This window comes from Calorimonas adulescens (assembly GCF_008274215.1).
GTDB lineage: Bacteria > Bacillota > Thermoanaerobacteria > Thermoanaerobacterales > UBA4877 > Calorimonas > Calorimonas adulescens.
The window spans coordinates 1-107,813 of record NZ_VTPS01000010.1 but is presented as its reverse complement, the minus strand read 5'-3'; the positions used below and the strand labels follow the sequence as shown (position 1 = coordinate 107,813).

112 protein-coding genes, 3 tRNA genes, 1 other RNA gene, 4 pseudogenes and 3 riboswitches are annotated in these 107,813 nt (G+C 37.8%); of the genes and pseudogenes, 17 read left to right on the top strand and 103 right to left on the bottom strand.

All coding sequences use genetic code 11. The features are described from left to right. Positions 1-378: 378 nt before the first annotated feature. Entirely contained in the window at positions 379-2,346 is a 1,968-nt protein-coding gene (locus tag FWJ32_RS07980; protein WP_149545426.1) for an NAD(P)/FAD-dependent oxidoreductase, read from the top strand. 21 nt (positions 2,347-2,367) lie between these two features. Next, the gene (locus FWJ32_RS07975; protein ID WP_149545425.1) at positions 2,368-3,510 is read left to right on the top strand and encodes an iron-containing alcohol dehydrogenase; all 1,143 of its coding nucleotides are present in this window, start codon (positions 2,368-2,370) and stop codon (positions 3,508-3,510) included. 186 nt (positions 3,511-3,696) lie between these two features. Here the strand turns inward: FWJ32_RS07975 and FWJ32_RS13330 are convergent, their stop codons facing one another. Beyond that, on the bottom strand, positions 3,697-3,852 hold the full coding sequence (locus FWJ32_RS13330) for a hypothetical protein (RefSeq protein WP_162523564.1): 156 nt from the start codon (positions 3,850-3,852) through the stop codon (positions 3,697-3,699). A gap of 436 nt (positions 3,853-4,288) precedes the next feature. Here FWJ32_RS13330 and FWJ32_RS07970 point away from each other — a divergent pair, with 436 nt between their 5' ends. Further along, on the top strand, positions 4,289-5,188 hold the full coding sequence (locus FWJ32_RS07970) for a LysR family transcriptional regulator (RefSeq protein ID WP_149545424.1): 900 nt from the start codon (positions 4,289-4,291) through the stop codon (positions 5,186-5,188). 302 nt (positions 5,189-5,490) lie between these two features. After that, positions 5,491-5,612: riboswitch (THF riboswitch) on the bottom strand. A 181-nt stretch (positions 5,613-5,793) separates the two neighbouring features. On the opposite strand, the gene FWJ32_RS07965 is transcribed toward FWJ32_RS07970, so the two are convergent. Together FWJ32_RS07965 and FWJ32_RS07960 are read right to left on the bottom strand one after the other, a co-directional pair. Then, positions 5,794-6,423: a flavodoxin family protein gene (locus tag FWJ32_RS07965; protein ID WP_149545423.1), complete on the bottom strand. Its 630-nt coding sequence runs from the start codon at positions 6,421-6,423 to the stop codon at positions 5,794-5,796. Positions 6,424-6,448: 25 nt separating this feature from the next. Further along, the gene (locus FWJ32_RS07960) at positions 6,449-6,949 is read right to left on the bottom strand and encodes a nitroreductase family protein (RefSeq protein WP_149545422.1); all 501 of its coding nucleotides are present in this window, start codon (positions 6,947-6,949) and stop codon (positions 6,449-6,451) included. A gap of 130 nt (positions 6,950-7,079) precedes the next feature. Here FWJ32_RS07960 and FWJ32_RS07955 point away from each other — a divergent pair, with 130 nt between their 5' ends. After that, on the top strand, positions 7,080-7,463 hold the full coding sequence (locus FWJ32_RS07955) for a winged helix-turn-helix transcriptional regulator (RefSeq protein WP_149545421.1): 384 nt from the start codon (positions 7,080-7,082) through the stop codon (positions 7,461-7,463). Positions 7,464-7,939: 476 nt separating this feature from the next. Here FWJ32_RS07955 and FWJ32_RS07950 read toward each other — a convergent pair. From FWJ32_RS07950 to FWJ32_RS07915, 8 genes and pseudogenes are all read right to left on the bottom strand, one after another. Further along, positions 7,940-8,032, bottom strand: a pseudogene (locus tag FWJ32_RS07950) (IS200/IS605 family transposase); the annotation flags it as partial. A 251-nt stretch (positions 8,033-8,283) separates the two neighbouring features. Continuing rightward, entirely contained in the window at positions 8,284-10,692 is a 2,409-nt protein-coding gene (locus FWJ32_RS07945) for an ABC transporter permease (RefSeq protein ID WP_149545420.1), read from the bottom strand. Continuing rightward, positions 10,689-11,357: an ABC transporter ATP-binding protein gene (locus FWJ32_RS07940; protein WP_476727225.1), complete on the bottom strand. Its 669-nt coding sequence runs from the start codon at positions 11,355-11,357 to the stop codon at positions 10,689-10,691. Before FWJ32_RS07940 ends, FWJ32_RS07945 begins: the two co-directional genes overlap by 4 nt. An 84-nt stretch (positions 11,358-11,441) precedes the next feature. Then, on the bottom strand, positions 11,442-12,686 hold the full coding sequence (locus tag FWJ32_RS07935) for a sensor histidine kinase (RefSeq protein WP_149545419.1): 1,245 nt from the start codon (positions 12,684-12,686) through the stop codon (positions 11,442-11,444). 9 nt (positions 12,687-12,695) lie between these two features. After that, positions 12,696-13,382: a response regulator transcription factor gene (locus tag FWJ32_RS07930; protein ID WP_149545418.1), complete on the bottom strand. Its 687-nt coding sequence runs from the start codon at positions 13,380-13,382 to the stop codon at positions 12,696-12,698. 71 nt (positions 13,383-13,453) lie between these two features. Beyond that, positions 13,454-14,695, bottom strand: a complete 1,242-nt coding sequence (locus FWJ32_RS07925) for an MFS transporter (RefSeq protein ID WP_149545417.1) — start codon at positions 14,693-14,695, stop codon at positions 13,454-13,456. A gap of 83 nt (positions 14,696-14,778) precedes the next feature. Then, positions 14,779-16,026: an MFS transporter gene (locus FWJ32_RS07920; RefSeq protein WP_149545416.1), complete on the bottom strand. Its 1,248-nt coding sequence runs from the start codon at positions 16,024-16,026 to the stop codon at positions 14,779-14,781. A gap of 332 nt (positions 16,027-16,358) precedes the next feature. Continuing rightward, positions 16,359-18,752 (bottom strand): homocysteine S-methyltransferase family protein, encoded by a 2,394-nt coding sequence (locus tag FWJ32_RS07915; RefSeq protein WP_420837944.1) that lies wholly within the window; start codon positions 18,750-18,752, stop codon positions 16,359-16,361. A 1,093-nt stretch (positions 18,753-19,845) separates the two neighbouring features. Between FWJ32_RS07915 and FWJ32_RS07910 the strand changes: the two genes are divergently transcribed. Then, positions 19,846-21,042, top strand: a complete 1,197-nt coding sequence (locus tag FWJ32_RS07910; protein ID WP_149545414.1) for an IS701 family transposase — start codon at positions 19,846-19,848, stop codon at positions 21,040-21,042. Between the two features lie 81 nt (positions 21,043-21,123). Here FWJ32_RS07910 and FWJ32_RS07905 read toward each other — a convergent pair whose 3' ends face one another. The 8 genes from FWJ32_RS07905 to acgA all read right to left on the bottom strand — a co-directional run bounded on the left by FWJ32_RS07905 (position 21,124) and on the right by acgA (position 26,155). Next, complete coding sequence (locus FWJ32_RS07905) at positions 21,124-21,372, bottom strand: aldo/keto reductase (protein ID WP_203227633.1); 249 nt, start codon at positions 21,370-21,372, stop codon at positions 21,124-21,126. A gap of 1 nt (position 21,373) precedes the next feature. Further along, a complete protein-coding gene (locus FWJ32_RS07900) occupies positions 21,374-22,129 on the bottom strand; it encodes a protein-ADP-ribose hydrolase (RefSeq protein WP_149545413.1) in 756 nt (251 codons plus the stop codon). A 13-nt stretch (positions 22,130-22,142) separates the two neighbouring features. Then, a complete protein-coding gene (locus FWJ32_RS07895; RefSeq protein ID WP_149545412.1) occupies positions 22,143-22,751 on the bottom strand; it encodes a DUF5131 family protein in 609 nt (202 codons plus the stop codon). Beyond that, entirely contained in the window at positions 22,705-23,598 is an 894-nt protein-coding gene (locus tag FWJ32_RS07890) for a Sir2 family NAD-dependent protein deacetylase (RefSeq protein ID WP_149545411.1), read from the bottom strand. The genes FWJ32_RS07895 and FWJ32_RS07890 overlap by 47 nt, the downstream gene beginning before the upstream one ends. Beyond that, entirely contained in the window at positions 23,585-24,214 is a 630-nt protein-coding gene (locus tag FWJ32_RS07885) for a nitroreductase family protein (protein WP_149545410.1), read from the bottom strand. Before FWJ32_RS07885 ends, FWJ32_RS07890 begins: the two co-directional genes overlap by 14 nt. A gap of 20 nt (positions 24,215-24,234) precedes the next feature. After that, complete coding sequence (locus FWJ32_RS07880; protein WP_149545409.1) at positions 24,235-24,813, bottom strand: nitroreductase family protein; 579 nt, start codon at positions 24,811-24,813, stop codon at positions 24,235-24,237. Next, a complete protein-coding gene (gene acgM, locus FWJ32_RS07875; RefSeq protein WP_203227632.1) occupies positions 24,813-25,850 on the bottom strand; it encodes a radical SAM/SPASM domain protein, ACGX system in 1,038 nt (345 codons plus the stop codon). Before acgM ends, FWJ32_RS07880 begins: the two co-directional genes overlap by 1 nt. 101 nt (positions 25,851-25,951) lie before the next feature. Continuing rightward, positions 25,952-26,155, bottom strand: a complete 204-nt coding sequence (gene acgA / locus FWJ32_RS07870; protein WP_149545408.1) for an ACGX-repeat peptide — start codon at positions 26,153-26,155, stop codon at positions 25,952-25,954. A 199-nt stretch (positions 26,156-26,354) separates the two neighbouring features. On the opposite strand from acgA, the gene FWJ32_RS07865 reads away from it, so the two are divergent. After that, positions 26,355-26,690 carry a winged helix-turn-helix transcriptional regulator gene (locus FWJ32_RS07865; RefSeq protein ID WP_149545407.1) on the top strand — a complete coding sequence of 112 codons (336 nt, stop codon included), beginning with the start codon at positions 26,355-26,357 and terminating at the stop codon, positions 26,688-26,690. Positions 26,691-27,160: 470 nt separating this feature from the next. Here FWJ32_RS07865 and FWJ32_RS07860 read toward each other — a convergent pair whose 3' ends face one another. The 7 genes and pseudogenes from FWJ32_RS07860 to FWJ32_RS13875 form a co-directional block, all read right to left on the bottom strand. Beyond that, positions 27,161-27,790, bottom strand: coding sequence for a DUF2812 domain-containing protein (locus FWJ32_RS07860; protein WP_149545406.1), 630 nt, complete (start codon positions 27,788-27,790; stop codon positions 27,161-27,163). Continuing rightward, positions 27,787-28,068: a PadR family transcriptional regulator gene (locus FWJ32_RS07855; protein ID WP_275266281.1), complete on the bottom strand. Its 282-nt coding sequence runs from the start codon at positions 28,066-28,068 to the stop codon at positions 27,787-27,789. The genes FWJ32_RS07860 and FWJ32_RS07855 overlap by 4 nt, the downstream gene beginning before the upstream one ends. Before the next feature lie 504 nt (positions 28,069-28,572). Then, on the bottom strand, positions 28,573-29,934 hold the full coding sequence (gene rlmD, locus FWJ32_RS07850; RefSeq protein WP_149545405.1) for a 23S rRNA (uracil(1939)-C(5))-methyltransferase RlmD: 1,362 nt from the start codon (positions 29,932-29,934) through the stop codon (positions 28,573-28,575). A gap of 82 nt (positions 29,935-30,016) precedes the next feature. Next, positions 30,017-30,412: an FxsA family protein gene (locus FWJ32_RS07845; RefSeq protein WP_162523563.1), complete on the bottom strand. Its 396-nt coding sequence runs from the start codon at positions 30,410-30,412 to the stop codon at positions 30,017-30,019. Positions 30,413-30,458: 46 nt separating this feature from the next. Then, on the bottom strand, positions 30,459-31,007 hold the full coding sequence (locus FWJ32_RS07840) for a rubrerythrin family protein (RefSeq protein ID WP_149545403.1): 549 nt from the start codon (positions 31,005-31,007) through the stop codon (positions 30,459-30,461). Between the two features lie 259 nt (positions 31,008-31,266). Then, positions 31,267-31,598, bottom strand: an RNA gene (rnpB, locus tag FWJ32_RS07835) — RNase P RNA component class A. Positions 31,599-31,719: 121 nt separating this feature from the next. Then, positions 31,720-31,971, bottom strand: a pseudogene (locus tag FWJ32_RS13875) (UPF0236 family transposase-like protein); the annotation flags it as partial. A gap of 340 nt (positions 31,972-32,311) precedes the next feature. Between FWJ32_RS13875 and nikR the strand changes: the two are divergent. Genes nikR through FWJ32_RS07805 form a run of 5 tightly spaced genes read left to right on the top strand, consistent with a single transcriptional unit; the run spans position 32,312 to position 35,349 of the window. Next, positions 32,312-32,788 (top strand): nickel-responsive transcriptional regulator NikR, encoded by a 477-nt coding sequence (gene nikR / locus FWJ32_RS07825; RefSeq protein WP_275266279.1) that lies wholly within the window; start codon positions 32,312-32,314, stop codon positions 32,786-32,788. A gap of 12 nt (positions 32,789-32,800) precedes the next feature. Continuing rightward, on the top strand, positions 32,801-33,493 hold the full coding sequence (gene cbiM, locus FWJ32_RS07820) for a cobalt transporter CbiM (protein WP_149545402.1): 693 nt from the start codon (positions 32,801-32,803) through the stop codon (positions 33,491-33,493). Continuing rightward, positions 33,490-33,807 carry a PDGLE domain-containing protein gene (locus FWJ32_RS07815; protein ID WP_149545401.1) on the top strand — a complete coding sequence of 106 codons (318 nt, stop codon included), beginning with the start codon at positions 33,490-33,492 and terminating at the stop codon, positions 33,805-33,807. The genes cbiM and FWJ32_RS07815 overlap by 4 nt, the downstream gene beginning before the upstream one ends. Further along, positions 33,800-34,630 carry a cobalt ECF transporter T component CbiQ gene (cbiQ, locus tag FWJ32_RS07810; RefSeq protein ID WP_149545400.1) on the top strand — a complete coding sequence of 277 codons (831 nt, stop codon included), beginning with the start codon at positions 33,800-33,802 and terminating at the stop codon, positions 34,628-34,630. The genes FWJ32_RS07815 and cbiQ (FWJ32_RS07810) overlap by 8 nt, the downstream gene beginning before the upstream one ends. Then, the gene (locus tag FWJ32_RS07805; protein ID WP_149545399.1) at positions 34,621-35,349 is read left to right on the top strand and encodes an energy-coupling factor ABC transporter ATP-binding protein; all 729 of its coding nucleotides are present in this window, start codon (positions 34,621-34,623) and stop codon (positions 35,347-35,349) included. The genes cbiQ (FWJ32_RS07810) and FWJ32_RS07805 overlap by 10 nt, the downstream gene beginning before the upstream one ends. 486 nt (positions 35,350-35,835) lie before the next feature. Here the strand turns inward: FWJ32_RS07805 and FWJ32_RS07800 are convergent, their stop codons facing one another. The 5 genes from FWJ32_RS07800 to FWJ32_RS07780 form a co-directional block, all read right to left on the bottom strand. Further along, the gene (locus tag FWJ32_RS07800; RefSeq protein ID WP_149545398.1) at positions 35,836-36,228 is read right to left on the bottom strand and encodes a ribonuclease HI family protein; all 393 of its coding nucleotides are present in this window, start codon (positions 36,226-36,228) and stop codon (positions 35,836-35,838) included. 9 nt (positions 36,229-36,237) lie between these two features. After that, the gene (locus FWJ32_RS07795; RefSeq protein WP_149545397.1) at positions 36,238-37,356 is read right to left on the bottom strand and encodes a Nif3-like dinuclear metal center hexameric protein; all 1,119 of its coding nucleotides are present in this window, start codon (positions 37,354-37,356) and stop codon (positions 36,238-36,240) included. Continuing rightward, complete coding sequence (locus FWJ32_RS07790; protein WP_149545396.1) at positions 37,328-38,020, bottom strand: tRNA (adenine(22)-N(1))-methyltransferase; 693 nt, start codon at positions 38,018-38,020, stop codon at positions 37,328-37,330. Before FWJ32_RS07790 ends, FWJ32_RS07795 begins: the two co-directional genes overlap by 29 nt. A gap of 54 nt (positions 38,021-38,074) precedes the next feature. After that, positions 38,075-38,150: transfer RNA gene (locus FWJ32_RS07785), tRNA-Ile, on the bottom strand. Position 38,151: 1 nt separating this feature from the next. After that, positions 38,152-38,226, bottom strand: a tRNA-Asn gene (locus FWJ32_RS07780). A 257-nt stretch (positions 38,227-38,483) separates the two neighbouring features. Here FWJ32_RS07780 and cysK point away from each other — a divergent pair. Both cysK and FWJ32_RS07770 read left to right on the top strand, forming a co-directional pair. Beyond that, a complete protein-coding gene (gene cysK / locus FWJ32_RS07775) occupies positions 38,484-39,413 on the top strand; it encodes a cysteine synthase A (protein ID WP_149545395.1) in 930 nt (309 codons plus the stop codon). Between the two features lie 81 nt (positions 39,414-39,494). Beyond that, entirely contained in the window at positions 39,495-40,082 is a 588-nt protein-coding gene (locus FWJ32_RS07770) for an HDIG domain-containing metalloprotein (RefSeq protein WP_149545394.1), read from the top strand. Between the two features lie 21 nt (positions 40,083-40,103). On the opposite strand, the gene FWJ32_RS07765 is transcribed toward FWJ32_RS07770, so the two are convergent. The 38 genes from FWJ32_RS07765 to FWJ32_RS07585 form a co-directional block, all read right to left on the bottom strand. Further along, complete coding sequence (locus FWJ32_RS07765; protein WP_149545393.1) at positions 40,104-41,786, bottom strand: acyl-CoA dehydratase activase; 1,683 nt, start codon at positions 41,784-41,786, stop codon at positions 40,104-40,106. Continuing rightward, positions 41,783-43,033, bottom strand: coding sequence for a 2-hydroxyacyl-CoA dehydratase subunit D (locus FWJ32_RS07760; RefSeq protein ID WP_238988825.1), 1,251 nt, complete (start codon positions 43,031-43,033; stop codon positions 41,783-41,785). Before FWJ32_RS07760 ends, FWJ32_RS07765 begins: the two co-directional genes overlap by 4 nt. A gap of 356 nt (positions 43,034-43,389) precedes the next feature. Beyond that, a complete protein-coding gene (gene rpoD, locus FWJ32_RS07755; RefSeq protein ID WP_149545391.1) occupies positions 43,390-44,508 on the bottom strand; it encodes an RNA polymerase sigma factor RpoD in 1,119 nt (372 codons plus the stop codon). Continuing rightward, positions 44,495-46,291: a DNA primase gene (gene dnaG, locus FWJ32_RS07750; protein ID WP_149545390.1), complete on the bottom strand. Its 1,797-nt coding sequence runs from the start codon at positions 46,289-46,291 to the stop codon at positions 44,495-44,497. Before dnaG ends, rpoD begins: the two co-directional genes overlap by 14 nt. A 110-nt stretch (positions 46,292-46,401) precedes the next feature. Then, a complete protein-coding gene (locus FWJ32_RS07745) occupies positions 46,402-47,412 on the bottom strand; it encodes a deoxyguanosinetriphosphate triphosphohydrolase (protein ID WP_149545389.1) in 1,011 nt (336 codons plus the stop codon). Beyond that, positions 47,390-48,235, bottom strand: coding sequence for a pyruvate, water dikinase regulatory protein (locus FWJ32_RS07740; RefSeq protein WP_203227631.1), 846 nt, complete (start codon positions 48,233-48,235; stop codon positions 47,390-47,392). Before FWJ32_RS07740 ends, FWJ32_RS07745 begins: the two co-directional genes overlap by 23 nt. Positions 48,236-48,248: 13 nt before the next feature. Beyond that, the gene (gene ccpN / locus FWJ32_RS07735) at positions 48,249-48,890 is read right to left on the bottom strand and encodes a transcriptional regulator CcpN (protein ID WP_149545387.1); all 642 of its coding nucleotides are present in this window, start codon (positions 48,888-48,890) and stop codon (positions 48,249-48,251) included. A gap of 92 nt (positions 48,891-48,982) precedes the next feature. Then, positions 48,983-51,052 (bottom strand): glycine--tRNA ligase subunit beta, encoded by a 2,070-nt coding sequence (glyS, locus tag FWJ32_RS07730; protein ID WP_149545386.1) that lies wholly within the window; start codon positions 51,050-51,052, stop codon positions 48,983-48,985. Continuing rightward, entirely contained in the window at positions 51,045-51,929 is an 885-nt protein-coding gene (gene glyQ, locus FWJ32_RS07725) for a glycine--tRNA ligase subunit alpha (protein ID WP_149545385.1), read from the bottom strand. The genes glyS and glyQ overlap by 8 nt, the downstream gene beginning before the upstream one ends. A 232-nt stretch (positions 51,930-52,161) precedes the next feature. Next, the gene (gene recO / locus FWJ32_RS07720; RefSeq protein ID WP_162523562.1) at positions 52,162-52,926 is read right to left on the bottom strand and encodes a DNA repair protein RecO; all 765 of its coding nucleotides are present in this window, start codon (positions 52,924-52,926) and stop codon (positions 52,162-52,164) included. Then, positions 52,898-53,038, bottom strand: a complete 141-nt coding sequence (locus tag FWJ32_RS13325; protein ID WP_162523561.1) for a hypothetical protein — start codon at positions 53,036-53,038, stop codon at positions 52,898-52,900. Before FWJ32_RS13325 ends, recO begins: the two co-directional genes overlap by 29 nt. A 78-nt stretch (positions 53,039-53,116) precedes the next feature. Then, a complete protein-coding gene (era, locus tag FWJ32_RS07715) occupies positions 53,117-54,010 on the bottom strand; it encodes a GTPase Era (protein WP_149545383.1) in 894 nt (297 codons plus the stop codon). 4 nt (positions 54,011-54,014) lie between these two features. Further along, positions 54,015-54,404 carry a cytidine deaminase gene (gene cdd / locus FWJ32_RS07710; RefSeq protein WP_149545382.1) on the bottom strand — a complete coding sequence of 130 codons (390 nt, stop codon included), beginning with the start codon at positions 54,402-54,404 and terminating at the stop codon, positions 54,015-54,017. Positions 54,405-54,407: 3 nt separating this feature from the next. Then, positions 54,408-54,869, bottom strand: coding sequence for an rRNA maturation RNase YbeY (gene ybeY, locus FWJ32_RS07705; protein WP_149545381.1), 462 nt, complete (start codon positions 54,867-54,869; stop codon positions 54,408-54,410). Then, complete coding sequence (locus FWJ32_RS07700) at positions 54,850-55,848, bottom strand: PhoH family protein (protein WP_238988829.1); 999 nt, start codon at positions 55,846-55,848, stop codon at positions 54,850-54,852. The genes ybeY and FWJ32_RS07700 overlap by 20 nt, the downstream gene beginning before the upstream one ends. 7 nt (positions 55,849-55,855) lie before the next feature. Further along, the gene (gene yqfD / locus FWJ32_RS07695) at positions 55,856-57,067 is read right to left on the bottom strand and encodes a sporulation protein YqfD (RefSeq protein ID WP_149545379.1); all 1,212 of its coding nucleotides are present in this window, start codon (positions 57,065-57,067) and stop codon (positions 55,856-55,858) included. A gap of 3 nt (positions 57,068-57,070) precedes the next feature. Next, positions 57,071-57,355 carry a YabP/YqfC family sporulation protein gene (locus FWJ32_RS07690; RefSeq protein ID WP_149545378.1) on the bottom strand — a complete coding sequence of 95 codons (285 nt, stop codon included), beginning with the start codon at positions 57,353-57,355 and terminating at the stop codon, positions 57,071-57,073. 68 nt (positions 57,356-57,423) lie between these two features. Then, positions 57,424-57,768 (bottom strand): hypothetical protein, encoded by a 345-nt coding sequence (locus FWJ32_RS07685; protein WP_149545377.1) that lies wholly within the window; start codon positions 57,766-57,768, stop codon positions 57,424-57,426. Continuing rightward, positions 57,755-58,159: a hypothetical protein gene (locus FWJ32_RS07680; protein WP_149545376.1), complete on the bottom strand. Its 405-nt coding sequence runs from the start codon at positions 58,157-58,159 to the stop codon at positions 57,755-57,757. The genes FWJ32_RS07685 and FWJ32_RS07680 overlap by 14 nt, the downstream gene beginning before the upstream one ends. An 11-nt stretch (positions 58,160-58,170) precedes the next feature. Then, positions 58,171-59,169, bottom strand: a complete 999-nt coding sequence (gene floA / locus FWJ32_RS07675; RefSeq protein ID WP_149545375.1) for a flotillin-like protein FloA — start codon at positions 59,167-59,169, stop codon at positions 58,171-58,173. Beyond that, a complete protein-coding gene (locus FWJ32_RS07670; protein WP_149545374.1) occupies positions 59,170-60,456 on the bottom strand; it encodes an NfeD family protein in 1,287 nt (428 codons plus the stop codon). It abuts the gene before it with no gap. A gap of 3 nt (positions 60,457-60,459) precedes the next feature. Continuing rightward, entirely contained in the window at positions 60,460-61,152 is a 693-nt protein-coding gene (locus FWJ32_RS07665; RefSeq protein ID WP_162523560.1) for an endonuclease/exonuclease/phosphatase family protein, read from the bottom strand. A 43-nt stretch (positions 61,153-61,195) separates the two neighbouring features. Continuing rightward, a complete protein-coding gene (locus tag FWJ32_RS07660) occupies positions 61,196-62,269 on the bottom strand; it encodes a hypothetical protein (RefSeq protein ID WP_149545372.1) in 1,074 nt (357 codons plus the stop codon). Between the two features lie 106 nt (positions 62,270-62,375). After that, positions 62,376-62,555 carry a 30S ribosomal protein S21 gene (gene rpsU, locus FWJ32_RS07655; protein WP_149545371.1) on the bottom strand — a complete coding sequence of 60 codons (180 nt, stop codon included), beginning with the start codon at positions 62,553-62,555 and terminating at the stop codon, positions 62,376-62,378. Between the two features lie 103 nt (positions 62,556-62,658). Then, positions 62,659-63,003, bottom strand: a complete 345-nt coding sequence (locus tag FWJ32_RS07650; protein WP_149545433.1) for a histidine triad nucleotide-binding protein — start codon at positions 63,001-63,003, stop codon at positions 62,659-62,661. A gap of 26 nt (positions 63,004-63,029) precedes the next feature. After that, positions 63,030-64,328 (bottom strand): tRNA (N(6)-L-threonylcarbamoyladenosine(37)-C(2))-methylthiotransferase MtaB, encoded by a 1,299-nt coding sequence (gene mtaB, locus FWJ32_RS07645; RefSeq protein ID WP_238988824.1) that lies wholly within the window; start codon positions 64,326-64,328, stop codon positions 63,030-63,032. Positions 64,329-64,344: 16 nt separating this feature from the next. Then, a complete protein-coding gene (gene prmA, locus FWJ32_RS07640) occupies positions 64,345-65,268 on the bottom strand; it encodes a 50S ribosomal protein L11 methyltransferase (protein ID WP_149545369.1) in 924 nt (307 codons plus the stop codon). Positions 65,269-65,446: 178 nt separating this feature from the next. After that, positions 65,447-66,589: a molecular chaperone DnaJ gene (gene dnaJ / locus FWJ32_RS07635; protein WP_149545368.1), complete on the bottom strand. Its 1,143-nt coding sequence runs from the start codon at positions 66,587-66,589 to the stop codon at positions 65,447-65,449. A gap of 62 nt (positions 66,590-66,651) precedes the next feature. Then, positions 66,652-68,463 (bottom strand): molecular chaperone DnaK, encoded by a 1,812-nt coding sequence (gene dnaK / locus FWJ32_RS07630; protein WP_149545367.1) that lies wholly within the window; start codon positions 68,461-68,463, stop codon positions 66,652-66,654. A gap of 18 nt (positions 68,464-68,481) precedes the next feature. Beyond that, positions 68,482-69,033 (bottom strand): nucleotide exchange factor GrpE, encoded by a 552-nt coding sequence (gene grpE, locus FWJ32_RS07625; RefSeq protein ID WP_149545366.1) that lies wholly within the window; start codon positions 69,031-69,033, stop codon positions 68,482-68,484. A gap of 11 nt (positions 69,034-69,044) precedes the next feature. Next, positions 69,045-70,076 (bottom strand): heat-inducible transcriptional repressor HrcA, encoded by a 1,032-nt coding sequence (hrcA, locus tag FWJ32_RS07620; protein WP_162523559.1) that lies wholly within the window; start codon positions 70,074-70,076, stop codon positions 69,045-69,047. Between the two features lie 136 nt (positions 70,077-70,212). Continuing rightward, positions 70,213-71,340, bottom strand: a complete 1,128-nt coding sequence (gene hemW, locus FWJ32_RS07615) for a radical SAM family heme chaperone HemW (protein ID WP_203227630.1) — start codon at positions 71,338-71,340, stop codon at positions 70,213-70,215. Then, positions 71,340-73,148, bottom strand: a complete 1,809-nt coding sequence (gene lepA, locus FWJ32_RS07610; RefSeq protein WP_476727226.1) for a translation elongation factor 4 — start codon at positions 73,146-73,148, stop codon at positions 71,340-71,342. Before lepA ends, hemW begins: the two co-directional genes overlap by 1 nt. Positions 73,149-73,306: 158 nt before the next feature. Continuing rightward, on the bottom strand, positions 73,307-73,612 hold the full coding sequence (locus tag FWJ32_RS07605; RefSeq protein ID WP_149545362.1) for an aspartate-alanine antiporter-like transporter: 306 nt from the start codon (positions 73,610-73,612) through the stop codon (positions 73,307-73,309). A gap of 17 nt (positions 73,613-73,629) precedes the next feature. After that, on the bottom strand, positions 73,630-73,863 hold the full coding sequence (locus FWJ32_RS07600) for a hypothetical protein (protein WP_149545361.1): 234 nt from the start codon (positions 73,861-73,863) through the stop codon (positions 73,630-73,632). Between the two features lie 21 nt (positions 73,864-73,884). Continuing rightward, complete coding sequence (spoIIP, locus tag FWJ32_RS07595) at positions 73,885-74,919, bottom strand: stage II sporulation protein P (protein ID WP_162523558.1); 1,035 nt, start codon at positions 74,917-74,919, stop codon at positions 73,885-73,887. Between the two features lie 172 nt (positions 74,920-75,091). Continuing rightward, complete coding sequence (gpr, locus tag FWJ32_RS07590) at positions 75,092-76,042, bottom strand: GPR endopeptidase (protein ID WP_149545359.1); 951 nt, start codon at positions 76,040-76,042, stop codon at positions 75,092-75,094. Between the two features lie 9 nt (positions 76,043-76,051). Next, positions 76,052-76,378, bottom strand: a complete 327-nt coding sequence (locus FWJ32_RS07585; protein ID WP_149545358.1) for a phage holin family protein — start codon at positions 76,376-76,378, stop codon at positions 76,052-76,054. Positions 76,379-76,498: 120 nt separating this feature from the next. On the opposite strand from FWJ32_RS07585, the gene rpsT reads away from it, so the two are divergent. Further along, positions 76,499-76,786, top strand: a complete 288-nt coding sequence (gene rpsT, locus FWJ32_RS07580) for a 30S ribosomal protein S20 (RefSeq protein WP_149545357.1) — start codon at positions 76,499-76,501, stop codon at positions 76,784-76,786. A 28-nt stretch (positions 76,787-76,814) separates the two neighbouring features. Here rpsT and holA read toward each other — a convergent pair whose 3' ends face one another. The 5 genes from holA to FWJ32_RS07555 all read right to left on the bottom strand — a co-directional run bounded on the left by holA (position 76,815) and on the right by FWJ32_RS07555 (position 84,288). Then, a complete protein-coding gene (gene holA, locus FWJ32_RS07575; protein ID WP_162523557.1) occupies positions 76,815-77,774 on the bottom strand; it encodes a DNA polymerase III subunit delta in 960 nt (319 codons plus the stop codon). A gap of 1 nt (position 77,775) precedes the next feature. Next, positions 77,776-80,094 carry a DNA internalization-related competence protein ComEC/Rec2 gene (locus FWJ32_RS07570; protein ID WP_162523556.1) on the bottom strand — a complete coding sequence of 773 codons (2,319 nt, stop codon included), beginning with the start codon at positions 80,092-80,094 and terminating at the stop codon, positions 77,776-77,778. After that, positions 80,042-80,770: an MBL fold metallo-hydrolase gene (locus tag FWJ32_RS07565; RefSeq protein ID WP_149545354.1), complete on the bottom strand. Its 729-nt coding sequence runs from the start codon at positions 80,768-80,770 to the stop codon at positions 80,042-80,044. Before FWJ32_RS07565 ends, FWJ32_RS07570 begins: the two co-directional genes overlap by 53 nt. A gap of 342 nt (positions 80,771-81,112) precedes the next feature. After that, complete coding sequence (locus FWJ32_RS07560; RefSeq protein ID WP_149545353.1) at positions 81,113-81,616, bottom strand: ECF transporter S component; 504 nt, start codon at positions 81,614-81,616, stop codon at positions 81,113-81,115. Between the two features lie 71 nt (positions 81,617-81,687). Continuing rightward, positions 81,688-84,288, bottom strand: a complete 2,601-nt coding sequence (locus tag FWJ32_RS07555; protein ID WP_149545352.1) for a calcium-translocating P-type ATPase, PMCA-type — start codon at positions 84,286-84,288, stop codon at positions 81,688-81,690. Positions 84,289-84,456: 168 nt separating this feature from the next. On the opposite strand from FWJ32_RS07555, the pseudogene FWJ32_RS07550 reads away from it, so the two are divergent. After that, positions 84,457-84,762 (top strand): annotated as a pseudogene (locus FWJ32_RS07550) (transposase); the annotation flags it as partial. Positions 84,763-85,043: 281 nt separating this feature from the next. Here FWJ32_RS07550 and FWJ32_RS07545 read toward each other — a convergent pair. Both FWJ32_RS07545 and FWJ32_RS07540 read right to left on the bottom strand, forming a co-directional pair. Next, positions 85,044-85,220, bottom strand: coding sequence for an aspartyl-phosphate phosphatase Spo0E family protein (locus tag FWJ32_RS07545; RefSeq protein ID WP_149545350.1), 177 nt, complete (start codon positions 85,218-85,220; stop codon positions 85,044-85,046). A gap of 45 nt (positions 85,221-85,265) precedes the next feature. Continuing rightward, positions 85,266-85,487: a hypothetical protein gene (locus FWJ32_RS07540; RefSeq protein ID WP_149545349.1), complete on the bottom strand. Its 222-nt coding sequence runs from the start codon at positions 85,485-85,487 to the stop codon at positions 85,266-85,268. A gap of 163 nt (positions 85,488-85,650) precedes the next feature. Here FWJ32_RS07540 and FWJ32_RS07535 point away from each other — a divergent pair, with 163 nt between their 5' ends. Beyond that, positions 85,651-86,844, top strand: a complete 1,194-nt coding sequence (locus FWJ32_RS07535; protein WP_149545348.1) for an alanyl-tRNA editing protein — start codon at positions 85,651-85,653, stop codon at positions 86,842-86,844. 32 nt (positions 86,845-86,876) lie between these two features. Here the strand turns inward: FWJ32_RS07535 and ilvE are convergent, their stop codons facing one another. Beyond that, positions 86,877-87,752, bottom strand: coding sequence for a branched-chain-amino-acid transaminase (gene ilvE, locus FWJ32_RS07530; RefSeq protein WP_149545347.1), 876 nt, complete (start codon positions 87,750-87,752; stop codon positions 86,877-86,879). Between the two features lie 244 nt (positions 87,753-87,996). Between ilvE and FWJ32_RS07525 the strand changes: the two genes are divergently transcribed. Further along, entirely contained in the window at positions 87,997-88,461 is a 465-nt protein-coding gene (locus FWJ32_RS07525) for a phosphatidylglycerophosphatase A family protein (RefSeq protein WP_149545432.1), read from the top strand. Between the two features lie 25 nt (positions 88,462-88,486). Here the strand turns inward: FWJ32_RS07525 and FWJ32_RS07520 are convergent, their stop codons facing one another. From FWJ32_RS07520 to FWJ32_RS07395, 26 genes and pseudogenes are all read right to left on the bottom strand, one after another. Then, positions 88,487-88,606 (bottom strand): RCKP-type rubredoxin-like domain-containing protein, encoded by a 120-nt coding sequence (locus FWJ32_RS07520; RefSeq protein ID WP_149545346.1) that lies wholly within the window; start codon positions 88,604-88,606, stop codon positions 88,487-88,489. 85 nt (positions 88,607-88,691) lie between these two features. Continuing rightward, positions 88,692-88,994 (bottom strand): phage holin, encoded by a 303-nt coding sequence (locus FWJ32_RS07515; RefSeq protein WP_162523555.1) that lies wholly within the window; start codon positions 88,992-88,994, stop codon positions 88,692-88,694. A gap of 50 nt (positions 88,995-89,044) precedes the next feature. After that, a tRNA-Sec gene (locus FWJ32_RS07510) sits at positions 89,045-89,141 on the bottom strand. Positions 89,142-89,188: 47 nt separating this feature from the next. Beyond that, a complete protein-coding gene (locus tag FWJ32_RS13610) occupies positions 89,189-90,091 on the bottom strand; it encodes a GerMN domain-containing protein (protein WP_238988823.1) in 903 nt (300 codons plus the stop codon). Next, positions 90,088-90,240 (bottom strand): SelB domain-containing protein, encoded by a 153-nt coding sequence (locus FWJ32_RS13870; protein ID WP_149545344.1) that lies wholly within the window; start codon positions 90,238-90,240, stop codon positions 90,088-90,090. Before FWJ32_RS13870 ends, FWJ32_RS13610 begins: the two co-directional genes overlap by 4 nt. Before the next feature lie 53 nt (positions 90,241-90,293). After that, entirely contained in the window at positions 90,294-91,124 is an 831-nt protein-coding gene (locus tag FWJ32_RS07495; RefSeq protein ID WP_149545343.1) for an energy-coupling factor ABC transporter ATP-binding protein, read from the bottom strand. A 3-nt stretch (positions 91,125-91,127) separates the two neighbouring features. Next, entirely contained in the window at positions 91,128-91,895 is a 768-nt protein-coding gene (gene cbiQ, locus FWJ32_RS07490; protein ID WP_149545430.1) for a cobalt ECF transporter T component CbiQ, read from the bottom strand. Continuing rightward, positions 91,882-92,175 (bottom strand): energy-coupling factor ABC transporter substrate-binding protein, encoded by a 294-nt coding sequence (locus tag FWJ32_RS07485; RefSeq protein ID WP_149545342.1) that lies wholly within the window; start codon positions 92,173-92,175, stop codon positions 91,882-91,884. Before FWJ32_RS07485 ends, cbiQ (FWJ32_RS07490) begins: the two co-directional genes overlap by 14 nt. Next, complete coding sequence (locus FWJ32_RS07480) at positions 92,172-92,915, bottom strand: energy-coupling factor ABC transporter permease (RefSeq protein ID WP_149545429.1); 744 nt, start codon at positions 92,913-92,915, stop codon at positions 92,172-92,174. Before FWJ32_RS07480 ends, FWJ32_RS07485 begins: the two co-directional genes overlap by 4 nt. 134 nt (positions 92,916-93,049) lie before the next feature. Next, positions 93,050-93,249, bottom strand: a riboswitch (cobalamin riboswitch). 51 nt (positions 93,250-93,300) lie between these two features. Beyond that, positions 93,301-94,602 (bottom strand): glutamate-1-semialdehyde 2,1-aminomutase, encoded by a 1,302-nt coding sequence (gene hemL, locus FWJ32_RS07475; protein WP_149545341.1) that lies wholly within the window; start codon positions 94,600-94,602, stop codon positions 93,301-93,303. Positions 94,603-94,753: 151 nt separating this feature from the next. Then, positions 94,754-95,344: a precorrin-2 dehydrogenase/sirohydrochlorin ferrochelatase family protein gene (locus FWJ32_RS07470; protein WP_149545340.1), complete on the bottom strand. Its 591-nt coding sequence runs from the start codon at positions 95,342-95,344 to the stop codon at positions 94,754-94,756. Beyond that, on the bottom strand, positions 95,326-96,300 hold the full coding sequence (gene hemB / locus FWJ32_RS07465; RefSeq protein ID WP_149545339.1) for a porphobilinogen synthase: 975 nt from the start codon (positions 96,298-96,300) through the stop codon (positions 95,326-95,328). Before hemB ends, FWJ32_RS07470 begins: the two co-directional genes overlap by 19 nt. An 18-nt stretch (positions 96,301-96,318) precedes the next feature. Beyond that, entirely contained in the window at positions 96,319-97,812 is a 1,494-nt protein-coding gene (cobA, locus tag FWJ32_RS07460) for a uroporphyrinogen-III C-methyltransferase (protein WP_149545338.1), read from the bottom strand. Further along, complete coding sequence (gene hemC / locus FWJ32_RS07455; protein ID WP_149545337.1) at positions 97,812-98,711, bottom strand: hydroxymethylbilane synthase; 900 nt, start codon at positions 98,709-98,711, stop codon at positions 97,812-97,814. The genes cobA and hemC overlap by 1 nt, the downstream gene beginning before the upstream one ends. A gap of 16 nt (positions 98,712-98,727) precedes the next feature. Further along, positions 98,728-99,915, bottom strand: coding sequence for a glutamyl-tRNA reductase (hemA, locus tag FWJ32_RS07450; protein ID WP_149545336.1), 1,188 nt, complete (start codon positions 99,913-99,915; stop codon positions 98,728-98,730). Beyond that, positions 99,896-100,651, bottom strand: a complete 756-nt coding sequence (gene cobK / locus FWJ32_RS07445) for a precorrin-6A reductase (protein WP_149545335.1) — start codon at positions 100,649-100,651, stop codon at positions 99,896-99,898. Before cobK ends, hemA begins: the two co-directional genes overlap by 20 nt. After that, positions 100,648-101,379 (bottom strand): precorrin-3B C(17)-methyltransferase, encoded by a 732-nt coding sequence (gene cobJ, locus FWJ32_RS07440; RefSeq protein ID WP_149545334.1) that lies wholly within the window; start codon positions 101,377-101,379, stop codon positions 100,648-100,650. Before cobJ ends, cobK begins: the two co-directional genes overlap by 4 nt. Before the next feature lies 1 nt (position 101,380). Continuing rightward, positions 101,381-102,406 (bottom strand): cobalt-precorrin 5A hydrolase, encoded by a 1,026-nt coding sequence (gene cbiG, locus FWJ32_RS07435; protein WP_149545333.1) that lies wholly within the window; start codon positions 102,404-102,406, stop codon positions 101,381-101,383. Next, complete coding sequence (cobM, locus tag FWJ32_RS07430) at positions 102,403-103,158, bottom strand: precorrin-4 C(11)-methyltransferase (protein WP_149545332.1); 756 nt, start codon at positions 103,156-103,158, stop codon at positions 102,403-102,405. Before cobM ends, cbiG begins: the two co-directional genes overlap by 4 nt. A gap of 2 nt (positions 103,159-103,160) precedes the next feature. Continuing rightward, positions 103,161-103,835, bottom strand: coding sequence for a precorrin-2 C(20)-methyltransferase (gene cobI / locus FWJ32_RS07425; RefSeq protein ID WP_149545331.1), 675 nt, complete (start codon positions 103,833-103,835; stop codon positions 103,161-103,163). 1 nt (position 103,836) lies between these two features. Then, positions 103,837-104,361 (bottom strand): precorrin-6Y C5,15-methyltransferase (decarboxylating) subunit CbiT, encoded by a 525-nt coding sequence (gene cbiT / locus FWJ32_RS07420; RefSeq protein WP_238988822.1) that lies wholly within the window; start codon positions 104,359-104,361, stop codon positions 103,837-103,839. Between the two features lie 44 nt (positions 104,362-104,405). Continuing rightward, positions 104,406-105,017 (bottom strand): precorrin-6y C5,15-methyltransferase (decarboxylating) subunit CbiE, encoded by a 612-nt coding sequence (cbiE, locus tag FWJ32_RS07415; RefSeq protein ID WP_149545330.1) that lies wholly within the window; start codon positions 105,015-105,017, stop codon positions 104,406-104,408. Beyond that, positions 105,011-106,111: a cobalt-precorrin-5B (C(1))-methyltransferase CbiD gene (gene cbiD / locus FWJ32_RS07410; RefSeq protein WP_149545428.1), complete on the bottom strand. Its 1,101-nt coding sequence runs from the start codon at positions 106,109-106,111 to the stop codon at positions 105,011-105,013. Before cbiD ends, cbiE begins: the two co-directional genes overlap by 7 nt. Before the next feature lie 4 nt (positions 106,112-106,115). Next, positions 106,116-106,748 carry a precorrin-8X methylmutase gene (locus FWJ32_RS07405; RefSeq protein ID WP_149545329.1) on the bottom strand — a complete coding sequence of 211 codons (633 nt, stop codon included), beginning with the start codon at positions 106,746-106,748 and terminating at the stop codon, positions 106,116-106,118. Positions 106,749-106,779: 31 nt separating this feature from the next. Continuing rightward, entirely contained in the window at positions 106,780-107,145 is a 366-nt protein-coding gene (locus FWJ32_RS07400) for a sirohydrochlorin chelatase (RefSeq protein WP_149545328.1), read from the bottom strand. A 20-nt stretch (positions 107,146-107,165) separates the two neighbouring features. Next, positions 107,166-107,357: pseudogene (locus FWJ32_RS07395) on the bottom strand (adenosylcobinamide-GDP ribazoletransferase); the annotation flags it as partial. Between the two features lie 125 nt (positions 107,358-107,482). After that, positions 107,483-107,654, bottom strand: a riboswitch (cobalamin riboswitch). Positions 107,655-107,813 lie beyond the last annotated feature (159 nt).

Sequence of the window (107,813 nt, the reverse complement as noted above, 5' to 3'; positions counted from 1 at the left end):
GAGTTTTATACTCATCCGGATTATAGGATGGTGAGGTCTTATTTCTACATCAAGACTGATTTTTCCTGCTAAGTGACCTAATAAAATTTTACACTATCAGGCTGCTCAAGACTAATCTGCTATAGAATATAAAGATTCTAATGTGTTAAAATACTAAGTTCAATTTTTACAGAAAGATATCTCTCCTTCCTAGAACATTATTTCTGGTACAATAGACTAAAAAATGTCTACACCATAATAATTAAGATACCACGAAAAGTTGTGGCTTACACAATGGTTTAGTGTTTTACAAGACTGGCAATAAAATATAATATATTTGATGTAAAACAATATAAGTTAATATTTTAACAAAATTTAAGCTATTAAGGAGGTAATAGGGTGTTTGAGTATTTATTTTCAAAGGGAAAAATCGGAACAATGGAGACAAAAAACAGGATAGTATTCACCCCTATGGGTAATGCACTGGCCAACACTGATGGAACTGTATCACAAAAAGACATCTATTTTTACGGTGCAAGGGCTAAAGGCGGGGTTGGCGTTGTATTTACGGAATGTGCAATAGTTGATGGTGAAAGAGGGAAAGGAAATGGCAAACAGATATGCGTTTATGATGATAAATTTATACCTGGCCTCAAAGCTTTAGCCGATGAAATTCATAAATATGACAGCAAAATCGTCGTACAGATCTACCACCCTGGAAGGCAAGGAATATCCCTTATAAATGGCAACTTACCAATGTTAGCACCCAGCGAAGTAGAGTGCAATGTAGTGCATCAGCCAACTGAAGCAATGACAATTAAGCAGATCGAAGACATGGTGGACAAATTTGTAAACGCTGCAGTTAGACTTAAAAAGGCAGGAATTGATGGGGTTGAGGTACATGCTGCCCATGGATACCTGGTAAATCAGTTCTTAAGTCCATATACAAACAAACGAACTGACAAGTATGGCGGAAGCCTCGAGAACAGAATGAGATTTTTAGAAGAAATAATTATTGGCATAAGAGAAAAATGCGGCAAAGATTACCCACTGATAGTAAGGTTATCAGTTGACGAATTTTTAGGGTACGTTGGGCTTTCAGAGGAAGGGCTTCATGTTGAGGAAAGCGTTAAAATAGCCAAAAGATTGGAAGAACTTGGTGTAGATGCACTTGATATTAGCTGTGGAATATACGAAACAATGAATGTATCATGGGAACCCTCTTCTTTCGAACAGGGGTGGAAAATTTATCTACCGGAAACTATAAAAAAGGCAGTAAACATACCCGTTATAGGCGTTGCAGTTATAAGGGACCCAGAATATGCAGATAAAATGATTAGGGAAGGAAAGATTGATTTTGCTGGATCAGCAAGACAACATTTTGCAGACCCTGATTGGTCCAATAAGGCTAAAGAAGGAAGAGTAAATGAAATTAGAAAATGTATATCATGTCTACATTGCATGGAAACACTAATGAAAGCTGATTCAAGCGGAATGTCCTGCCAATGTAGCATTAATATACAAGGTGGAAATGAATACGAATATAGCAATTTTAAAGAAGATGGTGAAGGAAAGGTTGTAGCCATAATTGGTGCAGGCCCTTCAGGACTTGAAGCTGCAAGAGTTTTAGCTATCAGGAAATATAAACCTGTTATATTTGAAAAATCAGATAAACTCGGCGGTCAGTTACAACTTGCCAACAAGCCTCCAAAAAAAGAAAAAATAAATTGGCTGATAGATTATTTAAAATCACAGGTTGAAAAAGAAGGAGTCGAAATAAGGTACAATACAGTGCCTACCATAGAAGACTTAAAGGAACTTAACCCGTATGCAGTGTTTATTGCTCAGGGTTCAAACCCGATAATACCAAAATCAATACCTGGTATAGAAGGAGAAAATGTATCAACAGCTGAGGATATATTAAGCGGAAAAGTAAAGCTTAATAATAAAAAGATTGCAGTTGTAGGCTCAGGAATGACTGGTCTTGAGACAGCACATTATCTTGCTGCAAACAGCAATGACGTTAGTGTATTTGAAATGGCTGACGAAATAGGTCCGGGACTTTACTTCCAGAATTTAATAGATGTGATGAACCATATAAAGCCTTTAGGGGTAAAATTGTATCCCAAGCACAAACTGGTTAAGATAGAAGGAAAGAATGTCGTTTTTGAAAATACTGAAACCGGAACAAGTGAGTATTATGAGTTTGATTATGTCGTATTATCCCTTGGAAGAGTACCATCCAAAGAGTCAATTGATGAAATAAAATCTGCTTTTGATAGAGTTTTTGTGCTTGGAGATGCCAGAGAAGTTGGAAGAATAAGAAATGCAATGGAAACCGGCTTTTTGACCGCATATAATTTATAGACTACAAGGGGGAATAGTTAAATGGCAAGATATTCACAATTATGTCCGATAATCTATGGAGAGGGAACAATCAGTTTGCTTGGTGAAGAAGTTAAAAAACTAGGATGCACAAAGATAATGATTGTATCAGGAAAAACTATAGCAAAAAGCGAAGTTTACGCAAAGTGTAAGAAAAGCCTGCTGAGTGCAGGTGTAGAATTAATTGAGTTTAACGAAGTAACACCTGAACCTCCAGATTATATAATAGACCAAGGTGGAGAAATAGCTAAAGCTGAAAAAATTGATGGAATAGTAGCAGTAGGTGGTGGAAGCTCTATGGATGCAGCAAAAGCAATAAATATTTTAGTAAATAATCCTCCACCAATAAACCAATATTTTGGAAATCCATTCTACAAACCGGGAGTGCCGGTTGTCATGGTGGTTACAACAGCAGGGACAGGAAGTGAAAGTACAAGTGTGGCTGTTATAACAGATACTGTAAATAATGTTAAAAATTCAGTGATAGGAGCTGCATCTTTAGGAATATTAGACCCAGAAGCAACAGTTAGTGTGTCGCAAGAAACAACAGCCCATACCGGAATGGATGCATTCGCTCACGCTGCAGAAGCTATTACAGCAAAGTTTCCAAATCCTAAATCTGAACTTTTAGCTTCAGATGCAATAAAAAGAATAATGAGATATTTGCCTATTGCTGTCAAAGATGGTGCAAATATCGAGGCAAGGGGTAACCTTTTACTGGCAAGTAACTTTGCTGGTATTGCATTCAACGACGCTTTAGTTCACTTAGGCCATGCAATTGCCCATTCTCTGGGGGCAAAATTTCATATTACACATGGAGTTGCATGTGCATTAGCACTCCCTGAGGTAATGAAGTATGCAGCTGGAATTGACGATTCTAAGGTTAAGATTGTCGGTGAGTCAATGGGAATATCTTTTAGCGGAAATGAAAACAGCGAAGAAATAGGTGAAATTGTTGCTGAAGCAATAAGAAAATTCATTAAGAAACTTGAAATAAGATCTTTGAGGGAACTGGGGATATCAAAGAAAAATTTAATCGAGACCTCTGACATGATATTCAAAGATCCATGTTATAACTTTGTTCCTAAAAATCTAAGCAAAGATGAGGTTGTTAAGATATTGGAGAATATGTATGAAAACTATTGATTAACTTACTGTATCACTTAGCCAAACTTTACATTAAGTAATATCATAATAACAACAGTCAAAGTACGCTATAGCAAATTCCATTCTGAACGAATGGATATATTCTCTGAACAATTAATTCACTAAATCGTATCTTTACGTAATAGTTTATTTGACATAACCCATATTCCGCTGAATTCATATAATCTATCCAGCAAAGAAGGTTTTATCAGCTATAAAATAATTCAGCGGAATATGGGACATAATGACAAAAACTGATACAAACTCTTCCAGGAATACAAACTGTGCGTCAATAATACCATGGGTCTTGCCAAGATGTCCAATATATGGAAACAAGTTCATTTTTTGTTTCATCTCTGCTTGTATATAGTCCTACCTATGCTCTCCTAAAATGGTTCCTATCACAAAGTCTGGAGAATAAAATCGTTTATATTCTTAATTATAGATTACTAACCAGGTCTTATCCAAGCTAACAATGAACAATCCACTAACCATATAGACAGTAATCATTGCACTGCCATTTAAATCTCTATTACATTTCTCAAACACATTAAACCTGGAGAGATGTTTAGTATTCAACCTTCCTGCGGTAGTATAAAAATATTGACCATCAAGGAAGCAAAACAACGATCATTTATTCTAAAATATCTATTTCAAGCTTCATCGTTATAACCAAAATATTGAAAGCAGGTGCTTGAATTATTGCTGTATTTGAATTGTTGGATATCTGTTGTATAATAGATTATATGATACGATTCTGTTAACTAAAGGTGGTATTATGGATATAACCTCATTAAGATATTTTATAAAAGTGTGTCAAAACCATAGTTTCACCAAGACAGCAAAGGAATTGTTTATTACTCAACAAGCACTGAGTAAAAGAATTAATAATTTAGAGAAAGAAATCGGTGCCCCCCTTTTTATCAGAAATTCTAATGGCGTCGATCTTACCGATTTTGGAAAGTATATTTTACCAAAAACGGAAGCTTTAGTTAAGTATTTTGATGATTTTGTTTTTGATATAAGCAGCAACGTAGACAAACAAAAAGAAAAACTAAAAATAGGATTTGCGCCAGGAACTCTGCAGGTTTTAGGAGCAAAAGAAATTGTTGAATTTGAAAAAGAGTTCTGTGATATTGAGATTGACATATTTGAATATTCTGATGTTGAGTGTGAATTAAATGTATTAAATGGTTCCCTTGATTTGGCTCTTACTGTCAAGCCCAAAGACGAAAAAAAATTTAAATACTATCATCTAATAAAAGAGAATCTTATTGCGATAGTAAACAAAAATAATCCGTTAGCTTCTAAAAAAAGCGTCAAGTTTGAAGACCTCAAAAATGAAAAATTTATTCTTTTAGATGATACATTCCGCATTCAACTTGTTCTTATGGATCATTTTAATAGAGCAGGATTTATTCCCAATGTATATTTTAAATTCAACCATGACTTAAATGCCGCTTACGATTTTGTCGAATCAAATAAGGGTATATTTGTTTTTGTGGATAAGCTAACTCATGTTGAGAAATACAACAATATATGCTGTATACCCATAGATGCCCCTACGGTGTTTTGGGATGCAGGATTTATAGTAAAAAAAGATGCAAAAATTAGTAATGCCACCAAAAGATTCATGAATTATTTCTTTAGCAAGTATAATAAAGATACAATAGAATAAATATTCATTGACAGGCTCACTTTCGCGTGTATATGAAGCAAAGCCGGTCTCATCCTTTTAAAACACTTTTGCAATGTTAGTATGGCTCATGCAGACAATATCTTTTAATAAATTGTAGTTATCATATATTTCATGATCTTTCTTTTGGACGCCAGCTGACTCTGCAACCTGTTCAATCGAAAACATATCTGTTCCCTATGCTATTTCGATGTCGCTTTTGAAACTCATAGCGATTCCTCTCTTTTATTCTTCGTTGCAGGACATATAAGCCAGCTGCAGAGGATGTCCATAAAAGGCATTTTGATAATGAATGCGGAATAAGCACCGCAAATCACTGGCCATAAATATATTTATCGCCAGGATTTTTCGTCCAGTGGCAACTTCCCATCCATCTGGCACTTTACGCGCTTAATCCTATTTTGCCTTATTTTCACATAAAACAGCAACCGAAACACCATAAAATAATTTATAAATAGCCGTTTTCCCCCTCCCCTCTTCAATTTATTTTAATATTTTGTATATTACCACCTTTAAATATTTTAGTCAATATACTAAAGATACAATTTTCTTTATAACTTTTTGTGTATATCGTTGGATTTTCCAATTTATCGGATAAAGTTCGTAAATACTTTGTTTTCCTTTTCTGGTTCTTTAACTGTTTCCTTTCCGCTTTGGACTAATTTCATAAGCCATGCCATGTTTTTCCCAAGAACTCTCATTATTTGTGTTCCTTCTTCATCTTCTATAGCTTCTCCTGGTGCCGTTCCATGTATTACATTCCAGTAATTTGAAGTTGGCATAAGCATCTCAGAATAATTAATGTAATTATTCAACTGTTCAAAAGTAGTAACTCCCCCTGAACGTCTAACAGCCACAACAGCTGCCCCTACTTTATGTCTCAACATTCCTTTGCTAGCAACATAAAATGCTCTATCCAAAAATGATTTCATAGTTCCAGCTATACCGGAAAAATGCACAGGAGAACCTAGTATTATGCCGTCCGCTTCCTTCATTTTCTGTATCCATTCATTCACTTCATCATTGTCAATGACACATCTCTCATTTCCATTTCTCACACAACCATCACATGCAAGGCATCCTCTTATTACCTTATTCCCAACATGGATAATCTCGACCTCTATACCTTCCTTTTCTAATTCCTCTGCCACTATTTTTATAGCATGATACGTGTTGCCTTCCTTTTTGGGACTCCCATTAAATGCAACAACCTTCATATATTATTACCCCTCTTTGATTCTATTACCATCTGTCATAATGTATTCTTTCTTTATTAAATCTATCTGCTGGTTCTCTTTGCTCATCTGGATATCCAACGGGTACTATTGATAAGGGAATTACACTATCTGGCAAATTTAGAAGTCTTTTTATTGCATCTACCCTACCCTTTACTGGATAAACACCTAACCATACAGCACCTAAGCCTTTATCTTCAGCAGCTAACAATATGTTTTCTGTGGCAGCTGAGCAATCTTGTACCCAAAAGCCTTTAAGTAATTCTTTGGATTCGTCCCCACAAACTACAATTGCAACATCTGCATTTAATAGCGCCTGCGAATAAGGATGTACCTCAGCTATCTTTTTCATAATTTCCTTATCTCTTAAAACTATAAATTCCCAAGGCTGTTCATTCCCAGCGGAAGGCGCTGCCATACCCGCTCTTAATAATTCTTGAACAATCTCATCACTCACTTTTATATTCTTATACTTTCTTATACTTTTTCTATTTAATATTGCATCCATTTATGCATTCCTCCCTAATCGTTTTTTTTATTATTTATGTTATAATTATAAAAAACAAGTTTAATAATAGCAAGTACGCACTATTTTGTATTATAGTATCCAAAAATATACTATAGAAAGGTGGAGAATCATGAAATCAGAATGCAATATTTTAGAATTTAAGAATAAAAGTTATACGTGCACCTTCGAAATTACAATAGATTTAATCGGAGGAAAATGGAAACCACTTATTATTTGGCATCTAGGTACTAAAGGAACACAACGATTTAACGAATTAAAAAAATTACTTCCTCAAATAACTCAAAAAATGCTAACTCAACAGTTAAGAGAACTAGAAGCAGATAATCTAATTATTAGAAAAGTTTATCCTCAGGTTCCTCCAAAGGTTGAATATTCATTAAGCAATTTAGGAGAAACTCTAATGCCTATTCTTAGTATGATGTGTGATTGGGGAAATGATTACTATAAACTGGTTACTTCAACAAAAAATCTCAGTAATAGACTAAACCCATGAAAAATAATCTTTCAAATTAATTTCTTAAGATTATTATTCTATTTTTAATTTGATGGTAGGTAAAAATCATGCTGACACCAGCATTTTATATGAAATCACCGAACATTCTCTCTCTTATCATCAGATATTGCAAAAGCACTTTTAAGAAATAATGTAATAAAACTTTTAACAATTGAGTAAAAAACAAAAAGGCAGGCACTTATAAAATGCCTGTAACTCCTAACAAATAACCAGAGTCTCTATAATATTTCTTTTAATTATTAAAGATCCTTCAAGTCAGCTTTACGGTTATTTTTTATAAAGGGTTAGCTTTACAGCAGCATGGATCTTTTTTTGACGTGTACCTGAGTCTCCCAGACCACATGCACTTCAGTACCAGGTTCACTATATTCAATGTCAGTAACAGTAAGCGTAAGAATTTTCCTAAAATAATCTCCGTAATCTGGAACACTGGACATACCAATAACCTTGTGATCTTTATTCAGTACCTTAAGAGTGAAGACAATATGATACTTACACATCCATTTTGTGTGTACTAAGCTGTTTTCTTTATTAGCCATCAAAATCACTTTTCCTTTCGTTAATTTAGTAGCTTGAACAACTCTATTTTAACGGAAAGGTGACTTTCTGTATAACTTTTTTGACACCACCCGCATAGCAGGTGGTTTATTGTTTTGAATGTTACTCGAGCCCAACAGGCTGAAGTCCATAATAGAAAAGACCGGCAACCATCAGAAAAGGTGATAACCAGTCTTTCATTTGTTCCTTTGCTTTTAGTGCTTGAACAATATGCCATAACTTCATTTTCAGCGAATACTTGTTATAAAGATCCGATAACCTCTGAAATTCCTTTGGCTTTAATCCACTTCAGCGGGCTGATAATAGAAATAACTGTCACCAAAAGGAGAATAATCAGTATTAAAACAATCTGCATATACGGAAACTTCCATATAAGAAGGAGTCGTGGCAGAAAAGTGTTAATAAGCATCTTTTGTAGAGCTATTCCCATAATACATCCCACAATACCTCCTATCAAGCTATATGTGAGTGCTTCAGCCAACACCATTTTGTCAAGCTGTGCACTGGACATGCCTACTGCCCGCATAACTCCTAAATATCTGGTTTTAGATGCCACACTGGTATTCATGGTATTGATGATGTTCAAAACGCTGATTAAAGCAATCACTGCAACAAAACCATATATAAAAACCGCCATGGTTAAAAAGTACCCATTAACCTCAGCATTTTTCTGACGCTGGTCATAAAACGAAATCGAGTCGTCCAGCATCCCCTTGATTTCACTTACCGTCTGCTCCTGTCCCGAACGATCAAGCTGAATGTCGATAATCCTAAGCGTTGATTCTCCAGTCAACTCCGTAAATAGCTTCTCAGTTGTGATAAAGGTGGTTAGAGAAGACTTGGAGTCGTTGAAGGGAACGGTACGCAGGATGGCCATTACGGTCATTTCTTTTGTTCCGTCAGGGGTTTGGATATAAACTTTATCTCCCAATTGCAGCTTGGCAGTCTCGATGCCAACGCCATTCCTGCGAGTCCGAGCAACTGCTATTATCCCTTTCTTCTCATTCAGCTTTTCCTCAGAAATTTTTCCTTCAATCAAATCTGTTTTTGCCCAATTAAGCTGGTTTTTGTCATAAGAGATTAGCCATGATTTTTCAGGTGGAATAAACAACCCATTATCCGTTGTCTGAACATCACCTATAATTTCTTTATAAGCATCGGTCAATCTTGAAGCATCAAAGGTGGCATCCACATAGCTGAACATCCTTCCATAGACCTTTTTTACACCACTCAAGTTCGAGAGTTTTTTATACAGATTACTGCTCAAGCCCTGTTCCGATGTGAGCGAGATATCCGGGGTATAGGGCTTTGTCGTTTTGAGCGAAGAATACATGAAATCGACATACACCTGAAAGCCTAAAAACATAACGATGCTGATGGCAATGGAGCATGACATTAAAAAAAGCGTTTTTTTCTTAACAACAGCGTTATTAATGCCCATGGCAACTTCCACACGAAATATTTTTGTAAGTCGCCCCTGCTTTTTCTTTTGGGAGATTTTTATTTCACTACTTCCGTTTACTGCATTGACAGGGGATACCCCTGCCGCTTTTTTTGCAGGCAGAGAGGAAGCGATAAATACGGTGATTGCCCCGATCGCAATTCCTGCGATGATTCCCACTATGCTGAAGTTAAACAGAGGCATTTCACCGAAAAGACTGCTGTTGTAATACTTAAGTATCACGGAGCACAGAAAAGCCAGCAGCATCCCTGCAAGCACTCCGATGGGGATTGCCCTTAACGTAATATGCAGTCCTTCTCTCTTGACAAGCTTTTTTATTTGTGACTGAGATGCGCCGATGCACCTTAAAAGCCCGAACTGCTGCACTCTTTCCATTACCGAGATATTGAAAGTGTTATAGATCATCATAACGCCGGCAATTAGGACGATGCAGAACAAAACCGCCCCTGTTGCATATAGTCTTCTAACTGGGTTGTTGTTACCATACCCCATAACCGAAAGCAGATATTCATTGCGAACAATTCGGTTATCTGCCAGTTTCAGGCTACTTTGGATTGCCTTTTGTGCATTGTTGATGTTTACATCATCTTTAAACTCAATAAGAAAAACAGTTGATTTTTCTGCCTTTGCTTTATTGGCGCCTGCAACGGATAAAAAAATGCCTGGCACGCTCTTTGCTTTTGTATCACCATAATCACTGTATATTCCGCTGACTATAAACTTCTTTTCCGTATTGTCGGCAAAAGTTATTTCTGTCATATCCCCCACATTTAAATGAAGGCTTTCCGCCGCCCATGCTTCCAATATCAATTCGTTTTCCGCTACAGGAAATTTGCCTTCCAAAATGGTAATATTCATATTTGGAGAAAATTTTTCGTCCACTGCCGCCAACTCGCACTCTTTACCGTTTATATTTCCGTTTCTAAAGGATATCCACATGCCGGAGTTTTTCACATCAATACGGTTGGCAATGGCTTTCTTTTCTTTATCTGTGGCGTCTTTCACACCCAGATGAAAATTGCCATATTCGTGAATCAGCTGAATTTTCTCAAACCGAATGAAAATATCCAGCATGGAAAAAATGCTGGTGACAAGAGCTACGGCTATGACAACGCTGGTAATGACCAGCCTTGTTTTCTTTTTATGCGCCGACAGGTATTTGGAAACAATGGAAAGATAGCTATTCATCTCTGCCCGCCTCCCAACTCGGTCACAACACCGTCCACCACATTCAAAACCCGGTCAGCAAAGGACGCAAAGCTTTGATTATGAGTAATCATTATTAGCGTCTGATTATACCTTTCAACAGACATTTTCATTAAATTGATGACATCTCGGCTGTTTTTAGTATCCAGATTTCCGGTCGGCTCGTCCGCCAATATGATCGCAGGCTTGGTCGCCAGTGCCCGCCCTATGGCTACTCGCTGCTGCTGGCCGCCAGAAAGCTGATGGGGCAGGTGGTACTTTCTTTCTGTAAGTCCCAAGATACCAAGCAGCTCATCAATATACTTTTTGTCCGGCTTTCGATAATCCAAAAGCAGCGGCAGGATTATATTTTCCTCCACGTTGAGTTCTGGAACAAGATTGTATGCCTGAAAGATAAAGCCTATGTTGCGTCTGCGAAAGACGGACAACTCTTCTTCTTTCATGGCGAAGATATCTTTTCCGTCTAAAAACACCTTGCCTGAAGTGGGAACATCTAATGCGCCAATAAGATTTAACAAGGTGCTTTTCCCCGAACCCGACGGCCCCACTATGACAATGAATTCACCTTTTGAAACGGAAAATGACACATTCTTTAAGGCATCCACTTTTGTTTCGCCTGTGCCATAAGTTTTACACAAATTTTCCACAATCAATAAATCCACCATAAACACCTCCCCTGCTCTTTTAAGAAGATTATAGCATGGGAATCTTACTCTCAGGTGAACCCAATCTTACAGATTTGAAAGCTTTGGAAATGCAAGATAGAAAGCAGTTCCTTTACCCAATTCACTCTCAACTGTAATGGTCCCTCCATGATTTTCAACAATAGCTTTGGATAAGGTAAGCCCGATACCAACTCCTTGCTTATCCTTGGAAAAGCGGCTACGATAAAACCTTTTGAAAATATGATGGATGTCTTCTGGATGAATTCCCATCCCATTGTCTTTTATAGTAATTTGGATGAAAACCGGTGTCTCATCGCATCGCACCTCAATCAGATTTTTGGCCCCCGTATGATCCAGAGCATTTTTAATGATATTGCTGACCGCTTCCAGCATCCATTCCTTGTCAAAATTCATAGTAATATGTTCATCACAGTGAAGAACTATTGCTTTGCCCTCCAGTTTGGCACGGGTGCGGAATCCTTCAATGGTTTCTTCAAGAAACTCTTTTAAGTTATGAGTATGTTTTTCAAGTTCAATTGAACCTGAATCCAGCTTTGCCAGTTTCAGAAGGTTTTGAATCAGTGATTCCATCCGGGCGATCTCTCGTTCAATTTTTGATGTGAAGCTGTCCACTACATCATTTCCGCAATTTTCATTCTGTATAATTTCGTTGTACATTTTAAGTGCAGCAAGAGGTGTCTTCAATTGGTGCGATATATCTGAAATTGTATCTTTTAAGAATTCTCTGTTTTGCTTTTCCTTTTCAATATGAGCGGCTTGTGAAGTTGCCATTATATTGATTGAAGTAAAGAGCTTTGACAAACTTCCTTCTTCATGATCATTCAAACGGATGCCGACGTTGCCGGCCATAAAAGCCTGAATATCCGAAATAGCTTTTTCAATCCTCTTATACTGCCGTAAAATAAAAAGCAAAAATACTGCACACACCATGACTGAAAAAGTAATGGAAAGTATCAGAAAAATCAACGCATATTTATGATAAAAATGTTCGACAGCGGAAAGCAGACTATTTTGCGTATTGCTGTCATACCCCGCCTGTTGCAGTAACTCCCGACCTTTTTTCACATCATCATTTGTTTTTTCCGTTGTAAAAGAACGTATAATCTGTGATTCATCCAATTCGTTTCGCGCCAGATACCCCGCAACCCCGTAATCGTGAAAGATCATGTTCCGTTTATAGTCGTCTGCAGCGAGCTCTACAGTGATTTGTCCCAATATCATAAAGAACAGAAAAACTACTGCAAGTGCAATAAAAAGCATCTTCACTTCTTTATTTATGAAAATTTTCATATGCACCCCTCACTTTATGACATTCCATCTATAACCCACTCCTCGTACCGTCAGCAAAAATGCAGGATTTTCAGGATCATCTTCGATTTTTTCGCGGAGTCTGCGTACATAGACCGACAGGGTGTTATTGTCTATAAAGCTGCCGTTGCTGTCCCAAAGCCTATCCAATATAGTTTCTCTTGTCAAAACGGTATCGGGATTGCGCATCAACAAACATAAAAGCCGGTATTCGGCGGCAGTAAGCTCAATCTCATGGTTGTTTCTCCATACACGGTTTTCCAGAAGCTTGATTGTTATACCGTTGGAACTTAGTTCGGTTTGAGCGTTGTCTGACAATTTGGCACGACGCAGTAAGGCATTGATTCTGGAAATGAGTTCGTTAAGCTTAAAGGGTTTGGTAATATAGTCGTCTCCTCCCATATCAAGCCCCATGACAATATTCACTTCCTCATCTGATGCCGTTAAAAAAATAATCGGTACTGCGGATAACTGACGTACCTTTTTACATATTTCAAATCCGTTTCCGTCAGGTAAAGTCAAGTCAAGGATCAGCAAGTCATATTTTTCATCCCGAAGCACCGAAAGAGTTTCTTTCACTGTTCTGGCAACATTGACATTAAAGCCGTTTTTACGAAGCGAAAACTCAAGTCCGTCAATAAGGCTCAAATCATCTTCAACCAAAAGAATACTATTCATTTTGATTTACTCCTCTCAACCAATCTGTAAGGGTGTAACCGCTGTAAAGCGGCTAGCTACTCGATATTTTGTCATCTAGAATGTTCAATGTTCATATTTTGCATCTTAGTTATTATAAAAAATAAAATTAATTCAAATGACAAACTTATGGCTCCCGCATAAAACGCCATATTAATACCTTTATTTTCCGCAATAGCACCGATTGAAATGCCACTTAATATTTCCCCTATCGAGCCAGCCATACTATAAACCGATAACATAGTTGCTCTATATTGATCATTTAATAATCCATTTAGATAATATTCCATGATTGGTTCATAGACACCTGTAAACAATCTAAATAAGATAAACACGAGTATAGAAATTAGCACCATTTTGACTGATGCTAATAATACTAAAGAGCATATGATTAAAATAGTTACAACTAAAAAAGCAGTTATATCTTTTAATCTTTTATTTAAATAATTTACTATTGGTGCTACTGATACTATTAAAATGATATTAGAAATAGCTGCAATCAAGCCAATAATAAACGTACTTATTTTCAAATCTTCAGAAAATAATACTGTCCAATATTCATCTACAGGTGACAATGAAAATTCGTATATGGCAGAGATAATAAATAATAGAATAGCTGTAATAAAAATAATCTTGTCTTTTTCTATAAATACTTTACTAATTTCATCTAGATAAAGCAAATTTTTAATACTAAACTTTGTCTCGTTATTAAGGAACTTTTCCCTCTTTTCTCGAACAAAAATATAAGAATATACCATTGCTGCAAATCCCAAAAATATGTAAAAATACCATAATATATTTATATTTTTTATTCCTAAATAGCCTCCTACAACACTACCTAATAGAGAACCTATCCTTCTACTTTGTGTTCCTGATACAATAGTGCTTTTTATATATGAGTCATCTCCATTTTGTTTTAAGGTATCTATAGCCCATGCTTGTAATGACCCAGAAATAAACGTATATCCAATGCCTTGCATGATTGAAGCACACATTATGCCAATAATATTTCTAATTAAAAAATATAAAATTCCACTCACTGAAAAACTCAAGAAAGATAATAATATTGAAAATCGTCTACCAAATTTGTCTGCAATAAATCCAGTCGGGATTTCTAAAATAAAAATGCTTAATTCAAAAATTGTAGATACAAGTCCTATTTGAAATAGATTTAAACCTACATATCTATAGTAGATCACTATAATTGGTATAGTTAGTCCATTTATAAAATTGACAAAAAAATAAATAACGGGATATGGCAAGATATATCTTGGTATTTTATTTACTATTGTCATAAATACACCTCACTTACTTTATTAAAGCTTATATAAAATAAAAGCGTAATGTCTCAATATTCTAATCAAGTAAAGTAATAAAATTAATTAGTCGCTTTAATTTTATTATATGTTTTATATATCAATGCTACAGTAACCTCTGCAATTCCACATAGTATAAAAATTGTCTTTGCACTAAATACACCAGTTAAAACACCGCCTATACCTAAAGATATTATCGATAACGGGTCAACTAATGAGCCTAAAAATCCATAAACTTTGCCTCTGTTATCATCATTAGTATTTTCCTGTATTATCGTATCTGTAAGGGTTTCAAACACTACAAATATCACGCCTAAGAAAGTAAAAAGTATTGATGATAATAAAAATATTTTGCTGTTTGAAAATGCGATAAGAGTAATTCCATCAAGCAGCAATACGGTCGTCATAATGGAAATATTATTAAATTTCTTTCCTATTACATTTATCAATATACCTCCAATCAGTCCTCCAACCCCTGCTAACGAAAAAAGTGTACCACTTCTTACCGCAAGCAATTTCTCACCACCAAGATAATTCTCAACAAAAATATACACAAGTGGTGTTTGCATACTTATTATAAGCGTACTCAATAGATTAAGATTTATAACCTGTTTTATGATCCTACTGTCTTTGATAAAGCCTATTCCTTGCTTTATTTCGCTCATCATGTTCTTGATTGTTTTTGAAACATCATCAAATATATTCTCACTTCTATCTCCATGAGCCTTTTCGTCGATTCTAATAAAGGCAATTAAAATTGCAATTATGATAAATGTAAGACTATCTATTAAAAAAGACATGTCATTCCCAAATACTGAAACAACTATACCGCCTATAGAATACCCCACTATCATATTTATACTTGACAAACTGCTTCTAAAACTATTTGCCTCTAAAAGATGGTTTTTATCAACCAAAAGCGGGATGATTGAACTTCTGGCAGGATATTCAAATGCCATAAGAATACCATTTATAAAGCTTATCATGTATATCAATCTCATGTTATTTGCAAATATTAACCAAAAAGATGTCATTGCAAATAATATGTATAAAATTATCAATATGTTCTTTTTGCGCATTTTATCAACTACATTTCCAGCAAATAAGCCTAGCAAAAAACTTGGTATTCCTTCAAGCATTAGTGATGCACTTAAAGATAGTCCACTCTTTGTAAGATATAATATCTTGCTTGAAATAGCTATCGTCGTAAGTCTGGAACCGATACCTGATATCACATAGCCTATAATATAAAGCATAAAATTGTTATTTAAAAGCAATACTTTATTTCTTTTTGCAAATTCATTTATCATGTCATCGCTTCCTCTTAAACAGAGTATTAATTATATGACTTATAATCTCTTTTATTGCATTACAATAATGTTCTCTTTTCTCATTAATTGTCCATCCGTTAATTCCTCTATGAAAACAACCTCTCTTACATATTGAAAAATATACACATTTCACGCATTCATCACTAATATCACTACATAATTATATTAAAAATATGCAGCGCCTAATTTCTTAAATATTACTGAATACAAAAATATTATCGAACCTGTCTTAGATGCCGATGGCAACAGCTGCGTTTATATTTCCTGCCACAATAACTCCATAAACTTAACCACAATTTTTACAGCCTAAATTATCTCTCAGAGAAAAAACTATCTGCAATTCTTACAGCATCTTGTGCACTTTTCCCGTAATAATCTGCGCCTATCTTTAACGCATATTCTTCTGTCAGGACAGCACCGCCTGCCATGACCTTTACGTTCGCATTCTGTTTAAGCAACTTAATAATCTTTTCCATGTTAAAAAGCGTTGTCGTCATCAATGCGCTTAATCCCACAAGCGACACATTTGAACGCTTTACCTCTTCAAGAATTACTTCACCTTTCACATCTTTACCAAGATCAATAACGTCATACCCATAATTTTCAAGAAGGACCTTGACTATGTCTTTACCTATATCATGTACGTCACCTTCTACAGTTGCAAGAATTATCCTACCTTTAGATACTGTGCCCTTTGGCAACCTCTCTTTTATTATCTTAAAAGCTTCCTGTACAACTTCTGCAGAGCTCAAAAGCTGTGGCAAAAAATAAACGCCTTTTTCATACTTGCCGCCAACATCTTTTAATGCAGGTATGATAATATTATCTACTATTTTAAGCGGTTCCGCACCTTCAGCCAAAATATCCTCAACAATATTTTTAATTCCAGCCTTTTTACCTTCTAAAATATGATTGTATAAAAGTTTATCATGCTCTTCATTTTTTATATATTTTTTAGAAGAGGAATTTTTCACAGGTGTATTACCACCATATATATTTAAATAATTTATGCAACCCTTATCTTTGTTCATTAATGCCATAGATGCCCTTAATGTATTCATCATTGTATCATCGCATGGATTTATAATGACAGAATCAAGCCCGTAGGATGCTGCCATTGCTAAAAATGCCGAATTAATTAATTTCCTTTCAGGAAGCCCAAAAGATACATTGCTTAAGCCGATTACGGTATTTACACCCAATTCACTTTTAACAAGCTTTATAGCCTCCAAAGTTTCTTGAGCCGCTTCTTGCTCTGAAGATAATGTCAAAACTACACAGTCTATTAAAATGTCCTCTTTAGGTATGCCATATTCTTTCGCAGTTTCAATAATTTTCCTAGCATTCTCTAATCTCTCTTTTCTATTTTTGGGAAGTCCGTTGTCTCCTACGGTAAGCCCTATAACACATGTGCCATATTTTTTGACAATCGGCAACACTTTTCTTAAACTTTTTTCTTTTGCACTTACAGAATTTATTATAGGTCTGCCCCTTAAAATTCTTACTGCTTTTTCTATTGCTTTAATGTTTGTACTATCTATCTGCAATGGAATATCTACTGCATTCTGAATCTCTGATACAGCCTTTACCATTATGTTTTCCTCATCTATACCTGGAACACCTACATTTACATCAAGTATGTCAGCATTCGATTTTTGCTGCCTTACCGCCTCATCAACCGCAAGGCTCATATCTCCTTCCTTTAATGCTGTGCTCAAACTTTTCTTTCCTGTAGGATTGATTCGCTCACCTATAACCCTTAAGGGGTTATCCCCACCTATAAAAATTGTCTTTGTATTTGATGACACCGCTGTAAATTTATTAACGATCATATTTGGTTTAAAATCTTGAACCACACTTTTTACCAATCGTATATACTCAGGTGTTGTACCACAACATCCTCCAACTATAGATGCACCTTTTTTAATAAGTTCAGGAAAATAACTTGCAAAGGCATCAGGCATCAGATCATATACAGTCTTGCCATCTTTAATTGCTGGCATACCTGCATTAGGCTGTGCAATAATAGGGATACGTGATACTGTAGACATTTTTTCAACTATATTAACCATCTTATCAGGACCCGTTGAGCAATTTACGCCAATAGCATCAAGCCCTAACCCTTGCAAGCTTACAACAACAGTTACTGGGTCTGATCCCATCAACGTCCTTCCATCCTCCTGAAACGTCATTGTACAAATTACCTTCATCTTTGTATTTTCCTTTGCCGCAAGGATAGCCGCCTTTGCTTCAAGCATATCAGACATTGTTTCAATCAAAACTATATCTGCACCAGCCTGTTCCCCTGCAATTACAACTTCCTTGAAAACCTCATAAGCTTCTTCAAATGCCATATCACCGTAAGGTTTCAGAAGTTTACCGGTAGGTCCTATTGAGAGTGCGACACTTTTCTCCTGTGCTGCCTTTTTGGCAATTCGGACAGATTCGCCAATTATTTTAGCCGTTTCATTTTCAAGGCCATATTTTGCCAATTTAACTCTATTAGCACCAAAGGTATTTGTCTCTATTACATCTGCACCTGCATTGATATATGATTTGTGTATGTCAAATATAACATCCGGATGAGATATGTTCATATATTCAGGACATTCACCAGTTTTTAGCCCTCTTTCCTGAAGTTGTGTTCCCATAGCCCCGTCAAAAATTATTATACGTTTCAATAACTCTTTAAATATGTCCATCAGCTCACCTCCATTTTAATTTGGTAGTTCCAATGCAAAATTTAGTAGATGGCCACAACTTGTTTCCACTATAATCATAACTGCTATTAAGAGAATTTACAACCTTCAAAAGTCTAATTGAATCGATATCATAGACTTCCACAATGCCTTTTAATTTTCTTTCATTTTCAATTGTTTTGGTTATATCTGTTCCCTTTTGCGTGGAAATTTCAACGGTAATTATAAACTTACCTCGGTTTAATTTTAATTTATTAATTAGTCAAATATTTAATTCATTGTATTACTAAATATAATGCTCTGCATTCTAACTGTGTTTTCTTTTGAGCAATACCACTGGCATCTGCTCCATCTTTTATATCCATATAGGTAAACAAGCGAATTCCAACATTTTGGTAAAAGGACATTGATACAAAAACGGCCGAGTTTACGAATTTCAGTAAACTCGGCCACAAAAACTATTTTCCCTGCCTAAGGGTCGTCATCGCTTTTTGCGCTGTATTGTCTTTTTATACGAGGATGGAATCGTATCCGGCGTATAGCTTTTGCCTTATGTATATTGGCAGAGAACCGCTTGATATTGTATGAAGTCCAAACCATACAACATCAACCTCGTCAGCTCCAACCTATACGGCAGCGCCCACCATACGCTCAGCTTCTATTTAAGTTCGGCAGGTGTTGTCATGCCGAATTTTTCTTATTTGCGCTTATGAATATTGCTTCATCTTTACTTTGCGAAATATGATGCAATGTAAATTCCGCCTTTCTGTTTGGTGATTTTTGTAATATTTTGTCGAATAAAAAATATGCCTTGAATCAGGTTTTATTGATTCAAGGCGAAAATTTTATGTGTAATAACCATTACCGTTAAAATATTCCTTTATTCTACTGCAGCATTTACTAGGGTGAAATATTTCAATTAATTATAGTTTTCACCTGAAAGATCAGATCAAAAATTAATTCATACAACTATACGTGAGCAAATTTGATGTAAGAAAATAACATTGGTAATAATTATATAAAAATAGAGGCAAAACTTCACTTTCTGTGATATGAATTAAGTTACCATACAAAAATCATAGAAACAGGAGTGAAGTAAATGTCTCTTACAAATAGAATAACAGAAAAGTCATCAATATATCAATATTTATTTACATTAAAGTTTTCGTTATACTTCACTAAACCTGTTTTGAAACATATTGTGGAATTTATTACTGCTGCTGTTCAAAAGAGCTACAGCGGCACTGTTACAGATATTGTGCTTTTAAGTTTTACAAACTGCCATAGAGCTACCTTTGGTAAATTCTTAAGCCAAGGTGTTTGGAATATAGAATATGCGTGGAGAGCCATAAGAAGAGAAGTTATTCGTATTATATATAAGTATTCCCAAACTTCTGATTCTCCTATATTTGTGATATTTGATGATACTATTGCGGAAAAGACTATGCCTTCGTCACAGGCAAAGTATCCAATCCAGGAAGCAGGCTTTCATCAATCGCATTTAAAAGGAAAACAGGTCTGGGGACACCAACTTCTTGCTATGATGCTCTCCTGCGGCAATAAGGTGCTACCCTATTATATTGAGCGTTATATTAAAGGTGGAAAGAGTAAAGTTCAAAGAATCTGTGAGATGGTAGATACTCTACCATCTCCTAAAGGACCAGCATATGGCCTCTGTGATTCATGGTTTACCAACGAAAAAGTAATTAACACTCATTTTAAAAAGGGCTATCATCTTATCGGTGCACTTAAAACCAATCGTATTATCTACCCAAAAGGCATCCGTATTCAGGTTAAAGACTTTGCACAGTATATCGAAAAAGATGATGTTCACCCCGTTACAGTGAACGGCTCTAAATATTTGGTATATCGCTATGAAGAAGCCTTAAATGGTGTAGATAATGCAGTGGTTTTATTATGCTGGCATGAAAGTGCTTTTAAAAAAGCCAATTCCTTACATGCCTTTTTGTGTACTGATACAGAATTAGATACCCAAATAATCCTTGAATACTATAGCAAACACTGGCCGATTGAAATCTTCTTTAGACAGACAAAGAATAATCTTGGGCTAAATACCTATCAGGTGCGCTCAACTAAATCAATTGATAGGGTGCTGCTTCTAATAGCACTAACATACTTGTATTGCACTACTGGAACAGGCTCATACTATCAATTTAGTAATGGACTAAAGTCTGTCCGTAAAGAAACTCAAAGAGAACATGTTCTATGGATTTATCAAAGTGCTAAAGATAATGTGCCTATAGATGTTATTTTTGAGCAAATGAATATCGCATAGGCAAAGTGTAACTACATGCTGTAAATTTATGTTATTAAATTTTCTCATTCATAGTCATACAATTTAATAACATTGGCTTCGTTATTTACCTGTTCTATTTGCATAATCAGAGCCTGCCGGGTATCGATCCCCATAAACTTTTATTTTAGAGAGAGCATCATTCAAAGCATTGATCTCATCAGAAGTCAGATTAATTTCTGCCGCTCCAAGATTTTCTTCAAGACGCTCTAATTTGCGTGTGCCGGGAATCGGAACAATCCATGGTTTCTGTGCAAGAACCCTCGCAAGTGCAAATGGAGAATTGCAATCACTATTTTCCTGTGTAATCACCCTATTTCTTCAATAGCTGGTTATAAATCTGCCAGTCCTTTTGGATAAATACATTGAATATTACACGGCATTTACCGCCGTTTCTGTGGTACTTCATCACCTCATGCAAAGCGATCTGTGCTGCTCTTTCATTTGGGAAATGAAATTCACCTGTGGAAATACAGCAAAACGCAAGGCTGCCCAGCTTATTTTGATCTGCAAGCTCCAAGCAAGAACGATAACAGGCGGCAAGCTGCTGTTCATGCTCATGGGTAAGCTTGTCATAAACAATTGGTCCAACCGTATGAATGACAAACTTGCTGGGAAGATTATAGGCCGCGGTTATTTTTGCACGCCCGGTCGGTTCGGGATAACCCTGATGTGCAATGATTCCAGCACAGGCATTGCGAAGTTGGACACCTGCAAAGGTGTGAATTGCATTGTCGATACAACCGTGGCAAGGGCGATAGCACCCGGTCAGCCCGCTATTGGCCGCGTTGACGATAGCATCCACAGCCAGAGTCGTAATATCGCCTTGCCACAGATAAATTCCGTCCGCTATTGGCTGTAAATCTTCCAAACGGGTAATGCCTTTTTGCGCTGTTTCATTTTTCAGAAAAGCATCCTGCACCTGCAAAAAAGCGGTGCTGACCGGCCCCGGCTGACGTATATTGACAAGAGAACGGAACATTCTCCATTTGTCCGCAGCCTCCTTTGGAATAGCAATCCCCGGCATCAGCTCTTTTATCATAAAATCCAGTTGTTCTGTTCTTGTCATAGTACACCGCCTTTCATTCTTTGCACCGGCCACAATCACTGCAGCCGTTGCAGATCAATTTGCTTCCGCAGGTCGGGCAGTTCTGCCGATAATGGGAAACATACAGATTTTCCGCTGGGATAGGATACCCCCATCCGTCTGTCAGCTTAAATTCCATCGGCTTTCCCTGATAATTCATGCCGGATTTATATGCCATCCGGCTCTGCACAATCTTTTTTGGAATATGATAGTGCTTTCCGTCTTTGATAAAATGTGTTCCTGTTTCAATAAAGCAGAATGTGACATTGTACGCCTCACACTCACGGACGCGCTGGGGACGCTTTGTCAACAGAAAAAACTTCACATCGCTGCGCTGGCGCATCATATCCCATGCCTCTGTCCGCCAAGGGTCGGCTTCTTCCAGAAAGAAGTCCGAGGACATACAGACTCTGATCAGTTCACCGCTCTGGATTTTATATTTTCCTTCTCTGTTTTTCTGTAATGGATAAGTAAAACCAGATTTTGTTTTGTAAATGTCAGAACCGACGATGCCGCGCATCCGGTCAAGAAAATACATATAACAATACTGACATCCCTCACTGCACTTTACGCAGCCATGCCACGGGTTCCATATATCGTGCATCGGTATCCTCCAATAATGCTGTGACAATCATCTGCATTTCTTCATCGAAAGAAATGGTGCGCTGTATATTTTCTTTCATGCCTAATGGATAATCGCGGTTGAAACGAATCAAGGTTGACTTTTTATTGCTATAAACCATCTGCTCAAATGGGTAGCGAATGATACCGGGAGTATTGAAACCAACCCCAAGCTCAAGGAAGATAATCCGTTTTTTATAATTCTTTTTCAGCCATTCATCGTAGCGGTTATTTGCCTGATACCAGTTTTCGTCCTGCACAAAATAATTATTTTTCCGCAGATTAACATCCATCAGACCGCCGCAAACCGGACATTTCGGAACAAGATAAGATGGTATTTTGCAGTCTTTTGTATGTGCTGCCATTTCTTTTATCAATTCTTCGTTATAATACAGTTTGTCGTGGCATCCTTTGGCGCACTGCAAATAGGCGTAATTGCCCTGCACCTCAAAAATTTTATCTTTTGGAAAACCGGCTTTCTCAAATTGGCTTTCAACGTTGGTTGTAATTACAAAATATTCCTTTTCCTGAACCAGCCGGAACAAATCCATGTAAAGCTTTGTAGCAGCTTGGGAATAGCGGTTCACATCAATATGCCTTGCCCAATGCGCCCATAATTCCTCCTGTGTCTTAAACGGATAAAAGGTGGCAGAGTACATATCTTCGATACCGTATTTCTCAATAAAATCGGAAAAATTATCCGTGAACCGTTTGCCGGAATAGGTCAGCCCTGCAGCAGCGGACAGTCCTGCCCCTGCTCCGATCAGAACAGAGTCCGCGTTTTCAATTGCTTTTTTTGCGGCAATCAGCCTTTCCTCATAATTCTCCATAATCAGCACCATCTTTCACATTTTGTGGTATATCATTATAGAAACATGTTTTTTCAATCGGAAATCGTTTTCCAGATATATTCGGATTGGGCTTAAAGTCCTCCGCTGGGTATCCGACGTAAAGCATACATACCGGTTGCCAGTTTTCAGGGAGATTAAGCAGTTTTTTGGCTTTATTCTCGTCAAAGTAGCTGATCCAGACTGTTCCAAGCCCAAGGCTGGCCGCTTCCAGCATCATGTGTGTTGCTACAATGGTGGCATCGGTGACGCCGCTGCTCTTACCGCTTTGGGGATGATGCCAACAAACAGTTTCGTCATAACTTACGAACAGCACCAGCGGCGCACCATAATAATACACATTTTTGCCATGTTCTTTATCATCACATTCTTCTGCCAAGTCTGCATATTTTTTGTCGTAATTAAAGGTGCAGAATGATTTTACCTTTTCCAGATTTTCAAGTGTATTCAGCACCAAAACCCGCTGTGGCTGATAATTGACCGCAGTAGGAGCCCACTGCCCGGCCTCCAAAATCTTTTCAATTTTTTCCTGCTCCACGGGCATCTGTGCAAACTTACGCACCGTAACCCGCATTTTGGATATATCCATAAAGTCCATAACCGTTCTCCAGCCCTTTTCTATTCAATGATTCGGCTTCTTCCGTCTTTTCTCGGTTTGGCAGCGGGATATGCCCCGTCGCAATAACCGAGCACGACAAAGCATCTCGCAATGTAGTTTTCAGGAATTTGCCAATCCTTTAATAGCTTTTTTCCTAATTCATTTTCAAAGGTTTCTTCGGCTCTTGCAATAATGCAGGAGGAAATCCCCAGTTCAGTAGCCTCTAATACCATGTTCTCTGCACAACAGAACGCATCGGGGATGCTGTATAAAAAGTTTTTCTGGGCAAATACTACGCAGACTGTAGGCGCGCCATAAAAACCATTTTTAATAGTAGGGTCATCAATAATACTCGGCTGCTCTTTAGATACATAGGAGCCGAGCATCTTGTTCTTATCAAAATGGGCGATATTCAGCTTTCCGATAGTTTCTGTCAACTCTTTGCTATGAACACCAACGATGATGGTTCGCTGTCCTCCACCCGCATTTGGTGCATAGAGACCTGCTTCGATGATTTTTTCCAGGTCCTCTTTCGGTATCTGCCTATCTTGATATTTACGAATAGACCTTCTTTTCTTAATTAAATCCAGCAATTCCATTATCTAACCTCCTTCCAACATTGGGGGTCAGCCTCGTAAAAATCTCCGGTTGTACCGTAAGTAACGGCGGGGCATCCCCGGCACCAAGCCAGCAATTCGCATTTGGAACATTTTTTGAATTTTGTATACTCCCGGTAGGCTTCCATACGGTCGCATACCCACACATCGGCAATGCGATCTTCAAACACATTGCCCACCTTGCTTTCAAAGCGACGGCAGGCGTACAGGTCACCAGTAGGCAGGATGGTCAAATGGCAGTTGCCGCAGTTGCAGCCGCCGTAGATCATACCCTCCTGTGTATTCTCCGGGATTTTGAAAATGCCTTTTTCGTATTCATAGAGCGTCCAAAGGTGATCTTTCCGATTAAAGTAGGTTTGGCAGCCTTCGGCTTCATATTTCTGGAATTTCTGATAGCAGGTGTCCAGCAATTCCCGGTATTCCTGTGGGGTCATGCCGGTGTCCTTTCCCTCGCTGGTTGGGCAGTACCGCGCAAAAGCGAACACATCCACTTTATGCGCCACAACGGTGTCAATAATATCCGGAACTTCCTTGATGTTTTTTCCAGATACCGTAGTCATAATGACTGAGCGGATACCGGCCTTTTTAATGCAGTCGATTTTTTCAAGGGTACAATCAAAGGAGCCGGGCTTACGGAACCAGTCGTGGGTTTCCCGCATCCCATCAAGGGAGAGCTGGTATTTCTGGCATCCATATTCTTTCAACCTTTTACATACCTCGTCATTCAGATGGAACGGGTTGCCGAGGATAGTAAAAGGAATGTACCTTTCTTTCAGCAAACCAAGCAGCCGCCAGAATTCGGGATGCAGGATCGGATCGCCGCCGGTGATATAGAAATAGGGCAACCGATCATACATTTCGCACATGTCACAGCAGTTGTCCACTACGTCCACCATCTGCTCCCAGTTCATGGAGTCCAGATGTTTGCCATGAACTTCCGAAAATATATAACAATGTTTACACCGCTGATCGCACTCGTCAGTGATGTGCCACTGAAAAGCAAAATATTGTTTCATCATTCATTACCTCTCTTTATATAAAAACTGGCTGTTGCCAGAATAATTTTAAAAGTCCCCGGTAAGACCAGCTATGCCGGGGATGTGTTGGCGTGTTGACCGGATTATTTGTTGTCGCCAGCGCCGCAGGCAGAACCGCAGGCGGTAGGTTTTTCTTCCGGCTTATCAGCAGCGCCGCAGGCAGCAGGAGCATCAGTAGCACCACAGGCAGTGGGAGCTTCAGCAGGCTTATCGGATGCTCCGCAAGCAGAACCACAAGCAGAAGCCGCCTCTTTTTTGTTCCATCCAAACAGATTAGAAAGTGCCATAGTGTTTTACCTCCATTTTTGGATTTTACGAACCCTTTGTTTGTTCGCAATTATATTTTAACTTTTGCTTTATCTAAAAAAAAAGTACGCACAAATCTATTACTTAGTCACCTTTTTATAACCAACTTGTCTTAATCGTTATCTTATATTATAATTTGAATGTAACATTCAAATCTGAACTTATGAAGGAGATGATACGGTGCTGACAAAAGAAGAATTGCCTGAATGTCCTGTAGCGACCACGGTTCAATTGATAGGCAGTAAGTGGAAACTGTTGATCTTGCGAAATTTGCTTCAGCGCCCTTGGCGCTTTAACGAACTGCGAAAAAACATCCCTGGTATCAGTCACAAGGTACTGACGGATAGCCTGAGATCTATGGAAGCAGATGGAATTATTATCCGCACTGTGTACCCGGAAGTGCCGCCTCGTGTAGAATACGCCTTAAGCGAATTGGGTGAAAGCATGCGTCCAATTATTAAAGCAATGGAAACATGGGGAGCAGAGTATCAGAAAATTGTAAAAAGCCAAAGTTGAATGTTATCTTTAATAAAAAGTGGAACTGAAATTATGCAAGTTTCCGTAGACATGTTCCCGCGAACACATCAAACCATTTCAACCCCCGTCTTTTCCGTCTACACAACCCTGCCAGCCAAAAGCCATCCCGAAAGGCTGTGGATGTGTTTCCTTAAACAATTACGCAAATAAAAATGCAGGGCTTCCCGGTATATATACCACCAAAAAATACATTTTCGGCAGATGGCAAATCGCCGGAAAACCCTGTATCCAAGCCATTTTTCAAGCTTTTATTTATTTTTTACATTTCACAGCCTTTAACACATACACTTCTTCAATAAATCTCATACTATTTCACGATTTCTAACATTTACACGAAAGGTAGGAAAGTACCGCAGGACAGGTGCACTTTTCCACGATAGCTATAACATTTATGTATTGCTAATTATACAAATAATCTAACCAATAACAGAATTATGGATAGTACATTTTTATTCAAAGATTTTGTTCTCATTCCTTAATCGGTTAACCAATAAAGAATATTTCACCGTTGGGATAAGAAACAAAGCGCCAAAGACTGCAACAGCAGCTCTAAGCACCCATGTCATTGCCACTGACAACGAAGATATATTGGGAATAAAGGTCACAACAACAAGTCCAAACATCATAAGAACGGCCCAAATATAGGCGCGTCTAACGGTTTTATAAGCATCTAACTTGTCCTGCACATTCGTATGCATCTCGAATGGTTTTTCATCTTTCTTTTTTTCCACAATTAAAAGCTCTTTGTTAAAAGCGCCGGGCGACGTAGCAATTTGCCCCATGCCTTTAGCATATGGCCGCCACCTTACCTTGCCATAAGAAAAATTTAGGTTGATATTTTTTGTGAAAGTGCGAAATCCCATGCCTTCAAGGTACCTGCGATAGTCCTCTGCCTTGGAATAGGATTTATCGCCGACAAACTCAACGGCGTACTCATATTCACCAGGCATGCATTCATCAAAAGTATAGGTTATTTTTCCGCATTTTTTAAGCCGGTAGCCCTTCTCAGCCATATCATTCAGCCACTTTTCCTGCCCGTCTAGGAAATCAAAAAAGTATCGAAATACAGTTTTGCTCATTTGCCTCTATCCTCCTTTATAATTGTCGACGCCAGCTTCAAAACCTCACCCATACGCTTTAATTCCTCGGCCACCTTCTGTTTCCCAGCATCGGTTATAACATATTCTTTTTTCTTACCGTCAGCTTCAGACCCAAAAGGAGTAATCCATTTTTTCTTTACCAATGCATTTATAGCCCCATATAAAGTTCCAGCACCCAAAACAACCCGCCCGCCGGTTTCCTTTTCAATAAACTGCATAATCCCATATCCATAATTTGGCTTATACACGGCGAGCATGATAAGAAATGTTGTCTCGGTTAATGCACCGCCTTTTATATTGTCTCTTATGCAAACCACCCCAAACTTATTACGTTTAATGTAATGTAAAGTATATCACTAAACGTAATATATGTCAACGTGTTTGAGATGAAAACACAATTCCCAAAAAAGCAAAAATGCCATACATCGAGGCTACTTATATTTTATATAAAATGCCAAGTAATACTGGTTTCGCTGGTTAACATTGTATCAATGTTAACATTTGTTTTTGATTGAAATATAAAATATAAATCTAATGCTAAAATTCCTTTAGACATGTCCCCTCGAACAATCAACCGCCGTCTTTTCCGTCTACACAACCTCGCCCGCCAAAGGCCGCCTTGAGAGGCTGTGGATGTGTTTCCACGTACAGTCACAGAAACAAAAAAACAGGGCTTTCCTGCATCTCCGCTATCCGCAAACAAATTATCTACAGATGGCAAATCACCGGAAAGCCCTGTATTCAAGCCGTTTTTTAGGTGCTTATTTATTTTTTACATTTGTCATCAGAACTACGCACTCAATGTGGCTCGTTCTGGGAAACATATCTACAGGTTGTACTTCTTTTATACAATATTTTTTACTTAATTTTTTAAGGTCCCTAGCCAAGGTAGCAGGGTTGCAAGACACATAGACTATCCTCTCCGGTGCCATGTCTATTATAGAGTCCAGTACAGCATCGTCACAACCCTTACGCGGTGGGTCCACAACTATTACATCAGGAGTGATTCCTCTATTTTTTAGATCCTTCATGATATCTTCAGATTTTCCGGCAATAAAATCAGCGTTGGATATTTTATTGAGCCCTGCATTTTCCTTTGCATCCTCAACCGCCTTTTCAACAACTTCAATACCTATGACCTGTTTTGCTCTTCGTGCAAGAAAAAGAGAAATAGTTCCTACGCCACAGTATGCATCTATAACCAGCTCGTCACCTTGAAGATTTGCAAACTCGAGGGCTTTTGAATATAATATCTCGGTCTGAATGGGGTTTACCTGAAAGAAGGATTGCGGCGATATATAATATTTAAGTCCTCCTATACTTTCTATTATCCTACTTTTGCCATAAAGGAAAATGTTTTTGTTACCAAGGACAACATTTGTATCCTGTGGATTGATATTTAAGGCCAGGCCTGCAAAACCATCGTATTTCTTTAATCTATTCACAAGTTCATCTTTATGGGGCAGATTATTTTCCCTGGCTACAATTACAACCATTGTCTCTCCTGTTGACTTAGAATATCGGGTCATTATATGTCTTATTAATCCTTGCTTTGTATTTTCATTATATACTTGGATATTGAATTCTTTTATGAATTCCAGTACCTCCATGGCAATGTTTTCAGCCTGTCTGTTTTGCAGCATACACTCTTTTATTGGTACTATTTCATGCGACCTTTCCTTATAAAAACCCATTACTGCCTTTCCATCTACGGTAGCTACCGGATACTGCGCTTTGCTCCTATAGTAATATGGACTATTCATGCCTATCACATCATTAACCTTTACTTCTATACTGCCTATCCTTTTTAATGCATCTTCAATTTTGTTCTTTTTAAATATAAGTTCACCTTCATAGCTCATGTGTTGGAGCTGACAGCCACCACACAAATTATATACCGGGCAGAGCGGTTCTACTCTATATAATGACGCCTCCAGAATATGTATGGTCTCTGCTACAGCGTAGTCTTTTTTAACCTTTGAGACCTCTGCCTGCACTTTTTCTCCAGCTATGGCTTTTTCTACGAATACCGTCATACCATCATACTTAGCGATACCTTGCCCCTCACTGGCCATTTTTTCTATATATATTTCTATCTTTTGACCAACCTTTAAATTATGCATGTCTACGCCTGCTTTCCAATATAAATATAAGCTAATATAATTTTAATACATTATTATATCAAAAAACACCCTTTACCGGGTGTTATCTTCTTAATTTTATCTTGAAAATCCTGCTGTTTAGTAAATATTTCAGATAAGTAAGTGTAAATCTTTTGATGTATTTTCTGCTCTTGGGAATAAGGCATAAGATACCGATGACATCGGTTATAAGGCCAGGAGTTATAAGCATTACACCACCAGCCAGGACAAATACGCCATCCATAAGTTCGTCGGTTGGAAGATTTCCCTTGTAAAATTCATCTCTAACCCTTCTAAATGTATAAAGTCCCTCACGTTCAGCTATTATGGCACCTATTATGCCAATGCCTATAACAATAAGAACGGTTTTTAAATATCCTATATATCTACCCAGGGCTATCAATAGCAACAGATCCAATAATGAAACCGTTATAAACAAAACAATAAGTCTTCCAAGCATCATACCACCTCTGATATGTATTTTGCCCGGAAGACTTCTAATAATTCTAATAAGCTGTAAATTTATCCTTTGTAGCACCGCATATCGGACATTTTTCTGGCGCCTTTCCGATCAGCGTATAGCCACATACACTGCAGATCTGTATCTTATCAATCTGATAGTCTTTTCCACTGTCTACAGACTTCTTGGCTTCTGTATAGAGCTTTGAGTGTCCCTTTTCTGATTCTATTGCCCATACAAAAGACTTCTTTGCTTCACTCTCTTTCTGGAAGTCAGCTACAGCAATATATGTAGCATACATTTGGATAATCTCAAAGTTTTCACCACTAATGGCCTTGGCAAGATTCATCGAGGTATTGCCTATGCCAAAACCTGCCATGGATGGAACAAGGAAATCACCTTCCACATCTTTCATTGTCTTAAAATGATTTGATGCATGAATTTTTTCCGCATCGGCTATGGCTTCAAATAATCTCCCTACATTAGGAAAACCCTCACCCCTTGCTGTTTTTCCCCATACCTTATAGCGCTGATAGGCCATACTCTCACCGCCAAAGGCAGACCGTAAGTTGGCAGCAGTCATGTTATTTTCCATATAATCCCTCCCTCAGGAATTATTCAAGCAAACGGTAGTATATGCATTTAGAAATATCCTATACATAGGATCTGGAAAAGTAACAATAATGAAAATGTTTACAGAATTATGTCCTTCCTGGATGATGTAGACAGGTTTAAAGAGGGCTTCTTTTATGGATGTGAATTATAAGTATTCGCCTTTTATATGTATGAAGAATTTTGCCCCACAATAATCAATTTGAAAGTCCAGAGAAAAATCTCTGGACCTGATATGATATCTGTTGAGCAAGCCTATAAGCCGAGTTCTGTCTTGGATAGTCATCTATCTAGGACAGCAGTTGCCTGCTGCCTCAAGCAGCATACCCGAGAGCGTGGCGGGCCACCACATATGCTCTCCTATTTGCCTTGCTCCAGGTGGGGTTTGCAGAGCCAGCCAGTCACCTGGCTGCTGGTGAGCTCTTACCTCGCCTTTCCACCCTTACCACTTACGTGGCGGTATATCTCTGTTGCACTTTCCTCGGAGTCGCCTCCGCTGGGCGTTACCCAGCACCCTGCCCTATGGAGCTCGGACTTTCCTCGTGCACGAGCACGCGACTATCCAGCTTGCTCATCTTTATGGATATATTTTTTCTGGATATATAATACTATCATCTTTCTCGTTGTTTGTCAAATCTTTTTTATTCATGGGTCCGCGTTAAGATTTTGTATGTGAGTTTTTAAAAATTTTTTATCTAAATTTCCTCAATGGCTTTTTCTACACGTTCTATATCCCATTTGTGTCCTACTTTAGAATAAGCTTCTCCCCATATCTCTTCACTATCAGCTAAGCTGCTTACTACAAGCTTATTCTTCAGTCTATATCGTCCTCCACCAATCTTCTCTTTGCCTTCATAGGCTGCTAAATGTTTTATTTCTCCTCTCTTTTTATCTGCCTTTTGTAGACGTATTATTACTCCGTCACTTTCTATATATAGACACCTTGTAACCTTCTCTCCTCTGGGAACCTCTCCCTATTCAAAGACTTATTTTCTTTTTTCTTCACTATCTTGTTTTAAAGTTTCTCCTAATTCCTGTACAGCTCATATGATTCTCTCATGTTTTTTTGATATCGTAAATTAAATCTTCTTCTAAGTTTTTGTGCCATATCCCAAATATCTCATTACAGACCCTTTATCTATTTTATAAGACTTTATCTCAATTTCGACCTCCTTATTAACATCAGCATGAGATTGACTATATCCTTTTTATATATCATAAATTACAGCTTAATAAATTTCAACAATTTAAATTAATGTAATATTATGACTTATTAAGATTCTATTGATTATTTTTTTAATAAGTGCTATTATTTTTATAAAAGTAACACATAAGGAGGTAATCAATCTGGATGAAATTACGCGTTTTGGCGTTTCAATGGAAGCAAACCTGCTTTCACAGTTTGATAAATTGATCGAATCAAAAAACTACAAAAATAGGTCTGAAGCTATAAGGGACTTAATTAGAGATTACATAGTCGAAAACCAATGCAAGTCAGATGAGGCCGAATCAATAGGTACAGTAACATATGTTTATAACCATGAGGTAAGGGAGATAAGCGATAAGCTTGTTGACATACAGCATGGGCACCATGAGAACATAATATCAAGCATGCACGTACACCTTGACGAGCACAACTGCCTTGAAGTAATGGTTATAAAAGGCACTTCAAAGACTATATCAAAGATAGCAGACGAAATAATAAGCACAAAGGGCGTGAAACATGGAAAGCTTGTCATGACGACAACAGGCAAAAATTTATAAGGGGGAATTTTTATGCATATACCAGACGGATATCTAAGTCCCGAAACGTGCGCCGTAATGGGCACCGCTATGGTACCAGTTCTTGCAGTAGCTACAAAGAAAGTAAATGAAACATTCGATAAAAAAGACATACCGATCATGGCAATAGGTTCTGCATTTGCCTTTACGATAATGATGTTTAACGTTCCTGTACCAGGCGGTACAACAGCACATGCAGTAGGTGCAACGCTTCTTGCAATTGCATTGGGTCCATGGGGAGCCAGCATCTCACTTACGATTGCGCTTTTAATACAGTCGTTGTTTTTTGGAGATGGGGGAATTCTAGCTCTCGGTGCAAATAGCTTTAACATGGCTTTTTTAGCGCCATTCGTAGGATACGGCATATATGTGCTGTCGCAAAAATTAAAAATCAACAAAGTCATATCATCCGCTGTTGGGGCGTACATAGGTATAAATGCAGCAGCGCTTGCAGCCGCAATAGAGCTAGGTTTACAGCCGATACTTTTTCATGCAGCAGATGGACGTGCCCTGTATTTCCCTTACGGGCTTAATCAATCAATACCAGCCATGATGCTAGCACATCTTACAGTCGCTGGGCTTGTAGAAGCTGGCATAACAGGGCTTGTGGTGTACTACTTAATGAGAGTAGGCGAAGACAACTTACTTTACAGACTTTCATACAGATTAAGAGGTGAAGCTAAGTGAAGAAATTATTTATAATAGCAGCAATAATAATTCTACTTACGCCTATCGGGCTTTTGGCGCCTGGATCGGCATGGGGCGAATGGGGCATAGACGAGATAAAAAGCATGGTTGGATATGTGCCAAGCGGCATGAAGCATTTTTCAGATACAGTAAAGGCACTTTTGCCTGACTACAGCATACCGAGCTTTGATAAGAACTTTCTTCAATTATCAATAGGGTATATATTATCAGCCGTCGTCGGAATCGGCATAATCATGGTAGTATTTTTTGTGCTTAGCAAAACAATGGGTAAATCTGAGGAGAAAAATGAGTAATTTTATAGAGAAGACAGTTTTAGATATACAGAATACATTTGAAGACATGTTTACATCAGATGAAATTGCTGATAAAAGCGGTTTGATGCAGTCGCTTGATCCAAGAATAAAGCTTCTTTCTATTATATTCTTAATTGTAATAGCCAATTTTGGCAATTCATTATCCTATACAGCTGTAATGCTTGTGTACTCACTTATCTTGGCTGTGCTTTCAAAGATACCGATGAAATCTTACATAGCAAGGATTTCAACAGTATCAATAATTTTCACAGGCATCGTACTGATACCTTCTCTGTTTAACACAGTAAGGCCTGGCAAACCGCTTATTTACTTGACTAGGAATCTTTATATCACAGAAGATGGAGCTTTAAGCACATTGATCTTCATTATGCGCTCTTTTGTTTCGCTGTCATTAATATACATCTTGATACTGTCTACAAAATGGGTGGAAATACTAAAGGCCCTTAGATCTTTTAGGCTTCCGAAAATATTTTCTGCCACATTGGATATGTCGCTAAGGTATATAACGCTGTTCCTTGAAATTGCATCAAACATGTTTCTGGCAAGGAAAAGCAGAAATGTAGGAAAATCTAAAGGCAAAAGCGAAAGGAAATTCGTCGCATCTTCAATGGGAAATTTGCTAGTAAGATCTGAATCGTTAAGCGATGACGTATACAACGCCATGATTTCACGCGGCTACAGAGGTGAATACAAGACTATAAATGACTTCAAGATTGGCCGCAGCGATATAATCTGGATAATTTTCAATGCAGCATTATTTATAATATTTGCTCTATCAAAAGGAGGCAAACTTTGGATATAATTTTTGAACTTAAAAACGTCTCTTACTCATATATAAAGTCTATACCGGCGCTTGTAGATGTAAACTTCACAGTAAATAAAGGTGAAAAGCTTATAATCTTAGGCGCAAATGGTTCAGGGAAATCTACACTTCTAAAATTGATGGACGGTTTGATAAAGCCAAATAACGGAGACATCTTAGCTTTTGGCAAATCAATATTAAATATGAAAAGCGATGAAGAATATGAATTTAGAAAAAAAGTTGGCTACTTGTTTCAAGATTCCGATGTTCAACTTTTTAATACAAATGTATTTGATGAAGTCGCATTTGCACCTCTTCAGATGGGATTAAAGCCGAGTGCAGTAAAATCAATGGTTAAAGACACATTGGATTCATTTGGACTTACAAAATTGCGTGATAGATCACCTCACAGGTTAAGCGGCGGCGAAAAGAAAAAAGTCGCTCTTGCATCCATCATGATTATAAATCCTGATGTGCTGCTACTTGATGAGCCTACAAACGGCCTTGACCCAAGGTCTAGAAAGTGGCTAATGGATAAGCTTAAAGACTTAAATGAAAGTGGAAAAACACTGGTAATCTCGACACATGACTTGGATTTAACGAGAAAGCTTGCTGACAGAATCATCATAATGAACGAGTCGCACACTGTTGAGACGATAGGTAACCCGTCTGAAATACTCGATGATAATGATCTGCTTGAAAGTGTGAATTTAATATAAGATAAAAAGCTCCCTCGTTTTGGGAGCTTTTTATTGAGAATATGATTTATTTAGAGATGATGATGGCACAAAGCTTTGTAACAGCCGTTCGTCCCGGTAGTTCGTCGGGCCAGGCAAAGCTGGTCTGCGGAAAACACCTGGCAACCGCTTAATCATCGAGCAATCACGCAAAACCTGAAGGCAGTTTCGCCGGCTGAAAGATTTTATAAAACCCACCCAGTATTCTTCGAAGCATTTTTAAGAAATAATGTGAATCATGGCGTGTTGGTCGTTTAAGTCCAAATAATAGATAGCCAGTACATGTATTTGCTGTTTAATAAGTCAAATATTTTTGCAGCAAGAAGGAATTTTTACAGTACAAGTCTAATTAATTTCATAAGACCTCACCTTCCTTGGGTTTAAAACTCATCCCGGATAGAGGATGGTGAGGTCTTTTTCTATATCTGACCTTAATTCTACTGCTCAATGACCTAATAAAATTTTATATTATCCTTCGTCCATAGCTTTGTTTGCCAGTTTATCGGCTTCTTTATTTTCTTCTCGCATTATATGAGATATGCTAAAATGTTCAAATTCTTTTATGAGACTGATAACCTCATCATATATGAGTTTGAGACCTTCATTGCGAACTTTATACTCTCCTTTTATCTGCTTTACAACAAGTTCACTATCCATAAATACGGATACATCTTTTTCACCCAATTCGATAGCCCGCAAAAGTGCAGTCTTAAGCGCTGTATATTCTGCAATATTGTTTGTTGTTACCCCAATATATTTATATATCTCTTCTTTTTCCCCATTTTCTCTCTCCAGCACGACACCTATACCTGCCTTGCCTGGATTTCCTCTCGATCCACCGTCGGTATGTATTTTGAGCATTTCATCCTCCTAATATGTTATAAATGGGCTTAAATCAACCTGACTTTCTATTACTTCATAGTCTAAATTTTTTTCATGGGCAGCTTCCTTCAGATACCTGGACATAAACTGAACGAAATGTTTTTCAGTACCATAATGCCCAGCATCTATTACTGCCAAACCTAATGCCTTTGCATCCTGATACTGGTGATAGCTTACATCCCCTGTAACCAGCACATCAGCCCCTGCATAATAGGCCTTTGAAACATAGCTTCCGCCAGAGCCGTTTACTACGGCAACCTTTTTAATCTTCTTTTCTACTTCTCCACCTATTCTTACTTCTTTCAGTCCTAGAAGTTGTTTCACGTTTAGTGCGTACTCGTACAGATTGTACTCATTGTCAGTGTAACCTATTCTGCCTATCCCATATACTTTCCCTTCATTCTCTAATGGATATATATCATAAGCCACTTCTTCGTATGGATGTACTTTCAACATAGCTGTTACAGCTTTTTTAAGAAGTCTATCCGGTACTATTGTTTCAATACGATATTCATCGGTCTCTTCTATCTTGCCAATATTGCCAAGAAATGGATTACTGCCTTCATGTGGTAGAAAAGTCCCTTTACCATCAGTCATAAATGTACAGTGGCTATAGTTTCCTATAAAGCCTGCCCCAGCATTCCCCAGTGCATTCCTCACAATTTCTTCGTACCCTTTAGGTACAAACACAACCAGCTTTTTATATGAATCTCTACCTATAATATCAAGAATATCAATATCCTTCAAACCCAATTTCAAAGCTATATAATCATTTAACCCGTCTCTACTGGCATCCAGATTTGTATGACAGGAATATAGATCTATGTTGTTTTTAATGAGTTCGTATACATATTTTCCCTGGGGTATATCGTACCTTATGTTTTTAAGTGGATTGAAAATCAGAGGATGGTGGGTAATGATGAGGTCAATATTATTTTGCACTGCTTCTTTTAATACATCACTGTTTAGCTCAAGAGATATAAGTATCCTTGATACATCCCTGTTGTATCTCCCAACCATAAGGCCTACATTATCCCATTCCTCAGCACAATATTTTGGTGCAATCTCTTCAATTAAGCTAAAGATGGTCTGGGCTTTCGTACTCATTTATGATCTCCTCCAGCTTTTTTAGCTTTGTGTATATAAGCGTCTTCTCGTTATCATCAATTATGTGCTGGTAAATATAGTGATATTTACTTATAATTCTTTTTATATACTTGTGAAGAAGAGGATGGTTGTTCTTAATTAGTTTTTCCCCAATCTCGAAATATATATCATCTTCTACCGGCGCTGGTGTCCCTTTATGGCAAGTAAATATTCTGTATATCCTGCCTCTGTCCTCTGCTAGGTCTTCATCTATTATATCAAATTTATTTTCATAAAGCCATCTTGAAAGATATTCTGGGTACTGCATGGGTTGAAGTATTAACCTCTCGACACCGGTAGAAACTTGAGGGGCATTATCAATTATTTCAGCAATCAGTGGTGCACCCATACCGGCAATGACTATCTGTTCAACCTCATCAGGCAAAAGGACATCCAGCCCATAACCAACACGCAGCTCAATCTTTTCGGATAGGCCCATTTTAAAAACAAGCTCCTCTGCCTTCTTCAAAGAGGCTGCATTACTGTCGCTGGCTATTGCATATGGTATCACACCATTTAATACCAGATATACAGGGAGCTTGCCATGATCTGAACCTATATCGGCCAAGCCTTTTCCCTCAGCAACCTTTTTAGCCACAGATAATAACCTGCTTGATAATTTCATATCTTCCTCCAAAAAACAAAAAAGAGTGCCACATAGCACCCCTTTTTCCGTATATGGTGGGCCTTCAGGGACTCGAACCCCGGACCAATCGGTTATGAGCCGACCGCTCTACCAACTGAGCTAAAGGCCCCTGGCTCCCCAGGCAGGACTCGAACCTGCAACCTACCGGTTAACAGCCGGTCGCTCCACCATTGAGCTACTGAGGACCGCTGACAAATGATATTATAAAACATAAACTCATCTTTGTCAATACACATCAAAAGAATGTTTCTCAGTCACGTTCGTTCATAAGATGACAGGTATCTATCTGCCCTACAGTCCATATAGGTAGCTGGTTAGGCCTTTTCCCATTGTCTACCTGCTTAAATTTTATACTATCTTGACAAATCTTTTTTATGAGATTAAAATACATATAAACCTATTGGTTTACTCGGAATTAAAAAATATAAAGGGAGGTTATACAATGAATATTGCAAAAAATCTAACGGATTTAATAGGAAAGACGCCTCTTTTGGAGCTCTCTAATTATAACAAAGAAAATCAACTGGAAGCAAAACTTATAGCCAAGCTGGAGTATTTTAATCCTCTGTCCAGTGTAAAAGATAGAATTGGATACGCTATGATCAAAGATGCAGAGGAAAAAGGGCTTATAAATAAAGACACTGTCATAATCGAACCCACCAGTGGCAATACAGGAATTGCGTTGGCATTTGTAGCAGCCGCAAAAGGCTACAGGCTTATACTCACGATGCCTGATACTATGAGCGTTGAAAGAAGAAATCTACTCAAAGCACTGGGAGCTGAGCTGGTCTTGACCCCTGGCATTGAGGGAATGAAAGGCGCTGTAAATAAGGCGGAAGAGCTAGCCGCACAGACGCCCAATTCATTTATACCTCAGCAGTTTAAAAACCCTGCAAACCCTGAAATACACAGAAAAACCACTGCGGAAGAAATCTGGCGGGATACCGATGGACGGGTAGACATATTTGTAGCTGGCGTTGGGACAGGTGGAACGATAACAGGAGTAGGAGAAGTGTTAAAACAAAGGAAGCCTGATGTCAAAATTGTGGCCGTAGAACCTTTTGATTCGCCAGTTCTGTCAGGTGGGAAGCCCGGGCCTCACAAAATACAGGGTATAGGAGCCGGTTTTGTCCCTGATGTGTTAAACATAAACATCATTGATGAAGTCTTTAAAGTCAAAAATGATGAGGCCTTTGAGACCTCAAGAAAACTGGCAAGACTGGAAGGTCTCATTGTTGGCATTTCCTCAGGGGCAGCGGCCTTTGCCGCAACGCAAATTGCAAAGAGACCAGAAAACAAAGAGAAGATGATCGTAGTGCTGTTGCCAGATACAGGTGAAAGGTACCTTTCAACGCCGCTGTTTCATGAATGAATAGATTTGGGAATATAAGCACAAGCTTATATTCCCAAATCTCAAATTTATTTTAAAAATCACAATAAGGGTGATAAAGAAGTGGGTAATAGAGAAATAACCAGGAAATCAGCGTTTGCGCTATTAAAAGAGTATACAAAAAGCGAAAGCCTTATAAAACACGCTCTGGCGGTGGAAGCGGTTATGAAGCATTTTGCACGGCTATTTAACCTCAATGAAAATGACGTAACAAAATGGGGTATAATCGGTCTATTACACGATATCGACTATGAAATATACCCTCAACAGCATTGTAAAAAGGCAAGAGAAATATTGGCACGTCATGGATACCCCGAAGAGTATATAAGAGCTATTGAAAGCCACGGCTATAATATCGTCAACGATGTAAAACCTCTACACAAAATGGAGAAAGTGCTTTACACCGTGGACGAATTAACAGGATTTATCACAGCTGTAGCTATCTTGAGGCCAGGCAAGAGTCTATCTGACCTCGGTGTAAAATCTGTAAAAAAGAAATGGAAGCAAAAGGGCTTCGCCAGTGGTGTCGACCGCAGCGTAATAGAAGAAGGCGCAAAAATGCTAGAAATGGATCTGGATTACATAATCGAGCAGACTATCATAGGGATGCAGGAAGCGGCAGAAGAAATCGGTCTAAATGGAAAAGCATAAATGACATAAACGATATTAACATCATTCTTGTAATGCCAAAATAGCTGCTCCCAATGCCCCTACTATTTGCGGCTCCTCGGGAACATACACTTTTTCCCCTATTTTCTGCTCTATAGCCTCTACCACGCCTCTATTTTTCGCCACTCCCCCCGTCATCATATAAGTGCCTTTACGGCCTATTCTGTCAAGCAGGCCAATTGTTTTACTGGCCACTGAATTGTGCAACCCCTTTACTATATCCGCTCTCTTTTTATTTTGCGCAATAAGGGATATAACCTCTGACTCCGCAAAGACTGTGCACATGCTGGTGATATTTATGTCCTCTGTCGCCTTTTGAGCCTCTTCTCCCATCTTTTCTAGAGGTATTTCCAGGGCCTTCGCCATCACTTCTAAAAACCGCCCTGTTCCTGCCGAACATCTATCATTCATCACAAAATCCACCACATTGCCATTATCATCCAACCTTATTACCTTGCTGTCCTGTCCACCTATATCTATGATAGTTCTTACACCGTTGTTTAAAAAATAGGCTCCTTTACCATGACAGGTTATCTCGGTCACCTGTTTATCAGCAAACGGAATGTTGATGCGCCCATATCCTGTAGATACGACAAATGAAATATCATCCCGGCTAATCCCAGCCTTTTCAATAGCCTGTGAAAAAGCCCTGTCAGCACTTTCCACTATGGATGCACCAGTGGGCATAACGCTATATGACAGGATATTATAATCCTCATCCAGGATAACTACGTCAGTGGATAAAGAGCCGCTGTCTATACCGGCCACTATTTTCTTGCCGGACTTACGCAAAGTTTTCTTGATCTCATCTCTTCCTCTTAATGATTCCACAAAAGCGCTCACCCTAGTCATCAACTGACCCTCACTGTCACTGGTAAAATCGGTCTCTATCTTCAGGATAGGAAAATGATAATTGTCTTTTATATAGGAATACTCATATGAATAAAACTCGCAGAACTTTATAGTGTGGTAAACAATGCCGTTTACATTTGCCATTATATCCTTCAACACGTCCCGCCTTCTATCAATATCCGCCATGCGCATACATGGAATAGAGCGCATAAGACATCCAGCGTACCATTCTATCATTTCCTGCTCTCTTGCTGACTTATCAAAAAGCGGTGGATATTCCAGTAAATCTCCAGTACACGTATAATTTAATACCTCATCTGCCCCCGCATTTTTAATCAAATCGACGAGGTAAGCACTGCACCTAGCTCCCATTATAGCCAGGCTTATACCTTTGCGCATTTTAGGCCTATTGTTCTGTTCGGCATTCTTTTCTATCGATATATATTTTTTAAAATCCTGGACGTTAAACTCTTTACTGTAGAAGTCTGCAAAAGCCTGTACAAATTTTTTTATTTCACCGGTATACACAGCCACTGCCTGATCTCCACTTTTCCTGGGTAAATCCAGCATGTAAACCATCATATCCTTTTTCGCATTTTTCAGGACATCGTACAGCCGCCTCGCGCTGTCACAGCAGTTTACAAGAATTATGCCATCGTATCCGCCTCTGACTACCTCTGAAAGCACCCCTTTCACATACGTACATACATTGGGGTGCATAAGGGCTTCGGCCACTTCATTATCAATATACCCCGGTTCAATGCGCCTACACTCAACGCCCATACTTTCCAAAAGCTTCACAGGCGTATATCTACATATATACCCTACGGTCATAAGCACCTCTCCCGCTTACCTATCATCTCTAAAAAAGCCTCCAGCCTGGTGTTTACCTGTCCTTCATAATGGTTGCGTCGATCCGCCCCATCTCCATCCAGGGCAAGAAACGGTATGCCTCTTTCATCCAGCATCTGCTTTAGTAGCATCATCCCTCCCACTGACTGCTTACATCCCCACTGACAGAAGTGTATTACACCGTCAGGTTGCAATCTGTCGATTATATTCATTATGCTGCCTATCTTTCTCTGATAAGGTCCATTGCCGTGGTTGAGGATCATTTTTATGGCCAGCGCTCTGTAGGGGTTATCACAGTCCATTTCCTCCAGATAATCAAAGTTCAAGTCAAGGCCTAAGACTTCATAATGTCGACTGTAATTAAAATACCGCTTTAACCCATGGGGATAAAAGGGCACGATGTGCACCCAAAATACCCTCTTAGCCTTGCTGTCGGGGAAACTTTCCATTTCATCCATCAGTATCTCAAAAAATCTCAAGGTTTGCTGCGTCCCCATAAACGTATGGGTCACAAACAGCATATACATTTCCAGCGTCAGAGTAGTAGGATGGCATTTATACCTTAAGACATCGATATACCTATTCATATAGGCATGAGTCTTATTTTCCCTCTTTATTACCTCTTTAAGCTTATCCTCATCCATCTTCTTGCCCGTAACCTGCTCCAGCATCTTCACCATCTCCCTGAGCTGCCCTTCTAAATAACTGACGCTCTGGGAGCTGTACTCAAACGGCACGTCGATAGAGTACATGGGTACGTGGTGATACCACGAAAGGTACCTGAATGTGCTTATATTAGCATCACACAACATGGACGACGTAATCATGAACTTAGGCTTGGGCAAAAGGTCGGTTAAGGCTGCTCCTATAAACCCTTTATGGTAGCTGCACAGGGTATCAGATATCCCAAACCGTTGGGCATAGTCTATGTACACATCTTCGCATTGAAAACCCACGAGAAAGGACGAAAAAGCCTCTATACACAGAGGATATATGTCCATGGCGTGAAGTATTTCGGTGGGGGCAAACAAGTTGACCCATGCCGACTGATCACTATGTACCAGCGGACTTAATACGAACTCTACACCTATCTTATTCAGGTAATTGAAAGATTTGGGCACATGCTTGTCCCCAAATAGGGAAAAAAAGACATGCTCAGCCATAAGTCCCCATACGACGAGCTTTCTAACCTTTTCGGGGTCATTAACACTCTTTTTTATCCATCTCATATAGATATCTACTATATTCATCAATTTTAGGCGCAAAAGACTCCATTAGCAACATAATTCAGATGGAGAAAAATGTGCCGTTTCCTCCTCTCTATTTTGTATCCACTGTATCGCTGCAATAATCGGCGATAGGCAATAATAAAGCAAAACGATTTTATGCGAACATTATATTAAGGAATGGTTTAACACAGTCCAATCATTCTATCAGCTTTGAGCTATCCGTGTACAGCATTCTGCACAACGTCTTATCAACTCCTTAATAGTATATTACAGCATAATCACCTGTTGTCCAAGTGTATTGGTTGACAAAATAGTTATTGGTAATTAAAAGAAAAAGCCTACAAGATGCGTAAGCTTCACTCTAAAAAATCTTTTAATTTTTTGCTCCTGCTTGGATGCCTTAACTTACGGAGAGCTTTTGCTTCTATCTGCCTTATTCTCTCCCTTGTTACATTAAATTCCTTGCCAACCTCTTCCAGAGTCCTTGCCCTACCATCATCTAAGCCAAAACGAAGCCTCAATACTTTCTCTTCTCTTGGAGTTAGGGTATCTAAAACCTCTTTCAGCTGCTCTTTTAACATCATGAACGTAGCTGCATCAGCTGGAGCTGGAGCATCATCATCAGGAATAAAATCTCCGAGATGGCTATCTTCTTCTTCACCAATTGGTGTCTCCAACGAAACAGGTTCTTGCGCTATTTTCATTATCTCCCTTACCTTATCCTCACTGATACCCATCTCTTTAGCAACCTCTTCTGGGGTAGGTTCCCTGCCAAGTTGCTGTAAAAGTAACCTTGAGACTCTTATTAATCGGTTTATTGTCTCAACCATGTGGACAGGTATCCTTATGGTCCTTGCCTGATCAGCTATAGCCCTGGTGATAGCCTGTCTGATCCACCATGTGGCATATGTGCTAAACTTATATCCTTTCCTATAGTCAAACTTTTCTACCGCTTTAATCAGGCCCAGGTTGCCCTCCTGTATTAAATCCAAAAACAACATTCCCCTGCCAACGTATCTCTTAGCAATACTTACCACAAGCCTCAGGTTAGCTTCAGCAAGTTTTTTCTTTGCCTCTTCATCCCCCTTTTCTATCCTTTTAGCCAGTTCTATCTCCTCCTCAGGAGTTAGAAGAGGTATTTTACCTATTTCTTTTAAATACATTCGTACAGGATCATCAACGCTTATACCTTCGGGTATTGAAAGATCCAGCTCTTCCTCTGGTGATACTTCCTCCAGTGATGACAAATCTTCTAAAGATACATCATCAAAATCAACTGATGAATTCAGGTCCACATCATTAATTATATCTATACCCATAGATTCCAATGAGTCATATATTTTATCAATCTGGTCTGAATTTAACTCTACATGGGACAGTACATCATTAATCTCATTGAAGGTAAGCGACCCTTTTTCTTTGCCAAGTCTAATGAGGTCCTTAACTGCCTTGACATCCTCATTATTTTCTGACATAAGTATTACTCCTTTCTGCTAAACTCAACCTGCACTTTATCAATTGTTTCTGTAGTTCCATAACCGTCTTATTGTCATCCTTCATTTTTGACTCCTGCAATGCTTTCTCCAATACCTTCATTTTTTTGTAGGTTAAAAAATCCTCAATAAACTTTTCTATATCTATATCAATCGGATACTCACCTTTCATTAAATTCATAAAGTAATTAGCCTCATCACCGGTGAGACCCGATAATATGTCCTTCTCATTTATGTCTTTCTTGTTTTTGTAAAGCTCACAGATTATCATGTATATTTTCATTATGATCTTATCTTCAAACATCTCGGGATTGATCTTTTTGTATAACTCTGGTGTTAACTTTTTGTTGTTTATAATATTAAAGACAATGATTTTTTCTGCATTAATATATGCATTTGAAATCTTATCTATATCTTTTTGAAAATTTACATTCATGTATCTATTATATCTATTGTTACCATTTATATACATTTTGGAATTAAAAACTTCCAAATCCCTATTGACATATTTGTTATATTGTGTTCTTACTGCATTTATTGATATTCTGGCTAGACTGCTTATTATAGAAATATAATTTTCTACCTCCACTGCATCATTGCTATCTACAATTATCTTTAATGCCTCATTTACAAACCTGGATTTCTGTTCTATATCGTCAACATTATAATTTTTAGCCAGAGACCTGATTAAATATTCCTTGTAGTATACGGCGCTCTCTATCAGTTTGTAAAAGCCCTCGCTTCCATTTATTTTTAAAAATTCATCAGGGTCTTTCCCCTCAGGCAACGAAATAATTTTAACCCTCATACTTAGCCTGTCCAATATTTTAAGACCTCTTAGCGTTGCTTCCTGTCCTGCCAGATCAGAATCATAACATATACATACATCATTTGTATATCTTTTTAAAAGTCTTGCCTGTTGTATAGTAAGCGATGTACCAAGGGATGCAACTGTATTCAAAAAACCATATTTCTGCAATGCAATACAGTCCATGTATCCCTCTACTATTATTAGAAACTGTTCTTTACTTTTTTTAGCCGTATTTAAACCATATAAAATCCTGCTTTTACTATAAATTAAAGTTTCAGGTGAATTTAGATATTTGGGCTTTGAATCATCTAAAACCCTTCCGCCAAAACCCACAACCCTACCATATTCATTGAATATTGGGAATATCACTCTGCCTCTAAATCTATCATAGTAACCCTTGGATCCACGTATTGCAAGCCCCGCTTTTTCAATGTCTTCATTACTAAAACCCTCTGACCTTAAATGCTTTAAAAGGCCATCCCATTGAGGCAATGAGTATCCCAATCCAAACCTTTTTATGTCATCGTCATCTAAACCCCTGTTTCTTAAATAAGCATAAGCTACCTTGCCTTCATTCGCATAGAGATTTTTATAAAAATATCGTCCTGCAGCCGAATTTATTATATACAGCTTTTCCTTCTCTCGGGAAAAAAGCTTATCTTTTTCCTGGATATCAATACCTGCTCTCTCGGCCAGTAATTCTACAGCACCATGAAAATCCACATTTTCTATTTTTTCTATAAAGGTTATTATATTTCCACTGGCCCCACACCCAAAACAGTGATATAACTGCTTTTCCCTGCTTACCGAAAAAGACGGCGTCTTTTCACGGTGAAAAGGACACAATCCCATATAGTTTTTACCTTTTTGAGTAAGATGGGTATACTCATTTATAACCTCTACTATGTCAACTTTCTCTATAATTTCACTTACTATATCCTGTTTTATAGGCATTTCATCACCACTGGTTTGTTACTTTGATGCTATAATCATTTTTTAATGACTAGATTATTTGTATTCGACAAAAATGTCTTTTATCCTTCTTATAAAATATTAAAAAAATGTTACAAATTTTCGTTTCTTCTCCACGGTCTCGGTACAAATATGTCAAAAAATCTTTTCATCGCGTAATTGTCAGTCATTCCGGCTATATAATCACATATTGCCCTATCTATTCCCTCTTCATCGCAAATATTCTTAAACTCTTCAGGAAGGTTATCCGGTTCTTTTAAAAGATAATCATACAAACTTTCAATAATCCTTTCCACCCGATCCTCATCCGGCCTGGCCCCATGACTATTGTATACCGCACTAAACATAAACTCCCTCAGCCTGTCGGTATAAAACTTTATTTCATCGCTCATAGAAATCCTTGGCTTGTCAAGGCTATTTAATATTACATCAGTAACCATTGTATTTATTCTTTTGCTGTGGGTTTCACCAAGGACCCTGAGACAATCTCCAGGAAGTTCATCCCGGGACAGCACACCAGCCCTTATAGCATCATCAATATCGTGATTTATATATGCTATCCTGTCCGATATTTGCACCACTTGCCCTTCAAGGGTTGCAGGGTTGCCCTTTCCAGTATGATTGAGTATACCATCTCTGACCTCAAATGTGAGATTCAAACCAGTCCCTTTCTCAATCTTATCCACTATCCTTAAGCTCTGTTCATTATGTTTGAACCCACATGGAGACAACTTATCCAAGACAAACTCGCCGGTATGACCAAAGGGTGTGTGTCCAAGATCATGCCCCAATGCAATCGCCTCTGTCAGGTCCTCGTTCAGTCTCAAGCCACGTGCAATTGTCCTCGCAATTTGCGAGACCTCTAAGGTATGGGTAAGCCTTGTCCTGTAATGGTCACCTTCTGGAGAGATAAAGACCTGCGTCTTATGTTTTAACCTCCTGAATGCTTTGCTGTGGATTATTCTATCCCTATCTCTTTGAAATTCCGTGCGGATATCACATTTTTCCTCTTCTCTCATTCTGCCTTTGCTATTGATGCTTTTGAAAGCATAAGGAGATAATATCTTTAATTCTATATCTTCAGTAATTTCTCGTATTTTCACCGCTAACGCCTTCAATCTTTCTATTATTTATATCCTCAAGTATAATGCTGGCAGTTTCTTCCACGGCTTTATTAGTAACATCTATGACCATGCAGTTCAATGCTTTCATTATCTTACGTGAAAATTTCAGTTCCTCCTTTATCCTGTCAATGCTGGCATAACTGGCATTGTCACTAAGCCCTAAAAATCTCAGTCGCTCCCTTCTTATTTCATTTAATTTTTCAGGTTGTATAACCAAGCCATAAATCTTTTCTCGTGGAATCATATAAAGTTCCTTAGGAGGCTCAACCTCCGGAACAATAGGAAGATTGGCTACGTAGATATTTTTATGAGCAAGATACATTGATAGTGGGGTTTTTGAAGTGCGTGAAACACCAATTAATACCGCATCAGCTTTTAAAATACCTCTTGGATCCTTACCATCATCATTTTTTACAGCAAACTCTATTGCATCCACACGTTTAAAATATTCAAGGTTCATTTTCCTAAGGAGGCCTGCCTCATGCTTTGATTTTAAGCCTGTAAGCCTCTCCATGTTTTCAATAACAGGCCCCAATATATCTACGGCGGGTATATTATATTCCATAGTTCTCTTTATAAGACGCTCTTTTATCTCAGGTATAATTACCGTATATACTATCAGGGCATTGGAACTCTTTATCCTGTCAATCAACTCATCTACCATATTTATATCGGTCAAATTTGGTATTCGTTTAATCTCCTTTACATGTGAATTAAACTGGACAGCCGCTGCTTTTGCAACTTCTTCTGCGGTCTCCCCTATGGAATCAGAAACTGCATAAATGACAATATCTCCGCTCAATTTACAATCCCCCTTAACCATTAGACAACTGCACAAAAAATCTCGTAATATTCGTCTTTGAAACCTTGCCTACAATCCTTGGCATTTCTCTGCCGTTTTCTTTTATTATCTCAACAACTGGTAAGCTATCTACCTCATGCATTATAATCTTACGTGCCGCATCAACTATAGATTCTTCATCAGTTGTATAAATTATATTCGGCATTCGCGTCATAATTACACCAACAGGTATCTTTGTCAAGTCACTACTACCTCCAATCGCTACTTTCAGAAAATCCTTTCTTGATACTGCCCCAACAAGATAACTATTATTTGTAACAAATATTGTACCAACATCCTCAAGAAATAAAGTTACAATTGCATCATAGACCGAAGTACCTTCTTCCACTATAACAGGCATAGATTTTATATCACTAACCTTAACGCTCTCCAAATATTCGGATATAACATTAAGATTGGAACGCCCGGTATAGTAATATCCCACCTTGGGTTTTGCTTCAAGAACACCTGACATAGTTAATATTGCAAGGTCCGGCCTAAGGGTTGCCCTGGTTAGATTTAGTTTTTCTGCAATCTGCTCACTGGTTATTGGCTGGCTTATCCTTACTATATCAATTATTTGTTGTTGTCTGTCTGTAAACGGAATATGAATCACCCCTTGCCACAAAAATGTTATACTATATTAATATATATTATACTATATTTATCTCTAAAATCCTTCTTAAAAATAAAAAAAGCCCGTAAGGGCTAATAAGAAATTAGGGAAAAATTAGCTATCTGACTCATTGTCTTTTGTATTGATAACAAAAGAGCTAATCTGTTCTCTTTTAGTTTTTCATCTTCTGTCATAACGAGTACATTTTCAAAAAATTTATTCAAGGGATGATATAGGTTTTTAATTATATCCAGGGCATGGTCATAGTCTGTTCTTTTTATCTCGGCCTCAACATCATTTTTAATTCTGATAAATGAATCATACATCATCTTTTCGCTATCTTCTATCAGCAGTTCTGGTCTAATCTCATCACTCTTAGCATACCTGGCCAGGTTTGACACCCTTTTAAACACAGTTAAGATTAGCTCTATTTCCTCATTATCAAGCCATCTCATAAGAGATACAGCTCTCTTCTTGACATCAGGAAAATGTCTTATTTCTCCATCCAGTACAGCATCTGCCACATCATACCTGATTCCTTCATCAATAAGGATTCCTTTAAAACGCTGTTTTATAAAATTGATAACTTTATTTTCTACCGCACCCTTATCCTCTTCATTTTCAACCATCAATGTTGCAGCCCTATCCAGCGTCTGAAGAATATCAATATCAGGTCCGCCATTTAAGATTATATTGATGATTGCTATAACCGATCTTCTGAGACCATACGGGTCTTGAGAACCGGTTGGCTCTAACCCTCTGCTGAAGCACCCAACTACGGTATCCATCTTATCGGCTATACTTAATATTCTTCCCGCCATAGTTTCTGGCAGTTCATCTCCAGAAAAACTGGGTTTATACTGGTCCTTGATTGCTTTGGCCACCTCTTCCTTTTCTCCGCTGGCCATTGCATAATACATCCCCATAATCCCTTGAAGCTCATCAAACTCATATACCATTTGGGTTACAAGGTCTGCCTTAGAAAGATACGCAGCTCTATTTACAACCCACCTGTAATCTTCCTCCATACTTAGTTGTTCGCATATGCTCTCACAGATTTCAATTATTCTTTGTGTTTTGTCATAAAGAGTACCAAGTTCAGCTTGAAAAAGAACATTCTTTAGCCTGCCCACATAATATTCCAGGGGATGTTTTAAATCTTCTTCATAAAAAAAGTCTGCATCTTTAAGTCTTGCCCTCAATACCCTCTCATTTCCTTTTTTCACCTCATCTATATAATTTTCATCGCCATTTCTCACAGTAATAAAGTAGGGTAATAACCTGCCATTTCCATTCATTACAGGGAAATATCTTTGGTGTTCCTTCATGGGTGTCATTACCACCTCATTGGGGAGCCTTAAAAACTCATCATCAAAACTGCCGATAAGTGGGGTAGGATACTCCACTATATATGTTATCTCTTCTAACAGTTCATCGTCATATATAAGTTTTCCACTCACGCTCTCTGCAAGTTTTACAGAACCATCAAGAATAATTTTTTTCCTTTTGTCTTGATCATAGATTACGTAAGCTTCTTCAAGCTTGCTAAAAAATTCATCAGCGCTTTCTATAACAAGTTTACCATTGCTCAAAAATCTATGCCCATACGTAAAGTTAGAAGAGCTTACACCCTCTATGTCAAATTTTATTACTTCATTCCCATATATGGCAAGAAGCCAACGTATGGGCCTGGCAAACCTTATATCGTGGTTACCCCACCTCATAGATTTTGGAAAATTAAGGCTTTTTATAATATCCGGGAGTATTTCCTTTAAAAGGTCAATGGTATATCTACCAGAAATCTCTTTATCTATATAAATATATTCAGAACCATTCAGCTCTCTTATTTTTATATCTTCTAACCTTGCCTTTTGTCCATTTAAAAATCCTACAAGAGCTTTGGTTGGATTGCCCTGTCCATCAAAGGCCGATTTTTTTGTTGGCCCCTTGATATTTATAGTATAGTTATCCTGTTTATCTATCAGATCCTTTACAAATAATATCAGTCTTCTTGGGGTAGCATAAACCCTTATGGATTCGTATGTAAGTGCAACAGACTTAAACTTATCCGAAGCTCTTTCTTTAAATTGTTCAATAGCAGCAGGTATATACTTAGCTGGTAACTCTTCTGTACCTATTTCAAATATCAAATCTTTAGTCATTTATGTTCTCTCCTTTCAGCAGTGGATAGTTCATGGATTCCCTTTGTTCGACATATGCCCTTGCACATAACCTTGCCAGAGACCGTACCCTCCCAATATATGCGGTCCTTTCTGTCACACTTATTGCCCCTCTTGCATCTAATAGATTGAAAGTATGCGAACACTTAAGCACATAATCATATGCAGGGAGTATCAATCCTTCAGATATAACACGCTTGGCTTCATTTTCATATTTGTTGAACATATCCAGTAACAATTCTACGTCTGATAAATCAAAACTGTACGACGAGTGTTCAAACTCAGCTCTATGAAATATCTCTCCGTATGTAATATCTTCCGTATATTTTATATCAAATACATTGTCGACCTCCTGAACATACATTGCAAGCCTTTCCAAGCCATAAGTTATTTCTGCAGAGACAGGTCTTACGTCCATACCTCCAACCTGCTGGAAATATGTAAATTGCGTTATCTCCATACCATCAAGCCACACCTCCCAGCCAAGTCCCCATGCACCAAGTGTTGGCGACTCCCAGTTATCTTCAACAAATCTTATATCATGTTTCAACGGATCTATACCTATAAACTTTAGGCTATCAATATACTGGTCCAGAACATCATCGGGAGAAGGCTTTAAAATTACCTGAAACTGATGATGCTGATAAAGTCTATTGGGGTTTTCCCCATATCTACCATCAGCAGGGCGTCTTGATGGTTCTACATAGGCAACATACCATGGCTCTGGTCCAAGAGATCTTAAAAATGTTGCTGGATTCATCGTACCTGCGCCTTTTTCTACATCATACGGTTGTACAATTACACATCCTTTCTTTGACCAGTATTCCTGTAGTCCCATGAAAAGTTCTTGAAACGTCATATTTATACCTCCCAGTTATTATTTATTTACTATTAAACTTTATATAGAAAAAGCCCGTCCCAAAAGTTAAGGGACGAGCAAATTACCCGCGGTTCCACCCTCATTGGCAAAAAGCCCACTCTCTCCAACGGCTCAAGAGCGCCCTTCAGCTGACTTCATAATCCGGCTTCCACCATCCCGGACTCGCTTTTTACTAAATCAGCTTACTCCTCTCTTTCATAGCCAGTCATGATTATAGAGTATACTCACCGGTACTTAAAAGTTCCAATGTCCTAATATCAGGATCTATATAATACCTAATCAATGATTTTATAACCTTATCAATCTCCACCCTCGTTCTCTTCAGTATATTAAGGTGACTTAAAAAACTAAACTGATGTTCCTCCATATACCTGCATACAGATATAGTTGACCTATCTATTCTAAATGAATCTGCATAATTTAAATGGCATTTACTGCATAGCACCCCACCTGCTTCTGCACTAAACCATATTCCATCATCCACTGAACTATAACATTGTGTACAGCTAATAAGATTAGGTTTTAACCCATTTAACTTCATAATCCATAAAGAAAAAGCATAAACCAAAAGTTCAGGCTCACCTATACCATTATCTAAATATTTAAGTCCATCTTTAAATAGCATATATAACCTGTCATCGGTATATTCAGTGCCAACCTTCATAGACAACTCCACCAAATATTCCGCACAGGTTAAACATTCCATATCCCTTGCTATTTTATTATGAGTCTCTTCAAAATCAAACTGGGTTATTGTATACAACGACCTACCCTTGTATAAAAGGTAACTACCTTCAGAAAACGGCACTGTAGCACTCAAAAGATGGCTTTTGATCTTGCGTGCTCCTTTAGCAATTGCCTGAATTATCCCCAATCTGTCGGTGAACAAAGTTACAATCCTATCATTTTCACCAAAGCTATACGCTTTTACTACAATTGCGTTTACCCTATAAAGACTGCCTCCATACCCTTTCATCTTCAACCTCATCATTCATTATATACTCACATCTTTTAAGCAGCATATATATCTCTATATCTCCCGTACATTTAAATATACCCCACAGAAGCCACATTATAAGATATAACATCGGGGATCCTCCATTTCTTTTTAAGGGTACTCTTTTTTATTATTATAGCATCTATCAGCCTCCATTGCATCATTATTTTTAGGATTTATTAAAGCCAAGGAATTTAAGCATAAGGTCGTTGTCTCGCCACTTTTTTTTCACTTTGACCCAGAGTTCTAAAAACACATGTTCACCAAGAAGTCTTTCAATGTCATATCTTGCCTGTTCCCCAATTTTTTTGAGCATTTTGCCCTCTTTACCAATAATTATTGACTTATGTGAGTTCTTTTCACAATATAGTATGGCATTTATATGAATAAGATTTTTACCATCTTCTCTGCGAAAATCCTCAATCTCAACAGCAATTCCGTGAGGCACCTCTTCTCGCAATAAATTCAGGGCCTTCTCCCTTATAAGCTCTGCTACAATAAACTGTTCTGGCATATCTGTAATCATATCCTCGGGAAAGTATCTAGGTCCTTCTGGAATAATTTCTATTATGCGCTGCTTCAAATATTCAATATTCGTATAATTCAGAGCTGAAATAAGAATTATCTCACTATGTGGTAATTGACTTTTATATAATTCCTCCGTTAAATGAACCTGTTCCTTATCTGCTATATCTATCTTGTTGATGCAAAGCAACAGTGGAACTAATATTTCCTTAAGCTTATTTGTAATCATACTGTCGCCAGGCCCTATAATGCTACCTGGTTCAACAATATATATAATAAGATCCGAATCGTTTAGAGAACTAAAGGCAGTTTCAACCATATATTCTCCAAGCTTATGTTTGGGCTTGTGTATTCCTGGAGTATCAAGAAACACCACCTGGTATTCACTACCATTCATTATGCCCATTATCCTATTCCTTGTTGTCTGAGGTTTGCTGGATATTATAGAAACCTTTTCTCCAACAAGACAGTTCATCAATGTAGACTTGCCCACATTCGGCCTTCCTATAATTGAGACAAACCCCGCTTTAAAGCTCATATGATTATTTCAGCTCCTTTGGCCCAAAAAATTCAGGTAAGAGTTCTGATGCCTTATATTCTTTGAGTTCTCCATTGCTTTCCCCTATGATAACCCTCATGTCAGGATTAAACTCAACCAATACCTGTCTGCAAATACCGCATGGATATGTAAACTTTTTGCCACCGGATATAGCAATTGCTTCAAAGTCTTTATATCCATCAGATACAGCCTTAAATATTGCCACACGTTCCGCACAGCATGTGGCACCATAACTGGCATTCTCTACGTTACACCCTGTAAACACAACGCCGTCTTTTGCAAGTAAAGCTGCGCCCACTTTAAAATTAGAATACGGAGCATATGCCATTTCTTTCGCTTTTTCTGCTACAATCATCAACTCTCTTTTATCCATGTTTTACCTCCTGAGTCCATATTTATCAAGTATTTTTTCTTCTTTCGCCCTCATTATCTCCTTCTCCTTATCATCTATATGGTCATAACCCAAAAGATGTAACATACCGTGAGCTGTAAGGTAGCCCGTTTCTCTTTCAAAGGAATGTCCATATTCTTCACTTTGACAAAAAGCCCTTTCCAACGAAATAACTATATCTCCAAGCATAACAGGCATGCCCATAATTTCTATATTATCATCCCCTTCTTGCATAGGAAAAGACAGGACATCAGTAGGTAAATTAACCCCTCTGTATATCCTGTTCAGCTCTCTAATTTCTTCATCATTCACAAGAGAAACACTTACCTCAACTTCCTCAGAAAAACCCTCTAAAAGCAAAGTCTCCTTTATAACTCCTTCTATTATACGCAGGAGGTCATCACTTACGACAATTTCGCTCTGTCTGTTATCTATCTCTATCCTCATATATCTGTCCCCTCTTTTTAACCATCTTTATTTTCTTTTTATCCTCATATGCTCCATATGCATTAACAATCTTTTGAACAAGAGGGTTTCTTACCACATCCTTATCTGTCAAATAAACGAATGATATCCCCTCTATCCCATCTAAAATTTTTGAAACCTCTTTAAGACCCGATTTCCTTGTGTTTGGAAGATCTATCTGGGTAATGTCGCCTGTAATTATCATTTTTGATCCAAAACCCATCCTTGTTAAAAACATCTTCATCTGTTCAGATGTTGTATTTTGTGCTTCATCAAGTATGATAAAGGAATCATCCAGCGTCCTTCCTCTCATATATGCCAGTGGAGCAACCTCTATAAATCCTTTTTCCATATGTTTCTGAAATGTTTCTGGACCTATTATGTCATAGAGGGCGTCATATATAGGCCTTAAATATGGATCCACTTTTTCCTGTAAGTCTCCAGGAAGATATCCCAACCGTTCACCAGCCTCTACAGCCGGTCTGGTAAGCACAATTCTACCTACCTCGCGATTTTTCAATGCATTCACCGCCATTGCCATTGCAAGATAGGTCTTACCCGTACCAGCCGGACCAATAGCAAATACAATATCATTCTCTTTTATAGCTTTTATATAAAGTTTCTGCCCCAGGGTTTTACTTTTGATCTGTCTCCCCCTTGCAGTAACGCAGATAATATCATTAATTATGTCATCCAGCTTATCATCTTTTCCTTCTTTAACCATGTCAATTGTATAAAAGACGTTATGAGAATTAATGTCTTCACCGCTTTCTATCTGTTTCAAAAGATTGTCAATCACTCTTGAGGCTTTCTCTACCGCTTCCTCCTCTCCAATAATCTTTATCTCATTTTCTCTAACAACAATGTCCACGCTGAAACTGCCTTCAATTTGTTTAATATTTTCATCAAACTCCCCAAATAGCATCAGTGCTTTATCCATGCTATCCAGTTTTATGCTCATCTCGTAGTTACTTACCAAACTCATCCTCCTCACTCATGATCATTTTTTCTTCCTCAGCAATATCCTCCAATACCTCTATGGTTACTTTTGAATGAACATTACCTTGTGGTGTCATATCAGATTTTACAAATTTTTGCAGAATCTTACCATTATATGGTATGAGTTCTTTAGATTTCTGAAACGCTAATTCCTCACATTTAGATTTAGCAAGCCTCATGGCTTCGTCAAAACTTTTTTCCATAAGCTCTTTATATGTAATTTTTCTTATATGCACTGGTATATACCCCGTCGTTATTTCAGGAAATACATTCTCTGTTGCTACACTATATCTCTTAAAATCTATATCATCGTCCTTAAAATACATAGGGATGACCGTATTATTCAGTACCAGCTCATATCTTACCTTGTGGTTCCCAGATTCTTCATATAAATAATCACTTATATCAACCTCTGCTTCCCCTTCATAGTAAGTATGGGCCCACGCTTGACCCATTGCGTGTACATATCTGGTCCCCGACAATTCACTGTGTATTATTCCAGATACCAGTATCTGTCCTTTTTTCACAGCATTATTATCGTCTACGGCCCTTTCTCCATTAAGAGGCAGAAGTTTTAACAGAAATCCATCTCTCCTGGCTACAATATTGCACGGCGTATCAGCATCAATAACCTCAGGTGGTTTTTCCCCTTCTGCTACTCTAACCATAGCTCTTACACCTTTTATTTCAAGTTCTGCCCAGGTTAGTCTGCTCTCCTTATTTAATAGCTCAATGATAAATTTATCATGGTCAATGGTCGATTTCAATACCCCCCGTTTAACACCAAGATCCTCTATGATCGTTTTCAACTCATCAGTTTTAACCTTTTCATTACCTCTTATTTCAACAGTCCATATAAACGATGTTGCAAGGTAGAGAAGCAACATACCTATTATAACACCCAGCACAAAACTTCTATTTTGTAAAAATATCTGAAGATAATAAAGAAAACCTGTCTCATTTATTATTTCCATATCAAGGTGTAGTTCCGTTGAAACCCTTTTAATTTTTTCCAGATCACAGCGATTTACTTTAAAGGTTAGCTCCTTATATTTATTTCTCTTTATGTCAAATAATATTATATCACTTGACTGTACTTTATTAATAAATTTTTCAATAGAGACCCCAGTGATTCTAAGCTTTGCATAACCTGTTATATACGTGTATATTCCCCCGGGCATCTTTTACCTCCTGTTTAATCCCAATTCTATTGAATTAATACAACCTGTAACAATCATTTCATTTTGAGATATCATCTTTATCTCAAGATTTGAGCCAGAAAACATGAGTATGCCCAGGTTTGTCCCTATCCTGACTTTATCAGTTGTATATTCCAGCAAGTTGTTGAAATTTTCGATATCAGCCTCCAAATTACCAATCATTACTATTCTCGGTAAATTTAGTATCACATCCCTTGGGAAATCAGTGATTTCCTCAAGCATCCATTTAAAAAAGTTATTTTTATCCATAAGTTCACCCCTCAATAGTAATCTTATGCCTTATGGATAAAAGAAATACAAAAAACCCCATTAATGTTCTAATGGAGTGTACTTTCAATATACAGACCAGTAAAGAATACGCCAAGGCCGATAATCATTATCACCATTCCAACAATCAGCATTCTTTCCGGATTCCTAACACCCCATTTGGGATCATAATTAACTTCGATGTTTTCTGATAGCTTCCCAGGGTGATAACCTCTAAACATTGTAAATACACCAAAAAGCATCAATATCATGGATACTATTAAATAGGCCCTGTATATTGAAAAAATAAGGGGTGTAGAGCTTATTGCATGATACAGGAAACCTATGGCAGCTGATGCCGCGCATACTATCAAGTAGAGCATAATTACCCTAAAAGCTGATTTAACGAATAACACGTTTTATCCTCCTCAATGCCTTAGGTGGTGCTATAATTTCACTATAAATAACAGCCTTCATTAGTTCATCAGCATAGGGTGTTGAACACATAGGTTTACACATCTCCTCTATATTTTCCATACCCTCCTCTGTATATACTGGCTCTGGATTGTTATTCAATTGTTGCTTTCTCTCTGTATCACCTGCATCGGAAGGTACCTGAATATCGGTTCCCTCCAGTTTATCCATGTTTTTATCTATGTTGCCAAAAGGTTCTTTATTTTTGTTGTCGACCCCCGGCTTCCCTGTCATTACTCTGTTCTTTGTACTATTTCTTTTTGGTGTAAAAAAATATCCAACAATACCTGCTATGATTAAAACTATTATCTGTATAATTAAATCAGTGGCCATAATAATATCACCTACTTGCCATTTTCAGTTTCTTTTGGCTGGTTCCCCCCGTTAAGACGTGATATGGATTCTCTCATATCAGTATCAGCCTTAACATTTTGCATGTTGTAATAGTCCATAATCCCCAATCTACCTTCTCGTAAAGCCTGTGCCATGGCCCTTGGTACCTCAGATTCAGCCTCAACCACCTTGGCTCTCATTTCCTGTACTCGTGCTTTCATCTCCTGTTCTACTGCAATAGCCATTGCACGACGCTCTTCTGCTTTTGCCTGAGCTATCTTCTTGTCAGCTTCAGCCTGATCCGTCTGCAGCCTTGCACCTATATTCCTTCCCACATCCACATCAGCTATATCAATTGAGAGTATTTCGAATGCCGTACCTGAATCAAGACCCTTATCCAATACAGTTTTAGATATAGAATCAGGATTTTCAAGGACAGCCTTATGTGATGTCGAGCTACCCACGGTAGTGACTATACCTTCACCTACCCGCGCTATTATAGTCTCCTCACCTGCACCACCAACCAGTCTGTCTATGTTTGCTCTTACTGTAACTCTGGCCTTCACTATGACCTCTATACCATCTTTGGATACTGCAGATACCTGTGGTGTCTCTATAACCTTTGGATTTACACTCATCTGTACCGCTTCAAGCACGTTGCGTCCAGCTAAATCAATGGCAGCGGCTCTCTCAAAGCTCAAAGGTATACCTGCTCTCTGAGCTGCTATAAGCGCATTCACAACCCTGTCTACATTCCCTCCTGCAAGGTAATGGGCCTCAAGATTGTTTGTATTAACCTCATTTAAACCAGCCTTTGTAGCTTTAATAAGTGGATTTACTATCTTTGCCGGTGCCACACGCCTAAGCCTCATTCCAATCAAGGTCATGATCCCCACGTGTACTCCTGCTGCAAGAGCCGATATCCATAACCCAAGAGGAACAAAGCTCAACACAACAATAAGAACAATAAAGATAATCATTATTGGCAGTAAAACAACCAAAAAACTCATCTACTCTGCCTCCTTTTCTTTAATTATAATCCTTCTTCCCTCTACCCCTATTATAACCACTTTACTACCTGATTTAACAAAGGTACCCTCTGCCACCACATCCAGTCGCTTTCCATTAACCTCTACAATTCCCGCTGGTCTCAAAGGTGTAATAGCTACACCTTCCTTCCCTATATATTCGCTATAGTCCTCTGTCGCTGCAAACCCTGCTTCTTTTGAAAGAGATGTCTTTAATATTATCCTGTCATAAAACTTGCTTTTAGGTGCATATTTTATGATCAGAGCCAAGGCAATAATTGATACCACAAAAGCAACAACGATAGCTGTTATTGCCTGGGTAAAGTTCTCTGCAGATATTATAACACTTAAAAGTATCAATATAATTCCTCCAGCACCTGCAACACCAAAACCCGGTATAAATGCCTCAACCAAGAGCAGCAACAGCCCAGCAGCAAACATAACCAATACCTCATATCCTGAATAACCCGCAAGTATATTACCCCCAAAATACAGGGCAAATAAGCCTATCGATAAGGTGCCAAACAGGCCAAAACTTGGTGTAAGAAGCTCTATGAGCATAAATATCATTGCAAGGCTTAAAATAATAGGACCCCAAGTAACTGATGAGGCAAACTGCGCAATTCTTATCTGGAGATTTGGTTTAACCTCTATTAAAGGTGTTCCAGCGAGCCCCTCTTTCCCCAGTATTTCTTTTAAACTATTGGCCATATAATCCGCAACTCCATACTTTAAAGCTCCATCACTGGTTAAAGTAAGTAGCTTACCCTTCTCAATTATACCTGGTATTTCAATGTCCTTATCTGCCATTGCGGCTATAATTTCTGGATCTCTTCCTTTATTTTGAGCAATATCTTTCAATTCTCCCGACCAAAATGATACATTCTTTTCTGAATATGGTACGGTCTCAGCAGCACCTATAGTAGCCCTTGAGTTTACTACAATCTTATCAGCAGAAATGGCAATGGCCACACCGGCAGATATTGCCCTGTTATCTATATACGAAAGCGTGGGCAAGCTGGTGCCTGTGATGGCATCGCTTATCTTTAATGCTGAGTCGATCCTTCCCCCAAAGGTATCAATATCAAATATAACCATAGAAGCTCCATTTTTCTCAGCTTTTTCCAAACTACTGGTAACAAGTGTTGCCAGCGCAGGGTTTACTTCACTTTTTATTGGAACTACATAGACAGGAGGTTTTGTCTCTGCCATACCAGTAAATGAAATAGATATTAATAAAATAAGGAGCAAAAGGAAAATTTTTTTCATTACTCATTCTCCTTGATTTTTTAAAATAACATCAGCAACCACAGGAATATGGTCCGAGTAGTCCACATTAACTACCTTATGAGAGAGAACGTCAAACCCATTAGAAGTAAAGATGTAGTCTATCCTTACATTTGGCTCTGCTGAACCATAGGCAAAAGTATTTATATTACCACTGGATGCTTCTGCAGTATCCCTGGCTTTATTCGAAAGTATTCTTACCTCTCGTGATGAATCGTTGGAATTCATATCTCCTATTAAAATATACTCTTTATTTAATGAATTTACAATAGACTTTATGGTTTCTGACTGTTTTATCCTTTCATATTTATTTAATCCAAGATGTAATACGCCAACACCTATTTCCGTTCCGTTTATATCTATCCTGCCAACTACGAAAGCTCGTTGTTCTAACAAACTTGGTAGAAGAAAGTTATCTTCAGTTACAATCGGGTATTTACTCAGTATGGCATTGCCGGTAATTCCGGTTGGCACATTTACAGTCTTGCCAAACACATATTCCATACCTGTCTTTTCCGCCAATACCTTTATTTGATCTTTGAAATTGCTACGTGCAGCAAACCTATCTACCTCTTGCAACCCTATTATATCAGCATTAAGTTCTTTAATAAGCAGTGCTATTTGATCTAAGCTGTCTCTTCCTTCTTTTGTTGCGCCATGATGAATATTATAGCTCAAAATACGTAGTTCATTATCAACTTTTTCCCGTTGAAAAGCAGAATCAAATATATATATTCATATATTGATATGACTGTTCGCTATCAAGTTCAAATGTTCTCCAAAATTCGTTACCCTCTCCACTTACATATCCAACTTTAAAACCCACTATTTTGTTTTTGTTTTTATCAGTGATTCTATACCTGTACAGCCCATCTTCATTCGGAAGTATTTTTAATATTCTGTCATCAATTTTTAACATCATTGCCCCTTTTCTGCTGCTATATATAAGTAAATCTGCTGGTTTTTCAAGAGAAGCTCTGATCTCTGGCAACGTAAACTTGAAATTGTACATGTCTTCTTTATAATATATTTCATATCCTGCTTTTATTGAAATATCTTTTGGCGGCCTGGCCTTAAAGAACCCATCTCCATTTCCTGCTTCCACCTGCAGTTCAGACAAAATACTTCCTTTTTCATCCAACAAGTAAAGTTGCGGTACTTTCTTATTAAAGTAATAACCAGTTACAATAAGACCTTTATCATCCAGATTTACAGCTATATATGGTAATCTTCTCACACTAATATATTCATAACCTGCAGGAGAGAGTATATCAATGTTCACCACCGCTCCTTCTTTTAACTCCCCATTCAATGATTTATAGCCAAGTTTTAATTCACCATTTCTTATCACATTTTGCACTGTATATGTTCCGCCTTTCATCAAGGAAAACCGAATGTTGACTATACTCCCAACATCACCTCGAATGTATAATTCTTTTTTGACAGGATTTATTAAAACCTCAGGCATTTTAAGGGGAATCTTTTTCTCCCTGCTGGTATCAAGATAAAGCGTGATACTATCGGTACCCTCAGGTATATTCAGCGTAAAACGTCTTTTCTTAACATCTACATAGGATATCTCAAAGGGGTCAGTCAGTATACCCGAGCTGCTGATTCCTTTCCCACTATAATATACAGGTATTTCATTAAAGAGAAGTGAAGTCTCTACAAAGAAATTCGATGCAGGACCATTGTCCTCAAATATTAACCTGGAGCTAACTTCTGTCCATGCATTATCGTGGAGAAATGAAATGGCCACCAAAAAGATAAGAATAAAGACCACTATTTTTTTCATAGATTGGTGCCCCCTGGCAAATGTAATGTATAATTAAAAAAACTTGACACTACTGCCAAGTTTTTTATTTCAAATTGATATGGTTCATTGGATTTTATGATATTCTCTATTTATACTTACGCTTACGTGCTGCTTCTGATTTTTTCTTACGTTTCACACTAGGACTTTCATAATGCTCACGCTTCCTCACTTCTGCCAATACACCAGAACGAGCACACTCCCTCTTAAAACGCTTTAGGGCATTATCCAAAGACTCATTCTCAGCTATTTTTATTTCTGTGGCCATCAACTTTCCCCCCTTCCTTGCTCTTCATTTACTGAATGGCGGGAATATAACTGTAAAATATCCTACTTTTTAATTATACACCACCCATTGGCTTTAGTCAATTTTAACCTGGAGGCCACTGCATGAAACGCCCTCCCAACACATGGAAGTGGAGATGCATTACCGTTTGACCCCCGTCTTGGTTGCAGTTGTTCACAATCCTAAAGCCATTGTCCGCAATCCCAAGCTCTTTAGCCAGCAGATTAATCCTTTTAAATATTTTCTCAAGAAGTTCATAGTCTCCCTCACTCAATGCCATAATGTTCTCTATATGTTTTTTAGGGACAACAAGAAAATGCACAGGAGCTTGCGGATTTACGTCTTTGAAAGCCATCATGTCATTATCCTCATAGAGGATATCACCTGGTATCTCCTTATTTATTATCTTGCAAAAGATGCAGTCCAATATTCTCACCTCCATCATTTGTTATTATTTTACACTATTTCGCCAATCATATCCAGTCCCTTTAAACTCAAAAGTTTTGTCTTATACATCTCATTTTTCAATGTATTTTCACTACGGATAAGCACACGAATATAATTATCAGTAAGGCCTTCATTAAAACCGTCTTTAGTGACGTTCTCATATAAGACATCCATTGTCTTTCCTAAGAATCTTTTATTAAATTCTACCTTCATTTCTTCAGCCAGTTCAATCATCTTTTTGCTTCTTTCTTCTTTTATCCTCTTTTCCACCTGTCCTGTATATCCATAAGCCTTAGTACCCCTTCTGGGCGAATATTGAAACACATGCATATGGGAAAATCCCATCGCTTTTACAAACATATAGGATTCTTCAAATTCCTTATCCGTCTCTCCTGGAAACCCAACCATAATGTCAGTGGCTACACCGACTTCAGGTATATATTTTCTTAAATTGCATACTATTTTTCTATACTCGTCTGTTGTATATCTTCTATGCATCCTTTTCAGCGTCTCATCGCAGCCACTCTGAAGCGAAATATGAAAAAATCTACAAAGTTTGTCCAAGGATGCTATTTCTTTTATAAACTCTTCTGTTAGGATTCGCGGTTCCAAAGAGCTAAGTCTTATTCTATATATGCCATCAATGTTGTTAATTCCCTTCAGTACGTCAAGAAGAGAAACATCACCTATGTCCCTCCCATAAGATGATATATGGATACCCGTAAGAACTACCTCTTTAAAACCCTCATCAGCCAACCTTTTAACCTCATGCATTATTTCATCATAGGGTCTACTTCTGACAGGTCCGCGAGCATAAGGAACAATACAGTATGTACAATACAGGTCACATCCATCCTCTATTTTTATATATGCCCTCGTTCTGTCCCTGTTTCTAAGTACACTTAACTTCTCAAACCTGTGATTTTTTCTTATATCATTTACTTTTACTATCTTACGACGGTCTCTCATGCAATTTTCTACTAACTCAACAATCCCAGCCCTTTCATCTGTACCAGTAATAATATCTACACCAGGTATAGACATAGCCTCATCCAAAAATGCCTGTGGATAACAACCTGTCAACACTATAATCGCATTTTCATTTTTTTTGAGAGCCTTTCTCACCAATGCCCTTGATTTAGCGTCCCCTCTACCTGTAACCGTGCAGGTATTTATTATATATATATCAGCTACGCTGTTATAATTGACGACATTATAGCCCCTTTGCTGAAAAATCTCCATAATAGCCTCTGTCTCATACTGGTTTACCTTGCACCCTAAGGTATAAAATGCAACATTCAGTGACACTATAAATACCTCCATGTCAGTTCAATATCAATGTAACCCAATCCCCCATTTCCATTCTCTCTATAAGGGAAAAATTGCATCTGTCTACATATCCCATAACATCTTTTTCGCGTTCTTTAATAATACCACTGGCTATAAACACGCCTTTATCCTTTAAATTGTTGCCAACACATGGTAATAATTTTATAATGGCATCAGCAACTATATTTGCAATCACAAGGTCTCCTTTAAAATCAATGCCATCGAGCAGATTATTTTGCCTGACTGAAACCCTATCTTCAACCCTGTTAAGCCTTATATTTTCTTCGGCAACCTTAACGGCCATTTCATCCTTATCCAGTGCCATCACCTTGTTTGCCCCAAGCTGCACTGCAGTGATTGCCAGTATACCCGAACCGCAGCCCACATCGATAACATCCATACCTGCTTTTATATACTTTTGAAGCGCATTAATGCACATATAAGTAGTCTCATGGGTACCCGTACCAAAAGCCATACCCGGATCAATTTCCACAACCTTTTCGGTATCCGAAGGTAAGTAGCTTTCCCATTTTGGTTTTATGACAATTTGTGGGCCAATCTTAATGGGTTTATAATATTTTTTCCAGTTTGACCACTCCTCATCATCGACCTCTATGGTTTCTACATTTCCGGGACCTTTATCCAGGTTATAGTCAGGAAGCCTATTAACCCTTTCCTTTATTAAGCTGATTTTATCAGGCACTGATGAACTTTGTGCAAGATATCCTTTGACTGTTGCCACTGAATCTTCCTGGAGACTTTCCAACACATTCTCATCAACATAATCCCAGTCAAAACTACTAATATCAATATCATTGTCCTCTATAACTACACCTTCTGCACCAGCATCATACAAAATATTTGATACTGCATCCACCGCTTCTTTACTGGTCTTAATCTGGATTTCAATCCACTTCAAATGGTACCCACTCCTTTGTTTACTTTAATTTTAATTATATTTTATTTTGCTTCAACAAGTCAATATATGCATGTCAACAACACTACAGGAAGTTGCCACTATTTCTTGTAATTACAAAAAAGCATATTAAAGTCTCTTACTATCTTTTATACTTTAGCATAAAATACTAAAAGAGGGGTTACAACCCCCCAAAAGTATCCTTCATCTTTTTAAAGAAAGATTTATCTTCATTTTTCTCTGTTTTTATACTACCGTTTTCTATTTCCCGTAAAAGCTGTTTTTGTTTCTCTGTAAGTTTTGGAATAGTTACCTCTATAGTTACAATTTCGTCTCCTCTGCCGTAACCTCTAAGCTTATTTACACCTTTACCCTTCAATCTTATTTGATCTCCAGGCTGCGTACCCTCCGGCAAATTGTATTTTATCTTACCATCAAGCGTTGGTATCTCTACCTCTCCACCCAATGCTGCCTTAAACATTGAAACCTTCAGGTTGACATATATATCGAAACCATTCCTTTTGAAAATAGGATGTGGTTTAACCGTAATGTTCAAGAAAAGGTCTCCTGGAGGACCTCCTTTTTCTCCTGGTTCACCTTCACCACGTAGCGTCATAACATGACCGGTATCCACTCCTGCCGGTACTTTTACTGTTACTCTCCTGGTCCTTTTAACCTTTCCTGTCCCCTTGCACTCTGGACACGGATCAGTAATTATCTTTCCCTCGCCATGACATCTGGGACACGTTGTTATTGTTGTCATGCTTCCTAAAGGGGTCTGTCTCACATTTCTTATTTGCCCCGAACCACCGCATTGAGGACATGTCTGTGGACTTGAACCCTGCTTAGTTTTGGTACCATGACATACACTGCATGTCTCCCACCTGGTTAACTCAAAAGTTTTTTCTGTTCCAAAAGCTGCCTCCTCAAATGTCAAAACCAGCTCTTCCCTTATGTCCCTACCTCGTACAGGGCCTGTCTCTCTCCGTCTTCCCATGAAGTCTTCTCCAAAAAACATATCAAAAATATCATTAAAAGGATTACCACCAAATCCTCTAAAATCAAAACCACCAAAGTCGTCCGAGTTGAAGCCCTGACCGTTAAATGCTGAACTTCCAAATCTATCATATTGCGCCTTTTTTTCCGGGTTACTTAATACTTCATAGGCCTCGTTAATCTCTTTGAACCGCTGTTCAGCCTCTTTGTCCCCAGGGTGAAGATCTGGATGATACTTTTTGGCCAGATTCCTGTACGCTCTTTTTATATCATCTTCGGTGGCATCTCTGCTTATGCCTAAAATCTCATAATAGTCCTTCTCGGCCATTTTTCACCACCTTCCACTAAAACCTAAATGCCAAAGCCTTTGCCTGGCTTTGGCATACACTCTTATTCTACTTTATAGTCACCGTTTATATTCTCTCCTCCCTGGTTACCGCCACCCTGGCCCTGTGCACCCTGGTTAGGATTGGTTTGACTGTAAAGTCTTGCTGTAATGTTATAAACAGCTTTTGATAATTCTTCTGAAGCCTTTTTAATATCATCTACATTTTCACTGTCCAGCACTTTTTTAAGTTCATTAATCTTATTATTTACCTCATCTTTCTCTGCTTGCGTAGCTTTATCACCATAATCCTTTAATGTCTTTTCAGCCTGATATATTAGAGAATCAGCCTGGTTTTTGACCTCAATTGCCTCTCTTCGTTTTTTGTCTTCTTCTTCATATTTTCTGGCTTCGTCCTGCATTCTCTTAATTTCTTCTTCCGTCAAATTGGTTGTAGAGGTGATTGTAATGTGTTGTTCTTTACCTGTTCCCAAATCCTTAGCCGAAACATGCACTATACCATTGGCATCTATATCAAATGTAACCTCTATCTGCGGTACACCCCTTGGAGCAGGTGGAATGCCATCAAGCACAAACCTGCCGAGAGTCTTATTGTCCCTTGCCATAGCCCTTTCGCCCTGTAGCACATGTATCTCAACACTGGTCTGGCCATCAGCAGCAGTGGTGAATATTTGGCTTTTCTTCGTTGGTATTGTGGTATTTCTTTCAATAATCTTAGTAAATACACCACCTAAAGTTTCAATACCAAGGGATAGAGGTGTAACGTCAAGAAGAACTATATCCTTAACTTCGCCAGACAATACTGCCCCCTGGATTGCTGCACCTATAGCAACACATTCGTCAGGATTTATACCTTTTGAGGGCTCCTTGCCCATAATTCTCTTTACGGTTTCCTGAACATAAGGTATACGGGTAGAACCACCAACAAGAAGAACTCTGTCAATCTGAACAGGTGTAAGTCCAGCATCATTTAAAGCCTGTCTTACCGGTCCCTCTGTAGATTCAACAAGGTCAGATATAAGCTGTTCAAACTTTGCCCTTGTAAGTGTCCTTGTAAGATGTTTTGGCCCATTGGCATCTGCACTTATAAATGGCAGATTTATTTCAGTTGTGGTAAGCGTAGAAAGCTCAATTTTGGCCTTTTCAGCAGCCTCCTTCAATCTCTGAAGTGCCATTTTATCGTTCTTAAGGTCTATCCCTGTCTCTGCTTTAAATTCCTGAACAAGCCAATCCATTATCCTTTGGTCAAAATCATCACCGCCAAGGTGATTATTACCACTGGTAGCCAGGACCTCAAAAACACCCTCTCCAATTTCAAGAATGGAAACATCAAAGGTACCGCCACCAAGGTCATAAACCATTATCTTATGAGTACCCTCTTTATCAAGCCCATACGCCAAAGATGCTGCTGTAGGCTCATTGATTATTCTCAATACTTCAAGTCCAGCTATTCTTCCAGCGTCTTTTGTAGCCTGTCTTTGGCTATCATTAAAATAGGCTGGTACAGTTATAACAGCCTGGGTTATTTTTTCACCTAAATATGCTTCTGCATCCCTTTTAAGCTTCATTAATATATATGCTGATATCTGCTGTGGCGTATACTCCTTATTATCAATTTTTACTTTATAATCTGAACCCATATGCCTTTTTATGGACATGACCGTGCGCTCGGGATTCACTATGGCCTGCCTTCGTGCAACCTGGCCCACAAGTATCTCACCTTCTTTGGTGAATGCCACCACTGAAGGTGTAGTCCTTGCACCCTCAGCATTTGGAATGACAACTGGCTGGCCTCCTTCCATAACCGCCATACAAGAAAAAGTTGTACCCAGATCAATGCCAATTACTTTTCCCATAATTATATAACCTCCTTTTTATTTAGCTACTTTCACCAAACTAGGTCTGATTACCTTGTCCTTCAGTGTGTATCCTTTTAATAATACCTCCACGACCGTATTACTCTTATGTTCATCATCTTCCACCTGTGCTATAGCGTGGTGAAGATATGGATTAAACTCCTCTCCTAAGGCCTGTATTTCCTTAACATCATACTTTTCCAGGACCTTATATAACTGATTTAGAACAATCCTCATCCCATCATAGTAATCCTTGAATGTCTCATTATCCTTAAAAGATTCAATTGCCCTTTCCATATTGTCAATTATTGGTAATAAATCAATAATAAGCTTCTCATTGGAATAACGCTGTATGTCTTCCCTTTCTCTTTCCACGCGTTTTTTATAGTTATCATAGTCAGCCATCGCTCTTTTTAGCATGTTTTCATATTCATCTAATTGTTTCTTTAAGCCTTCATTTTCTTTCTTTAAGTTGTTGAGTTCACCTACAATACCAGCCATCTCTTCATTATTCTGTTCTTTAGTGTTGTTATCATTCTGGGTTACTTCAGCATTTATTTCATTTTCCACCTTATATCACCTCATTCACCATATAAATAGTCCGTTAATATCCGGTTAAGTCTAACCCCCACCTCGTCCATTATATTTATTACCTTGTCGTAATTCATCCTTTTTGGGCCTATTATACTTATAGCACCTGCATTTTTCCCTTTTATGTTATAAGTAACTGTAATAATACTACAATCCTTAACCTCATCAAATTTGTTCTCACTGCCAATTGTTATACTGATATCGTCGTTTACATACGGCATAAGCATCTCAACAATCATCTTTGTGTCTTCAAAGAATGATAGAATAGTCTTGACTCTATCAATATCCCTATATTCGGGAAATTTAAAGAAATTTGTTGTTCCTTCTAACAGGATCTCGGTTTCAACATCTGAAATCAATGAATTTTTGATAACATCTACAAGCCAACCCACATCAATGGGTAAATTTATAGATCGCCTAATTTCTTCTACTGTTTTTTCATCGATTTTATCTAAGCTTTGACCTTTGAGCAAACGGTTAAAATGTAAATTCAAAGTATCAATCATTTTTGAACTGATGACATTACTAAACTTTACAATAGTACTTTTGATCGCCCCCGAGTCAGTTACAAGGACAACAACCGCCGAATAATCATTAAATTGTAAAAATTCAACCTGTTTTATTGTGCGTTCTACAGTGTACGGTGTAAGAGCTATAGAAGTGTATTCAGTAACATCAGATATTATTTTCAGTACCTCTTTAAGCAGTTTTTCTATTCCACCATTATTTAAACTCCGCAAATATAAAATACCTTCTCCTGTACGGTTTTTGTGTCTGTTTGTAAGTATTTCATTCACATAGGCCCTATAACCTCTATCTGATGGTATCCTGCCAGCCGATGTGTGTGGCTGCTCAAGATATCCCATTTCTTCGAGGTCAGACATCTCATTTCGGATAGTTGCCGGACTTATCCCGAGGTTGTAATTTTTGGCCAGTGTCCTTGACCCTACAGGTTCCGCAGTGGTGATATAGTCTTCTATGATGGCCTCCAGTATTTTCTTTTTTCTGCCTGTAAGAATCATAAACATCACCCCTGTTAGCACTCCTTATCATTGAGTGCTAATTTACGACTATAAGATTATCACTATATCCTTAAATTGTCAATAGTAATTTGATGTTACTTATGTCATCGGCTCTTAAAGCTGTTTATAGATGTTATCAATTCATAAACTCCATAAATACCTGATTGGATAGGTCTATACCTTTTTTTGTCAAATATACCCTATCATCCTGAAGTTCTATCAAACCAAATTTCAATAACTTAGCTATTCTATTGTCATAGGCATTATACAATGATACACCAAATCTATCTTCAAATTCTTTTAATTTAATTCCATTTATAAGCCTGAGACCCATAAACATAAATTCCGCCATTTCATTCCTTTTATCAATATATTCCCTTTGTGTAAACGCATTATCGTTATTTCTGATAAACTCTATATACTTTTCGGGAATCAGTTCATTAGCAAACCGATAGTCTTTATAATAAGTATGGGCACCCGCACCCAATCCTATATACGGCTTATCACACCAATAAATTATGTTGTGTCTGCACTCATACCCCTTTTTAGCAAAGTTGGAAATTTCATAATGAAGATATCCATTACTCTCTAACATTTGTACAGCTTTCCAGTACATCTCTCTTTCTGTGTCTTCATCGGGTAGTGAAAGTCTATTGTCTTTATACATTTTGTAGTATGGGGTACCCTCCTCTATCATAAGTCCGTAACAGGATATATGTTCTGGCTGTAAAGATACTACTTCTTCTAAAGTTTTAATCCAACCATACAAGGCCTGGCCAGGAATTCCAAACATCAGGTCAACATTTATGTTATCAAAACCAAGTTTTTTAGCCTCATTAAAATTTTCCATAAAATCACAAACATCATGTATTCTTCCCAATATCTTAAGAAGTCTGTCATCCATGGACTGCACCCCGAAACTCAAACGGTTCACCCCTAAATCCCTCAAAAGGCTAAGCTTATCTCTATCCACAGTCCCGGGGTTTGCTTCTACCGTAAACTCTACATTGTCCCTTATACCAAACTTATCTCGCAAACCGCCAATCAATTTTAGAAGTTGCTTTGAGGATAAGACTGTAGGAGTGCCTCCACCTATAAATACTGTCTCTATATTGCCGTTTTCATTGGGATACAGGTCTGCCTCCTTTAAAACAGCGTCTATATAATCATCTATTAAATACTCTTTTGACTGGTATGAGTTAAAATCACAGTAAAGGCATTTTCTTTTACAAAACGGTATATGGACATAAAGGCCTGGCCCCATCATTCATCACCAATCTTTAATACAGACATGAATGCCTCCTGTGGTATATCCACTTCCCCAATTTTTCTCATACGCTTTTTACCCTCTTTTTGTTTTTCTAATAGCTTTTTCTTTCTTGATACGTCACCACCATAACACTTAGCAAGCACATCTTTTCTCAGGGCCTTTACCGTCTCCCTTGCAATTATCTTAGATCCAATGGCTGCCTGTATAGGTATCTCAAAAAGCTGCCTTGGTATAGACTCTTTCAGCTTAACTGCAATTTTTCTTGCCCTTTCATAGGCTTTATCCTTATGAACAATAAGGGAAAGAGCATCCACCACTTCACCATTCACAAGGATATCCAACTTTACAAGGGATGATTCCTTATACCCTTTAAGCTCATAATCCAGCGATGCGTATCCCCTTGAGCGGGACTTTAATGCGTCAAAAAAGTCAAATATAATCTCATTTAAAGGCAGCTCATACTCAAGGATAACCCTCTTTTCGTCAAGATACTGCATACCCTTGTATGTTCCTCTCCGTTCCTGGCAAAGATCCATAATAGGGCCCACATATTCCTTGGGGAGCATTATTGTAGCGTCTGCAATAGGCTCCTCCATTTTTTCTATTTCCGTAGGGCTTGGAAAATTGGTCGGATTATCTAGGTATAAAACTTCCCCATTTGTTTTAGTGACCTTGTAAACAACGCTGGGGGCGGTGGTAATAAGGTCCATATCGTATTCCCGCTCCAGTCGTTCCTGGACTATCTCCATATGCAGAAGCCCAAGAAAACCACACCTAAAACCAAAACCAAGAGCTATGGAGTTATCTGGTTCAAACACTAAAGAGGCATCATTAAGTTGAAGCTTTTCAAGGGCCGCCTTTAAATCTTCATACCTGCTGCTGTCAGATGGGTAAATACTTGAAAACACCATGGGTGGTATTTTCCTGAAACCAGGAAGCGGCTCAGATGCAGGATTTTCATCATCAGTTATGGTATCTCCCACACGGGTATCAGAAACATTTTTAATGCTAGCTGCAATATAGCCAACATCTCCCGCCCTGAGTTCATCGCATGGCATAGCCTTTGGCCTGAAAATCCCTACCTCTGTTACCTCAAAGGCCTTACCGGTAGACATCATCCTTATCTTTGAACCAGGTTTTACAACGCCCTCTTTTACCCTGACAAATGCAATTGCTCCCTTATAGTTGTCATAGTAAGAATCAAATATCAGTGCCCTCAACGGCGCATCCTCATTCCCTTGAGGATATGGTATCTTCTCTACAATTGCTTCCAATATTTCATCAATGCCTATTCCCTCCTTCGCAGAAGCCAGAATAGCTTCACTGGAGTCTATTCCAAGGACGTTTTCTATCTCTTCCTTCACCATATCCGGTTGAGCACTGGGGAGGTCTATCTTGTTTATCACAGGAATCAGGGTAAGGTCATGTTCCATGGCTAAATATGTGTTTGCCAATGTCTGTGCCTCTATACCCTGGGTTGCATCTATGACCAAGATAGCTCCTTCACAGGCAGAAAGGCTGCGTGAAACCTCATATGTAAAGTCCACATGTCCTGGAGTATCAATTAGGTTTAATATATATTCATTGCCGTCAGACCTCTTATAAACCAACCTTACAGGCTGTAGCTTTATGGTTATACCCCGTTCCCTTTCTATGTCCATATTATCCAGTACCTGGTCCTGCATTTCCCGTTCTGTTAGCATTCCTGTCTTTTCAATGAGCCTGTCCGCCAGTGTAGATTTTCCATGGTCTATATGTGCTATTATACAAAAATTCCTTATACTCTTTTGCCTCTCTGAGATCATACCTGATTTCTCCTTCTTAGTTATAATTATATATTATAACATAAAATATCAGCCTTACCCAGTGGGTAAGGCTGATTAAATCGAAACTACATTCCCAAAAAGCGATAGAAAAGGCGAAAGTGACCCGGCTGAACTTTTCCTGTACTTTTCCCTATTCAAAGTCTCACTTGCCCTTTCAGCAGCATATGTTTCCCTTCCTTTTTTACATCAATTTTTACATCAATCCTGAGAACGGCAAGAGCAAAATCTATAAATAGTATGACAATAATAACTCCTATAGGATAAGCAACAGCATGCCCTGTGGTTATGCTTGGATTATTGTTTATCGCCTCAACAGCAGCAGCCAGGCCCAGTGAACTGGTGTATGCCCCTGGTGTATGCCACGGAAACCAGATATGGATCAATGAACTGGCCATAGGTAATTGTAAACAAGTAAGTAGCAACAGCTCCAATATTTTCATTAATTTAATTCATTTTACTACCGTGTTACTGGTATGTGAAATATCTCTCTACCAAATAGAATAAAGTTAAATCCATCATTCGCTCTAAATACGTTTATTATGTGAATTGTCTCAGTCCCGTCAATATTCTTATAAAAGTAATAGTCAACCACAATAAGGCTCAAAAATGTACATACAGACACCAAGACTGTATAAAAAAACAGTCGTCTAAATATATATTTATTTTTTCTGTTTTGTTCCAGTCTGCTCATTCAGACATCAGCTACTCTCCTTCATTTTTTGATCACGTCCGCTATTGCATCTGCCACATAGCTAACGCTGTTTAAGGCCTCTTCTATTGTATTATGGTTGCTTCCAATCTCAACCAAAGTTGAATCAGGGAGTATCTCCTGATTATAGCTGCCATATGGTTTGGTCTCTACACCTATACTCAAATTGGGTACTTTTTCATTTAGGGCTTCGTGAAGCTTTTTTGTAAAGGCATAGTTAAGATGCCAGTCCTCATTTTGGTTCTCAGTCCTTCTGGTACCAACAACCCACATTACCCTTGCAAGCTTTTTACCATCATAGCTCATTATGTATTTTTGCCTGAATGACTTATTAGGTATTTCATCTGGGTTCGGGACTTTCAGAGTATCTTTTGTGATTACTTCACCAAAGGCGTCTCTATGAACATCAAAGGCATACTTTATTGTAGGATACTCCTTTAATATATTTTTAATTCCCGCATTAGAGCGTCCGTAAGAATTGTCATATGGTACGTCATATACTGTTTTGTCATGTATGACAGGTATACCCCGTTTCTCCAGTTCTTTTTTTAATTCTTCTCCCACTCTGATCACGTTATATTCCGGGTCTAAAGTCCTGTCGACATCGTCCACCTTATATTTACCTATATATGCCTCTCTGGTATGCGTGTGATATACAAGGACTAACGGTTGGTCGGAGATAGCTTCGGTTTCATTTATCTCTTCTGTCTCTTTATTATCTTGAACCTCAACTTCAGTTTTTCCTGGCAGTTCCCTTTTAGGTTCTTCCGTTATCACTTCAGTACTTCCAGTCTGGTTAATAGTTTTCTCCACATCTACAAATCCAAGCACAGGTATTTGATTTTTTAATATTGTAAGAGGATCTTTAAGGTTTATGTTTGTCATATATTGAAGAAGTGAGACCTCAAAATCAAACTCCGGTAATAAACCGCCCTTTCTATACAGCACCTCTATGGTGGGAGATGCAGTATTGACAAAACATTTTAATAGATCATCAGTAAAAAAACTTTGTTTGCTGTCTACTGCAGAAGCAGTCACCGCATTATCATCTCGCCAGAACAGTCTGAACCAAAAAAATATTGAAGATATTAAAATACATATACCTAGATAGTACAGAATAGTCGAAAATTTAACATAATGTACTTTATGCAAAGTAAACACCCTCTTTTGCAATCTAAAAAAGATATATTCAAAAGAGGGCGCCATTATTCTATATATTTGCCAGAGCTGGATGAATGGCCGAATCTATCCCTTTTGATATTATTCCAGAGATGCTGTCCATTAGTTCGTCAGACTCCTTAGGAGTCACCACTAGATTGGCCTCATAGGGTATAAGTACTTCTCTTATCATGCTGTATTTCTGCTCTTCACTCAAGTTATTAAGAAACTGATAATCAGCTGGTGCACTGCCACTTTTTTTCATAGAGTCTATAAGCATTTGAATGGCATCTCTTGCCACTGTTGCAGCATCTACAACCGTAGGTACCCCTATGGCAATGACAGGGATTCCTAAGGCCTGATAATTCAATGGACTTCTGTAGTTTCCCAAACCAGACCCCGGGTTGATTCCCGTATCTGTTATCTGAATAGTTGTATTAACCCTCGTTAGTTTTCGAGATGCCAGGGCGTCTATGGCTATTACTGCATCTGGTTTTACCCTGTCAACTATCCCTTTTATAATGTCACTGGTCTCAATGCCTGTTATGCCAAGCACCCCGGGTGCTATGGCACACACTCTCCGGTAACCTGGACCTATTTCATTTGGTGTGTATTGAAATATCTGTCTTGTAACCTGTACCCTTGAGACCACCTTTGGGCCTAGAGAGTCTGCGGTCACATTCCAGTTGCCAAGTCCAACAACGAGTGTTGTGCTGTTTTCCGGCAATTTTAATAGATTCTTAAGCTCCATCGTTAGAAGCTTTGATATTCCATCATTATACTTTGGGGCATTGTCGACTAAACCCGGAGCCTCAATAGTAATATAGTGACCTACCGGTTTGCCTATACTTCTGGACCCAACCTCATTGAAAACATAAACCCGTGTAACCTTTGCGTCACCGGCATTTATCTCCTCTACCTCAACACCCGGGACCTCCTGGCCTGATCCTTCTTTATAAAGTTCCCTCGCCTCAACAGCAAGGTCAGTCCGAATTGAAAACATCTACATCACCTACCTCAATTCTGTGGGTACAAAAGCGTCTATTACTCCAATTACAAAAGCCGCAATCAGAGCACCTAAGATATTCATTCTTATTGTGGGCACAATAAACTGTGATAAATAAATTACAACCGCTGCCACAATAAACCCTACTATACCTCTTCCATGTGGTGATATTTTTTTGCCAAATAAGAGTTCAGCTACATAGCCCAACCCGGCTATCACCAGTGCGGCAATAAGTGCACCCCAAAACCCTGCTACACTAAATCCCGGCACTATATAACCAACTACCAGCAACACTATTGCCGAAACAATGAATCTAATGACTGCCCCTATCATAATTTCACCTCCGGTCTTATAATTGCCCGATTTTTTATAATTTATGCCATTTAAATCTTTGTTATTGAATTTAAGGAAACTTAATGTTAAAATAATATGGATTGATGGGAGGTGAAGAGTTTGGCAAACATAAAGTCTGCAAAGAAACGCATAGAGATAACAAGGATTAGAACTGAGAGAAACAAAAAGAGAAAATCCGCTATAAAGCATTGGGAAAAAGAATTCATAAATGCCATTAATGCTGGTGAGCTTGGCAAAGCGGAGGAAAATTTAAGGCAGGCCATAAGGTATATCAATAAGGCCCGGAGCAAGGGTACGCTTCATGACAATACAGCTAATAGAAAAATATCCAGATTAACAATACGCCTCAATAAAGCAAAGCAGGAACTTTCTGCTAAAGAGGCATAATATAAGCGTACGTTTAAGTACGCTTTTATTATGCCTCAGATATAAACACCTCCATGGCTATGTCTTCACGCATCTCACCTGTTTTCACGTCCATGTCAGTCTTTAAACATTCAAAAAGTTTATTCTTGAGGTCTTTTAATTCAAACCGCTTAGCCTGTGTATACATTTTTTTTACTGCAAAGTCTGCAAGTCCTGTCCGTTTTTTTATTTCCTCCATAGAAGCTGCCTCATCTATCAATGCCCTGATTTGAAAAAGTAACCTGTACTGTCTTATTGTCATGCCCATGATATAAAAATAATTGTATCCAAGCAAAACCATGTCTCTATATAATTTCATCGCCCTTTGCTTATTGCCATTTCCTATAGCGTCAACCATTTCAAAAACCCTGTCCTCCAGTTTTATCGGTAGTATTCCCCTGATATCGTCGAATTTAATAATTTCCAGATCACAGGCAAAAGAAACTATTTTTTTAATTTCGTTGTCCAGATAGAAAAGGTCATCTGATAGGCCTGAGAGATAATCTACTGTGGCCTTATCAACCCTTTTACCAAATGAATTAAAGCGGTTACCGATCCATGACTTCAATTCGCTGCCCTTAAGCATTTCAAACTGTATGATGTTTTCTGCCTTTTTAAATACTTTGTTTAATATCTTATACTTCTTTATATCCAAAGTTTTAATGATGACACTGTTTGAGCCGGGAATGCTATTTAGAATTTCCGCTATGTATTTTTCTTTTTCTCCAAGTACTTCTTCTTCCAAAACAATGAGCTTTTTATTGCCCAGCATTGGTGGGGTAATAAAGTATCTATCAATCTCATCCATTCCCTGGGTTATCATCTGCAGGTTAAAGGCTTTTGTGGAACCTATATATTTTTTTACGAGATAATCTATTGTCTGTTCCTTTAAAAACTCATTGGGACCATTAAAGACATAAGCTGCCTTTAGTTGATTTGCCTCGGTTTTTAAAAATTCCTTAAGGTTCATATTACCCACCCCAGTTTTTGACCTTGATGTTTTTTCCATCGGTGCTTATTATAACAGCACCATCCCTGTCTGTCCTGTAAATCCTTGAGTATCTAGATAATCTCTCTATTACGGCGCTGTTTGGTTGTCCATAGTTGTTTTTCCCTACAGATATCACTGAAACAACCGGCCTGGCCTTATCTAAAAACATCTGTGTCGAAGAGGTAGCGCTACCATGGTGGGGCACTTTAAGTATATCTGTACTCAAGTCCATACCACTTTTTACCATATCAGCCTCACCACTCATTTCAATATCCCCCGTATACATTACATCTGTCTCTCTATAAGAAAGCTTAAATACAAGAGAAGAATTGTTTATATCTGTCTCATTCTCTCCAGGATTTAAAACCTCAATTGTAATCTTACCTATGTTCATTTTATCTCCCCTTTTTAAATACGTTATTGGTATGTTTCTTCTCTCAGAGATTTTCTTTAGCTTAACGTACAGGTCATTGTCTCCTGGATTCTTCCCCATGATTATATGCCTTACACCCATCTTCTCTGCAACTGGCAATAAACCGCCTAAATGGTCATTATCAGTATGAGAAACAAATATGACATCTATGCCTGTCACATGATTGGCAAGGAGATATGGTAAAAGCACATCCTCTCCCACATCAAAGTCCGAGTATTCATTTTTAATAGAGCCACCGCCATCTACGAGTATGTTTGTCCTGCCAATACGGATTAGGCTCGAGTCGCCCTGTCCTATATCAATAAATGTAATGTTCATATCCTTATAAGCAGGTTCAAAAAAGATACCCAGTGCAACGGCCGTAACAAGACATGCTAATACAAGTCGCTTATGATTTATTCTTATAAAACCAAACGCAATAAATACAAGTAAATAATAGGCAATCATTACCGGAATATATGGTCTCTGTACTAAAACAACCGAGTATGGTATCGATGAAATAAATTCTGTAATCACTATAACCAGCTTTATGAGCCATGTGTTTAAATATGCAAATCCATATGCAAGCGGTATGAATATTCCACCCGATATGATGCTGATTATGCCAAAAATAAATATGACAGGTATAAAAGGAACTACCAATATATTGGCCAAAAGAGTATACACAGGTAACCTAAAAAAATAATATATTGATAAGGGTAGCACTCCAATTTCTGCTGAAATCGTAAGACATATAGTTTCGGCAAGATATCCTTTTATGGGTAAATATCCCATAATTCTTCTGTAAAAAAGCAGTATTGCCAGTGTGGCACCAAAGGATAACTGAAAGCCAACATCAAACAGGTTTAAAGGATTGACCAGCAGTATTATAAAGGCGGCAAGGGCCAGGCCAGATATCACATCTACTTCCTCATCATACGTCCTGCCTAAAAGCACTGTAGCTGACATTATGAAGGCCCTTACCACCGATGGCATAGCTCCTACCATAATCACATAAAACCCAATAAAAGTGATAGCAATGATATTCCTCTTATTCTCTCTTATATTAAAAAATCTTAAAGCATAAAATATAAAGAGCAATAGAATATTAACATGCTGTCCTGATATAGCCAGCACATGTATTATACCGGTATTTATAAAGCTATCCTCGATATCACTTTTCAGGTTTGTCCTGTCACCTATTATCAAAGAATTCAAAAAAGCAGCTTCTCTTTCGGGATAAAGTCTCCCAATGGTCCTTATTGCCCACAACCTTGAGTTGATAAAAATGCTTCTCATGTCTCTTATTTTACCAATATATATAATATCTCCCTCATTTGCCGAAGCCACGGCATATATGCCCTTCCTTTTAAGGTACTCCCTGTAATTAAAACCCCCAGGATTGGTTTCACCTTTCGGTATTTCAGGCTTTACAGTTATCTTTAATACATCACCATATTGATATAGCCTTTTTGAATTATACGTGTGTAAGAGAATGGCCTGGCCATCTTCCGGTTTAACCACATATGTTGTCCTATTCCCAGATATCTCAGGTGCATCATATACCATAACTTTTAATATGTATTCCCTGCCAGGCTCATATATGCACCCTACATTAAAAAATAACAAAAAATACAATTGACCTAAGAAGAGGATTGCCAAAAGGATCATTGCTGTAATATCCATTTTCTTAAAATAGAGCAAAATGGACATTACAATGGTTAAAGCAAAAAAGATAAAAGCTAATGACAACGACGGCCTCAGAAGATATGATACAGAAATACCTGCCATAAATGAAATACAAATATATAACAGGGGACGCCTGTAAAAGAACTCAAATGATATATTGTTTAAGCATCTCTGCACATTCAACATCTTCAAAAACATCTTTAGCCTCATCAAGATAACAGTCAGGGCTGTTATCCGGTGAAAAATGAGTTAAAAGCAGTTTTTTAACCTGCGCTTTTTTTGCCACAGCAGCAGCTTCTTTGGGCGTCATGTGCATGGCACCATCCTTCTTTTCTTTTTCTAACAGGGCTGATTCGCACAAAAAAAGGTCAGCATTTTTTGCAAATTCGGCCAGGCCATCATTCACTGCTGTATCCCCGGAATATACAAAGGTCTTCCTGCCTTCCCTGACCTTAACAGCATAGGACCTGTATGGATGTACCATGGGCTTAAACTCCACAGTAAGCCCGCAAATACCATATGTTTTTTCCACATCTACAGGAATAAGTTCTAATACATTTTTAAAAGGCAAAAGCTCAAACTCTTTTTCTGGCTCTTCTGGCAAATACACAGGTACCGTCCCCATATCACCTTTCATCATCTTCACATCAACAGCATATCTTAATGGCAGCACATCACTGATATGGTCTGAATGCAGGTGAGATAAAATAACTGCCTTTACATCTTCTATTTTTATCACTTTCTGCAGGTTCATGAGGCTCCCACTGCCCAGGTCAAGGACAATCCAACCCTCTTGCCCTTTTATAAGATAACCCGAACACGGAGCATCATGCTTTGGATACGGGCCTCTGTTACCCAGCACAATAATCTCCATAATATAGCCCTCACCCCTTTCGATGTATCAAGATCGTAAAATATTAAAATTCTTACAAATGGTAAAGTTTTTTGAACATCACCATATATAGGTTATTATATCATAAATCATGATTAATTTTAGCATACACAAACAAATATGATCACCCTTCAAATGATATATTCTTTTTTAAGGGGCATCCCTTGGACATCATAAACACACCATCCCTAGAAAATCGCACTTTAAGGTTCAGTTCAAGTTAAACACACATGCAGGCCACACAATGCGGAACAGTTCTTGTGACTTCGCACTTACAACTGCAATAGTTGCTTCCAAATTATTTAGGCACAAAAATAAGGGAACTCACTGTTCCCTACCAAAAACATTAACTGATTGCATCACCTGTGTAAGTGCTGTACCCACTATCACTCCTGCAACACCCTGTATAATATTTGATGTTACATCAGTTATGGCTGCAGCAAACCCAAACATTATGGAAGACGCCAGATAGTATCCAAGGACCATCCACGCCTCAGAAACGGCAAAACTTAAAACCTTATTCAACACACTCTTACGGGCAAATGCAGCAAGTAGTCCAACAATCACGCCCATAAGACCTTTTATAACCAGAGTCCATGGGGCCCAAACTGCATAGCCACTCAGAATATCAGCTAAAGCCGAACCAATTCCCCCGGCAATAAAACCGACGGTAGGTCCAAAAAGAAAGCCTGACAGGATTATAAAGCCATCTCCAACATTGACATATCCCTGAGTAGCAGGGGTCGGTATTTTTATTACCATTGTACCTACGGTTACCAATGCAACCATAAGTGCTCCGTAAACCCAGAACCTAAGGTCTTTTTTCAATTAAGTTACCCCCTTTAAGCATCTTCTGGACCCCATTATATCACAAAATTGTATTGATTCAACCAGTACAATTACGATACAATGCGAAAAATCATCTTCTCAATCTCTCCCATAAGGAGTATCAACACAGAGAGACATAATACATATACCCATTGAACCGGTTCAAGTGGTGACATCTTAAATATACTGCTCAGCGGCTGAGTATCCAAAAGAAGCTGCAAACCAACTCCTATTACTATGGCAAATAGTAAATACTTATTAGTGGTCAGGCCAATTTTGAATATAGATTGCGTGTTTGACCTTGAATTCAACGAATGGATAAGCTGGGAAAACACCAGAGTCATAAAAGTCATGGTCTCGGCTGTTTCAATGTCATACCTTCTCCCTATCATAAAGGCCATGACTGCTAAAATACTCATAATAATCCCCTCAAAAACCATCTGGATACCAAGACCCCCGGCAAATATACTCTCTTCCTTTGATCTCGGCCTGGACTTCATAACGTCAGGCGATGGAGGCTCCATCCCAAGTCCCAAAGCTGGCAGGCTATCAGTCACAAGGTTGATCCACAAAAGATGAATCGGTAAGAGTGGTTGTCCAAGTCCAAACACATTGGCAATAAATACCGTAAGTATTTCACCGATATTACATGATAGGAGATATCTTATGGCTTTGCGTATATTGGAATATATTGTCCTTCCCTCCTCAACTGCTGCGACTATTGTAGCAAAGTTATCATCAGTCAAAACCATGTCAGCTGCTTCTTTTGCCACTTCAGTACCAGTAATGCCCATTGCAGCACCGATGTCTGCCTGTGCTAGGGCAGGAGCATCGTTTACACCATCTCCCGTCATACCAACAACAGCATTGTTTTTCTGCCACGCTTTTACAATTCTTACCTTATGTTCCGGTGAAACCCTGGCATACACCCTTATCTTCCGCACCCTTCTTGCTAATTCATCATCATCCATTTCCTCAAGTTCTTTCCCGGTGACTACCTCCTCTCCATCATGCAAAATTCCAAGCTCCCTTGCAATAGCCTCTCCAGTAAGTCTGTGGTCTCCTGTAATCATCACAGTGGTTATACCAGCAGAGTCACACTCTTTTATCGCGTCTCTCGCTTCAGGCCTCGGAGGGTCTATCATACCTATAAGCCCTAGAAATATCAACCTATTTTCAAGCTCTCCAGGATTATAATCTTTACCATCGAGTACCTTATATGCCAACCCTAAAACCCTCATACCATTTTGAGCCATCGCTTCATTGGCTTTTTCTATGTTTTGCTTATCATCCACTGTCAAATCTCTTATTTTCCCCATTTCATCTATGGATACACATAAAGGCATTACGCTCTCCAACGCACCTTTGGTAATAACTAAATAGCCATTCTCCATATCATGGACTGTTGTCATAAGTTTCCTGTCTGAATCAAAAGGAAGCTCGTCAATCCTCGGATATACGGACTCAAGTTCGTTCTTTTCTCTCCCTAATTTTCTAAGTGCCAGTATCAACGCAACTTCCGTAGGATCCCCTATCCCCTTACCCTCCTCATCCAACTTTGCATCACTGCAGAGTGAAGACATCTCTATAACCTTACTTACCCTCTCACTTCTTTCAATCTTATTAAAATCTATCAGTTCATTATCCACATACATACTTGTAACCGTCATTCGGTTTAGAGTCAAAGTACCTGTCTTATCCGAGCATATGACATTGGCACTGCCCAACGTCTCCACGGCAGGGAGTTTCCTTATGATTGCATTCCTTTTAACCATTCTTTGAACCCCAATAGCCAGCGTTATGGTCACAATTGCTGGTAGCCCTTCTGGAATAGCTGCTACGGCAAGACTCACTGACGTCATGAACATCTCAAGGAGAGGCGTACCCCTCATATATCCAATAAAAAATATTACCGCACATATTCCCAACGCTGCAATGCCAAGGGTTTTGCCAAGCTCAGCAAGCTTCTCCTGCAGCGGGGTAATTATTTTCTCCTCCTCCATCATGGAGGCTATATTGCCAATTTCTGTGTTTGTTCCAGTATTTACCACCACCATTCTACCCCTTCCATATACCACAGTAGTGCCAGTAAATACCATATTGACCCGATCACCTACAGGTATATCGTCTGACTCTAAAGGCACAACCACCTTGTCCACAGGTACAGACTCACCGGTAAGTGAAGACTCATTTACTTTAAGATTAACTGCCTCTATGAGCCTACCATCTGCAGGCACAAAGTCACCAGCCTCTAAAATAACAATATCACCAGGTACCAGTTCCCTTGTTGGTAATACCTGAATATTTCCATCCCTCATTACCTTCGCATTGGGTTTCGTAAGTTTCTTTAACGCCTCAAGTGCCTTATTAGCCTGATTTTTCTGCATGACACTGAGAATAGCATTAAATACCACTATGGCTACAATAATTATAGAGTCAGTAATTTCACCTACAAAGACGGACACCAATGCAGCTATCAGAAGGATAATAATCATAAAGTCTTTGAATTCACTGATAAACATCTGGAAAATCGTTTCCCCTTTTTTCTCTGCAAGCTCATTATAGCCAAATCTCTCTAATCTTTTTTGGGCCTCCAGTGACGTAAGCCCCGTATTACTTGTTTCAAGTTCACTAAGAACCTCGTGAACATCTTTAGCGTAAAAACTGGCCATTTTTATTCTCCTTTCAATAATGTTTTAAATAGGCGTTTGCAAAACGCCGTAGCCTGCATAAATACAGGCTTTTATTTATTTCTTTTATATATAACTCCTCTCCAAAATGTGGTAAAATTAAGTTATGAGCAATAATAAAACAACATCTCGGAAAGGAGTTATTAACTTATGACAAGACCGAAACAATTATCCTTTGCAGACATTTATTCCGACTGTAATAGTATTTTTGGAAATGATAAATATCACTTCCTTTCACTTCTTGAAGAAAACATTGATCTTGAAGAACTTATTCCGTCTTCCTTCTATAATCACTTTTATTCCTCTATTGGTAGAAATCGTGTATATCCTTTATCCGGTTTCCTTTGGGCTTTGCTCATTCAGCGGATTTTCTCCATTCCTACTGACAGACTTCTTTTGATTTTTCTCCAGTACTCAAAGGAACTTCGTGACTTTTGTGGCTTTGTAAAGGTTCCCGGTACCTATATCCAATGGGTTTATTTCCTGCGCCCATTTTTTTCTGCCTGCATATATTAAGTCAAACTTTCCATCCACTTTGAGCTTAAAAAGTCAAGTTCTGTTGCTTTTAGACATTTTCAGGCTCATCTGAATTTTTTGACCTACCTCCTTTCGCAATTACTTAATGTTTTAAAAATATACAAAAAGAGACCCTTATTTTATTCAAATAAAGGTCTCACTCCCAAGGAATTCTTGCTGTCCTGCCGGGCATTGCCGTGATGACGACAGTCCAGAATGAGCTACTCCCCTTCAGATATCCTTTGAGAAAATACTTTATGATATCTTACTATAAGATAATCAAGCTTTTTACTGCACTCTAAAACCCTTTCTGATTTTCGCTCCTCTTTTTCATCAATCATACAATAGAGTTCATCCCTCAAGCTGTCAATCTCTCTTTCCAGGGACAGTGCCTCCATTAATCATTTCTCCTCTTTATGTAAATACGTGCGGAAATAATGATATCACATATTGTTACCTAAATCAATATCAAAATTAAATTTTTTACATATATCCTTTAATCTTAAATAAATTTCAATTATTTTCAAACCGCACCTGTACCTATCATCCAATTCCTCTATTTCAGCAAAATAATTGTAGTTATCATATATCTCTGATAATATCTTATCGCCTTTTATCTTTTCCCCCAACTCGTTCAAGATACCAGGCAAGTTATTTTTATCCATTTTTGACCCTCCTTCTTTAGAATATAATTCTATATTTACCAATAATTTCCTCTAAATAAAATAAATTTTTTAACTCTTCCTATCGAGGCTGTCATTACCGTACATATTTCAATTTATTGCGTTAAAATTAGATTTTGCTGTATAATTATGCTGAGGTGATATAATGACCGAAAAACTATATTATGAGGATTCATACAAAACAGAATTTACTGCTGATATTATAGAGGTGATACCCTATGGAGAACGTTATGCAGCAATACTCAAAAATACGTATTTTTATCCCGAGTCTGGCGGCCAGCCGCACGATACCGGTTATATTGGTGATGCCAAGGTCCTGAATGTAGTTCTGAAGGATAACATTATTTATCATATAATCGATAAACAGATTAATACAGGCGCATATAAGTGTACTATCGATTTTGAAAGACGATTTTATAACATGCAGCAGCATACTGGGCAGCATATACTTTCCGCGGCTTTTATAAAACTTTATAATGCCTCCACTGATAGCTTCCATATAGGTGACAATATTTCTCACATAGACTTGAACAGGACAGACCTTAAAGATGAAGAGGTATCAGCAGCAGAGGACCTTTCAAATAACATAATATATAAGAATTTACCTGTATGTACCTATATAGTTTCATCTGAGGAGGCTGCTAAACTTCCTCTAAGAAAACAACCCTCAGTAAAGGAAAATGTAAGGATTGTTGAAATAAGCGGTTATGACTTTTCTCCATGTGGTGGAACTCACGTAAAAAATACTGGAGAAGTCGGCATAATTAAGATAATCCGATGGGAAAAAAATAAGGATAAGACACGGCTATATTTTACCTGTGGAATGGGGGCACTCTATTATTTTAGAGATGTCAATAATATAGTTCAAATGCTGGCAAACCATTTTTCCACCACTGTGTATGAGGTGACAGATCGCATTGTATCTCTTGAGCATGAAAATAAAATTCTTCAGAAGGAGATTAAAGACCTGAAAAATGAACTGGGGTTACATATTGCAAAGGACCTATTCAATAGCTGTGAAAATTTAAATAGCGATTATAAGCTTGTTGTAAAATTATTTGATAACTATGATGAGGAACTGCTACGTATTATTTCTGCTAAACTGTCTCAAAATCCTCAAACCATCAGCATAATAGGCAATATTTCTGATAAACAGAAATTTATCGTAACCCGTTCCGAAGATATTAATGTAAATTTAAAAGGCCTGTTTAGTGATATACCCATGTTGTTTGAGGGTAATGGTGGCGGCAGCAGCAAGCAGGTCCAATATGTAATCAAAGGAAATGCCGAAATAATTGTCAATGTATTAAAAGAAAAACTTAAAGAGGCCGTAATTTAAACCAATATGGCCTCTTTAATAATTTTTTTAATTTATTCATATACCCTTGTGCCCTTCACCTTTATCACATCTTTAAAACCGCTTAATATAAGTTTAGTAACAGGACCTGGTTTTCCATCACCGATGAGCCTGCCATCCACCTCAACAACAGGGATTGCTTCAGCAGCGGTCCCTGTAAGAAAACACTCATCAGCAGTATACAGGTTATAGGGTGTAAAAAGTCTTTCCTGTACCTTTATCCCTTTTTCTTCAGCTATTTCTATTGCTGTCTTCCTGGTTATTCCAACCAGAGCACCAGCCTCTACCGGTGGTGTTATAAGTATGCCGTCTTTAACTATAAATATATTGTCACCAGTACACTCAACCACATATCCCTCCTGATTCAAAAATATCGCTTCGGGATATCCCAAATTATTTGCTTCGATCTTGGCAAGTATATTGTTGAGGTAGTTGAGTGATTTTATTTGGGGATCTATGGAATCACCCCTGTTTCGCCTGATGCTGCTTATGATAACCTTCATACCGGTCTCGTACATCTCAGGGGGATAAAGAGTAATCTTATCAGCAATACAAAATACTGTGGGCTTAAGGCATTTTCTAGGGTCAAGCCCCAGGTCACCCTTACCCCTTGTGACCACAAGCCGTATGTAAGCGTCTCTTAACTGATTAACTCTTACAGTCTCAACTACAATATTACTCATCTCTCCCATAGAAAGAGGTATGTCCAATTTAATGGCATTGGCATTATCATAGAGTCGCTTTATGTGTTCTTCCAGCCTGAAAAGAATACCATCATAGGCCCGGATTCCCTCAAAAACTCCGTCTCCATAAAGCACTGCGTGGTCATATACAGAAATAGCTGCTTTATCGGCATCAACATATTCTCCATCTAGATAAACCTTTAACATTATAATATTCCCCCTAATAAATTTTTCTTTTAATTTTAACCTAAAATCCATCTACTGTAAAGCGATAAAAACTAACCAGCTTCAATATATCAAATATATCTGGTATAATAGTCAGGGCGTTTATTTTATCTTTCTCCTTAGAAATTAATCAGATACAGGTCTTACGCTATTTTCTAAAATGTTCTAAAATCAATTTTTAGTTATATATAAAGTTTGGAGGTGAAAATAAACCATCATGGAAAATATGAAAGATATTGTATTAAAGAAGTTAGAAGAAAGAAAAGTAAAGGTAGAAGACATTGCCGTACTTGTATATGAACTTCAAAAAAGCTACATACCTGACATCCATATTGATGATTGTATTGAAACTGTCGAGGATGTCCTCGAAAAGAGGGAAGTACAAAACGCAATATTGACCGGCATAGCACTGGATGTACTGGCAGAAAACAACCAGTTAGAAGAGCCTCTTTTGGATATCATAAAAAGAGATGAATCCCTGTTTGGGATCGATGAGATACTGGCACTAAGTATAACAAACGTATACGGCTCAATAGGACTGACTAATTTTGGATATTTAGATAAGATTAAGCCTGGTATACTGGGTAAACTCAATGAAGACAAACAAATAAAATGCAACACCTTCCTGGATGACCTTATTGCAGGTGTGGCTGCAGCCGCCTGTGCAAAACTGGCACATTCAAAAACATAAAAAAGAGAGCCTGCATTGCTCTCTTTTATTTTGCACTATCCTCCGGCATCTTTTCAAATTCAGTACCACCACAGCTCTTGCATTTCTTGGGCTTGCATCTACCTTCTCTCTCTTCTCCGCATGAGGTGCATTTCCATTTAGCCATTTATTTCCCTCCTCTAATAAGTTTTTCTATTTATTTTATTATACCACAAATTTCAGTAATAATAAATTGTATCTATAAATAATTATTATCTAAAAGAATTGTTCATTAAAAACACTGCTGACTCAATCAGCATATCAAGCATTTTATCGTCAATTTCTATCTTTAAACTGCCCAAAATTTCTTTCGCTAATTTCATTGCCTCTTGCTTCTTTACTTCTCCATCCACATCCCTTAGCGTCTGTTCGATGGAATAAACAACATTTTTTACTATCTGCATTATAGTGTCCATCCTGTCCTGACCCAAAGTCTTAACAAGATAGGGAAGTCCAATAAAATAGATAAGCACAGAAATGATAACGGATATAATGACAGTTAATATATCAGACATATCATCACCCCCATTCATTATATGAACGGGGCAACAATATTGTTAAAAAATGGCGGGAGTATTTGAGAATCGAATCCACCCGACACCTCTTTAAGGCGTCACACTGGTTTTGAAGACCATGAGGTACACCAGCACCCATCTACTCCTCCGCACACTCTTCACATATTACTATCATTGAGGTCCATTGTCAATATTTACTCATCCTTTATTAATGTTGGGTCTCTATCCAACGGATTTAATATATCATAATGACCGGCCAATGTATCTGTTTTATTCCCTTCAATGAGGAACTGTACCTTCTTAATTTCAGGAAGTTCAGTTAGAGAATCTACTACAGAATAAAGGGTCATGGTCTCTCCTGAACTCCCTCCCCAGTGATTTTCCTTAAATTCCCTTGAAAAATTAACATAAGCGACACCATTTGTTACTTCTAAAGAGATCAGTCTGGTACCATCAGGCATGGTTTTTGTCAGGTCACTTCTTGTTGGTCCTTTTATCAGTTCTTCTATTATAGCTTCCGCAGGCGGCTTTGATTTATCTATAGTTCTCAGTTCTGGTACAAGATATTCACCATTCATATCAGAAAAGTATACCCTGTACATATCAGAAAAATCTATAGGGCCCATAGGGCCTACTGGATTACCGCTTGCTCCTATATATTCTTTCCCATTTACAGTTATAAGCACTTTATCTACACCATCTAAAGATGTCAGGGTATTTACTATTGATGCTCTTGCCATAGCCTCATCCATAACTCCTTTAAAACCAGTGAAACCGCTCAGATCCACACTGGCAACCCCGTCATTTAAAGTCACGCTATTTACCTTGGTACCTTCAGGTACCCTCAGATAGGCATCTTTGTCTGTAGGTCCTTTCAAAAGTTCTTCAATGACAATCTTGTAAAGATTGTCTCCTTCTTTATAACTAATATGTCTTTTTTCCTTCACAAGGTCACTGTTATCACGGTTCGCATAATAAAGAGTCACATCAATCTGTCTTTCCTGCGGCTCAGCTTTTGGTTTTTCTGATGAAAAAAGCGAACAGCCGGCCAGGCCTATCATAACTACCAATAAGAGAAGCACTATATTTTTTCTCACGTCTTTTCACCCCTAATCAAGATTCTAAAATCGCCATTGCGTCTTGTTATTTTTATTTTACCAAAATATTCGAGGTAAGCCAAGGCATACTTCAGGCTGACTCCTAAAGCATCCCCGCGTTCCACCGCTGTAATCTCATTCTTTCGCAATTACTTCCTCAAGAACAAAAAGAAAATAAAAACTGCTAAATCCTCAGCAGTTTTTATTTTATGTACTTCTTTAATTCTTCTATATTTTTTGGTATACTGCTTCCATTTATAATACCTTTTTCTTTCAAAATTTCATATATCTCTAAAAGCATAGGCTTTCTCAAATCATTCCAATCAAGTTCTTTTGCATTAGTAAAAACAACTGTTGGTTCACCCTTTGCAACAACTTTTCCATTCTTCATGACATATATATAGTCAGCCCATGAATAAGCAAAGTCCACATCATGGGTTGATAAAATGATTGTCTTTCCCTCTTCAACTAATCTGTCAAAGAAAACCATAATTTCTTGAACATGCTTAGGGTCTAAATAAACCGTTGGCTCATCCAATATAATAACTTCAGGCTCCATAACTATAATATCGGCTATTGAGACACTTTTTTTCTGTCCATAGCTTAAAAAATGGGTGGGCTTGTCCTTCAAATCCATAATTTTCGCTTTTTTCATGGCGTTTTCAACTTTCTCTTTTACTATATTTTCTGGATAACCTAAGTTCATAGGACCAAAAGAAATTTCTTGGTATACACTGGCAGAGAAAAGCTGTATGTCAGGATTTTGAAAAACGATGCCGACATTTTTTCTAAGTTTTACAAGTTCACTATGACTGTAATTTATCTCTTCACCCTTGTATAATATTTTCCCTGATTTTGGTTTCAAAATCCCATTGAAGTGTAAAAACAGTGTTGTCTTGCCTGCACCATTTGGACCTAAAACCGCAATCTTTTTACCCTTCTCTATCAACATATTTACTCCAACCAAAGCTTCTGTGCCGTCACTGTACTCAAAACTCACATCTATCGCTTCCAATATAAATTGTTCTTTCATAGTTCACCTTCTTAAAAGCATTGATGCGCCTATTAAAATTAGTTCTATCAAAACAATAAATATTATATTTTTATAACAAAGCTTGTAATCTTTACTGAGGACTTTTATCTCTTCATTATAACCCCTTGCCTCTAAGGCCACATATAAATCCTGTGAATTTTTGTATGACTTAATAAAAAGAGAGAATATTAAAAGTCCTAAAGACCTATAGCTATTTCTCAATGTAGCATATCCCAACCTTGAATCTTGAGATATATAGATTTCATCAGCGGCTTGCATTAAAACAAAAATAAGCCTATAAATCAGTTGAAGTAACTCCAAAAATAGTGATGGAAATTTAAATTTCTTTAAGATATTTATAATATCAACTACAGGAGTGGTAAGAGCAAGAAAATACAAACAAGACACTATTGCTAAAGTTCTGAAGAATAAAATAACAGCAGTATCAATGCCTTGTGCAGTGATTCCTAAAGTTACTCTAAAAATATTAAAGCTTATTAATGCAGTACTTTTATTCCCTATCACATTTATGACAAGTGTCATTATACTTATTACCAGAAAGGAAAAGGGAATTAACATAAGCTTAATGTACACTTTTCCTGGAATTTTTGCTTTAAATACGGTTATCACAAACATTAAAATAATTATTGCAATATTTGTATAGGTGTCAAATTTAAAGCATAAAATCATAGTTAAAAAGGCAAATAAAAGTTTTTCAACAGGATGTACATTGTACATCCTGTTGGTGTAAGCATAACTATCTATTAACATTTTTTCTCCCTTTCGCAACACCTATATAATATCCCAAAAATCCTGCACCAATTGCAGCCTGTAAGGCAAACAGAAGGCTCTCAATTTCTCCACTCGGTGGTTCCCAAATTGGTTTAAACCATGGCTTGTAATTTTTGTCCACCTGAGCGATAGCTTCTGCCGCCTTATCATCTGCACCAACAAATTCAGCATTTTTTATAGTCACAAGAGGAAACACCACCAGCAAAATAACCAATAAGCCTAATATTAAATTCTTCATTAAAAACCTTTTATCCTTCATGTTGTCTTGCCTTCTCTCTCTAAAACATTGAGCTCAATAAGTTCTTCTTCGCTGTAGACGGTTAGCATATTGATTACGAGCACCGTTAAAAGCCCTTCACTTATTGCCAAAGGTACCTGTGTCACTGCAAATATCCCCATGAATTTTAAAAATGAGGCTGTAAATCCGCCTATTTCAGAAGGGAAAGCAATAGCAAGTTGGAAAGAGGTAGTCACATATGTAAGCAAATCCCCAATTGAAGCAGCTAAAAATACTGCAAGCCAATTTGGCCCACCTGCTTTTTTTACTAATTTAAATATATAATAGGAAGCAATTGGCCCTACTATAGCCATAGAAAATGTATTAGCACCTAAGGTTGTTATACCGCCATGTGCCAAAAGTAATGCCTGAAACAAAAGCACTATAAGGCCTAAAACGCTCATAGCAAAGGGTCCAAAGAGTATAGCTCCAAGTCCTACACCGGTTGGATGTGAACAACTTCCTGTGACTGAAGGGATTTTAAGTGATGAAAGCAAAAATGCAAAAGCACCTGCAAACCCTAAAAGCATCTTAAGTTTTGGATTCTCTTTTACTTTTTTGTTTATTGCTACAAGTCCTACGACCACAAAAGGCAAAGATGCTATATACCATATTGTACACCATTTAAGAGGAAGAAAGCCTTCCATTATGTGCATGGCATAGGCAGTTTGTGGAGCCATTAAAAGCAACGCAAATGCTGCAAGTAACATCCACTTTTCCATCCTTTTCATCACACACACCTCTCTTTTTGTAAAATTTAAGCAAAAATAAAACCTCTTAACTTACTAACGGCGTTAAGAGGTAAAAATCACATACTTATCCCTTTATAGCACTCCCCTCTATCGACCGTAGAGTAAGTGTGTCACAAATACAGGCAGGTCTCCTGACTTAGGTTCATCTCTCTTTACACCTTCCCATCCAGCACTTATGTAAAAGGACAGTGGCATAATGTAAAAAGCTCACCATCACAGTGGCGGGACCGTGCAGGATTTTCACCTGCTTCCCTTTTAACCCAATTTGACTTCAAAATTGGGTACCTGTATTTGCCTGTTATTAAATTTTATTCTCAAATAAAGCATATCATTTTACAAATAGGTTATCAAACTGTTATTTTAAGTCCTGTCGAATAACTTTTGCAGCTTCAAAACTAGCTTCAATTGTTTTTTCAATATCATCCTCCGTGTGAGCTATCGATAAAAAGAAAGTCTCAAATTGAGAAGGAGGTAAGTACACACCTCTTTTTAACATTTCTCTAAAATATGCAGCATACATAACAGTATTTGATTTTAAAGCAGAATCATAGTCTTTCACTTCATCTTTATTAAAAAACATGCACATCATGCTGCCTATTCTATTTATTATAACATCAATTCCATTTTGAACCATACTTTCTTTTAACCCCGTACACAATTTTTCTGCCTTTTTATCCAGCTCTTCGTAAATATTAGAAGTTTTAGATAATATTTTAAAAGTCTCAAGACCTGCTGCCATTGCTAAAGGATTGCCAGACAAAGTCCCTGCTTGATACACTGGTCCATCAGGAGAAACCTTTCTCATTATCTCTTCTCTTCCTCCATAGGCACCAACAGGAAGTCCACCTCCAATGATTTTCCCAAGCGTGGTAATGTCAGGTATAATGCCGTAAAGCCCTTGTGCCCCTGAATAAGACACTCTAAAACCTGTCATTACTTCATCAAAAATTAAAAGTGATCCATACTTTGCAGTAATCTCTCTCAATCCCTTTAAAAATCCCTCTTCAGGTAAGACTGTACCCATATTACCTGCAATAGGCTCTACAATGACAGCAGCAATATTTTTACCATAAATTCGAAAAATATCTTCTACCATTTTGATGTCATTGTATTTGGCTATAATTGTATCCTTTGCTATCTCTTTTGTTACACCTTTTGAATCAGGCATTCCAAAAGTAAGGGCCCCTGACCCTGCCTTTATAAGCAAACTGTCAGAATGCCCGTGATAACATCCTTCAAATTTTACAATGATGTCTCTGCCCGTATACCCCCTAGCCAGCCTTATTGCACTCATTGTGGCTTCTGTGCCTGAATTCACCATTCTGACAACTTCTATAGATGGAACAGACTCAGTTATTTTTTCAGCCATTTTAACTTCTAACTCCGTGCAGGCTCCAAAACTAGCCCCTAATTGTGCCTGCTTTTTAATAGCTTCCACCACCTCTGGATGTGAGTGCCCCAGTATTAATGGCCCCCATGAAAGGACATAGTCTATATATTCATTGCCATCTTCATCCAAAATATGACTTCCCTGACCTCTTTTAATGAAAATGGGGGTAGACTCTACTGATTTGAAAGCTCTAACTGGACTGTTTACACCACCTGGCATGACTTTTTTAGCTCTTTCAAATAATTCATTTGATTTGTCAGTTTTCACATAACCACCTCTTATTAGATTGCAGGTTTCATGAATAAATTTTAGTGATTGAAAAAAAGAATAAATTTACGGCAATGTCATTTTAAGATACTTATTAAAAGATATTTACTTTTGATAAAGAACATTTTTCAAGAGTTAACGTAGAATTATTTTAACATTCATCTCCGTTTATTTCTAACAAACCGCTTTTTTCAATAAATTCTTTGTAAATAGCCATTTTTTCTTCCTCAGTGAAGCCTTTGTCTTTTAATTCTATCCTCTTCTGGTATAGCTTTTGTAATAGTTTTTCATAGTCAGCATTGAAGATTGACTCCAACTTTTCTTTTATCATTCTCGAAAAAAGTGGACTTTTGCCACTTGTAGATATAGAGATAATTAAGTCTCCCCTTCTTACAATGGAAGGTACAATGAAGGAAGAAAGGTCTTTATCATCAACCACATTTACAAGCATATTGTATTTTTCTCCATCTGACGCCACAAGTTTATTTACCTTCTCATCATCTGTAGCAGCAATCGCAACAAAAAATCCCCTTACATCCCCTTGTTGATACTCACGTCTTATAAGCTCCACCTTTTCTTTTGCTGCAAGCTTAATTATTTCCTCATCAAAAGAAGGAGAAATGACAGTGATTAAAGCCTCTCCTTCAACAAAAGATAAAATTTTCCGGAGAGCAACTTTACCACCTCCTACAACAAGACATTTTTTGTTTTTTATATTAAGCATTATAGGGTAGTAAGCCATTTTGCAACATCCTTTGCAAAGTAGGTTATAACCATATCTGCCCCTGCCCTTTTAATTGAAGCAAGTATTTCTAAGACTGTAGATTTCTCATCAATCCATCCCATCTTAGCTGCCGCCTTTACCATTGAATATTCTCCACTTACATTGTAAGCAGCAATAGGAATGTTGAAATTATCTTTTACCCGCCTTATAATATCAAGATAAGAAAGTGCGGGTTTTACCATGACAATATCTGCTCCTTCTTCGATGTCAAGAGCTATTTCTCTTAAGGCTTCATTGGAGTTTCCATAGTCCATCTGATAAGACTTTCTGTCACCAAATTGTGGAGCAGAATTGGCTGCTTCTCTAAAAGGTCCATAAAAAGAGGAAGCGTATTTAGCACTGTAAGCCATAATAGGTGTATTTACAAATCCTTTACTATCTAAAAGCTTTCTTATGGTAGCTACTCTTCCATCCATCATGTCAGAGGGTGCTACAATATCCGCCCCTGCCTCAACATGGGACAAGGCTATTTTAGCAATGTAGTCTACTGTTTTGTCATTTAGAACTTGGCCGTTTTCAACAATGCCACAGTGTCCATGCGTTGTATATCCACACATGCACACATCTGTTATTACTACAATTTCTGGCACTTTTTCTTTTATTTTTCTTACAGCTTTTTGAACGATACCTTCCTCACTATAAGCCTCTGACCCCAATTCATCTTTATATGAAGGTATACCAAAAAGTAAAATAGCAGGAATTCCAAGGTCACGCACTTCTTTGACTTCTTCTATAAGCAAATCTATAGAAAAGTGGTAAACACCCGGCATTGAATCTATCTCTTCTTTTATATTTTTACCTGACACAACAAAAAGAGGATATATAAGGTCACCCGCATCTAAAGAAGTTTCTCTAATCATACCCCTTAAAATGCTGTTCACTCTAAGTCTTCTTGGCCTTTTTACTAAATCCATTTTATCTCCTCTCCCCGTTTATAGATTCTGATGATTTCTTAACATTTCTTCAATAAGCTTTTGCGTTGTGTATTCCCTGGGCACTATGTCTACATTAAATCCTTTATCCTGTATGGCTTTTTGGGTTACAGGTCCTATTGCAGCTATTTTAGAGTTTTTTAGAAGATTTATTTCGTCTCCTATTAATTGATACATGTAATTAAAAGTAGAGGAACTTGTAAATACAGCAATATCTATTCCTTTGCGGAGTTCACTTATAAGCTTTCCCTTTATTTCATAATTTGGTTCATTTCTATAGGCAACAATTTTTTGTACTTCAGCACAATCTTCGAGACTTTCTATCAATATATTCCCGCCTATTTGAGAGGTTAAAAGTGCTATGTTTTTTCCTTCAACATGTTTTTTAAGTGCATTTGCCAAAGAGTAGGAGGTGTATTCCTCAGGAATTATATCTGGATATATAAAAATATTTTCTAAAGCTTCCGCAGTCTTACTCCCTATTGCCACTACTTTAATACTTAAATTTCTTAAATCAAATCTTTTTTTTCTGACAGCTTCAATAAAGCTCCAAACGCCATTTACACTTGTAAATACAGCATAATCAAATTTATGTATCTCTTCTAAAAACACCACTGTATTATCTAAAAAAGGCGTGATTTTAATAGTAGGACAAACAACAACATCTGCTCCCTCTTCACTCAAAATTTTTTTCATCTGCTGTGACTGTTCATAGGTCCTTGTAAGCAAAATCCTTTTTCCAAAAAGCTTTTTGTCTTCATACCATTTTAGTCTGTCCCTTAATGTTACAACATCTCCTACAGCGATAACTGCAGGATTTTTTATTCCTTCTTTTTGCACAAGTTGTGGAATGTTAATGAGTTTTGCTGTCACAGCTTTTTGGTTTGGAGTAGTGCCTTCCATTACTACTGCTGTAGGGGTATTAGGGTCTTTGCCGTAATAGAGAAGCTTTTGCACAATTTTTTCTATATTTTTTATTCCCATGAGAAATACAAGTGTCCCATCGAGTTTTGATATGACCTCCCAATCGAGGTCTTTATCTTTCCCTTTCCATTCATGACCCGTTATTACGTGAAATGACGAACTTAAATCTCTATGGGTTACAGGAATTCCTGCGTAGGATAGGACAGCCACTGCAGATGTTATGCCCGGCACTACCTCATAAGGTATTCCTTTCTCTGAAAGGTATTCGGCTTCTTCTCCACCTCTTCCGAATACAAAGGGGTCTCCTCCTTTAATTCTGGCTACTTTTTTGCCACAAAAAGCTTTTTGGGCAATTATTTCGTTTACTTTACTTTGAGGTACTTTGTGGTTATCTGGAAACTTTCCCACATCAATAAGCTCTGCATCTTTTTTTGCTATTTTTAAAATATCTTCATTAATGAGCCTGTCATACACCAACACATCTGCATTTTTTATAACTTCCACTGCTCTTAATGTCAAAAGCCCAATATCTCCAGGTCCTGCCCCAATCAAGTATACAATCCCTGACATCATAAACCTCCAAATTCTTTAATAAGCTTTTCTATTATTTTATCGGTTTCTTCAATTAAGCCAGTCATTTCACCCTTTAAAAGTTTATTTTCTTTTTGATAAGCAACTTTTACGTCTATTTTTTCTTTGTCTTCCTCTTTTCTGTATTGGGCATAGGCGCCAAAAGGTTGTCTACAATTAACTCCAAAGGCTTTTAGAAGTTCCCTTTCAACAAAAGCCTCAAAAAATGTTTTTCTATCAACAATGTGGGGATAAAATTCTTGAAATATATTACCAAAATTTTCTGCAATTTCAACCGCAAGAATCCCCTGGCAGGGTGCTGGTACAATTACATCAGGTGGAAAATACTCAGTAATAACATTCTCAAATCCTAACCTATGCAAACCTGCCGCTGCCAAAACAATGCCATTAAGGTCTAATTCCTCCATTTTTTTGAGTCTCGTCTTTATATTCCCTCTTATTGGAACAATCTCTATGTCCGGCCTTAAGGCTTTGAGCTGCACTTGTCTTCTTAAACTGCCGGTTCCAATCTTAGCTCTTTCTTTTAAATCCATAAATTGTGTCCCATCTCTTGAAACAAACACATCCTTTGGGTCTTCTCTTTTTAAAACTGCCAGGAGTTTAAGCCCTTCAGGTATTTCATAAGGCATATCCTTCATGCTGTGGACTGCCATGTCAATTTCGCCTTTGAGCAATGCATCTTCTATCTCTTTTACAAAAACTCCTTTTCCTCCTATTTCACTAATAGGTCTATCAGTTGATGCATCTCCTTGTGTGGTTATCTTTACTATTTCAAATTCAAAATCCTGCATAGACTTTTTTATTTCATTTATAACTATAATAGTTTGCATAAGCGCAAGTTCGCTTGACCTTGTACCAACTCTTACAACTTTTTTCATCTTTACCTCCAAATATCTAATAAGCGCTTTCTTTAAGATACGTTATCATTTTATTAGCCATCTTGTTTGCAACTCTTCTTAAAGCGATTTTTATATTTTCCTTGTCTTTTTCAGATGAGTCAATCAATTTATTTGCAATTCTTTGAAATTCTGTGTTATAAACTTCATGGGCGTATCTACTTACTTCTTTTATATAGGGCTCTATTTCAAGGGTTTTGTACCATTTGTCAAATTCTTTGACTTCCTCTTTCACCATTTCTTCAATAACAGTGATAAGTGAAAGCCTTTCTTTTTTGTTTTCCTCTGCTGTCTTTTTTAAATCGTCAAGGGTATAAAGGCTTACTCCTTTCATTTGTCCTATCCTCGGGTCTATATCCCTCGGAAGAGCTATATCTACCATACAAATTTTTCTTTCATTGTAGACTTCTCTAAATTTTTCATAACTTACTGTATAATGAGGTGCATTTGTAGCGCTTATTACAATATCACTACTGGCAATGTGAAGATATTTTTGTTCATAAGGTACAACATGTATCTCTGGAATTTGCTCCTTTAATTCGAGAGCCCTTGAAAGAGTCCTGTTTGTTACAAACACATCAGCACCTTTATCTAAAAGATTTTTTATGGCTTTTTGTCCCATTTCCCCAATACCTATCACAAAAGCCTTTTTGCCTTTTATATCCTCAAATATCTCTTGAACAAATTTAACCGCAATATAGCTTATAGACAGAGCCAGATCTTTTATGCCCGTATCTGCACGAGCTTTTTTCCCAAGAGTTACTGCATCTCTAAAGAGTTTAAAAAGTATTTTCCCTGAAGTATTAAAAGCCTGTGCAGTATTTATAGCCTCTTTTACCTGTGACAATATTTGGTCTTCACCTACTACCATAGATTCAAGTCCACAGGCAACTCTAAAAATGTGTTCTACTACGTCAAGTCCACAAATCTGCCTTAAGTATTCCGAAAAAATTTCGTTTAATTCAAAATACTCAATAAAGAACTCTTTTATTTGTTGGGGAGTTACTTTTTGTGAATAGAAGTAAATTTCACTTCTGTGGCAGGTGGAAAGTATTACAACCTCCTCCAGTCCCAACTCTTTCAATTTTACTAATGCATCTCCAATGTTTTTAAAAGAGGCTTTTTCTCTCAACTCTAAGGGAGTGTCCTTGTCTATTCCCACCATTTTAATATTGTTTATGTCCACTTTCTGCCACCTCTTTTATGAGACTGTCAACATTTGTTAACACAACAGGATAATTTACATCAGGCCTTTTTATTAAAATTACAGGAATACCCAGCATTTTAGCAGCTTCAAATTTTTCTAACACTCCTCCCACAATGCCACTTTCTTTTGTCACAATTATTTCCGCCTTTTTCTCTTTAAACATTTGATAATTTAGTTCTCTACTGAAAGGACCCTCCATAGCTATTATGTCTTTCGGTGTTAGCCCTAAATCTTCACATTTTTTAATGATACTACTTGAAGGAAGCACTCTCACTGTCACCTTTTTCCCTGCTTCCCAAAGGAATTTGAATTTTTCAAGGTTTTTGCTACCTATTGTCAAAAAAATACTATCGTATTTCTTACATTCTTCTGCTGCTTCTTCAAAACTTTTAACCATAATGGCATTGTGGCAATATAGACTTTCTCTTTCATACCTTATATACTTGATACCAGTTTTGTTACAGGCATTTATAGCATTTATGCTCACATCTTTTGCAAAAGGATGAGTCGCATCAACTACAATGTCTATGTTGTTTTTATAAATAAACTCAATGAGGCTCAGTTCATCCAGTGCACCTTTGTTGACTTTAATTCCCTCACTAAAAATACTTGCACCATAATCTGTCACTGTACTTGCTACAACCTCAACATCTTTAAGTTTTAATCGTTCTGCAATTTCCCTTCCGTCCTTTGTACCTGCCAAAACCAGTATCATAAAATATATCCCCTCGGCGTTATCATTTTGCCTTTTTCTACAAAAGTGCTCTCATTTCCTATTATTACAATTGTCCTCATATCAATTTCATAATTTGCCATTTCTTTTAAGGTGGTGATTATCAGTTGTTGTCCCTCTCTTGAAGCATTTTTTACTATTCCAACAGGTATATCCTCTCTTTTATATTTCATAACAATTTGTTGCGCCTTTATAATATTTTCTGGTCTTTCTCTGCTTTTAGGGTTGTAAAGGACAATTACAAAGTCAGCCTGTGATGAAAGTTCTAGCTTTTTTTCTATCACCTGCCAAGAGATCAAATGGTCTGAAAGGCTTATAACTGCAAAATCTTGCATTACAGGTGCTCCCAGTATAGCTGCTGCAGCATTTAAAGCAGTTACTCCTGGTATTACTTCTATTTTTAAATCTATATTTTCTTTATGGACCACCTCATACATAAGCCCTGCCATACCATATATCCCTGCATCACCGCTCGACACAACACATACATTTTTACCTTGTAAAGCTAACTCAACAGCTTTTTTGCATCTATCAACCTCTCTTCTCATCCCTGACGAGATTATTTCTTTGTCCTTAATTAAAGGTTTAATAAGGTTTATATAAGTGGTATATCCTACAACTATATCACATTCTTTTAAGGAATTGCAGGCTTTAAGAGTCATGTCATTTATATCACCAGGACCTATTCCTACGACTTTAATCCATCCCATGTCAATCCTTCTTTCTGAATTTATACACAGCTAGTGTCATCCCATTCCTTTTAAGATATGCTATCTCTTTGCCACCGCTACTAGCTAAATAAGCAGAATGCCTTGCAACACCTCCAACTCCTACTGTATGAAGCACAAAATTCGAGGTGGGAAATTTGTCTTCTACTTTTTTTAAATCTTCTTTTGTGTAAAACACAACAGGATCTTTTAAAAATTCCGCTAACTGAAGTATCCCTTTTTCTTCTTTTTTTATATCTATAGTAGCAATTGACTTGATGCTTTTTAAACTTAAATTTAAGTTTTTAAAGATTTCACTGACAAAGGTAAACAAATCCTCAAAAGCTATTCCTTTTTTGCATCCTAAGCCAATAATTATATTTTTAGGCCTTAATATGATATAAGGTTTTTCTGAAGGTTTTTTTATTTCTTTATCAGTTAAGTAAACAAAAGCATCAACTTCACTGTCATCATAGTCCTTTATATAATCTTTTAGCAAAGATATTTGCTCTACATCTTCATCAAGGATAAACTGTACATTTTCTCCATTTACAAGAGCTGCACTGACCCTTTTTAAATCCCCCGCATTTTCAATATAGTAACCATAATCTTTAGCAATAACATCTAAAGAAATGACTCTCTCCACATCTGTTGCCGTTGTTATAACAGGTTGTGCTCCGATTATAGAAGCCACCTCTAAAGTAAGCCCATTTGCGCCACCTGCGTGGCCGGATAAAAGACTTATTGCAAACTTTCCTTTTTCGTCAACTACCACAACAGCAGGATCAGAAAATTTGTCCTCCAATACTCCTGCAATTGCCCTTATCACAATCCCTGTAGCCATTACAAAAACAAGCCCTTGATATTTGTTGAATATTTTGTGTACAAAGTCTATAAAATCTCCTGTTATTACATAGTTTCCTGAAATGGCGTATTTTTCTTTTACATATACATCCCCTTTTAATTTTGGGCCAATCTCATTTGCCAGCTTTGACGCATTTTTTGTGAGAGCAATTATTGCTATTCTCATAAATCTTCCTTCCCCCTGAAGCTATGAGAAAATTCTCTATCATAAAGCTTTGAATAGGCTTTTATATCTTTCAAAAAATCTCCTACAAGTATCATAGCTGTTTTATTTATTCCCTTTAATTTGACTTTTTGTGAAATGTCACCAAGAGTACCTGTAACAATTACTTGGTCTTCCCAAGTAGCTTTATAGATAACTGCAACGGGTGTAGTCTCTTGGTAACCTTCCTTCAACTCTGAGACGACTCTGTCAATTTCCTGCACACTTAAAAATATTGCCATTGTAGCTCTATGGCGGGACAAATCTTTTAATTCCTGCTCCGGAGGAACTTTTGTCCTTCCGCCTATTCGTGTTATAATCACTGTCTGAGTTATTTCAGGGATTGTCAGTTCTTTTTTCAAAACTGCCGCTGCTGCTAAAAAAGAACTGACGCCGGGAATCACTTCGTAATCTATATTTTCTTCTTCCAACATTACAATCTGTTCATGTATGGCACCGTAAATAGCAGGGTCTCCTGTGTGTATTCTTGCTACATCTTTCCCCTCTTTGTGAGCATTCATCATGATTTCAATTATTTCATCAAGGTTCATTAAAGCGCTATTGTAAATTTCAGCCTCTGGTTTTACGTATTTCAATATCTCTTTATTGACAAGTGACCCTGCGTATATGATGACGTCGCAAGACTGTATTATTTTCGCCCCTTTTAATGTTATAAGTTCAGGGTCTCCTGGACCCGCACCAATAAAATAAATCACGTCTACTTCACCTTCTTCGCAATAATGAGTGACAGATAATCTATCTTTTCCCCTATGTATCTATCAAGGTCGTAGGATATTTTTTCATCTTGATGACCGCACTTTGTTACAAGGTATCCTTTGAAGTCTTTTTCTTTTAGAAGCTTTACTATTTCCTTGTATCTTCTTGAAATTTTCATCAATACTACGTTATCAAATAGATCAAGTGCTTTTGAAATTTCTGTCACATCTCCTGATGGAATTACTGCAAATGCCTCATTCCCTTCCGCAATTGGAATATTTAACCTCGAAGCCGCTGCACTATAGGAGGTAATTCCAGAAATGGTCTCTACCTCATACTCCTCAATTCCTTTCAAAATGTATATGTATGTACTATAAATCATGGGGTCTCCTATTGTTATAAAAGCTACATCTTTCCCCTCATTAAGCAATTTCCTGATTTTTTCAATATTTTCTTCCCATTTTGTTTTTATGTCCTCTCTTGAATAAGTCATGGGAAATTCCATAAATACTACGTCACCTTTTATATAAGGCTTCGCAATCTCATAGGCAATACTTCTTTCCTCCTTGCTTGTTGGAGCTATCACCACGTCTACTTTTTGAAGTGTTTCTACAGCTTTTAAAGTAATGAGACTTTTTTCCCCTGGCCCTACTCCTACACCATACAACTTTGTCATTCTATCCCTCTTTTTCCGCCGTTATTATATAAACAGGATTTCTCGCTATCATCATCGTTTTATTTCCTGCTTCCTTTGAAACTGAAATATTTACACATATCGTCTCAACCTTATATTTATTTTGTTTGAAATAACGATGAGCAGAATATGCCGTATCAAGTGTAATCCCGTTAACTACGATTATTCCATCTCTTTTTAATTTAGTTAGAGCAGTCTTGAATGTTTGATACATTTTATCCCCTGCTCCTCCAATAAATATCCTATCAGGAGAAGGCAAATCTAAAAGGACATCAGGAGCTAAACCAGCTACCACAACAATATTTTCCACGTTAAATTTTTTAATGTTTTCATTTATAAGTTTTATTCCTTCTTCCTCTTTTTCAATAGAATAGACAACGCCTCTTTTTGATATTAAAGCAGCCTCAACAGACACAGAACCTGTACCAGCGCCAATATCCCATATTACGCTGTCTTCTTTAAGCCTTAACTTAGATATTGACAAAATTCGTATTTCTTCCTTTGTCATAGGCACATTACCTCGTACAAAATATTCATCGGGAATTCCCGGTGTCATATATTGCCACATGTTATCACCACTACATTTAAATCAAATTTTTTGCTGCAGTTTAAAAGCTCCTCTACCGTAAAAGAGTAAATTCTTTCGTTATCGTAAGACAGGTTTTCACCAACGTGTATTTTTCTGTCCTGCAAATTTGCTTTTTTCAACAAAGCTGCAATAAATTGTGGTGTATGCGCTTTATCAGTAAAAATAACGACTTTTTTATTCTCTTTTACTTTTTTTACTAAATCTTCACTGCGGCCGTGTAAGCTTACAACTGTCAAATCATTCATTGTCATTTTAAGTTTTGCACACATGTATTGTATTGAGCTTATGCCTGGAACTATTTCTAATTGGCTTTCGTCCACATATTCTAAAATCACTTCGGTTATACCATACAAAGAAGGTTCTCCTGATGCCAAAATGACAATATTGCCTTTTTTATTGAGTATATGTTGGTAATCTGTTGAAGCGTTTATCACGCTCTTTTCACAGTTAACATCTTCAAATTCCTTAAGATGGCGCCTGCCTCCCACTAGCACATCCGCCTTTTTTATTTTTTCAAGTGCATAAGGGGTAATGAATTTTTTGTTTCCCGGCCCTATTCCCACAATTGTCACCATTCTACTTTCTCCCCTGTTTTTGCAATAATGCCTCTTTTCAATGAAATGAGGTGAACTTCGATATTTAATTTATCGTAAACATACTGCTTACATTTCATATAGACCCTGTCGGCGATAAACTGACTGAAGTCTTTTATATTGACTCCCGCCTTTTCGATTATATCAAGAGCTTCTTCAGTCGTATTTGAATCCAGAACTTTATCAACAGTCTTTTTATCTGCGCCAAAATGGGCTGCATACGCTGCCATTATTTCTGCTCTTGCATCTGCAACATGGCTGTGGGTATTAAATATCCCTGCTGCTACTTTTACGAGTTTCCCTATATGTCCTGCCAATACTACATGCGTAAAGCCGTACTCTACCGCTTTCTCCAGCATAAATCCTATGAAATTTCCATAAGATATTATAAGCCCTTCTTCAAGACCTTCTTTTAAAGCATATTCTTTGCCGTAATTTCCCGGAGCAAAAATTACCTTTTTGTGCCCTTCAACAGAGAGTATAGAAAGTTCTAACTCAAGAGAAGCTTTTAAAGATTCTTCAGACATAGGTTCTACAATACCCGAGGTACCAAGGATTGATATTCCTCCTGCTATCCCAAGCCTCGGATTAAAAGTCTTTAAAGCCACTTTTTCTCCCCCTGGCACACTTATGGTAATTTTTACACCTTTTCCCTCTGGCAATACTTTTTTGACTTCATTTAAGATCATGGACATTGGAACAGGATTAATAGCGGGTTTTCCAGGACTTACAGGAAGCCCTGGTTTTGTGACAACTCCTACTCCCTCTCCTCCGTACACGTCAATTCCTTCTCTTTCTTTTAATTCCACTTTTGAATATATTATAAGCCCGTGAGTTGCATCAGGGTCATCGCCTCCGTCCTTTCTTATGCCGCATTTTACCCAACCTTCTCCTGACGTCACATCTAAAACATCAAGTATAAGATGCCACCCCTTTGGTGTATCTATCTCTACAGTGTCTATTTTTTCCCCTGCAAAAAGCATGTAGGTAGCAGCTTTTGAAGCAGCAGCCGCACACGAGCCAGTAGTATAACCATATCTAAGCTTTTTCCCTTCTTTAATCGTATAAACCTCCATAGTTTCACCCACTTCTGTTGTCAAACATATACAAAATGGCATTAACTATAGCTGCTGCTACTGTGCTTCCACCTTTTCTTTCTTCCGTTATTATGTAGGGCACTCCAAGTTTTTTCACTTCTTCTTTTGCCTCTTGTGCTCCAACAAAACCAACAGGAACGCCAATTATCAAATAAGGTTTTATTTCACCAGAATTTATGAGTTCACAAAGTTTAAAAAGGGCTGTTGGAGCGTTGCCAATGGCAAATATTTTGTTTCTTTTGTCTTTTGATGCCATAATCATTGCTGCCATTGACCTTGTAATAGCATACGTTTTTGAAAATTCCTCTACTTGCGGCATTTCAATGTAACATTTGACACTTGCCCCTATAGATTTTAAAGCCTTTTTATTTATCCCCGCTTCAGCCATTTTTGTATCTGTGACAATTGTATATCCTTCTTTTAATGCTTTTAAACCTGCATCTATTGCTCCATCTGAGATTTTTATTATGTGAGCAAAGTCAAAATCTGCCGTTGTGTGTATAACCCTTTTTACAATCATAAGTTCTCTTTTTTCAAACTTCGTCTCGTCAATATTTTTACCTATTATTTCAAAGCTTCTTTTTTCAATCTCTTTAGGGTCAGTTATATAATTCATAAAAAACAACCCTTTCCCATAAACTAGACCTTTATTCTACCTCTTCTGCCCTTTCAAGTATTATATCTGCTATCCTATCATCATAGCCAATAGACCTTGCAAACTTAATCTGTAAACCTGGATATTTTTTCTTTTCTTTTTCAAAAAGCTCTGGAATATCATGGCGTATATGAATTCCTTCTACTAAAAACATAGGCACTGCTATAATGTCATAAATCCCCTTTTGTACAAATTCTTTTATAGAAATAGATATATCAGGTTCATTAAATTCCATAAAACCTGCCTTTACATCTCTGTATTTTTTTAGGCTCTTTATTTTTTCTACCACCTTTGTAACCACCTCTCTTGTCTCTTCAACACGGCTTCCATGGGCTATTATTAATAATCCTTTTCCCATATAAATCCCTTCTTTTCTATTTATAATGATAAACTCGCTGAACAAATAAGTACAGTAAGCTCTGCCCACTCATTTACTGCTCCAAGAGTATCTCCAGTCATACTACCTATTCTCAGTAAGATACATTTTGAAACAATGTAAGTAACAAAAACAGATTTACCTATCATCATAGAACATACAATTGACAATCTGCCAACAACTGGAGTAATTATAGGCACCCTCCTATTTTAAATCATCTTTTGGCTAATTATCAAAAAAAGCCTACCCCTGCGGAGGTAGACCTTTTCTTACCAGATTATAGACACAAAAAGACCATTCAACCTTCCCTCCGAAGGTGAATTTCGGAAATCTTATGGTAGGTCTCCTGGCTCGCGATTCATCTATTACCCTGCCTTCCCAGTTTCCCAGTGGCATATTAGGGCCTCATCCTCGCTCACAGTAGCGGGGGCTGCAGCGGATTTTCACCGCTTTCCCTTTTAACCTTTCGGACCATAAAATTTCTATATTCACTTGTACATTCTTATTTTACCCCTACTCCTTATTTAAATCAATAGTCTTTTGAATATACTTGTGGTTATTTTATGATAATGTCACCTTGTAGACTATCGTGATAAAATGTCACTATGGGGAATGAGGTGCGTTATCTAATGTCTCAAGAACAACTAAAA

Coding starts and splice junctions, on each gene's coding strand:
- cbiG (WP_149545333.1), bottom strand. CDS start 102,406: ATGAGAATAGCAATAATTGCTCTCACAAAAAATGCGTCAAAGCTGGCA.
- FWJ32_RS07960 (WP_149545422.1), bottom strand. CDS start 6,949: ATGGATGCAATATTAAATAGAAAAAGTATAAGAAAGTATAAGAATATA.
- FWJ32_RS13325 (WP_162523561.1), bottom strand. CDS start 53,038: ATGTTATATCTTATAATGTGGCTTCTGTGGGGTATATTTAAATGTACG.
- cobK (WP_149545335.1), bottom strand. CDS start 100,651: ATGATACTGGTTTTGGCAGGTACAAAGGACGGAAGGGAAATTGCAGAA.
- hemC (WP_149545337.1), bottom strand. CDS start 98,711: ATGAAAAAAGTTGTAAGAGTTGGTACAAGGTCAAGCGAACTTGCGCTT.
- FWJ32_RS07535 (WP_149545348.1), top strand. CDS start 85,651: ATGACCGAAAAACTATATTATGAGGATTCATACAAAACAGAATTTACT.
- gpr (WP_149545359.1), bottom strand. CDS start 76,042: ATGTTTTCAATTCGGACTGACCTTGCTGTTGAGGCGAGGGAACTTTAT.
- FWJ32_RS07935 (WP_149545419.1), bottom strand. CDS start 12,686: ATGAAAATTTTCATAAATAAAGAAGTGAAGATGCTTTTTATTGCACTT.
- FWJ32_RS07660 (WP_149545372.1), bottom strand. CDS start 62,269: ATGAAAAAAATAGTGGTCTTTATTCTTATCTTTTTGGTGGCCATTTCA.
- FWJ32_RS07845 (WP_162523563.1), bottom strand. CDS start 30,412: ATGCTTGGAAGACTTATTGTTTTGTTTATAACGGTTTCATTATTGGAT.
- ilvE (WP_149545347.1), bottom strand. CDS start 87,752: ATGTTAAAGGTTTATCTAGATGGAGAATATGTTGATGCCGATAAAGCA.
- FWJ32_RS07480 (WP_149545429.1), bottom strand. CDS start 92,915: ATGGAAAAGTGGATGTTACTTGCAGCATTTGCGTTGCTTTTAATGGCT.
- FWJ32_RS07970 (WP_149545424.1), top strand. CDS start 4,289: ATGGATATAACCTCATTAAGATATTTTATAAAAGTGTGTCAAAACCAT.
- dnaJ (WP_149545368.1), bottom strand. CDS start 66,589: ATGGCCGAGAAGGACTATTATGAGATTTTAGGCATAAGCAGAGATGCC.
- FWJ32_RS07840 (WP_149545403.1), bottom strand. CDS start 31,007: ATGGAAAATAACATGACTGCTGCCAACTTACGGTCTGCCTTTGGCGGT.
- acgM (WP_203227632.1), bottom strand. CDS start 25,850: ATGATGAAACAATATTTTGCTTTTCAGTGGCACATCACTGACGAGTGC.
- cysK (WP_149545395.1), top strand. CDS start 38,484: ATGAATATTGCAAAAAATCTAACGGATTTAATAGGAAAGACGCCTCTT.
- FWJ32_RS13330 (WP_162523564.1), bottom strand. CDS start 3,852: ATGAACTTGTTTCCATATATTGGACATCTTGGCAAGACCCATGGTATT.
- dnaK (WP_149545367.1), bottom strand. CDS start 68,463: ATGGGAAAAGTAATTGGCATTGATCTGGGTACAACTTTTTCTTGTATG.
- FWJ32_RS07680 (WP_149545376.1), bottom strand. CDS start 58,159: ATGGCCACTGATTTAATTATACAGATAATAGTTTTAATCATAGCAGGT.
- FWJ32_RS07570 (WP_162523556.1), bottom strand. CDS start 80,094: ATGTTTTTGAAGATGTTGAATGTGCAGAGATGCTTAAACAATATATCA.
- FWJ32_RS07760 (WP_238988825.1), bottom strand. CDS start 43,033: ATGAGATGGATAAAAAAGAGTGTTAATGACCCCGAAAAGGTTAGAAAG.
- FWJ32_RS07800 (WP_149545398.1), bottom strand. CDS start 36,228: ATGCTCAAAATACATACCGACGGTGGATCGAGAGGAAATCCAGGCAAG.
- acgA (WP_149545408.1), bottom strand. CDS start 26,155: ATGGCACTTTCTAATCTGTTTGGATGGAACAAAAAAGAGGCGGCTTCT.
- FWJ32_RS07890 (WP_149545411.1), bottom strand. CDS start 23,598: ATGGAGAATTATGAGGAAAGGCTGATTGCCGCAAAAAAAGCAATTGAA.
- FWJ32_RS07920 (WP_149545416.1), bottom strand. CDS start 16,026: ATGATAAATGAATTTGCAAAAAGAAATAAAGTATTGCTTTTAAATAAC.
- FWJ32_RS07700 (WP_238988829.1), bottom strand. CDS start 55,848: ATGAGCATAAAACTGGATAGCATGGATAAAGCACTGATGCTATTTGGG.
- cobI (WP_149545331.1), bottom strand. CDS start 103,835: ATGACAAAGTTGTATGGTGTAGGAGTAGGGCCAGGGGAAAAAAGTCTC.
- FWJ32_RS07545 (WP_149545350.1), bottom strand. CDS start 85,220: ATGGAGGCACTGTCCCTGGAAAGAGAGATTGACAGCTTGAGGGATGAA.
- FWJ32_RS07880 (WP_149545409.1), bottom strand. CDS start 24,813: ATGGAATTGCTGGATTTAATTAAGAAAAGAAGGTCTATTCGTAAATAT.
- FWJ32_RS07860 (WP_149545406.1), bottom strand. CDS start 27,790: ATGAGCAAAACTGTATTTCGATACTTTTTTGATTTCCTAGACGGGCAG.
- FWJ32_RS07600 (WP_149545361.1), bottom strand. CDS start 73,863: ATGAGCAGACTGGAACAAAACAGAAAAAATAAATATATATTTAGACGA.
- cbiD (WP_149545428.1), bottom strand. CDS start 106,111: ATGGAGGTTTATACGATTAAAGAAGGGAAAAAGCTTAGATATGGTTAT.
- FWJ32_RS07925 (WP_149545417.1), bottom strand. CDS start 14,695: ATGACAATAGTAAATAAAATACCAAGATATATCTTGCCATATCCCGTT.
- FWJ32_RS07540 (WP_149545349.1), bottom strand. CDS start 85,487: ATGGATAAAAATAACTTGCCTGGTATCTTGAACGAGTTGGGGGAAAAG.
- cbiM (WP_149545402.1), top strand. CDS start 32,801: ATGCATATACCAGACGGATATCTAAGTCCCGAAACGTGCGCCGTAATG.
- FWJ32_RS07765 (WP_149545393.1), bottom strand. CDS start 41,786: ATGACCGTAGGGTATATATGTAGATATACGCCTGTGAAGCTTTTGGAA.
- FWJ32_RS07525 (WP_149545432.1), top strand. CDS start 87,997: ATGAAAGATATTGTATTAAAGAAGTTAGAAGAAAGAAAAGTAAAGGTA.
- FWJ32_RS07895 (WP_149545412.1), bottom strand. CDS start 22,751: ATGCACGATATATGGAACCCGTGGCATGGCTGCGTAAAGTGCAGTGAG.
- cbiQ (WP_149545430.1), bottom strand. CDS start 91,895: ATGTTAATAGATAGTTATGCTTACACCAACAGGATGTACAATGTACAT.
- FWJ32_RS07400 (WP_149545328.1), bottom strand. CDS start 107,145: ATGGGAAAAGGATTATTAATAATAGCCCATGGAAGCCGTGTTGAAGAG.
- FWJ32_RS07470 (WP_149545340.1), bottom strand. CDS start 95,344: ATGGCTTACTACCCTATAATGCTTAATATAAAAAACAAAAAATGTCTT.
- rpoD (WP_149545391.1), bottom strand. CDS start 44,508: ATGTCAGAAAATAATGAGGATGTCAAGGCAGTTAAGGACCTCATTAGA.
- FWJ32_RS07965 (WP_149545423.1), bottom strand. CDS start 6,423: ATGAAGGTTGTTGCATTTAATGGGAGTCCCAAAAAGGAAGGCAACACG.
- FWJ32_RS07945 (WP_149545420.1), bottom strand. CDS start 10,692: ATGAATAGCTATCTTTCCATTGTTTCCAAATACCTGTCGGCGCATAAA.
- FWJ32_RS07495 (WP_149545343.1), bottom strand. CDS start 91,124: ATGAAAGAACAATTTATATTGGAAGCGATAGATGTGAGTTTTGAGTAC.
- FWJ32_RS07605 (WP_149545362.1), bottom strand. CDS start 73,612: ATGAAAATATTGGAGCTGTTGCTACTTACTTGTTTACAATTACCTATG.
- holA (WP_162523557.1), bottom strand. CDS start 77,774: ATGAACCTTAAGGAATTTTTAAAAACCGAGGCAAATCAACTAAAGGCA.
- cobA (WP_149545338.1), bottom strand. CDS start 97,812: ATGTCAGGGATTGTATACTTGATTGGGGCAGGACCTGGAGATATTGGG.
- cobJ (WP_149545334.1), bottom strand. CDS start 101,379: ATGGGATGGATTAAAGTCGTAGGAATAGGTCCTGGTGATATAAATGAC.
- FWJ32_RS07930 (WP_149545418.1), bottom strand. CDS start 13,382: ATGAATAGTATTCTTTTGGTTGAAGATGATTTGAGCCTTATTGACGGA.
- FWJ32_RS07955 (WP_149545421.1), top strand. CDS start 7,080: ATGAAATCAGAATGCAATATTTTAGAATTTAAGAATAAAAGTTATACG.
- FWJ32_RS07790 (WP_149545396.1), bottom strand. CDS start 38,020: ATGAAATTATCAAGCAGGTTATTATCTGTGGCTAAAAAGGTTGCTGAG.
- FWJ32_RS07670 (WP_149545374.1), bottom strand. CDS start 60,456: ATGAAAAAAATTTTCCTTTTGCTCCTTATTTTATTAATATCTATTTCA.
- FWJ32_RS07975 (WP_149545425.1), top strand. CDS start 2,368: ATGGCAAGATATTCACAATTATGTCCGATAATCTATGGAGAGGGAACA.
- FWJ32_RS07515 (WP_162523555.1), bottom strand. CDS start 88,994: ATGTCTGATATATTAACTGTCATTATATCCGTTATCATTTCTGTGCTT.
- rlmD (WP_149545405.1), bottom strand. CDS start 29,934: ATGCATAATTTAAAGGTTGGTCAAAAGATAGAAATATATATAGAAAAA.
- recO (WP_162523562.1), bottom strand. CDS start 52,926: ATGAAAGGGTATGGAGGCAGTCTTTATAGGGTAAACGCAATTGTAGTA.
- FWJ32_RS07565 (WP_149545354.1), bottom strand. CDS start 80,770: ATGGAGATTATTGTGCTGGGTAACAGAGGCCCGTATCCAAAGCATGAT.
- FWJ32_RS07555 (WP_149545352.1), bottom strand. CDS start 84,288: ATGGCCAGTTTTTACGCTAAAGATGTTCACGAGGTTCTTAGTGAACTT.
- cbiT (WP_238988822.1), bottom strand. CDS start 104,361: ATGACAAAGGAAGAAATACGAATTTTGTCAATATCTAAGTTAAGGCTT.
- glyQ (WP_149545385.1), bottom strand. CDS start 51,929: ATGACGTTTCAAGAACTTTTCATGGGACTACAGGAATACTGGTCAAAG.
- hemB (WP_149545339.1), bottom strand. CDS start 96,300: ATGGATTTAGTAAAAAGGCCAAGAAGACTTAGAGTGAACAGCATTTTA.
- ybeY (WP_149545381.1), bottom strand. CDS start 54,869: ATGAGGATAGAGATAGATAACAGACAGAGCGAAATTGTCGTAAGTGAT.
- FWJ32_RS07885 (WP_149545410.1), bottom strand. CDS start 24,214: ATGGACTTTATGGATATATCCAAAATGCGGGTTACGGTGCGTAAGTTT.
- yqfD (WP_149545379.1), bottom strand. CDS start 57,067: ATGCCCGGGGGAATATACACGTATATAACAGGTTATGCAAAGCTTAGA.
- cbiQ (WP_149545400.1), top strand. CDS start 33,800: ATGAGTAATTTTATAGAGAAGACAGTTTTAGATATACAGAATACATTT.
- cdd (WP_149545382.1), bottom strand. CDS start 54,404: ATGGATAAAAGAGAGTTGATGATTGTAGCAGAAAAAGCGAAAGAAATG.
- hemW (WP_203227630.1), bottom strand. CDS start 71,340: ATGGGGCCAGGCCTTTATGTCCATATACCGTTTTGTAAAAGAAAATGC.
- FWJ32_RS07585 (WP_149545358.1), bottom strand. CDS start 76,378: ATGATAGGGGCAGTCATTAGATTCATTGTTTCGGCAATAGTGTTGCTG.
- rpsU (WP_149545371.1), bottom strand. CDS start 62,555: ATGGCCACAGAAATAAAAATAGCTGAGAATGAGTCTTTGGATAATGCC.
- era (WP_149545383.1), bottom strand. CDS start 54,010: ATGAGCTTTAAAGCGGGGTTTGTCTCAATTATAGGAAGGCCGAATGTG.
- glyS (WP_149545386.1), bottom strand. CDS start 51,052: ATGACTAAAGATTTGATATTTGAAATAGGTACAGAAGAGTTACCAGCT.
- hrcA (WP_162523559.1), bottom strand. CDS start 70,076: ATGATTCTTACAGGCAGAAAAAAGAAAATACTGGAGGCCATCATAGAA.
- FWJ32_RS07795 (WP_149545397.1), bottom strand. CDS start 37,356: ATGAGTACGAAAGCCCAGACCATCTTTAGCTTAATTGAAGAGATTGCA.
- cbiE (WP_149545330.1), bottom strand. CDS start 105,017: ATGGTGACAATTGTGGGAATAGGGCCGGGAAACAAAAAATTCATTACC.
- FWJ32_RS07485 (WP_149545342.1), bottom strand. CDS start 92,175: ATGAAGGATAAAAGGTTTTTAATGAAGAATTTAATATTAGGCTTATTG.
- dnaG (WP_149545390.1), bottom strand. CDS start 46,291: ATGCCTATAAAACAGGATATAGTAAGTGAAATTATAGAGAAAGTTGAC.
- floA (WP_149545375.1), bottom strand. CDS start 59,169: ATGAGTTTTTTGGTTGTTTTACTGCCAATAATGATTATCTTTATTGTT.
- FWJ32_RS07910 (WP_149545414.1), top strand. CDS start 19,846: ATGTCTCTTACAAATAGAATAACAGAAAAGTCATCAATATATCAATAT.
- FWJ32_RS07405 (WP_149545329.1), bottom strand. CDS start 106,748: ATGAATTATATAACTGACCCTAAAGAGATTGAAAAAAGAAGCTTTGAA.
- FWJ32_RS07900 (WP_149545413.1), bottom strand. CDS start 22,129: ATGACAAGAACAGAACAACTGGATTTTATGATAAAAGAGCTGATGCCG.
- FWJ32_RS07855 (WP_275266281.1), bottom strand. CDS start 28,068: ATGCTCGCCGTGTATAAGCCAAATTATGGATATGGGATTATGCAGTTT.
- FWJ32_RS07520 (WP_149545346.1), bottom strand. CDS start 88,606: ATGGCTAAATGGAAATGCACCTCATGCGGAGAAGAGAGAGAAGGTAGA.
- FWJ32_RS07690 (WP_149545378.1), bottom strand. CDS start 57,355: ATGGATAAAAATAACTTTTTTAAATGGATGCTTGAGGAAATCACTGAT.